This window comes from Nocardia sp. NPDC058499, from assembly GCF_042719915.1.
Taxonomy (GTDB): Bacteria; Actinomycetota; Actinomycetes; order Mycobacteriales; family Mycobacteriaceae; genus Nocardia.
Genome location: NZ_JBHXMZ010000005.1, coordinates 224063 through 339126, shown reverse-complemented (window position 1 = coordinate 339126; position 115064 = coordinate 224063). Strand labels below are relative to the sequence as shown.

The following is a 115064-nucleotide window of genomic DNA, read 5'->3' as shown; positions in this document are numbered from 1 at the left end:
GGTGGGTAGCAGTGGTCCCGGGATCAATCCGTGCCCCGCCGCGTCGAGCGCCACGGCGAGCTCGACGATCCCGGCACCCCCGCCGCCGAACTCGGCGGGCAGGTGGATCCCGGGAATACCCTGGTGGCACAGTTTGTCCCAGATCGGCGGGTGTACGCCGCGGGCGGAGAGGTCGAAATGTTCGCGGGTCAGTGTGGTCGGCGCGGCCTGCGCGGCCAGTGCGGATATCGCCGCCATCAGATCGGTGTGCTCGGTGGTCAGCGCCACACAACTCGTTACCATCCGCGGCTAACCTTCCAGCTTCAGAACACGGCGCGCGTTCCCGGACAAGAATTTCGGCCACACCTCGTCGCGGAACGGCACATCCGGCATCTCGTTCGCGATCCGCTCCAGCGATAACCCCGCCGGGAAATACCCGGCATAGATGATCTTGTCCGCGCCGCGGGTATTGGCGTAATCGATAATCGCCTTCGGATAATGCTTCGGCGCGAACGCGGACGTCGAATAGTACAGATTCGGCCATTTGAGCATCAGTTTGACAGCCAGATCCTGCCACGGCTCGCACCCGTGCCTGGTCACGAACACCAGGTCCGGGAAATCGAACATCACATCGTCGATGAGTTCGACATGCTGTACCGCCGCCCGCAATCGCGGACCCGGGATCCCGGCGCAGGCGAAGATCGGGATATCCAGTTCCACACATTTGGCGTAGATCGGATACATCTGCGGAGCGTTCAACGCGACCTGCGGAAACGTACCGGCGGCAAAGGAACTCACCGAACGGATCCCGAACTCCTCGAATTCGGCTTCCATCCGCCGCAGGGTCCCCATGATGTCGTTGGGGTCGACGGCGCTGCCCTGCGGCACGAAACGCTGCGGGTGTTTTTTCACCGCCCGGCGCCCCGACTCGGTGGCGACACCGACCATCCCCATCGTTATCCCGTAGCGGTCCATTTCCCGCAGCGTCACCTCCACCGGATCATCCGTCGGCAGATCCTGCGGTACACCCTTGAACATGTACTCGGCGGGAAAGGAGAACGTCTCCTTGCTTTCCCGGTCCTTCGTCTGCCGGGTGATGAAGTCGTACTCGTTCTTCCCGGGTTCGCGGAAACCGATATGGGTGTCGATAACCGGCAGCCCGGCCCGGAAACCCCCGCCCGCCTCCTGCCCGCCGGTCATGCGCGCACCGCCGCGGCGAACGACTCGCGCAACAGCACATCGTTGGGTTCGTCGGGCAGTTCCGCCAGCGGCTGCGCCACTTCCGCCACGGTCGGACCGTACTGTGCGGCCAGCGGCGCCAGGGCGCCGAGATCGAAATCGTACAGATCCGCCGCATTGCAGGCGAGCAGCTGCCGCAGCTCGCCGGGATCGACGTCGTGCATCACCTGCCGGAGGCATTCCCGGGTGAACGGGTACGTCCCCTCCGAATGGGGGTAGTCGCTGCCCCACATGAATTTGCCCGCACCGAGCACGTCACGAGCCGCCATATCTTCGGCGGACGGCATACTCACACCGATCCAGCAGTTGCGGCGGAAATACTCGCTCGGGCGCAGCGGCAGCTGCTCGTCCCGGCCGTACACGAGTTCACCGATCCGCCCGGACCGTTTGATCCGGTGATCGATCAGGTCGAGCTCACGCAGCAGCCGCGGGGCCCATGCGCATCCCTGTTCGGACATCGCGAACTTCAGGTTCGGGAAACGTTCGAAAACCCCGGACAGAATGAACTGCACGAGGGGCCGCTGCGCGTAGAACGAGACTTCGGTGATGTAGAGCAACCCGGCCGTCTTGTACCGCCCGTAATCGGGCAACCCGTTACCGGCGTGGCTGTTCACCGGGACGCCGAGCTCTTCACACGCCCGCCAGATCGGGTCGTAGACCGGGTCGTACAGCGGCTTCACCCATTTCACATCGGGCGCCACATTCGGTATCAGGATGCCGCCGCGCAGACCGTTCTCCTTGATCCAATGCACATCCTCGACCGCGCGGTCCACATCGTTGAGGAAGATCTGGCCGACACCGGCGCGCTGTGCCGGGGCATCGGCGCACCAGTCGGCGAGCCAGCGGTTGTGCGCGCGGATACCCGCGAGCCGGCGTTCGAAGTCCTCGCTGTCCGGCGGCGCCGCCATCACGGCCGCGCTGGGGAAGAACGGCGGCACGGTGTTCGGGTAGATGACTTCGGCGACGACACCGTCGGTCGCCTGTTCGTTGATCCGGCGGTCGCTGTCCCAGTTGCGGGTGCGGCCGTCGTCCTGCAGATCGCGGTACGGGTTCCGATACCGGTTGCGCCACGCATCGAATTCGTCGTGCCACCGGGGGTCGAGGTACTCGCGGTAGGTGGCGTGATCGGCGCCCGCGTGGCAGTCGGCGGAGATCAGCGTGTACCGCTCGCCGGACTCGGCAGGATGTGCAGACATCGGCATCCTCTTTCTACTCAATATTGAAATACGGTTCTAGTTTCTGGACTCGACAGTACGCCACACGTACCGACTGCACACCATATTTCGCATCATTTCGAGAATTGGGTTCTATTTCTGCATATCGGCCGGGTGGGCACGGCACAGCGACCTCCGGCCACCGCGGCTGAAGTGGACCGCCCCATCGCCGGCACCGGAGACCGATCCGCCCGGCCCGCATCGAACCCGGCCACGCGGACCGCGCTGCCGGGCAGCGGACACCGGCAGCGATAGGCTCGGGCAGCTGGGCTCGTGTCGGCGACAACCTCCCGGAGGCGGCTGTGCACAGACGTCGGTTGACGGCTCTCGGGGCCGCGGTGGCGACCGTTGCCGCGCTGGCCACCGGATGCGGGATCGAGGAACCGGTCCCCGGAGCCACGACCAGCACCAGCGCCGCCGCACCACAGCCCGCCCGCGCCCCCGGAATCACCATTCCCGACGGACGCGTGGAACATATCGTGGACCGGGTCGATCAGCGTGCGCAGGAGCTGCTGACCAGCACCGGCATCCCGGGAATGGCAGTCGCGATCGTCGCCGACGGCGAGGTCGTGTACCAGGAAGGATTCGGGGTCCGCGAGGTGGGCACCGACCAGCAGGTGGATCCCGATACCGTGTTCCAGCTGGCGTCGATGTCGAAACCGATCGGGGCGACCGTGGTGGCCCGCGAGATCGGCGCCGGCCCCCTGGAATGGGATACACCGATCCGGCAGCTCGCACCCTGGTTCGCGCTGAACGACCCCTACGTCAGCGATAACGCGACCGTCGGTGATCTGTACGCGCACCGGTCCGGGCTGCCCGATCACGCCGGGGACCAGCTCGAGGACCTCGGCTTCGACCGGGCGCAGATACTGGAGCGGTTGGGGCGACTGCCGCTCGCACCGTTCCGGGACTCCTACGAATACACCAATTTCGGGCTGACAGCGGCGGCCACCGCAGTCGCCGAGGCGGCGCACACGGACTGGGCAGACCTGTCGAAACGCGCGATCTACGAACCGCTGGGAATGACGGCCACCAGCTCTCGCTACGCCGATTTCGCAGGAACCCCCGATCGCGCGGTGGGCCATACCCGCGTGGGCGAGGACTACCGGCGCACCGAACCCCCGCGGCAGCCGGACGCACAGTCCCCGGCGGGCGGTGTCAGCTCGTCGGTAGTGGATATGGCGCGCTGGATGACGATGGTCCTCGGGAACGGATCGTACGAAGGCCGGGAAGTGGTCACGCCGGACGCGCTGCTGCCCGCGGTATCACCACAGGCCGTATCGTCACCGCCGGCGACGCCGGACGCGCGCGCCGGTATGTACGGGTTCGGATTCAACGTCGGCACCTCGGCGGCGGGCCGGGTGGTGCTGAGCCATTCCGGGGCGTTCAACGCGGGCGCGGCGACCGCGTTCACGTTGATTCCGTCGGCGAATGTCGGGATCGTGACGCTGACCAACGCCGCGCCGATCGGGGTGCCGGAAACCCTGAACGCCGAATTCGCCGATCTGGTGCAGTTCGGCGAGGTCCGGGAGGACTGGTGGGGGCTGTACCAGGAGGCCTTCGGGCAGATCGAGGGGCCCACCGGCGAGCTCGTGGGTAAGGAGCCTCCGCCGAATCCGGTGCCCGCGGGGCCGCTGGACGATTATGCGGGGGTATACGGAAACGACTATTTCGGCCCGGCCGAGGTGGCGGTGGAGGGCGACCACCTCCGACTCACTCTGGGCCCGGGAAAGGTGACCGTACCGCTGCGCCATTGGGACGGTGATACATTCGCCTTCACCCCCACCGGAGAAGCCGCGAACCCGGGAACGATATCGCAGGCGCGCTTCGACGGCGACCGCCTGTGGCTGGAGTTCTACGACCCCGACGGATTCGGCACTTTCACCCGCTGACCGTGGAATGTCGAACTTCCCGGTCACCGGCGGCGTGATTCGCCGCCGGTGACCGCAGTTTCCCCTTACTCGGTCAGCTACCGACGTAGGCCGCCAGGTGTTCGCCGGTGAGGGTGGACCGCGCGGCGACCAGGTCGGTGGGGGTGCCTTCGAAAATGACCCGCCCGCCGTCGTGGCCCGCGCCGGGACCGAGGTCGATGATCCAGTCGGCGTGCGCCATCACCGCCTGGTGGTGTTCGATGACGATCACCGATTTTCCCGAGTCGACGAGCCGGTCCAGCAGGCCGAGCAGGTTTTCGACATCGGCGAGATGCAGGCCGGTGGTCGGTTCGTCGAGGACGTAGATCCCGTCTTTCTCCCCCATCCGGGTCGCCAGTTTCAGCCGCTGGCGTTCGCCGCCGGACAGGGTGGTGAGCGGCTGCCCGACCTTGATGTAGCCCAGGCCGACGTCGACCAGGCGGTCGAGGATCTTGTGCGCCGCGGGGATCCGGGCGTCACCGGCGCCGAAGAACTCCTCGGCTTCGGCGACCGACATCTCGAAGACCTCCGCGATATTGCGACCGCCGAAGGTGTAGTCCAGGACTTCGGCCTGGAAGCGCCGGCCCTCGCATTCCTCGCACGGGGATTCGACGGTGGCCATGACCCCGAGGTCGGTGTAGATGACCCCGGCGCCGTTGCAGGCCGGGCAAGCGCCTTCGGAGTTGGAGCTGAACAGGGCCGGTTTCACGCCGTTGGCTTTCGCGAAGGCCTTGCGGATCGGGTCGAGCAGGCCGGTGTAGGTGGCGGGGTTGCTCCGGCGCGACCCTTTGATGGGGGTTTGGTCGACCATGGCGACATCGTCGTGCCGGGCTACGGCGCAATCGATCAGCGAGCTCTTACCGGATCCGGCGACACCGGTCAGCACGACCAGCACACCGAGCGGGATATCGACGTCCACGTTCTGCAGATTGTGCGAATCGGCGCCGCGGACCTCGAGCGCACCGGAAGCAGTGCGGACCGACGGTTTGAGGGCGGCGCGGTCGTCGAGGTGGCGACCGGTGATGGTGTCGCTGCCGCGCAGGCCCTCGATGGAGCCCTCGAACATCACCTGCCCGCCCTCGGTACCGGCGCGGGGCCCGAGGTCGATGATGTGGTCGGCGATGGCCATCACTTCGGGTTTGTGCTCCACGACGAGCACGGTGTTGCCTTTATCTCGCAATTGCAGCAGCAGTTCGTTCATCCGCTGGATATCGTGCGGGTGCAGGCCGATGGTGGGTTCGTCGAATACGTAGGTGACATCGGTCAGCGAGGACCCCAGATGCCGGATCATCTTCGTCCGTTGCGCTTCGCCGCCGGACAGGGTACCGGCGGGACGTTCCAGCGACAGGTAGCCGAGCCCGATCTCGACGAACGAGTCGAGGGTCTGCCCGAGCGCGGTGAGCAGCGGCGCCACCGACGGTTCGTTCAGGTCACGGACCCAGGCGGCGAGATCGCTGATCTGCATCGAGCAGGCGTCGGCGATGCTGATGCCCTCGATCTTCGACGAACGGGCCTCGGCGCTGAGCCGGGTGCCGCCACATTCGGGGCAGGTGTCGAAGGTGATCGCCTTGTCGACGAACGCGCGGATATGCGGTTGCATCGCTTCCCGGTCCTTGGACAGGAAGGATTTCTGGATCCGCGGGATCAGGCCCTCGTAGGTGACGTTGACGCCCTCGACCTTGATCTTCGTGGGTTCCTTGTAGAGCAGGTCGTTGAGCTGTTTTTTCGTGAACTTCCCGATCGGTTTGTCCGGGTCGAAGAAACCGCAGCCGCGGAAGATCCGGCCGTACCAGCCGTCCATGCTGTAACCGGGGATGGTCAGGGCGCCTTCGTTGAGCGACAGGTTCGCATCGTAGAGAGCAGTGAGGTCGAAATCGGAGACCGAACCGCGGCCCTCACAGCGCGGGCACATACCGCCGAGGACGCTGAAACTGCGGCGTTCCCGGACGGTCTGCCCACCCTTTTCCACGGTGACCGCGCCGGCGCCGCTGATCGAGGCAACGTTGAAGGAGAACGCCTGCGGTGACCCGATATGCGGGGTGCCCAGCCGGCTGAACAGGATGCGCAGCATCGCATTGGCATCGGTGGCGGTACCGACGGTGGAGCGGGGATCGGACCCCATCCGCTCCTGGTCGACGATGATGGCGGTGGTGAGCCCGTCGAGTACATCGACATCGGGGCGGGCCTGATTGGGCATGAAACCCTGGATGAACGCGCTGTAGGTTTCGTTGATCAGGCGCTGCGATTCGGCGGCGATGGTGCTGAAGACCAGCGAGCTCTTCCCCGACCCGGAAACACCGGTGAACACGGTCAACCGGCGTTTCGGGATCTCGACGCTGACATCTTTGAGGTTGTTCTCCCGCGCGCCGTATACGCGGATCAGATCGTGACTGTCGGCGAGATGCGGCTCGGAGGTCTGTCTACCGGTCTTCGTGGCCATACTCATCTGCTCTCCTGGTCTCCCTCTGGTGCTCGTGCCGCCCGCGCGGACCCCACCGCCGTCGTCCGGTCGATCCAACCAGAACGCGGTGACATTTTTCGTTTCGCCGGGCCGGGGTGCGCGTGGTCGCCGCGGGCGTTCCGGCGTACCCGCGCGGTGAGCACCGGACCTCTCGTGGATCCGGTGCCCACCCGCTCGGATATCGACGGTTTCGCTGCCGGCGCTACCACGCGAGGTGCACGCCTGCCCCCGGTTCGTTCAGCCGGCCTGCTGGATACGGATCATATTTCCGGCCGGATCGCGGACGGCGCAGTCGCGGATACCGTACGGCTGATCGGTCGGTTCCTGGATGACCTCGACGTCACCGGCCTGCAGCCGGTCGAAGGTGCCGTCGAGATCCTCGGTGGCGAAGTTGATCCCGGCATAGGTGCCCTTGGCCATCATCTCGCTGATGATGCGGCGTTCGTCGTCGGTGATACCGGGATCCACGGCCGGCGGGGTGAGCACGATGGAAGTACTGGGCTGACCGGCGGGGCCCACGGTGATCCAGCGCAGCCCTTCGTAGCCGACATCTTTGCGCACCTCGAACCCGAGGAGATCACGGTAGAAGGCCAGGGCGGCGTCCGGGTCGTCGTGCGGGAGGTAGCTGGAGTGGATGGTGAGGTTCATGACGACGACGCTAGCCGCGCCGCGGTGACCTGCGCTTCTCGATTCCTGATCGGTCTTGTCACCTGTTTGGCAACACAGCTCGGCATCCCGGCCGCTTCGCCGTCCGCCTGCTGCCGGTAGATGCTGGGCGGTACACCGACCAGTTCGGTGAAGCGGGTGCTGAACGTGCCCAGCGAGGAACAGCCGACCGCGAAACAGACCTCGGTGACGCTCATATCGCCGCGGCGCAGCAGTGCCTTGGCGCGTTCGATCCGCCGGGTCATCAGATAGCCGTAGGGCGATTCGCCGTAGGCGAGGCGGAATTGGCGGCTGAGATGGCCGGCCGACATATTGACGCCGCGGGCCAGCGCGGCGACGTCGAGTGGTTGCGCGAACTCGCGGTCCATCCGGTCCCGGACCCGCCGCAGCAGGGCGAGGTCACGTAACCGGGGGTCGGTGGCGGGTTTGCTGGTCACGCCAGAAATCGTGCCATAGCGCGCACCCGGTTGCCCAGTCCCCGCAGGTCGCGCCGGCCACGGACATATCGTGATCCCAGGCGTGTCCGGCGGGCCTCCGTCGTGGCCGCGGCACAGTTACCCGTCGACGTGCACGGCCGCCCGCCGGTAACGCAGCCGAGGAGGCTACTCGTCGCTGAGCCCCCTCTGATTCGCCCGGATCCGGGTGTGCGATTCTCCCGGTTCTACGCGCGGACGGCGGCTGCGCCGGCGGCGCTGCGGCCGGGCCCCACGGAAGGCTTCGGCCAGGCGGGTGTGCGGCTGCCATTCGAGGCCGTTGGGCAGACCCCAGCCGAACCGGACGGCGGCCAGCCGCAGCAGCAGTGAGCAGACGATACCCGCGACGATGCCGAGCGCCGGGGCCCCGAGATAGGTGCACACGACCATGGTGGCGGCCACTACCGCGGCAACGCTGGCGTAGAGGCCGTTGCCGCCGAACACGGCCGGAACTCGCCGCAGCAGTACGTCGCGGGTGGCGCCGCCGCCGACTGCGGTGGTGATCCCCAACAGGATCGCGGGCAGCCAGCCGAGCCCGGCGGCCAGGGTTTTCTGGGCGCCGGTCACCGCCCAGAATCCGATGACGGCGGCATCGAGGGCGGTGAACAGCCGGTCCCAGGCGTTTTCGCTGAGGTGGATGACGAAGGAGATGATCGTGCCGAGCACCGCGGTGGGCAGGTAGGCGTAGTCGGTGAGTGCCACCGGTGGACCCTGTTGCAGCAGGGTGTCGCGGATGATGCCGCCACCGAGCCCGGAGACGATACCGACGACGAGGAAGCCGAACAGGTCGAGTCCCTCGCTTCGGGACACCGCACCGCCCAGCATGGCGCACGCCAGGACGCCTGCCAGATCGAGATACCGGGTGACCTGGTCGATGGTGTCGATAGGTGCCGCCACGGCAGCAAGCTAACACGCGTGGCCGTGCCCTTCCCGCCGCCGGGACGAGGCCCGGTCGTCTGCTCGCCGGGCCGCCCGGTCCTACCCGAGCGATCGATCCCGGCGGCCTCGTGCCGCGGTCAGCCCGCGCCGCCGGCCGCCATGCGCATGAGGTCGGTATCGAGATCGATACCGACCTCGCTGCCGCCTGCGCTCCCGAAGGTGTGCTGGTAGCTGTCCCAGGATTCGGCCTTCACCCGGTGCGCGAATTCGCTTTCCATGAGCAGCACCAGTTCCAGCGCGGCCCGGTCGATCCGCTTGTTCATATCTGTGTCGTTCCAGTCCTGGGAGGCGGCGAACAGAGAGGTGGGCACGGTCATGGTGCGCAGGAAGGCGAACAGGGTGCGCATCTGCTCGTCCACGACCAGGGCGTGCCGGGAGGTGCCGGCGGTCGCGGCCAGGATCACCGGTTTGGCGATCAGTAGATCGTTGTCGAGGACGTGGAAGAAGGAAGTGAGCAGACCGCTCGGGGCGGCCTTGTACACGGGAGCTGCCACCACCAGCCCGTCGGCGGCCGCCAGGGTGTCGATCGCCGCGGTCATCTTCGGGCCCATCAGTTGCGATACCAGGGCGGTGGTGATCTCGGTGGCCAGTTCCCGCAGGTCGATCACGGTAACGGTGACCCGGGCATCACGACGGGCGGCCAGCGCGCCGACGCGGGCGGAGATCCGGTCGGCAAGCATCCGGGTCGAGGAAGGGTTACTGGTGCCGCCACTGACCACGACCAACCGGTAGGGGTCGCGTACCTGTCCGTTCGATGTCATTACTGTTTCCTGTTCGTGGTGTCGGCGAGTTTTCCGCAGATCTGTTCGAGTGCGCACAGCTCGTCGTCGGTGAGTACGCCGGTCAGCGCCCGTGCCACGCCGACCGCGTGCCGGCCACCCACTCGGCGCTGCCGCGCCCGGCCCTCCGCGGTGAGGGAGAGCCGGACCCCGCGGCCGTCGTGCGGGTCGCGGGTGCGTTGCACGAAACCGCGTTCGATGAGCCGGTCCACCATCCGGGACAGTGCCGGCTGGGTGAGCAACACGTGCCGGTTCAGTTCGGCGGGCCGGATCGGTTCCGGGCATTTCGACAGCGTGTAGAGCACGTCGTATTCCCGCATGGTCAGCCCGTGCCAGACGTCCTCGGCCGCGAACTGCTTCATCAACGCGGCATGCGCGGTGAGCAGGGACTCCCAGGCGTCGTTGGCCAGCCGGCTGCTGGTTCTGGACGCGCCCGAGAGCCGGCTTCGGGGCCGCCCGGACGTGTCCGCGCGCCGCGCTACCGCCTCCGGGCCCGACTCGCTCATACCCGGGCATCCAGGTACGGGCTGGCGCCGGCGAGGTTGTCGCCCTGATTGGCGCCCGGCCGGGCCTGCCGGGGCGGGGTGTCACCGTATTCGGCCGTGACCCGCGCCTCATGCGTCGGGGCGGGCGCCGATTCCGGGTCGCGCCGCGATTCCAGTTCTTTGCGCAGGACCGGCACCACTTCCGAACCGAGCAGGTCGAGCTGGTTCAGCACCGTTTTCAGCGGCAGGCCGGCATGGTCCATCAGCCACAGCTGGCGCTGGTAGTCGCCGAAGGTGTCGTGGAAGGTGAGAGTTTTGTCGATGATCTCCTGGGGGCTGCCCACCGACAGCGGGGTCATCTCGGCGAAATCCTCCAGCGAGGGGCCGTGACCGTAGACCGGGGCCTCGTTGAAGTAGGGCCGGAACTCGTTCCACGCGTCCTGGGATTTCTTCGCGATATAGGCCTGCCCGCCGAGTCCGACGATGGCCTGCTTCTTGGTGCCGTGACCGTAGTGCTCGAACCGCTGCCGGTAGAACTCGATGAGCTGCAGCGAATGCGCGGTCGGCCAGAAGATGTGGTTGGCGAAGAACCCGTTGCCGTAGTAGGCGGCCTGTTCGGCGATCTCCGGGGTGCGGATGGAACCGTGCCAGACGAACGGCGGCACACCATCGAGGGGTCGCGGGGTGGCGGTGAAGCCCTGCAGTGGGGTGCGGTAGTTACCGTCCCAGTCCACCACGTCTTCGCGCCACAGCCGGTGCAGCAGGTTGTAGTTCTCCAGCGCCAGCGGCAGACCGGCTCGGATGTCCTTGCCGAACCACGGGTAGACAGGCCCGGTGTTGCCGCGGCCGAGCATGAGATCCATCCGGCCCTTGGACAGATGTTGCAGCATCGCGTAGTCCTCGGCGATCTTCACCGGGTCGTTGGTGGTGATCAGGGTGGTCGCCGTGGTGACGATCAGCCGCTCGGTGAGGGCGGCGATATGGGCCAGCAGAGTCGTCGGCGAGGAGGAGAAGAACGGCGGATTGTGGTGTTCGCCGATGGCGAAGACATCCAGGCCCACTTCCTCGGTCTTCTTCGCGATCTGCACGATCGCCTCGATGCGCTCGGCCTCGCTGGGGGTCGCCCCGGTGACGGGGTCACGCGTGATATCGCTGACCGAGAAGATTCCGAACTGCATTGATGTCACTCCCGCCGTAGGTTCTATGCATTTGCATCTACTTGAACCGAGGGGGTGGTGGGGTTATTCCGGTGTGCGCCGGGCACGGGACCCGGCTCACAGCAGGTGAAGGGTCAGGTATGCACTCCGCCGTCCCGCATCAGCGCCGGCGCCGCCTTCGGAACCAGTGCCCGCGGAAGCGGCATACCTTTCCCGTTGCTCAGACGCAGGTACACCACGTTCCGGAAAACGTCCGCGTTTTTGATACCGGTGTAGGCGAGATCGATATCGACTGTCAGCGGCAACCGGAGGTACAGGGCGTTATGGGTATAGCGCGCCCGCATCTGGGGTGCAGGTCCGGGCGAACCGGCGGACGTTGGCGTTACCGCGCACCATCGTCCAGAGGGTCGCCGGCGCCAGCACCACCAGTTCGAAAGCGACGACGACGAAAAACGCGCCGACCATCTCGAGAACGTCGAAATCGGTATCCGAGCCGCCGGCCAGCAGCCGGAAGGCTCCGCCGATCATCAGCAGGACCGGAAGGACGGCGATCAATATCCAGGTGGCACGTAGCCGCCATGTCATCAATGGCGTCACCCGGCTGAGGGCGCGGGCAGTGGATTTATCGGAGACGAAGGTGACCTCGTTCGGTTCGGGGATGACCTGCGTCTGGTAACCCGGCATCGGTGGCGATGGTTGCTGACCTGGATACATGGAAATTCCTCCCCCAGGGCGCCGCAGCGCGGCGCCGATCCTTCGAAACGTGTTTGTACTACCGAGTTTTCGACACTAGCGGCGTTTCGGCACTGACCCGGCGCCGGGCCGCGGGGGGGCGCACGGGCGCCGGTCGGGCGGTGAGCGAATCCAGATCGCGGATGGCGGCGCAACTGCGGCGGATCATGGTCGCGAACATGGCGTCACCGCGTTCGGTGGGTGTGCCGTAGGCGGCGCCGAAGACTGCGACCAGCGGGCCCTGCAGGGTCGCGAACCGATAATCCTGGCGGCAGTCGTCGAGTGCGTAGCCGGTGACCCCGAATTCGAGCAGCCGCCGATGGTAGGTGGCGACGAGAGACTCCTCTTCGGCGCGCCGGATCTCCGGATCGAGGCCGGTGGTGACGAAATAGGCGAGGTCGCGGGCGGGCAGCCCGAGGTTGACGGTCTGCCAGTCGACCGCGGTCACCACCGCCGGCTCCCCCGCACCGAACAGGAGGTTGTCCAGGCGGTAGTCGCCGTGGACCAGGCCGAATCGTTCGGGCCGGGCGACCAGCCAGTCGGCGATCACCGCACCGCAGGCGCGCACGGTATCGCAGTCCTCAGGAGTCAGGCGATCGCCCAGGCGGTCGAGGAAGAGATCGGTGGTGGGACCGTAGAGTTCGCCCAGTGTCGCGGCTTCCTCGGGACCGTTGCGGCTGAATCCTTCGATTTCCAGCAGGGACTCGTCACACCAGCGCGGCGCGTGCAGCCCGGCGAGGTTCGCCACGGCCTGGTGGGCGTGCGTCACCGGACAGCCGGTGATCTGATCGCCCTGGTGGGCGGGTGCGAGGTCCTCGAGCAGCAGCACGAATTCACTGCCGTCGCCCTGGATTTCGGCATAGTGACAGTGCGGCACACGAACCGCGACGGTGTCTGCGATCTCGGTGTAGAACCGGACCTCCTGCCGGTAGGCGCCGGCGAGCATCGCGCGGGTGCCGGCGTCGGCGGCGGGGAGTTTGGCCAGGAGCTTTTCCGGGACGCCGGCGCCGGTGAGCCTCAACCGGTACACCGACCCGATCTGGCCGGTACCGACGGGCTCGGCGACGACCTCCTCGACAGGGGCACGTAGCGCCGTGGTGAGCCATTCGGGGGTGAGCTCGGCGACGGTGGTGGGGAGGGTCATCGATCACTTCTCCGGGAATCGGTCCGCCGGGCCCGCGGATTTCTCGTTCCGGCGGTACTCCCGCCAGGCAGCGAGCACGGGGGTCAGCTCATCGGGTGTGTTGCCGTGCAGGATGACGCCGTCGACCCCGGCGCGGAACTGATCGGCGATCCTTGTGGCGCAGTGCGTGGCGGTGCCGGTCGCCGAGGCGGCGAGCCATTCGGCCGGTAGCAGGTCTTCGACGGCGACGAGGGTTTCCGGGCTCGCGACCGCGTCCAGCGCCCCACCGGCTCCGGTGACCAGCGGATGCGCGCGGAAGTCGTCGAGTACTTGCTGCTCCCAGCCGTTGACCCGGACGAGGATATCGCCGTACCCCTGCAGGTAGGTGCCGAGGCGGCCGACGAGTTTACGCAGCCGCGCAAGCTCGCCCTGCGATTCGTCCACGACGGCCAGAACGGACCAGATCCGGATAGCGGCAGGGTCGCGGCCGGCGGCTTCGGCGGCGGTGCGGATGGTGTGCACCGCGCGGGCGGTGGTGTCGTCGGTGAAGAAGGTGTGCAGGACGACAGAGTCGGCGATCTCCCCGGCGAGCCGCAGGGTCGCGGGGCCGATGGCAGTGAGGGTGACCGGAATGTTCTCGTCGTAGGACGGGTCCAGTTGCAGCAGCGGGTATTTTCCGGCGGGCCCGTCGTGACCGAGAACGGTTTCGCCGCGCCAGAGCCGGCGGTAGATATCGACGGCGTCGCGGAGCTGCGCGGAGGTGATGCGGGGCAGGCCGATCACATCGAACAGGGCGTCGAAACCGCGACCCAGGCCGAGGCTGTAGCGGCCGCGGGTGAGGCGGTGCAGGGTGACCGCACCGGCTGCGGTGACCAGCGGGTGGCGGGTGTTGTGGTTGGTGGCGGCGGTGCAGATCCGCAGGTCGGTGGTGACCGCGCCCGCGGCGGCGGCGAGGGTGAAGGCTTCCTTGGTGTTGAAACGTTCCGACAGGAACAGGGTGCCCAGGCCGAGTTGTTCGGCGGTGCGGGCTTCGCCGAGCAGGGCGTGCGGGTCGGTGGCGTGGCCGGCGAGCCCGTAGCAGCCGAGTTCGGGGAATTCGCCAGGACCGTAGCTGTCCGGTATGACCGGCAACTCTCCTTCGCTATGCACGTCCCGCCCTGGCCCGCTCATGCCCGCCCGGCCTGTTCACTGTTGCCGCCGATCATCTTGTGCAGCTCCTCGGCCGTCCACGGCGGGGTGTCGTTGTGGTCGCGGAAGCCGAGGATGCTCGGGGTGGGCCGGTCGTAGCGGCCGACGAACCCACCGGCGGCGACGAAGATCTGCCCGGTGATATCCCGGGCATCCGCGCCGGCGAGGTAGAGGTAGAGCTGGGCGACGTATTCGGCGGGCGGCGCGTCGAGGGCGGCATCCTTGCTCATTTCGTCGAGCATGCCGCGGCGATACAGCTCCATGATCTTGGCTTCGTAGGCGAACCCGCTGGACAGTCGAGTTTTCGCACCCGGGCATACGACGTTGGCGCGGACCTCGTGTTCGGCGAGTTCGGCGGCGATGGCGAGGGTGAGGCTGTTGACCGCACCTTTGCCGGCGGCGTAGCCGGTACCGCCGTAATCGCCCAGATAGGCGAAGGAGCTGGTGTTGATGATGCTGCCGCGGCGTTGCGCCACCATTTTCGGGGCGGCGGCGCGGCAGGTGTTGAAGGTGGTGGTGAGGTGCGAGTCGAGCAGGGCCCGCCAATCACGGGTGCTGACATTCAGAATCGAGGATTCGGCCGGTTCGGCGGCCCCGGCGCAGTTGACGAGGATATCGATGGTGCCGAAAGTACGCACACAGGTATCGACGAGTTCGGTGGCGACGGTTTCGTCGGCCGCGCTGCCCGCGACGCCGACCGCGCGCTGCCCACCGAGGGTGAGCGAGTTGACGGCACGTTCGACGGCGGCTTCGTTGCGGCCGTTCACGACCACTCCCGCACCGTTCCGGGCCAGGGCGTGGGCGACGGCGTGACCGATACCGCTGGTGGCGCCGACGACCACGGCGCCGCGGCCCCATAGGGATTGCTGACCGCTCATGGACCTGCTCTCGTTTCCGGGGCCGGCGACTGACCGCGGGCCGAACACTATTCCGTACAGGTGTCCGGACAGTATGGCATCCTGGCGTGGCTGCGTCAGCGGTTCGCGGAGCCGGCCTCGATGGCACGCCTTGATTGCAGTCCGCTTGCCGTAGTACTGTCTGGACAGGTGTCTAACATAGATCCTGGACAGTAATCTGGGGAAGGATTTCCACATGACTTCGGTGAAACCGCCGCGGGTGTCCGGAGGCGAACACGAACACGGCCATCTGGAGGAATTCCGCACCGACCCGATCGCGCTCATGCGCCGGGTCCGGGAGGAATGCGGCGACGTCGGCCAGTTCGAACTCGCCGGCCGCCACGTCATCCTGCTCACGGGAGCCGAGGCGAACGAATTCTTCTTCCGCGCCGCCGACGAGGACCTCGACCAGGCCGCCGCCTACCCGTTCATGAAACCGATCTTCGGTGAGGGCGTGGTGTTCGACGCCAGCCCGGAGCGGCGCAAGGAGATGCTGCACAATTCCGCGCTGCGCGGCGATCAGATGCGCGGCCACGCCGCCACCATCGAACGCGAAGTCGACCGGATGCTGGCGAACTGGGGCGACGAGGGCGAGATCGACCTGCTCGATTTCTTCGCTGAACTCACCATCTACACCTCCTCGGCCTGCCTGATCGGCACGAAGTTCCGCGAGGAACTCGACAGCCGGTTCGCGCACCTGTACCACAACCTGGAACGCGGGACCGATGCCCTGGCGTACGTGGACCCGTATATGCCGATCGAAAGCTTCCGGATCCGCGACGAATCCCGGGCGCAGCTGGTCGAGCTGGTCCAGGAGATCATGAACGACCGGATCGCGAACCCGCCCGCGGACAAGGAGGACCGCGATCTGCTCGATGTGCTGGTGTCGGTGAAGAAGGAAGACGGCACACCGCATTTCAGCGCAAGCGAGGTCACCGGCATCTTCATCTCGATGATGTTCGCCGGCCATCACACCACCTCCGGAACCGCCGCGTGGTCGGTGATCGAACTGCTGCGCCACCCGGAGGTGCTGTCCGGGGTCGTGAAGGAACTCGACGAGCTCTACGCCGACGGCCAGGAAGTGAGCTTCCACGCGCTGCGCCAGATCCCGCAGCTGGAGGCGGTGCTGAAGGAAACGCTGCGGCTACATCCGCCGTTGATCATCCTGATGCGGGTGGCTCAGGGCGAGTTCGAGGTGTGCGGGCACACCATCGCCGAAGGCGACCATGTCGCGGCCACCCCCGCGATCTCCAACCGGCTGCCGGAGGATTTCCCGAACCCGGACAGTTTCGACCCCGGCCGCTATATCGACCCCAACCAGGAAGACCTGGTCAACCGCTGGACCTGGATCCCGTTCGGCGCCGGCCGGCACCGTTGCGTGGGCGCCGCGTTCGCGCTGATGCAGTTGAAGGCCATCTTCTCGGTGCTCCTGCGGGACTGGGAGTTCGAGATGGTGCAGCCTTCGGAGAGCTACCGTAACGACCACTCCAAAATGGTGGTGCAGTTGCAGCAACCGTGCACGGTGCGCTACCGGCGCAGGCGCAGGGAGAACTGATGGCGTATGTCATCACGCAGCGCTGCTGCAACGATGCGAGCTGCGTGGCCGAATGCCCGGTGGACTGCATCCGGCCGCGCCCCGAGGACCCGCAGTTCGCGACCGCGGAAATGCTCTACATCGATCCGGACACCTGCATCGACTGCGGCGCCTGCTACGAGGCCTGCCCGGTGGACGCGATCTACGCCGAAGAGGATCTACCCGAACATCTCGAAGGATTCCTCGACGTCAACGCCGGATATTTCGCGAAACACCCCCTGGAACCGGATATGGCTCCCCCGCCGCCGGTACGGCGCCTCGCCAAGGATCTGGGGACGTTGCGGGTCGCGATCGTCGGGACCGGCCCCGCCGCCTGCTATGCCGCCGAACAGTTGCTGTCCGCCGGGTCGGTGGAGGTCGAGATGTTCGACCGGTTGCCCACTCCGTGGGGGCTGGCCCGCTACGGGGTGGCGCCGGACCATGCGCAGACCCGCGGGGTCACCGATATGTTCGCGGCCGCGTTCAAACGCGACACACTACAGATGTATCTGAACACCGAAATCGGTTCCCACATCACGCACGAAGAACTCCGGGACAGCGTGCACGCGGTGATCTACGCGGTCGGCGCGCCCGCGGACCGGCGGCTCGGCATTCCCGGCGAAGACCTGCCGGGCAGCCACTCCGCCACCGAATTCGTGGCCTGGTACAACGGCAACCCCGAGTACGCGGACCGGGAATTCGATCTGTCCGGGCAGCGAGCAGTGATCGTCGGCAACGGCAACGTCGCGCTGGATATCGCGCGGGTGCTCACCATGGAACCCGACGAACTGGCGGCCACCGATATCGCCGACCACGCGCTGGCGGCCCTGCGGCACAGTGAGATCCGTGAGGTCGTGATCCTCGGCCGGCGCGGACTGCTGCAAGCGGCCTACAGCGCCCCCGAATTCCGGGCGCTGGGGCGGTTGACCGGGGTCGATATCGTCGTCGACCCGGCGGATGTGGTCCTCGACGAGACCGCGCAGGCATTCCTGGACAGTCCGGACGCCGCGTACGAACTCGGGCTGAAGGTAGCCGCCGCCGGCGAGTACGCGGCCCGGCCGCCGCGCGACGGGCACAAGCGAATCCGGTTCCGATACTGCGTCTCCCCCACGGAAATCACCGGCGACGAACGGGTCCGGTCCGTGCGGTATGTGCACAACGAACTCACCGGCCCCGCCGGATCACCCACCGCCCGGCCGACCGCCGACACCGATGAACTGGACGCGTCGCTGGTCCTGCGCGCCGTCGGATACCGCGGGCAACCGATCGGCGATCTGCCGTTCGACGACGACCGCGGGATACTGCCCACCGAATCGGGCCGAGTCGTCGACTCCGCCGGAACACCGGTTCCCGGCGTCTACGCGACCGGCTGGATCAAACGCGGACCCCGCGGGGTGATCGGCTCGAACCGCGCCGATGCCGCCGAAACCGTCGCAGCCATCCTCGACGATTTCCGGGCCGGCGCATTGGCCGCTCCCGCCCGGGACCGCACCGCCCTCACGGAACTGGTCCGGCAGCGTCGACCCGAGATGCTCGACCGCACTGCCTGGCAGGCTATCGACCGTGCCGAGCGGGCCGCGGGCGCTGCCGCCGGACGACCCCGGATCAAACTGGCCACCGTCGACCAACTGCTGGCAACCGCACGCCGCGGCTGATCGAGCAGACATCCGCCCTATGTCCGCGGCGGCCGGCAACGCCTGGTGCGCGGCTCCCCGGATGGTTCCGGGCACCGGCCGGTCTCGCCGGTCATCGGCTTCGACGAGCGATGGCACGCCCGTGGGATCTGGGCCTCACCGCGGTGCGCATCGACGCCACCACCTACGGCCGTGTGCCGCCCGAATCTCGCTGGGACTGGACACCGTCAGAGCTGATCCGCACGCGAGACGACCTGACAAGCACCCGACAGCGAGATACTGCCTCGCCCTTGGGCATGAGGCGTCTCGCTGAGGCCCGCGCGGCAACCGAGGGTTCCAGGTGCCTCGGATACCGGAAACCGCCGGTCAGCGCGATCAACTCACGTCACGAGGGCTCGGCGCGCGTAGGCGCGAACGTCCGCATCGGTGTCGTCGACCGCCCCGTGCAGCGCCAGACGGGCCGGTTCGAACCCGGGCCAGATCGTCAGGGTCAGCACCGCTGCCTTGCGTACATCCAGGTGCGGGTCCGCGAGCGCGCCGGACAGCGCGGTAATTGCCGAGGCGGGATCGGCCGCCGCCAAACCCCGGGCCGCACCGACTCTGACCTGCCAGGCCGAGTCCCGCAGCGCGGCGATACAGGTATCGATATCGGCCGCTGCGGCACCGGTCCCGGCGAACGCGGCGAGCGCAGCGGCCCGCACCAGTGGGTCACGGTCGCCGGACAGCGCGCGCACGATATCGGTACCGCCGCCGCCGACCGTGGCCACACCCTGCGCAGCCGCGATACGCACTTCGCGGTTGGGATCGGTGGCCGCGGCCGCGATCGCCTCGCGTTCGTCGAGCGAGACCAGTGCCCGGACGCCTTCGATCCGGACGCGGTGGTCGGAATCGCCCAGAGCCGCACGGTAATCGGTAACCGTGCCCGCACGTAGCGCGCGCAACAGGTCGACGACGGCCGCGCGGACGACCGGGTCGCCGGAACCGAGCCGGTCGGCGAGGCCCGCCGGGGAAGGCAGGACTTCCACGAGTTCACGCAGTGCGGCCGCGGCGGCTGCGCGGACAGTGGCCGACCCATCGTCGAGTGCCTGCACCAGGAGTGGCGCGTAGCCGTCGGGGGTGCTCTCCGTCAGTGCCCCGATCGATGCGACCCGCACCAGGTCGTCGGGATCGCCGAGGTAATCCGCGAGTTGCGCGGCGGTGGGTGCATCCAGGGCGAGTAACGCAACGAGCCGCGGCGAGGCGGCGGAAGCGGGTTCGGCGACCACACCGGCCGGTTCGGGCGTAGCGGTTTCCGGGGCGCGGCGGTGCCCGATGAGGTCGGGTTGAGCGATGACGACCGGCTCGTCCATCGAGGGAAGATCTTCGAGTCCGGGTACCGGCACCAGATACGGCGCGACCGGCCGCTTCAGGAACTCCATCGTGCCGTCGGCGCATTTGCGGAGGTTGAGATGGTAGCGCCACTGCTGGTCGTCGCGCTCCGGGAGGTCGGCGCGTTCGTGGTAGAGGCCCCAGCGGGATTCGGTGCGGGTCAGCGAACTGCGGGCGGCCATTTCCGCGCAGTCGCGGATGAACGACACCTCGACGGCGCGCATGAGTTCGTGTGGGGTGCGCGCACCCATTTCGGCGAGGTCACCGTGCATCCGTTCGAAGGTTTCCACCGCCAGCGAGAGTTTGGCGGCGGTTTTCGGGGGCGCGACATAGTCGTTGACGAAACGGCGCAGTTTGTATTCGACCTGCGGTTGCGGCGGCCCGTCGGGGTTACGCAGCGGCTGATAGACGAGTTCGTGGGCGGCGGCGATCTGGCCGGCCGGCAATTCTTCCGGGGCGGGCACATCGGCGAGGGTTCCGGCGGCGTGGGCGCCGGCCAGTTCTCCGAAGACGAAGGCGCCGATCATGTAGTTGTGCGGGACGCATGCCAGATCACCGGCCGCATACAGACCGGGCACGGTGGTCCGGGCATTATCGTCCACCCACACCCCGGATGCGGAATGCCCGCCACACAAACCGATCTCGGAGATATGCATCTCGATATCGTGAGTACGGTAGTCGTGGCCGCGGTTGGCGTGGAAGGTACCGCGGGTGGGGCGTTCGGTGGTGTGCAGAATCCCTTCGAGAGTGCGCAGGGTTTCATCGGGCAGATGTGAGACCTTCAGGTAGATGGGTCCACGCGCGGAATCGATCTCACGTTTCACTTCCGCGATCATCTGCCCCGACCAGTAGTCGGAGTCCACGAACCGCTCCCCCTGGGCGTTCACCTGGTATCCGCCGAACGGATTCGCCACATACGCGCAGGCGGGGCCGTTGTAATCCTTGATCAGCGGGTTGATCTGGAAGCATTCGATCCCGCTCAGCTCCGCGCCGGCGTGATAGGCCATCGAATAGCCGTCGCCGGCGTTGGTCGGATTCTCGTACGTGCCGTACAGGTAACCGGAGGCGGGTAATCCCAGGCGCCCGCACGGTCCGGTTGCCAGGACGACCGCCTTCGCCCCGACCGTGACGAATTCGCCTGTCCGGGTGTTCAGCGCGGCCGCCCCCACCCCGCGGCCGCCGTCGGTGAGTACCCGCACCGGCATCAACCGGTTCTCGATCCGGATCCGTTCCCGGTTCTTGCGCTGCCGCAGCACCCGGTACAGCGCCTTCTTCACATCCTTGCCCTCGGGCATCGGCAGCACATAGGACCCCGACCGGTGCACCCGGCGCACCGCATACTCCCCGTATTCGTCCTTCTCGAACTTGACGCCGTAGCGTTCCAGCCGCTGCACCATGGCGAAACCGCGGGTCGCGGTCTGGTACACAGTGCGCTGGTCGACGATTCCGTCATTGGCCCGGGTGATCTCGGCGACGTAATCCTCCGGTTCGGCCTTCCCCGGGATCACCGCGTTGTTGACGCCGTCCATTCCCATGGCGAGCGCACCGGAGTGCCGGACGTGCGCCTTCTCCAGCAGAAGTACGTTCGCGCCGTGTTCGGCGGCGGTCAGCGCGGCCATCGTGCCCGCGGTGCCACCGCCGATGACCAGGACATCGCAGTCGAGGCGAACGGTTTCGGCGATCTCGGGTGCCGTGAACAAGGCGGGTGCGGTCACGACAGCGCCTCCAGGAGCCGGGCGCGATCCGCCTGCCGGTCGGCGGTTTCGCGCGGATTCGGGATGTCGATCAGGGCGCGCAGTGGTCGACCGGCCCGCCCGAGTACCGCGACCCGGTCACCGAGCAGCAGGGCCTCGTCCACATCGTGGGTGACGAAGACGACGGTGGTGGGGTGGGTGCGCCAGGTCTCGATCAGCAGGCGCTGCATGGTGGCCCGGGTCTGGCTGTCGAGTGCGCCGAACGGTTCGTCCATCATCACCGCACGCGGGGCTCCGGCCAGCCCCCGGGCCAGCTGCACACGCTGCCGCATCCCGCCGGACAGGCTTTTCGGCAGGTAGTCGGCGAACCCGGTGAGCCCTACTTCGGCGATCCAGCGGTCGGCGGCGGCACGGCGCCCGGCCTTCGGTTCGCCGCGCAACCGCAGCGCGAGCTCGATATTGGCGCGCACACTGCGCCACGGCAACAGCGCGTTGTCCTGGAAGACGACCGCGCGGTCGCGGGAGGTGGTGGTCACCGGATCGCCGTCGGCGAGGACCCGGCCCGCATCGGGGGCCAGCAGTCCGGCGAAAGCGCGCAGCACGGTGGATTTACCGCAGCCGGAAGGTCCGGTGAGTACGAGGATCTCGCCGGGCCGGGCATCCAGCGACAGGTCCGCGATCACCGGATCGCCGGTGTAGGACAGCGATACTGCGTCCAGGCGCAGGGCCATCCCGTGCTCGCCGGTTTCCGGTGACGCCTCGCGGGTGGTGAGAGTGGTGGTCACCAAGACGGCGTCCTTTCTGCGGGGGTTGTGATCGGGATCCGGTAGAAACCGGGATGACGGCGCTCGCTCACCGGACGTTCTCCTCTCCCCTCGGCAGCCAGCGGGTGACTCGGCGGCCGAGCAGTTCGATCGCCGCCGAGGTGCCGAAACCGAGGACGCCGATGGTGAGGATCCCGACGAACACGCCCGGGTAGTCGACGATGGTGTAGGCCTGCCAGGTGCGGTAGCCGACACCCAGCCGGCCCGAGATCATCTCGGCGGAGATCAGGCAGATCCAGGCGACCCCGAGGCCGACCGAGAGCCCGCCGAAGATCCCCGGCAGTGCGCCGGGGAATACGACGCGCACCAGGACATCCCAGCGGTTGCCGCCGAGCGTGCGTACCGAGTCCTCCCACAGCGTGGGCAGGGCGCGCACGGCATGCCGAGTGCTGACCATGATGGGGAAATAGGCGGCCAGACCGGTGATGAACACGATCCCGGCTTCGTCGTCGGGGAACAGCAGGATCGCGATCGGCACTACCGCGATCGCCGGGATGGGGCGGGCGAGTTCGGTGAGCGGACCGAGGATCCCGGCGAATATCCGGGACCGGCCCAGCGCGATGCCGCTCGCCACACCGAGCACGGTCGCGATGACGAAACCGGTGAGAATGCGGATCAGCGATTGCGCCAGGTCCAGGTAGTAGACGTCGGTACCCAGCTGACGACCGAACGCGGCGAGCACTTCGGTGACCGTGGGAAGGGTGTCGAAACGCAGCCACAGCCGGACGTCGGCGGCAGTCAGCAGCTGCCAGAGCAGCACCGCACCGGCCACCGAACCCAGCCGCAGCGCCCGGCCCGGCCACACCGAGCGGGTGCGGGGTCGCGCACGGGTGCGGTCGCTGTGTAGTGCGGCGCCCGAATCGGCGGGGGCGGCGACAGTCACGACCGGACCTCCGCGACGGCCTGGTCGTAATCGACCGGCTCAGCAGTGGGATGGGTGTGCCGGTAGCGGCCAGCGGCGGCCGGGGTGGTGAACGCCAGGTAGGTCGCCCCCTCGCGCAACCACACCGCCTTGTCGGCGAACCAGCGGGTGCCCAATTCGGAATCCACGACGTAGGCGGCGCGGATCGTCTTCCCCTGCGCCCGGGCGGCTTTCACGGCGCGGAGCAGCTCGGTCGGACTACCGGCCGGCTGGGTGGTGTGCTGACCGTCGAGCCACAGCTCGGTGCCCGAACCGGTCGTGTGATTGGTGGTGTCGGCGAGAGCGGTGTCGTAATCCTGGCCGCGGGCGGCGAACGCCGCCCGGATCAACCGGTCGTCGGCGAAGGCGTCGGTATCGAGATCGGCGAAATCGCCGATCGACTTCAGGTACCGCACATCGTCTTTGAACGCGGCCAGCAGGCTCGGTTTGAGGGTGGTGTCGAACGAGGTGCCGCCAGGACCGTTGTAGAGGTACACCACCTCCTGCGGCAGTCCCGACCCCTCGGCCACGATCCGCGCGGCCTCCAGCGGTTCCCGCCACAGGAATTCGGTGGCGTCCAATTGCGCCTGCAGGAACGCGTCCACTACTTCGGGACGCTGCGCCGTGTAGTCCTTCCGGGCGACGACCCCATGGAATGTCGGAACGTTCAACTCGGCGCCGTCGTAGAGCAGTTTCGCCTTGTCCTGGAACACCAGCAACCCCGGCCAGGCGACGAACTGCGACAGGCCACTCACCTGCCCCGATTCCAGGGCCGACGCACCGACCTGCGGTTGCTGGTTGAGCACCTCCACCCCGGTGACCGGGTCGATACCCGCGCGGGTCAGCGCCTGCACCAGTGTGCCGTGCCCGGCGGACCCGACACTGGCGGAGATCTTCTTCCCCGCCAGGTCGGGAAGAGCTGTAGCGGGCGAATCCGGGGGCACCACCACCATGTTCAGCGCGCCCTTGGGGTTGTAGCCGGTGACCGAGAGGAACTCTGTACGGGAACGCTCGTTGGCCTGGCTGCGCGACCCGTTGATCAGCAGCGGGTAATCCCCCATGGAACCGATATCGATCTTCTCCGCCACCATCTGCGCGGTGATCGGGGCGCCGGTGTCGTAATCCTGCCATTCGACCTCGTAGGCGGGCCCGCCGTCCTCGGTGAGCTGCGCCAGCCGCTGCTCCAGATAACCTTGCGCGCGCAGCAGGGTGCCCGCGGTGACGGTATTGATCGTTTTGGACTGGTATCCGATGACGACGCGCACCGTATCGCCGGCGGTGGCGTCTTCCAGCGAGCACCCGGTGAGGGTGAGCGCCCCGGCGGCGAGCAACGCGGCCAGACGTTTCAGTGTGGGCATGATGGGTCTACCTCAGGAGATACGGCATGTTGACGGTGACGGCGCCCGTGGGACAGCGGGCGGCGCAGGGGCCGCAGTACCAACATTCGTCCACGTGCATGAACGCTTTACCGTTGTCGGGGTTGATCGCGAGCGAGTCGAGCGGGCAGATCTCGACGCACAGGGTGCAGCCTTCGATACACAGCGATTCGTCGATGGTCACGGGGATATCGGTGCGCTGGTTCGCCAGGGCCATCTAGAGGACCTTCCATTCGGGGTTCGTGCGGGAAAGACTGCCGCGCAGGGTGATCCGGTCACCGCGCATACGGATGTACTCGAGGTCGACCGGTGTTCCGTCGTCGAGACGGGTGAGACGTTCGAGCATCAGCAGCGGTGCGCCTGCGGGGACATCGAGCGTGGCGGCGGTATGCCGGTCGGCGGGTATCGCCTCGACATTCAGATCCGCCGAACCGAGGAATTGCCCGCTGAGCTGTTCGAGGAGAACGAACACATCGGTGTGGGTGAGGTCGTGGTCGAGGACGCGGGCGCCGATATCGGGGGCCAGGTAGGTGAGGTCGAGGCTCAATGGCCGATCGCCGAGATAACGCAGGCGTTCCAGGTAGACGACCTGAGCATCGGATTCGAGGCCGAGCCGCCGAGCGATCACCGGCGGAGCGGTGATGCACTGGCCGACGCGGACTTCGTTGCGGACTGTTCCGCGTCCCTCCAGGGTTTCCTGCAGGCCCAGAAGCGCGTCCAGTCCGTGGTCGAATTTCTCGGCGGCTACCCGGGTTCCCACCCGGGGCGCGCGGTCGATCAGTCCTTCGTCCCGCAGCAGAGCCAGCGCATGGCGGATGGTGTTACGGGATGTCCCGTGTTCCGCGGCCAGTTGCTGTTCGCTGGGCAGGGTATCGCCGACGGTGCCGATGTGGACCTGCCGGCGCAGGATATCGGCAACACGCCTCGCCTGGTCCGCACGCAACCGGCGGACAGGCGTGGCGCCGCCCGACTGCTCGGGGTTCATCTTGCTGACCTGCATGAACGGTGACGATAGCGGCGTTTCGCGACGGTGCCGGGCGGCCGCAGGGACAGTGCAGAGGCGGGGCGGCGAATGCGCCGGGTCGACGATGGGCGCGACCAGCGTGGACACGCGGATACGCGGCTTATTCCGCCACCCCACGGTGCGGCCGTCCCGGTTGGGATCAGCCCGATTCAAATGAACGGGCGTGAGCGCACGCAGCTGGTACGCACAAGATCCCCCACCACCTCTCGGAAAGGTAGTGTAGCCTTCCCTAAGTATCGGAGGGTTCGTGGCAGAACTCTCCGAGGGGAGGCAGAAATCCATGTCAGCGATCCAGGTCACCGATCTCGTCAAGAGATACGGTGAGGTGGCGGCTCTCGACGGTATCTCGTTCGAAGTCGCCCGCGGAGAGGTACTCGGCCTACTCGGCCCGAACGGGAGCGGTAAGACCACAACGGTCACTCTGCTGTCCACCTTGCAACGACCTACCTCCGGTAGCGCCCGGATCTGTGGTCACGATGTGGTCGCCGAGGCTGCTCTGGTGCGCGAAAAGGTCTCGCTCACCGGGCAATACGCGTCTCTGGACGAGGGGCTCACCACTGTGGAGAACCTGTCCGTTTTCGGCCGTCTCACCGGTTTGCGCGGCCGGGGGCTGAGCACCCGCATCGACGAACTCGTCGAGCAATTCGACCTCGCAGCCGTGCGCAACCGGCGGGTCGGTGCCCTTTCCGGCGGGATGCGACGCCGGGTCGATATCGCCAGTGCCCTGGTCACCCGGCCCGAGGTGCTGTTCCTCGACGAACCGACCACGGGCTTGGATCCACGCAGCCGCGCCTCGGTGTGGGATACGGTCGCCGGCCTGCGGGAGGCCGGGATCACGGTACTGCTGACTACCCAGTACCTGGAGGAAGCCGACCGGCTCGCCGATCACATCGTGATGCTCAACCGGGGATCGGTGGTTGCCGCCGGCACACCGGGGCAGCTGAAAAAGCAGGCCGGCGCGGCTGTTTGCGAAGTAACCCTCGTGGATCGCGCCGATACCGACCAGGTCATCGGGCTGCTCGAGGGGCTGGAACTCGTCGAATCGCCGGCGCACGGCACAGCCGCCGGGGCGCAGGCCCATCCTCGACTGGTGGTCCGGGCGCCGAACGGAATGGCAACGGTATCCGGTGTTATCGCCCGATTGGACTCTGCGCGAATCGATGTGGTCGATATCGGCCTCCGGCAGCCATCGCTGGACGAGGTGTTCCTCCAATTGACAGAGACGAGCTGATGACGGCGACCACTGTCGAGCCCGCGCCCACCACGAACTTTCCGGGCACCGCCGCCCGGAGTTCGGTCGGGCTCGTACCGGCCACCGCTACTCTCGCCCGCCAGAAGATTCTGGCCGCAGTGCGCTCGGGCGATGTCGTCTTCGCCGTCCTCGGGCCGGTCGTATTCTTCCTCTGCTTCTATACGCCGCTGCACCGCCAGTTCGAACTCGGCGGGGGCGACTATGCGCAATTCCTCACGCCGATAATACTTTTGCAGGCCGGCCTGTTCACCGCCATCACTGCCACCGAGACTGCCGGACAGGACGCGCGAGCCGGTGTGCACGAGCGGATGATGTCGCTGCCGATCCCGCGCGTCGCCCCGTTCCTCGGGCGTATGGCCTGGGTTGTCGTGCGGATGGCCCTGGCGCTCGGCGGCGGGCTCGCCATCGGCTGCGGCTTGGGCTTCCGGCTCCAGGGCACCATCGTGGAAACCCTCGTCTTTGTCGTTCTCGTCATCGTCTTCGGGCTGGCAATGAGCCTGATCACCGATGCGATCGGCACCGTCGCGCGCAATTCGGTGTCGATCGCGAGCGTTCTCATGATCCCGCAGCTGATTCTGGTGATGGCATCCACCGGCCTGGTCGCCGCGCAGGCATTCCCCGAGTGGGTGCAGCCGTTCGTACGTAATCAGCCGATGTCGGTCTACGCCGACGCCCTCCGTGCGCTCGCCGCGGGCGGCGGTGCCGAACTGACCGCGGTGGCAGTCTGGTCGGTGGCGCTGCTCGTCAGCGGCGGCGCGGCAATGGTGGCCGCGGGCCGAGCGCAGGTGAAACGATGACGGAGACGATGACCTATACAGCAATCTGGCCACACCGGCAGAGCGTGCCGGTACTGCGGCAATCGATCGTCCAGGCGGGCGCGCTCATGCGTTCCTGGTCGCGCGATCCGGGGATCGTGGTGCAGTCGATAGTTTTTCCGGCCTTCCTGCTGCTGATGTTCCAATTGGTCCTCGGCAAAACCGTGACCTCGATGGGCGGTGGCGACAGCATCTTCGGCAACACCGGTCTGGTGGCGCTGGTGGGCGCCCTGTTCGGCACTCTGGCCACGGCGATCAGCCTCATCCACGAACGTGATACCGGGCTGCTGGCCCGGATGTGGACGCTGCCGGTCCCGCGCCCGGGTTTCCTCGCCGGTCGGCTGCTCGCCGAAGCGGTACGCACCGGGATAGCCACCGCTGTCCTGTTCGCCGTTGCGATCCCACTCGGATTCCGGTTCGAGCAGGGTATCGCCGCCGGAATCGGCGCTGTCCTGGTGGCGATGGTCTTCGCGGTCGGTATCGCGGTGCCGGTGATCGCCATGGCCACAGTCGCCTCCGGCCGGCAGGCCGTCCAGCAACTCAATGGGTTCTTCCTCCTGCTGCTGTTCTTCAACGGCGGTTTCGCACCCGTCAGCGAGTATCCGGGCTGGCTCCAGCCGGTGGTCCGGCATCAGCCGATGACACCGGCAATCGATACTGTTCGCGGATTGACCGAGGGCGGTCCGGTGGCGGAGCCACTGGTCATTACGGTGCTCTGGACGATCGGACTGATCGCCGTGTTCGGGCCGGTGGCGTTCCGCGGCTTCCGGCATGCCGCGGAACGCCGCTGACAACACAGCAGCGCATACCGGCGCCCCGGCCTCGATCAGTCGCTTTTCATATCCCCCGTGGACAGGCGCAGGGTGCCGAGCACGAATATGACCAGGCACGGCACCGCGAAGTACAGCAGTGATCCGTTCGGGCCGCCGAAGTAGCTTTCGATGGTGGAGAGCTGGCCGACACCGAGTTCGCCGTTCTTGAACGGCGACAACCGTTGCAGCATGCGCCCGAAATCGTTGTTGACGAACGTAACGAAAACCTCGATGCCGAACTTCCACAGCAGCACGATCATCACCACCAGGCCCGGTTTCGGCAGTAGTGCGGCCAGGCCCAGACCGAGGGCACAGACCAGCACGGTGAAGATCGGCACACAGATCAGCAGGCGGATCCCGGTGCCGGAGAAGGCATCCACCTTGCCCCATACGTCCGGGAACAGGTGCGGAAAGCCGCCCAGCAGCAGGAAGGTGGTCGCACCGGCCACCACACCGGAGAGCAGGCCGAACACGATCAGCTTCGCGACGGGCAGCAGCCAGCGGCGGGCCTGGATTCCCGCGACGGTCTCGACGGTCTTGTCCTTGAATTCGTTGCTCAGCGAGGACACCGCACCGGACATGAGGATGAACGTCGAAAAGATCAGCACCCAGTAGGTGGCATTGCTGGTCTCCATTCCGCCGTAACCGTTGATGGTTTCGGCCTGAGAGGCCTTGGCGATCCCGAAGTTGAGCGCCACCGGGATCAGGATCGCGAGCGGGACGACCGTGTACCACAGCGGGTTGCGCCATGAGAGCTTCGCGAGTTCGCTGCGGACTGCGCGGATCAGATAGCGGGTGAGCATCAGCCTGCACCTCCGCCGGTGGTGTATTCGACGCTGTTCGCGGTGATCCCGAGGTAGGCGGATTCCAGTGGTCGTGGGCCGGAGCCGCGGGCGACCAACTCGTCCTTGCTCGTGTCGGACAGCACCTTCCCCTTGCCCATGATGACGATCCGGTTGCCGGTGATCTGGACCTCGGTGAGGTTGTGCGAGGCCACCAGCAGGCATTTTCCGTCGGCGGCGAGCCCGGTGACGAGGTCGCGGAGCCATAGCGTGCCCTCGACGTCGAGCCCATTGGCCGGTTCGTCCAGCACCAGAGTTCGCGGATCGCCCAGCAGCGCCGCGGCGATACCGAGCCGCTGCAGCATGCCGTAGGAGAATTTGCCGACCGGACGCTTCGCGACCTTTTCCAGCCCGACCCGTTCCAGCGCCCGGCCGACGGCGGCCGCCGGCAGTCCGCCCAGGCGGGCTTGCCACAGCAGATGCTGCGTCGCGGTGTGCTGGGGGTTGCGGGTGAACGCGCCGAGGCCGAATCCGATTTCGCGGAGGGTGTCCCGGAATTCCAGTAGGCCTTTACCGTTGATGACAAGTGTGCCGCCGGTGGGCCGGGTCAGGCCGGCGATCATCCGCATCACGGTGGTTTTGCCGGCGCCGTTGGGCCCGAGTAGATAGGTGATCGAGCCCGGTTCGGCCTCGAAGCTGACATCGTCTACGGCGACGATATCTCCGAAGCGTTTGGATACGCCGCGAATACTGATCATCGATACATTCCTGAACGACTGAGTGGTGGGCTTATACGGAGAACGACTCCCCGTTCGGCCGTGGCGTCGACGGGGAGTCGTTCCGGAATTCTCTGCGGCTGTCAGTACCCGAAGTCCGGGTTACCCGCGCACTGCATTTCGGCGCAGATCGCCTTCCAGTCGTACTTCCACAGACCGCCTTCACGGATGAAGCGGTAGTTGATGGAGGTGGCCGGGAAGCCCGCCATCACACCCTCGACCCGCACCGACATCGTGTTGCCGGAGATAGCGATATCGCCGACGGCACGGCCCTGGATCGAGAAGAAGTCCATGGTCTGGCTGTTCGCCATGACCTGTTCGAGCGCACCGCGCGCCTGCGGGCCGTTGTAGCTGACCTCGAGCTTGGGCTCGACGCCGATGTTCGGGTTCCAGAAGGCAGCGAACTGCCGCTCGAGCTGACCGAGGTTCGGGACTTCGTCGCGAACGTAGAGGTCGCCGACCTTGCCGTCGCGAATCGACACATCGGCGGCGGCGGGCTGCGCCAGGCCCAGGCCGAGCAGTGCGGCGAAGACTAAGGCGGAAACGATCCTGATGAGTTTCGGCATGGGCGGTCCCTTCGACCAAACAACCAACAAACCCGGGCCTCCGGGCGGTCCAACAATAGGCCGCAAAAGTTAGGCAAGTCAATCCTAACTTCTGCGGCTTTTGATCAAAACGAAATGAGGCTTGCGGCCGACGAACGGCGTAACTTGCCCGACGGAGTCTTGGGCAGTGCACCCTTGTGCACGATCGTGACGACTGCCGGAGCGATGCCGATATCGTCGAATACCGCTCGGGCCACTTCCTTACGGATCCGCTCACTCTGCTCGGCATCCTCGGCGAGATCGGATTCGGCGATCACGGCGATACCTTCGCGCGCCATCCCGGGCAGGCGCACGGCCAATGCCGCAACACTGCCGGCGCGCACACCGTCGATTCCGGCCGCGGCACGCTCGACCGTAGTAGGCGCGATATTGCGGCCGGAGACAATGATGATGTCCTTTTTACGCCCGGTCACCACCGTCTCACCGGTATCGGTGATATATCCCAGATCGCCGGTGGCCAGCCAGCCTTCGGTGTCCACCGCCGATACGTAACCGTCGGGCAGGAGATATCGCCGGGTCACCGCGTCTCCGCGGACCAGGATTTCGCCGATCCGGTCGGCGGGTAGCGCCGCCCCTGAACCGTCGACGACTTTCAGTTCGATCCCGGCGACCGGTGTTCCCAACCGCATCAGAGTTCGCGATGCCGCGGCCGAGTCACGTTCGACCACGCCTTCGCCTTCGGCGCGTCCGGGTTCGATGATATCCACCGAATAGCGCGCGCCGGCATCGGTGAACGAGGTGGCAAGGGTGGTCTCGGCCATACCGTAGGCCGGGGTCAGGGCCTCCGGGCGGAATCCGAAACGGGCTGCCGCATCCAGGAATTCCCGCAAGGTCGCTTCGTCGACGATCTCCGCGCCGTTGACTGCGACCCGCAGACAGGACAGGTCATAGGCGCCGTCGGGCGCCCGACGCAGCCGCCGGGCCAGCAGCGAATAGGCGAAATTCGGTGCCGCGGTGTAGTTTCCCTCGAAACGGCTGATCAACTCCGCCCAGCACAGCGGATTCTTCAGGAACGCGAGCGGCGGAACGACCACCGCGGTCGCTTGCGCGAGCAGCGGGGTCATGAGCAGGCCGATCATGCCCATATCGTGGTAGAGCGGCAGCCAGCTGACGCCTACCCACTCGGCGGTGAAGCCCGTCCGGTCGACCATGGCGACCTGGTTCTGATGCAGGTTCCGGTAGGAGATCGCCACCGCCTTCGGCACACCGGTGGTGCCGGAGGTCAGCTGCAGGATGGCGGTATCGTCTTCGGCGGTCGGCACATGCGCGACCGTTTCGGTGCGCTCGGCCAGTTCAGCGATGACGGCAACCGGTGCACCGAGGTCGAGATCTCGCACGGCCTCGGTGAACGGCTCACTCAGCACGACCACCCGGGCGCCCAGCATATCGATCACCGAACGCGTATCCGTCAGCCAGGTCTCGAGATTCATGCGCGGGGTGGGCTGGTGCAGCATGGTGAAAACCGCGCCACGCATCCAGATCGCCTGTACCGCAATGATGACATCGTCGGCCGGGCCCGCGAGGATCGCGACGGAGTCACCCGGCATCACACCCGCCTCGGCCAATCCGGCGGCGGCCCGGCGGGCCTTGGCTCGCAGCCGATCCCAAGATCGGAAGGTCAGCTCCGATGCGTCGGGGCCGCTCCACAAACCTTTGACTTCGGACACCGGTTCGTCGAAAAGCAACTGGGTGATTCTGCTCATTGGAGTTCCATTTCTGCCTGGCGGGATATTTCCGGCCGTGGCGTACTACGCCTCGCCGAGGACCCGGTCGAACTGCTCGACGAAGGTGTCGGCGTACCCCGGCGGCAGGGCGGCGTGGTCGACGACAACGCCGAATGATGTCCGCTTGCCCAGAATCAGCGACGTCACCGAGAACGAGTAACCGGCCAGCGGCGACAGCGCGGTCAATTCGGTGATCTGTTTTCCGAGTACGGAACGAACCCTGGAGAATCCGGGGTTGATACCGATGTGGATGTCGGGACTCATATGTTTCATGGCCGCGCTACCGATCACCCGCCGCAGCGCCCAGGGCAGCCCGGGCTCGGTCGCGGGCGCGGCGGAAGTCAGCTCGGGGCGGCGTTTCTCGACGACGGCCAGTTCCGCTCTGCAGCGCTCGATCTGCCGGTCGAGATCGGGAACGTTGCCGGCCAGATTGAACGGGGTGACGATCACAGCGTTACCCGTGTGCCGGAAGTCCGGATCGTTGGTCACCGGCAGGGTTACCCGGATCACCTCGGCGGCCACCGAACCGGGCGGGGCGAGGCTGAGCGTGCGGCCGACGGCCGCGAGCAGGAACTCGTGCACCGAGGCGCCGCGTGCCTTGGCGGCGCGGCGCAGGTCGCGGGTGGAGGCACTGTACAACGCGTATTCGCGCCGGCCGGAGCTGGTGAGTTTCGGCCAGTTACGGCCGACCTTTCCGGCGGCGTGCTGTGCGGCGAAGGCGGCCTTTGCCTCCTTCATGATCTCCGGCTCGACTTCGGGTGTCCGGAACCGTGGGCTCGTCGCGAACCGCTCGAACTCGGCTAGTTCCTCGGCCGTACCGTCGGCCAGCAACGCGGCGAAGGCGGCGCCGGCGATACCGTCGGACAACGCATGGTGCACGCGCAGCAGGAAGTATTGGGCCCCGTCGGCGACCGGGGTGAACAGCGTGATGTGCCACATCGGTTGCGGACGAGGCAGCGGCGCCTCGAGCAGTGCGGTCACCTGTTTGCTCAACTCTGCCGCGTCGGTGTACTCGGCGGCGGCGAGATGGCTGTCCACATCGATCTTCTCGGCCACTACTTCGCGGGGGCGGCGCCAGCGCCCGCGGTCGATGCCGAGCCGGAACAGTTCGAACAGTTCACTGCGCTCACGCACCCGTTCCCGCACCTCGCCGATCGGCACGTGGGCGCCATCGGCGGACAGCTCGAGCAGCATCGCCCAGTGCATCGGGCTGCTGTCGGTGTCCAGGTGCAGGTAGGTGTGGTCGGAGGGGGTCAGCGTCGTTACCGAGGCATCTGTCATTGCGTGTCCACTTTCGCGAGTAAAGCCTGGTAGCCGTCCGTGTCGGGCTTCATGGCCGCGGCCACCAGTTCCCACAGCACCTCGTCCGTACCGCCACCGACGCGCGCCAGTTTCATATCCCGGAACCAGCGGTTCAGTGGGAGACCGGTATCGAGGTAGCCGATACCGCCCCAGATGTGCAGGCACTCCGAGGCCACTTCTTCGCCCAGATTGGCCGCGGTGACCTTCAGCGAGGCGGCGGTACGCAGATTGATACGTCCCTCGGCGGCGACGCCGGCCAGTGCGTGGCGCAGGGTGTCGACCCGCGATTGCAGATCGGCGACGCGGAGTCGCAGCGCCTGATGGTCGTAGAGGCGCTTGCCGAATTGGACGCGGTCGTACATCCGGGCCAGGGTTACGCCGAGCATGCGCTCGCAGGACGCGGCGATCTGACCGGCCACCGAATAGCGTTCGTGGGCCAGACCCCAGCTGATCACCGCCAAACCGGTGCCGGGGCGTGCGAGGAGCGCGTCCTCCGGAATCCAGGTGTCGATGCTCACCGCGGCGGTATCCAGCGGTCCGGCACCGAGCTTCCGGTACGGCTTGCCGACCTGCACCTGCGCGACCGGCACCACTGCCAGCGCGACATTGCCCGATTCGGTCGCCGGTTCATCGCCGAGGGTGCGCCCGACGACGAGCATGTAATCGGCGATCGGCGAGAGTGAAACGAACTTCTTGTGACCGACGATCCGGTAGCCGCCGCTCTCCGGCTCGATCCGGGTCCGGGCGTTCTGCAGGTCCGAGCCGCCGGATTCCTCCGACGCCCCGATGCACACCACTGTATCGACCGCGATCGCCTGCTCGGCGAGTTGCCGCAGGAAATCGGTACGCCCGAATCGGCGCAGCACGGCGATCGCCGAATCGTGCAGGCTCACTCCGACACCGATGGCCGCCGAACCGAGCGCGCCCAGCGCGCGGGCCAGTGCGAAATGGTCGCCGAGGTCGGTGACCTTGCGGTCGTTCCATTTCCGCGCGAAAACACCCTCGGCACCGAGATGTTCGAGCAGGACCCGTGGGAACTGGTTGTCCTGTTCGGCCTGTTCGGTCCACCGGACCACCCGGTCGTCGAAGGCCCGGGCGAGCAGATCGGAATACGAGTCGGCGGGCGCGGCGACTGTCATGCGACAGCGCCGGACTTGCCGCGGATCAAGTCTTCCAGATCACCGACCGATGCTGCCTCGGCCATCTCCCGTTCGGTGAGCCGGACGCCCAGGCGCTCTTCGATGGCCACGACACCGATAGCGAAAGCGACCGAGTCGATGCCGAGATCCTCGACCAGGAGCGACTCCCGGTCGAGGCCGGTGAGCGGCAGGTCGAGATCTTCTTCCAGAATGCTGTGCAGTACGTCGCGAATTCGGTCGGACATCTGAAACTCCTCAAAGAATGTTCGGATCCGCCGGCCCGGGGCCGGCGTTGTCCCTCCGGTCGGATCGGAGAGACACCACTGGGGTGAAGCGTCCGGAGAACCGGCGCGGCGTCGGTGAACGGCACCGCACGCGGGACGAGGCCCACCTGGCGAAGGGCGCCGCGCCCTATTCGAGAACCTCCTCGCCGGTGACCCCGAAGCTCGTGAACGCGGTATTCCGCGGAAGGCGATAGACTTCGCGCCCGGTCACGCTGTTGATGATCTTGGCGTTGCGCACGGCACCGATGTCCAGGTTCGGTGCGGAGACACCGTGGCTGTGTTCCTCCGCGTTGGCCACGAACAACCGGCCCCGCAGCGCGTCCTCGGCGCTCACCGAATGGTTGTTCTCGAACACCAGACGGCCGCGCGAATCACGCCGCAGATGCTCTTCCAGGGGGTCGAGGAAGTCGGTCCTGCGGTACCGGTATCCGGTCGCCGCGATCACCAGGTCGGCGGTGTGGGCGATCTTCTTTCCGGTGTCACGGTGCAGTCCCCGGACCCGGAGGCGGCCGTCGGGCAGCGTGTCGAGGCCCTCGACCGCGACACCGTTGCGCAACTCCACCGGCTGCGACTTCTCCAGCAACTGCCGTCGGTAGAGCAGATCGTGCAGGCGTTCCAAGGTATCGGTGGAGATGCCTTTGTGGAATTGCCAGTGCCCGGCCCGCACTCGATCGCGGGTGGCCTCCGGCAGGCTGTGGAAGTAGTCCATATACGCCGGTGTGGTCATCTCCAGGGAAAGCTTCGTGAAATCCAGCGGCGCGAACCACGGGGTGCGGGTCCACCAGCGCACGGCCGGACCGCCACGCAGGTTCTCTTCGAGCAGATCGATGACGATCTCGGCGCCGGACTGACCGGAGCCGATCACGGTGACGGCCTGCGCGCGATGCGCGGTGTCGCGGTGGTACAGGTATTGCGCACTGTGTACCAGTGCGGAGGATCCGGTCGAGAGCGCCTGCGGGATGGACGGTTCGGTTCCTACGCCGACCACCACATGCTCCGCGTATACCATCGAGGTGGTGGCGGAACCGGACATCAACACCTCGAAATGACCGCGTGCGCCGTCCCAGCGCACCGCGTCGACGGTGGTGCCGAAGCGCAGCGAATCCAGCTTCCCGACCGCCCACAGGAGGTACGCCTCGTACTCGCGTCGCGTCGGGAACCAGTCCTCACGCACCAGGAACGGGTACAGGCGGTCGACGTCGGCCAGATAGGCCAGGAACGACATCGGGTGTGTCGGGTCGACCAGCGAGACGAGGTCGGACAGGAAACTGACCTGTAGTTTCGCCTCGTCGAACAGGAGGCCGGGATGCCAGCGGAATTCCTCGGCGGAGTCGACCACGAGCACGTCGAGGTCGTCGACAGTCGAGGCCATGGCCGCCAGCGATATGTTGAACGGCCCGCAGCCGATACCGAGTACGTCGACTTTCCGTATATCACTCATGGCTCTTCACCATCTCGCCGTGATCGTGACGCAGACCTTCGGATTCCACTTCCAGCCCGATACGCAGCAGTTCGTCGAACAGGGCATCGATATCCCGTTCGGTGGTTTCCGGGTTGAGCAGGGTGAGCTTCACACAGGTGCGGGGTTCGCCTTCGCCGTGGACGCATACCTGGGTTCGGCCGATGAGCGCCTTACCGGAGCTGATCAGGCGCCGGCGCAGTTCCCCGTTCACTTGGTCGAGGTCGAGGTCCTCGCAGCGGTAGCGGAACACGACCGTGGTCATGGTGACCGGTGCGACGAGCTCGAGCTGCGGCTCGGTGACGATACGACGCTCGGCATGGCGGGCGAGATCGTGGCAGGTATCGAGCATCTCACCCAATCCGGTCCGGCCGTAAGCGAGAAAGGTGGCCAGGACCTTGAGCACATCGGGGCGACGAGTGGTCTGCAGAGTCTGGCCGAGCAGGCCGCCGAAACCGGCCTCGATATCGTCGTCCGGGTTGAGATAGGCCACCGACCGGTTCAGCGCGGAGAATCGCCCCTGATCGGCGAGCAGCAGCACACTGGCGGCGGCCGGCTGCCAGCCGACCTTGTGCAGATCCAGTGTCACCGAATCGGCCCGCTCGAGACCGGTGAGCAGCCCGGCGAGCTTATCGGAGAACAATGTGCCGAAACCGTATGCGGCGTCGACGTGCATCCAGACGCCGTGGCGCGCCGCGATGCGGGCGATCTCGGGCAACGGATCGACGGAGCCGAAGTCGGTGGTGCCTGCCGTGGCCACGATCGCGACCGGGGTGTGACTTTCGGCGAGTCCGGTGAGCAGCTCGTCGAGAGCCTCCGGGATCATCCGGTGCTCGGAATCGACCGGAACTCCGATCGCGGCGCTCTCCCCGAGGCCGAGTGCTGCGCACGCGCGGTGCACCGAAAAATGCGCGATCTGCGAACACAGCACCACCGGGCGAGGCAGACCGCTCACGCCGTTGCTGCGGGTATCGATGCCGAGCCGGGCGGCGCTGTAATCTCGAGCTATCAACAGCGCGAGCAGATTCGAGTAGGACCCACCGGGGCCGAAGACGCCACCGGACCTTTCGGTGAAACCGGCCAGCTCGGCGAGTGCGCTGATGGTCCATTTCTCGATGGCCAGCGTTGCCGGCCCCGAATCGTAGGTATCCAGCGACGCGTTGGTGGCGCCCGCCAGCGCATCGGCAACCACCGCCACCCGCAGCGAGGGCGGCTGCAGGTGCGCCGCCGCATGCCGGTGGGTGAGGTCCAGGCCGTAGGCGGCGATCAGTTCGGCCACCCGGTTCAGCGCCGCGTCCTCCCCTGCCCCGTGGTCCGGGATCCGCTCCGGGCCCAGCTGCTCGGCCACGGCCTCGAGCACGTCGGCCGGATTTCCCCAGGGCAGCGGTGCGCCGTGATGCCGTGATTCGACCGGACCGGCCAACTGCGCGAGGCCGTGGCCGATGGCCGTCCACCCGTCACCCGGCGTGGCGAACTTGGATCTCTGTCTTCGTGGGAATGCGATTTTCTCTGACACGGGTAGCCCATCGACTCGAATATGGATGACGACTGCATTCGTCCGTCCCCACCGCGGCGCGAAGCAGTTTCGACTGCGTGATCTAGGTGGATTCGCGGATGGTCCGAACGAGTTCGTCCAAGGGGCGGTCCAACGCACGTGGAATTGCTGCGACGAGTGCGGACACCATTTCGCCGGCACTGCGGGCGAGCTCGGCGCCGACTACCTCCGGCTGGTAATCGACCTCCAGGTGGACGCGGTCATCGGCGCCGCGTTCGAAGGCCAGCGTCAGCGGATAGTTGCCGACGCCGTGGAATACGGACTCGTAGCTCACCCGGCCCCGAGCGGGCGCCGGGATATCGCGTAGCGGCGCATTCCGCACGGACGCCATGATCTCGGCGACAGGGAAGCGACCGCCCGCGGTACGCAGCGCCGTGAGCACAGTGCCGTAGTCGACAGTGGCGAATTCCATCGCCCGGTACACCACCGAAACCGCCGCGCGCAGTGCGTTACCCACGGTCGCCGCCGGATCGAAGCGGAAGCGCATCGGGACGATATTCCCGCTGTAGCCGACCCGGTCGGGGCCGTCGTCGGGATCACGATTATCGGCGGGCACCAGCAGGACGTGGTCGGCGGCGCCGGTGAGGGCATACACGCTCACGGCGCACACTCCGATGAGAAGCGCGTTGAGAGTGGCGCCGACCTCGCGGGCGACGCCGTCCAACGCCTCGATGCCCGCCGGCTCGATCGGGGCTCCGAGGCGGATACCGGCCGCATCGGCGAGCGGGGCGAGCCAGCTCTGCTCGGCGCTGTCACCCGGCAACTCGCCGGAGAGCGGGTACCGGATATCGTCTGCCGCCCACGTGTCCTGGGCGTGCCGCAGTGCCCGGTCGATCTCGTCGGAGCCCACGGCGGTCACCGGACGGGCGGGGCGGACGACGTCGGCGGGCCGGGCACCGGAAACCAGCGTTCCCAGCAGCAATGGCCAGGAGGTGTCGTCCACAGCCAGGTGATGAACGACCAGCGCTACCGTGACCGCACCATCGGCAGCCGCGAAGATCCGCGCCCGTAACGGCGGCTCCCGGGTCAAGGCGAACGGCGCCTGCGCCAATGCCTCGGCAGCTGCCCGGATCTGCGCACGGCCGATCGATCGGCCCGTAGCGGTCGCTGCGCCGTACGGCGGCAGTGCGCCCCACTCCCAGACGGCACCGGGCTCGACCCAGCGGCCGGTGTGCTCGATGGCCTCCCGGCGCGGATCCCCTTCCGCCCCGACGACGATCACCGAGCTGAGCACCGCCGCATCACGCACCATGAGCTCGAACGCGGCGATCACCGAGTCGATCGTATGGGTACCGGCGAAATCCAGGACCAGGCCGATATTGTGGGATACCGAGTCCGGGTCGAGCTGGTAGATCTTCCACATCCGGCGTTCGGCAACAGCAAGACTGCCGGTGGAAACCGTCTCGGAGGTCGCGAGGCTCTCCGCCGGGCCGACGCCGGCCCCCGCGACGGCCAGACGCCGGCGAAAGACTTCCAGCCGCGCATCGGTCAATAGGTTCGTCATACTTCTTCCTGCTTCGGGCCGATCGGGGACTGCTCAGCTGCCGCGGGCACCGACTGTGCGAGCCGCAGTGTTCCGGCGATCCGAGTGAATTCGTCGCGCTGCACCGCGGTTTCCCGCACTGTCGACCAGTCGCTGACGATGTCGATCAGCTCGCCCTGCGCCCAGAGCGGCGCCTGGTCCTCGAACCACGGGGACCGTGGATCGCCACTGACACCCAATGGCACGATCCACCGGCTCGCGTCACGGTCGGCCAGGTCCCACGCATAGCGAGCGGCCGATCCGACACCGCAGGCATGCGAAAAGCCCACCGCACTGGCATTGGCCATAATGCATTCGGCGTCACCACCCAGCGGCTGTGGTTGCGGGCGGAGCTGCCGCGCGACCTCGGGGTGCTTCGGTGTTGCCCCGACCAGGTCCCACCCGTGGATCGGAGCGAGTACGTGGACACTCCCCCACGTCGGAAGCGGCGCGCCGGCGTCGGCAGCTTCGGCGACCGTTTCGAGTGCGCCGGTGACCAGCCGGGCGATATCCACGCCCAGCGCCGCGGCCCCGCCGATCACCGATTCCAGTGCGGCCGCGATCCGGGTCTGCGCCACGAACCACGGGGTGAAGGTGGCGCCGAACCCGTGCGGTGCGGCGAGCCCGGACAGCGCCGGGTCGGCGCCGATCGCCCGGACCAGGTGAGCTCGTACTTCGGCGAACAGGTAGGCGTCGATACTGCCGGCGTGCATCCGGCGATCCCATGCCAGCAGCCGTCCACGGAGCCGGTCGGCGCTCGTGCTCAACCCGGTCAGCGGCGGTAGCAGGCGCAGGAATGCGCCGGCCGCACCGTTGTGTACATCGGCATGGAGACGTTCGCAATCGCCCACCGTCATGGCCGGGGCGTCCGCGAGGAGAGCATCGATGCGGTCGGCTCGATAGATCGGCACGGTTTCGGTGGTCGTCGGCTGCAGCGAAATGTTGTCCGGGATGCGCTGGTTGGCGATCACCGAATAGCCGGGCACGAGGGCGTCGAACCGCTCGTCGCGTACCGACTCGGTGACGTATCCCTGCCACTGGTAGCGCTCGTCCCAGCCGGGCACCGGCAGCCAGTAGTTCTCCGGGGCTCGCCGTGGGAACTTTCCGGTGACGTGGTGGGTGAGCCGCCCGGCGGCGTCGGCGATGACGATCCGGTTGACGGGCTCGACCCACTGGGTGAGGGCTCGTTCCACGTCGGCGGTGGTCTCGGCGAACAGCACATCCAGTGCGGCGTCGAAGGTCGTCTCGGGATCGGTGAGCATGGGCGTGCGCAGGCTCACCGCGAACGATGCGTCCGGACCACCGAATACGACAGCGCCGTTCCCGGTGGTGATGATCTCGAGCTCGAGCGGTTCGCCGTCGCGTACGAGAATCTGTTCGGTTCTGATCTCGGCCGGGCGGCGGCCGCCGGCGGTGTCCGCGAGTACGCCGGAGCCGGCCCGGGCGAGCCGTTCGATGTACAGATCCTGGTAGTCGGCCATCCCATTGGTGATGCCCCAGGCCACGGTGCCCGCGTGGGCGAAATGCGGCGTACCGGGTACCCCGGCGAAGGCGAAGCCGACAACATCGAATTCCGGTGCCGCCAGATGGAACTGCTGGTAGATACCGGGCAGTTCCAGGAACCGGTGCGGGTCGCCTGCGATCAACGGTGCCCCGGTCGCGGTGCGGGCACCGGCGACACCCCAGGCATTGCTCCCCGACAGGGCATCACCGAACGACCGTGTCGCCGAGGCGGCTCGCTCGGGTAGGGCGGGGAAATTCGCCAGCAGTTCGGTGAGGAACGCGTCGTCCGGATAGTCGGGCACGGTGTCTCCGGCCGGATCCACTCCCTCGCAATCGAACAGGGTCAGCGCGTCGCGGCCGAGTGCGCGCACCGTATGCCATCGCCACAGTTTGGTGAGGAAACGGCCGAACAGGATGTGGTGCATGAGGAACACTGCGATCGGCGTCCACGGCTGCCAGGGTGCCGGACGGTGCGCGAGTTCGGTCAGCTCGGGGGCATCGGCCGTCTCGAGAGTGCTGTTGACGCCGTCGGAATAGGCAGCGAGCAGGGACCGGGTGCGCGCCGAGGACGTCCGGTAGATCCGGCGGGCAGCGCGCTCCATTCCGGAACGCCGGGCGAAAATGTCCCATTCGACCGTGTCCGCACCGAAAACCTCCGCGGTGCGTCCTTCGGCACGCAGCCGCAGGAATTCGATCTGCCAGGCGCGGTCGACCCCGCACGCATATCCCTGGCCGAAAAGTGCGCCCTCGGCGGAGTCCGCGATGATATGCGGGATGCCCCGCGCGTCCCGGACGATCTCCAGATCGGGCCGGCTGTTGCCTGCGGTGCTCACGCGGCATGCACCCCCTTTCCGGAGGTCGCCGCGATCGCGGACCGGTGCCGGGCGATCGGGTTCACGAGCACGTGATCGTTGTCCACCAGTGTCGAATACGAGTCACCGAGGTTCACCATGCGCCGGTTGTCCGATATCTGCAGGCGATTCAGGTGAATGGCCTGGAAGGTGGGTGCGAACAGATCCCATTTCCGGAAGCGGCCGGCCAGGTCCGGATGGCGGGCCTGGAATTCGCCGACACTGTGCGCGACGGTGGCCCAGAAGTCCGGGTCGGCGACGATCCCGTTCTCGTGCAGCAGCAAGGCGAGGTGGCGCAGGAAATCGTCGAATACATCCGAGAGCACACCCAGATTGCGGATCTCGTCGGCTTCCTGGGTTACCGCACGACGGCAGGATTCCGGAATATCGCCGGGAGCATCGAACAGGCAGATCTCTTCACCGATGTCCTTGAGGATTGCGCGTACCGGTACCCCGTCGTCGAGTACGAGGATCAGGTTCTCGCCGTGCGGAGAGAATTTGAACTCGTAGCGATAGAGGAGATAGATGATCGGGTGCAGATATGCCCGCAGATATCGGGCCAGCCACTCCTGCGCGGCGAGACCCGATTCCTGAATGAACGCTCCGACCAGGGGAATACCGTTGTGGTCGATATGCAACAGGGCGGCCATTGTGGTCAGCTGCTCGTGTTCGGCGACCCGGGAAACGGGGCTTTCCCGCCATAGCGCGCTCAGCAATTTGCGGTATTCCGAACCGGGCCGGGTGATCGCGGTGAGCGTGGTGTTGCGATAGCCGATCGCGGCGACCTCGGAGATCATCTCGAATCCGATCGAGGCCAGGTACGGGTCGCCGTCTACCCGGCTGCGGACCCAATCGTTGATCAGCGGAGTGGTGCGCATGTAGTCGGCGGACATCCCGCGGGTGAAGCCCATATTGACGATCGACAGCGCCGTTTTCACGTAGTGGCGCGTCGGAGCCGACACATTGAACAGGGTCCGGATGGACTGCTGCGGCTGGTACCGATCCGGCCCCGGGCCCACCGGCACGATCCGGCCTTCCGCGATATCGACCGCGTAGATCCGGGCGATCTTCTCCGCCCACTGCCATGGATGTACCGGCATGTAGTAGTAGGACGCCGGGTCGTACCCCTGTCCGGTGAGCACGCGATCGAACCGGGCGAGGGTATCCGCACCGAGTTCGTCGCGTATCAGGCTGTCGTAGTCGATACCCGACATCGCCGCGAAATCGGTATTCGCACGCAGCACCGCGACCCACTCCAGCGCGAACCGACCGCCCGACTCCGGCGCGTACCGCTCGATATCGTCGGCACTGAAGCCGAGCCGGCCCGCATTGGCGACGAGGCACGGGTGCCCCTCGGTCATCGTCTTCTCGATGGTCTGGAAATCGGCGACCGCCAGATCTGCCGCCGGGATCCGTCGTGTATCGGGCCTATTCATACTGATCGAGGCCGTGTTGGTGAACTCCTCGAGGAATTCCGGTAGCGCGTCGATCGGGATGCCGAGGCTGCCGCTCATATCGACGATCAGGGCGATCGAGTCGATTCGCAGTTCCTCGCCCGCACGGACTCGCCGCAGCGACGCCGCGTCGATACACCAGCTGTCGAGTGACAGAACCTCGGCGCGGAACCGGTATTCGGTTTTCCGATCGTCGGAATAGATCACATACTCGCCCGGAGACAGCTCGGTGGGCTGCAAGAACCGTTCATGACAGAACTCGGCCAGTATCTTCCTGGCGAGCCGGGTGTTGTAGACCTGCCGGTACGAGCAGGCAGGAACGGGTACCTCGCCGGTACCCCGGATATCGATACTCATCACTCGACCTCTCCGGCCACAGTGCGGCCGTTATCGGTCGCCCTGGCGAAATCCGCACGGGTGCAGTAGCTGAGCCGGGCGGTTTTGCCGGGTACCGGGAAATCACCGGCTACCCGGAAACCGACGGCGGCATTGAGCCGCTGCACATCGGCGTTGCGCACATCCGGTTCGACCACCACACGACGGGCACCGGCCTCGAAGAAGGCGGCACGCATGATGTGCACCATGACCGCACCGGTGAAACCGGGCAGTCGCCGCTCACTGCTGGATACCAGCAGATGCATGCCGATATCACCGGTTTCGTGGACGTAACCGGTGCCCGGCTGGGCCAGATCACTGGTGAGCGGGTTGTACAACTCGAAGAGGAACTGACGTTCGCCCTCGAAGTACCCGATGCGCATACCGAAGCGCGGATCCGGGTCGGCGCCGGCGTCGCGGATCAGCTTCGCCACATCGCCGAGCGGGCTGTTCAGCATATCCCAGTAATGGGACTTCGGGTGGTTGAGCCATCGGTGCACGGATTCCAGGTCGCGGTCCACATCGATTCTGCGGGACTGGAAGTGGTACGTCGTCGCGCCGTCACCGGCCTCGGCCCGGACCTGCTCGTCGGACAGTTGCGCCACCTCGAGGAAGATCTCGGCGACCTGCGCCGTCCGCGCACCTTCCAGTTCGACCAGACGTTCGGCCAGCGCGGCCAGGGTGCGATGCCGGAAGATATCGGACACCGTCAGGCGCGGCACGTCCAGCCACTGGCGTACCTGTGCGACGAACGCGGTGGCCAGCACGGAATCGCCGCCGAGAGCGATGAAATCGTCGGTGACCCCGATCGGTCGGGTACTCAGCAGTTCGCCGAGCACAGTGACCAGCGCGGTTTCCAAGGGGGTGCGAGGAGCGACGGATTCCACCCGGTCGACGGCCGTGACCAGTGCGCCGACGGCGACGCGATCGTATTTGCCGTTCGAGGTCAGCGGTAGCTCCTCGAGCACCGTTATCGTCCGCGGGATCATATGCGGCGGCAGCACCTCGGTGAGTGCCTCGCGGATCGCCGGACCGTCCGGGCTTGCGCCGGTCACCGCCGCGCGCAGTTCGTTTCCGTCGGACCAGGCAACCGCGGCGGTGACGGCATCCAGGGTCAGCAGGCCGGCCTCGACCTCGCCGAGCTCCACTCGATAACCGCGGATCTTGACCATATGGTCGGCACGGCCGAGGAAGTCGAGGAAGCCGCCGGGCAGGTAGCGCACCATATCTCCGGTGCGATACCAGCGGACGCCGTCGTACTCCACGAATCGATCGGCGGTGCGCTCGCGGTCGCCCCGGTAACCGTCGGCCACACCCGGGCCGCCGATCCACAACTCGCCGGGGACGAGATCGGGCCGGTCCCGGCCGGCCTGATCGACCGACCGGCATCGCACACCGTCCAGCGGGACCCCATAGGGCACGAAAGGTGCGCCCGCAGGCACCTCGTGTGCTTCACAGATGGTCGAGTGGATCGCAGTCTCGGTGGTGCCGCCCAGGCCGGCGACCCGGCAGTTCGGTAGTTGCTGCGCGACTCGGTCGAGCAGGGAGACCGCGACCTTGTCGCCACCCATGAGGATCACCCGCAGCGATGCGGGCAGCGGCGCCAGATCCAGCAGCATGCCCAGGATCGACGGCACACAGTTGAGCACAGTGACCGCGCCGTCCCGCAGCAGCCGGGACCATTCGTCGGCCTTGGTGTCCTCGTCGGCACCGGGAACCACTACAGCGCCACCGACGGCGAGCAGACCGAAGAGGTCGAAGACGGAGAGGTCGAACTCCAGCGACGAGACCAGCAGGCTACGGTCCTCGGGACCGAGACCGTATCGCCCGGTCAGGTCGGTGAGGGTGGCGACCGCGGCGCGATGGGGTACCTCGACCCCCTTCGGCTGACCGGTCGAACCCGAGGTGAACAGGATGTAGGCGAGCGCATCCGGTGAGACCGGGACCGGTTCGGCCGCCGTGGCGGTACGAGCGGCTGCCAGGTCGAGAACCGGGTTCTGCGAATCCGCCCAGCGAGCGGGCAGATCGGTGAGTACGGCGGCGGGGGACGCGACAGCAGCGATCCGTTCTCTGCGCACCCGCGGCTGGGTGGGCGCCATCGGCACATATGCGGCGCCTGCGGTCAGTACACCGAGCGCCGCCAGGATCTGGTCACCGCTCTTCGGTAGGTCGACGATCACGGTGTCGCCGGGCCGCACTCCCACAGCGTGCAGGGCGCCGGCAATACGCCGGGCCTCGGCAGCGGCTTCCCGGTGCGTCCATGTCCGGGCATCGGTGATGATGGCAGGAGCATCCGCGCGGTGGTCGGCCGCAGCCAGGAAGTGCCCGTGCAGCGTCCCGTCGAAAACCTCGGTCGCGGGTAGTGGACGCTCGGTCGCCCGCCGTTGCGCCCGAACCTGCTCCGATACCGGGTCGGGTGCGGGGCCGTCCCACTCCCCCGCGATCAGCAGGTCCAGCAGGCGTACGTAGTAGGCGAACATCGAGCGCGCCGTCCGGAGTTCGAGATCGGAAGCGCGCACGTCCCAGTTCAGCAGCAGCCCGCCCGAGACCTCGGTGATCTGTGCGTCCAGCAGCACTTGCGGGCCCTGAGAGACGATCCAGGAAGGCTCACCGAGCACCTCGGTGACTGCTTGTGAGAAGAGTTCGCCGAGGCCCAGCGCACTGGTGAAAACCACCGGCGACACCACGGGTTCGCCGCGCCTGCGGCCGAGTTCGCGCAGCACGTCCAGACCGCCGAAACTGCCGTGTGCGGCGGCGTCGTGCATCGCGGCACGCAGCTGCCCGGCCCGCTCGGCCAGGGTCGCTGGCGCACGCAGGTCGGCATCGATCACGAGCGAGGAAGTGAAGTCGCCGACCACCTTGTCGACATCGGCGTGGTCCATGTCCCGGTCGAACAATGGCACGGTGAGCAGGAAACGCGGGGTGCCCGAGTACGCGCCGACGGCCTCCGCGAAAACGGCTGCCACCGCGGCTGCGGGTGTTACGCCGCGGCGATGCGCGTGTTCCTCCAGCCGGCGCCGGTCGCCGGCGTCGATGACGTGATGTAACCGCACAGTGGCGGCCTCCCGGCCGGTCCGCTCCGTATTCACCGGTAGTTCCGGGGGGCCGGGCAGATCGGCAATTTTCTGCTGCCACCAGGCGATATCGTCGGCGCGGGCGGTACGTGCGGTGCGCTGGGCCGACAGCTCCGGGAAGGTCACGCCCAGTTCCGGCAGCTCCTCGCCCCGGTAGAGACGGGCCAGATCGTCGACGAGCACCCGGTAGCTCATGGCATCGGCGGCAATCATGTCCACGTCCAGGTGCACCCGCGAACCGCCCCCGGGGAGCTGGGTCAGTTCGACGCGCAGCACCTCGCCGTCCTCGATCGGCAGCGCGCGATGCGTACCCTCGGCGCGGCGGCGTTCCAGGATCTCGGCGGCGGCCTGCGAAGTTTCCGACGAAAGCTCGTGTACCGCACAGACGTTCGTGTGCTGCCCGATGATCTGCCGGCCGTCGGGTAGCACCCGCAGCCGCAGCATCGGATGACGCGCCACCAGAGCTGCCACGGCCGTCCCGAACCGTTCGGGATCGAGCTCGCGGCCATCGAACTCCACGTAGAGGTGGACGGCCACACCACCGTAGGTGAGGCTCGGGGAGCGACCTATCCAATACGCATGCTGCATGGGCGCCAAGGGAAAAGGCTGCTCGATATCGATGGCGGGAGCCGCATCGTGGGTGAAACCGGACTGCTCCGCGGTGTCGCCGGACCGCAGGAGCTGCGACCAGGCGCCGATTGTCGGCGCCGTGGCGAGCCGCGCGAAGTCGATATCCATTCCCCGCTTACGCCACCGGCCGGCCAGGCGCATCATACGCAGCGAGTCCAAACCCTGCGTGACCAGGTCGGTATCCGGTTCGAGGGACTCCGGTGAAATACCGAGGATCGCTCCCACTTCTTCCCGGATATCGATATCCGCACCCGCCTCTGGACGAGCAATCACCATGGGAAGCCTCTCGAAGAACACCACGCTACAAAATTAGCCTACCCTAATAAATTAGGGTGCACTTACCAATCCCGAGAAGATCCGCTGCCTCACGGAAACCGCTGCACCAGAGCACATCGATAAGCGCCGGCGCATCAGGTAATGGAAGATAGCTTAGCCTAAGCTAAGTCAAAGAGAAATGGGATGTATTCAACTTCCCTCGGCCCTCCCCCTCGGCCTGAACAGACCCGGGGGCCACCTACCGTGGATACCCGCCCTGTGGATACAGACCCGCCGTCAGTGAGCGCCCGCCGCCGCAGGATCTGCACTGATCCGCCACCCGGCGGCCTCGTGTTGCTGCGCCCAGAACTCGGCGAAACGACCGCCGGCAGCGCGCAATTCGTCGACCGTACCGTCCTCGACGATCCGGCCCTCGTCCAGGAACAGCACCCGGTCCGCACCCACGATGGTAGAGAGGCGATGCGTCACCACCACACGCGTACGCTGCTGCGGGTCGCCGGTGATGGCAGCTACCACCGCGGCTTCGTTCTCTGCGTCGAGCGCACTGGTGCCCTCGTCTACGAGCAATACCGAAGACCGCTTCAGCAGCGCCCGCGCAATCGAGACCCGCTGACGTTCACCCCCCGACAGCGCGGCACCCGCCTCCCCGACCAGGGTGTCCAGCCCCTCCGGCAGCCGTGCCGCGAGCTCGTCGACCCGCGCCAGGCGCAGCGCCTGTGCCAACTGATCCGGATCGGCCTCCGGCGCCCCTGCCAGGATGTTCTCCCGGATGGTGCCGGCGAACAGATACGGCTGCTGGAATACCATGCCGGCCACTGCCGGCCGGTCCGCGGCATCGAGAGCACCGAGGTCCACACCACCAACGGTGACGCTTCCGGACATCGGCGCTTCCACACCCGATATCAGTGCGAGCAGCGTGCTCTTACCGGACCCCGACGGTCCGACCACCGCCGTCACTCTGCCCGCCGCGAACTCGACATCCACCTCGTCCAGCACCGGCTCGGCACCATAGGCAAAACGCACTGCGCGCAACGTAACCGAAGCGAGCTCATCGGTATCCCGCACCGCCTTGCTGTTTCGCTCGGGTTCGGACGCCTCGACGACGGTGCGGATATCGCGCAGCGCGCCGCGGCTGGTTTCCAGTGCCGTCGCGAGGTCACCGAATGCAGCGAACGGCTCCAGGAACCGCACCACCACCACGATCAGCGCAACAGCCTCGGGAATTCCGATGGTGCCCGCCACTGCGAGCCATGCGACGGTTCCCGCCATCAGCAGGAGCACGATCTGGCTCGCCAGTCCGAACAGCACCTGCCCCGGGACATTCAGCAGCAGCAACCGAGTGGTCGCACCGTGCTGGGCGGACAGTGCCGCACCCGTCTCGTTGCGGGCAGGCTCCGCGCGCCGCGCGGCACGCAGTGCGGCCTGGGTACGAGCGAATTCGAGAATGCGCTCGGTGAGCACGCTGTTGGCATCCCTGGACACCGCGGTCGCACGCCGGGTCAGGAGATTGGTCAGCCACAGCGAACCCAGCATCAAGGGCAGCGCGAGCAGCGCAACCAGGCCCAGCTGCCACGCGACCGGTACCAGGGCGACGGCGATCGCGACCGGTAGCGCGACCGCTTGGAACAGGGGTGCCACCAGGTAGCCCACCAGGCCCACGAGGTCCGGGCCGGTGGTGGCGATCGCGCGCCGCGTGACGGCCGAGTTGTCCTCGGTGAACCAGCGCAGCGGAATCCGCGCCACCTGCGCCGATACCGACCGCTGGGCGTTGTCGAGAAGGTGGAATCCCAGGTCGAAACCGATCCGCGAGGTGATCGTGTCCACGACCCATCCGGCGGCGACGGCCAGGGTCAATGCCCCCACCCACCGCCATGCCTCGGCCGGGGTGTCCCCGAACAGTTCCGTAACCAGTGGCACCACCAGGACCACGGCGATCGCCCGCAGGATCACCGAAACGACGAGGAGCACCAGATATCCGGTGGTCCGGCTGCGCTGTTCGGCCGGCAGCAGGCTCATCGTGGTGCGGATCATCGGGCGATCTCCTTCATATCGGCGCCGGCATTCCACAGCTGCCGGTAGCGGCCCTCGGCGGCGAGGAGTTCGGTGTGTGTACCGGATTCGGCGATCCGGCCACCTTCCAGGACCACGATCCGATCGACCTCGGTGATGGTGCGCAGCCGGTGCGCGATCACGAGCACCGTCCGCCCGGCGGTCAGCCGGTTGAGAGCCTGCTGAACCAAATACTCCGACTCCGGGTCGGCATACGCCGTGGCCTCGTCCAGTACCAGTACCGGGGTGTCGGCCAGCAGTGCCCGAGCGATGGTGAGCCGCTGCCGTTCACCTCCGGACATCGTGCTGTCGGCACCCAGCAGCGTGTCGTATCCCTGCGGCAACCGAAGGATTCTGTCGTGGATCTGCGCGTCACGCGCGGCGCGCGCGATCGCGTCATCGGAGGCATCCGGTACCGCGAGGGCGATATTCTCCCGCACCGTGCCGCGGACCAGCTGGGTGTCCTGGAAAACGAAGCCGACCTGCGTGTACAATTCGTCCGGCGACAGTGTCGCGATATCGCGGCCACTCACCCGGATCGCACCGGAACCGACATCGTAGAAGCGGGCCAGCAGCGCGGCCAGGGTCGACTTTCCGGCGCCGGAGGAACCGACCAGCGCGGTGACCGTGCCGGGTTCCAGTGTGAGCGAGACGTTCTGGATCACCGGCGCACCCGGCCGATAGCCGAAGCTGACGTCGTCGAACACCACCTGGCCCGGCTCATCTGCCGGACCTACCGGCGCGGACCGCACCTCGAGCTCGTCGGTGTCCAAGACGACCTGGATCTTCTGCGCCGCTTCGCGGCCCTCCCGCAACCCCATCATGCCGTAACCGATGCCGAGCAGGCGCGACCCGAATGTGGTGCCCAGGAACAGGAACGGCAACAGATCCACCGGCTCCAGGCCGTCCGCCACGACCAGCGCGGTTCCGGCCACCAGGATCAACCACAGGAAGGTAACCGGCCGGGTGATCAGGTCCATCGCCGACTTCTTGCCGACGAACGGCCGCTGCCAGCCGTCCAGGAAGGCGATGTATTGATCCAGGCTGCGCCGGAACGGCGACGCGGCCGAGCCACCGAATACCCGGATCACGGGCTGACCGTCCATATAGGAGGTCGCCTCGCGCTTCATCCGTTCGCTCCAGCGCTGCGCCTGCATCGTCTTCGGCCCCGATGTCGCCATCATCGTCATCATCGTGAAGATGTAGGCCAGGATCGGTATCAGCAGCACCAGACCCATGCGCCAGTCCACGAAGAACAAGTAGACCAGGACCGCCAGCGGCGCCACGACCGCGGCGACCGCATCGACCACCGCGTGCGTGATCAGATAGTGCAGCGACAGCGTGTCACCGTTGATCAGCTTGTCGACCTGCCCCGAACTGCGCGCGGTGAACCAGCCCAGCGGCAGCTTCGCCAGCTTGCCGAGCAACCGGCCGCGTAGATCACGGCTGAACCGTGCGTCGACCGTGTGCAACCACAACTGCAACGCCGATTCCAGCAAGGCGCCCAGCCCGAACAGCCCCAGTGCCCACAGCCCGAGACGCCACAGCGTCTCGCTTCCACTGCCCGCGAGCAGTTCCCGCGCCAGTTCCACCAGCAGCACATAGGGCGCCAGCTGGATCAGTGTGACGAAGAATTGCAGGATGCCCGCCACGTAGAGCTTCGGCTTGACGCCGGCGAACAAGCGGCTGCCCGCTTGGGAGCGCCAGCTGCCGGCCCGAACGGAACGTACATTGCGTGGCGAGCCGTCCCCGGCAACCTGCGCCGCCGCGACCGCGCCGGACGTCGACTCGACGCCCGCGGTCTCCGGCACTGCCTCGCCGGGCACGGTCGATACTGCCTCGCCGGGCACGGCCGGCCCGGCGCTGTCCGAAGCAGTGCCGGCGACCGCGCTCTCCGCCACACCGGCCGGGAGCAGATCGGTGGCCGTTGCGGCACGCTCCTCGGCGCCGCGCTCCTTTCCCATTGCCCGGCCGTGCACCCAGTACGCCTGCGCATACACATCCGTCTTGGGGAAACCGAATTCCTTCACCCGCGTCCGAAGGTGTTTGAGAGCTTTCGATTCCGGCCCCATCCAGGCGTACCAGTTCGACCAGTCCCGCACTTCCAGGGCCGTCGCCAGCGCTTCCTCCGAGGTCCGCGGGACCCAGCGCACCTGCGCCAACGGGTGCTGCACCAGTGGGATCAGCAGATCGTCGTCGTGATGCTGTTCCAGATACACCTCGACCGCCACCTGATGCGGTAACGCGGCCAGGATCGTATTGATCGCCGGGATGGACGCCGAATCGCCGATCAGCAGGTACCCGGCCGGTAGGTCCTCCGATACCGAGAATCCCCGCGACCCGAACGAGGTCACCTCGATCGCCTCACCGCCGGTAACGTTCAACGCCCACGCCGAGGCCGGGCCCGCCGGCTCGTGCAGGACGAAATCCACCGCGAACCGGCCGGCGGTATCCGGGTCGACCTCCGCGATGGTGTACCCGCGCTGGAATTCCGCGTCCGAGCCCTTGTTGTCGGGGAACCACATCCGCAACCACGCCGTCGGTTCGATATCGATATCCGCCAGCAACGTCGGCGCAGTCAACCACACCCGGCGCATCCGCGGTGTCAATTGCTCTGTACTCGAGACGGTGGCGGTGTGGTACTGAACACCGAAGGCGTTCAGTACCACACCTTGAAATCCTCTGCGCGCCATTGCGGTGAACGTCCTCCGATACCAGAATCGATGACCGTCGAGGTCATCTGCCGAACAGCGCGGGGCACGAGGGGGCGCACCGGCTATCCGCCGTCGTCCCGCCTCCTCATAGAGACACGCTCGACAACTTTGGTTAGCCTACACATACCCACGACACCAAACCAGGCCTACAACACCGATCTTTTTCGACCGCACACCAAGGGCCGACCAGGCAAGGTAAGGCTATGCTAGCCTAACTTTCCGCGTCGGGTATGACCTTTTGGAGGACCGTTGTCGATCACGGATGAGCGCTCGCAGGCGGGCTATGTGACCGATCCGGTGGCGGCGGCAGCAGGGCTGGCGGGGGCCGACCTGTTCGGCGAGTACGTGGTGTACGAACGCCCGGGAGAGTGGGTGTTCGCTGCCGATCCGATCGGCACTGTCGAATTGGGCGTCGAGGAGCTGCGCGTCGAATGGGATGGGCGCAGCAGCACCCGCCGGTGGTCCGGCAGGCCCGCACATGCCCTCGATCAGGCACTTCGCGCGTTACCGCTCGACGGACGGAATGTGTACGGATGGGTCGGATTCGAATTCTGCGCCTGGGCGCTGGATACCACCGCCCAGGTCGCAGCGCCCACGACACTGGCGCATCTGATGATTCCACGTATCGAGGTGCGGATCGCGATATCCGGTATCCGGATCTCCGGTGCGACACCCGACGAGACCCGAGCGATCCACGACCTCGTCGTTGCCGCGCAGAACAGTGCGCTGCCGGTACCGCATCCGGCCGATATCCGCAGCGATCGGACCGGCTACCTTGAACGAGTAGCCCGGGCGGCTGCGGAGATCCGGAGCGGCCGGTACCGGAAGGTCATACTGTCGCGGAAGGTCGAGCTGCCCTTCATGGTCGACATACCGGCCACCTACCGGCTCGGTCGCGCACACAACACCCCCGCTCGATCCTTCCTGTTCCGGCTGGGTGGGCTCGCGGCGGCCGGATTCAGTCCGGAATTGGTCGTTTCCGTCGACGACGGCCGCGTGATCACCACCAAGCCGATGGCGGGCACCCGGCGCTTCGGGCGCAACCAGGCGGCCGATCTCGCCGCGCGCGCGGATCTGCTCGGCGATCCCAAAGAGATCGCCGAACACGCGATGTCGGTGAACGCCTCGTTCACCGAGATCACCGCGATCGCGGCACCCGGCACACCGGCCATCATCGATTTCATGACAGTGTGCGAACGTGGCAGCGTCCAGCACCTCACCTCCACCGTCCGCGGCCTGCTCACCGCCGACCGCACCGGCTGGGACGCCCTGGAAGCCCTGTTCCCCGCCGTCACCGCCTCGGGAATCCCCAAACGCGAAGGCGTCGATGCGATCTTCCGGCTCGACCGCGATCCCCGCGGGTTGTATTCCGGTGCGGTAGTGACTGTTTCCCCCTCCGGCTCACTGGAGGCCACGCTGGTGCTCCGTGCGGTCTACCAGACCCTCCACGGCGCGTGGTTACGTGCCGGAGCCGGGATCATCGAACAATCCACCCCCGAGCGCGAATTCGAGGAAACCTGCGAGAAGCTCGAAAGTATCGCGCCGTACGTCGTCGCGGCATAGCCGAGCGAGGGCACCGGACGGCCGGGGCTCACCTGCGCCGGCCACGGAATCGGCACCCGCGCGACTGCACCGGCCCGAGCACCTCGTTCGTCACCCCTCGGCGCGCAAGGCCTTCTTGTCGATCTTGCCGACCGCGGTCGTGGGAAGAACGTCCGCACGCCGCAGCACATCGGGAAGCTTGTACGTGGCGAGGCCGCGGTCGGTCAGGAATGCCTTGATCTCCGACAGCGTCGGCATCTCGCCGCCGACTACCAGGATCGCGCAGACCCGCTCACCGAGCGCGGCATCGGGCAGCCCGACGGCAGCAGCATGGCGGACCGCCGGATGAGCGAGCAGGTGCTCCTCGAGCTCGTCGCAGGAGACGTTCTCACCGCCGCGGTTGATGACGTCCTTGATGCGGCCGGAAACAACCAGATGACCACTGGGCAGCCGGCGCACCAGATCGCCGCTGCGGTAGTAGCCGTCCGGAGTGAAAGCACGGGCATTGTGTTCGGGCGCCCGGTAGTAGCCGCGAATCGTATAGGGGCCCTTCGTGAGCAGCTCCCCCTCCGCTCCGGGAGCGACGTCATTGCCGTCACCGTCGATAACACGGACCTCGTCGGACGGGGACAGCGGCCGACCCTGCGTGCTGTACACCAACTCGTCCGGATCGTCGAGGCGGGTGAAGTTGAGCAATCCCTCGGCCATACCGAACACCTGCTGTAGCCGCGCCTGCAGCGCAGGCTCGACGTCACGAGCGTTCACCTCGGCCAGCCGGGCGCCACCGACCTGCAGCAATCGCAGCGAGGAGATATCGGCCTCCTCCCACTCGACTGCCGCACACCATAATTGGGCAATCGGCGGTACGACCGCGGTCACGGTCACCCGGTACCTCTCGATCGCGGCGAACGTATTCTCCGGACTGGGCTCGGTCACGAAGGCCACCGCGCCCCCCACGGCGATCGTGCCGAGGATTCCAGGACAGGCGAGCGGGAAGTTGTGTGCGGCGGGAAGTGTCGCCAGGTACACATCGTCCTCGGTCAGTTCACACACCTGCGCGCTTGCGGTCGCGTTGTAGACATAATCGTCATGGGTGCGGGCGATCAGTTTCGGCAGCCCGGTGGTGCCCCCGGAAACCAGCATGAGCGCGATATCGCCCGGATCTGTCACAGGTAGCGAATCGCCTTCGCACGGCACAGAATTCAGATCGACGAACGGGCCGGGCTCACCGAGCACCAGCACGTGCCGCAGCGACGGCACTGCCGCTTGCACCTCGGCGGCCAACTCTCGGTAGTCGAAGTCCCCCATCCTGTCCGCGACGATATAGCCGACCGCTTCGGAAACCCGGGCCAGATGTTCGATCTCGCTACGCCGATGCGCGGGCAGCGTAAGCACCGGAATAACCCCCGCCCGCAACAGCCCGAACAGCACTGGCACGAACTCGGCCACATTCGGCAACTGCACCACGACCCGGTCCCCCGGCGCGATTCCGAGCGCCCGGAACCCGTGCGCCAGCCGATCGGCCTGCGCGTCGAGTGTCGCGTAGCTACGTCCGTCGGCGCCGAGCAGCGCGGTCCGGTGCGGGTACCGCCGCGCGGTCTCACGCAACAGCTCACCGAGCGAGCGTCCTTGCCACAAACCCGCGCGCCGGTATGCCGCGGCCTCCTCGTCGGGAAAGGGAACATAGCCTTCGCGATGGGTGATGGTCGTGTCAGGGGAAGTCACGATTCGCCTCTCAGGTACGAGCACGGGAGCAGACTCGGCAGATCTCGAGATTCGATGATCGGCCGGCGCCTGGCGGTCCGACCCCGGCGATCCCGCTTCACTACTCGGCACGGCCACCACCGAACCCCGATCCTCATCACTCGCCATTTGCTTAGGCTAAGCTAACATTCAGATCCGGCGCAGTCGACAGGCAACTCGAAGCGCTGCCATTGCAAGAACCTGGCCTTCGTCGTCGAGTGCCAGACAGGCAGGCGGCTCATGGCGAGTAGTACGCAGTCGGGTCCGGAGAGCCGCTAAGCTGTCGATATCCCTCTCCGGAGCGAGAGGCGCTGCGACGGACAGAGTCCGCCACGCTCGACTCCGGTCGACACAGTCAAGGGCGCCTCCTGCTTTCAGGAGGTAGACGAATGCACAGCCCGATGACGACGTGGGGTGCCGGTGACTACCCGTTGATGGGCCGTCATCTCCAGTCAGCTGCCGAGGCGGCCGTCGAGGCAGCTGCGGTCGGGCCGAGTGACCGGGTGGTCGATATCGCTACCGGCACAGGCAACGCGGCGCTGCTCGCGGCCGGGCGCGGCGGCCGGGTTGCCGGGATCGACTTCGAGCCGGCGCTGCTGCGGTTGGCCGCGGAACGCGCCCACTGCGCAGGTTCCGACGTCCAATGGCTGTGCGGTGACCTCGAGGCGCTCCCCGTTCCGGATCGATCGGCCGATGTCGTGCTGTCGGTATTCGGTGCGATGTACGCGACCGATCATCAGGCCGCGGCCCGCGAGCTCGCCCGAGTCGCGGCACCGGGCGCGCGGGTGGTGCTGGTGTCGTGGCAGCCGGGCAGTGTGCTGCCGGCGATGGGGCAGGTACTCAACGCCTACCTGCCGCCACCGCCGATCAGCAGCGGACCGCCCAGCCGCTGGGGCGAGGCCACCGCGCTCGCCGAAATACTCGACCCCCATCGGCTACGGCTCACAGCCACCTCATCCGGCCGGGTAACGCTGCGGTTTTCTTCCTCGGAGGAGGCTGCCGGTTTCCTGATCCGCACAGCGGGCCACGTCATGAGAGAAAAGGACCGGTTGGCCGCGGAGGGGCGCTGGGACGAGCTACACAGGGATCTGCGCCGATTCGTCGAGCAACGGGCGAAGCACCACCGCGACCATCTCGTCCTCCCGCTGGATTACCTTCTCGCCTCGGCCCTCGAGACAACGAACCGACCGCTGGTTCAGGACGCTCCAGGTCACTCTTGACCTGGAGTGCCCTCCAGGTCGTAGTGTGTGATCGACCCGATCACCCACCATCACAAGGGGATGTGTAGGGAACTCGGCTTCTGACACATTCCGGTTGCGAATTCGTGGAGTACCTCTGTCATGCAGAAGACGGGACGTTCGTCTTCATCAGCTCAGCTCGGTCGCGGGCGAACTACTACGACTCGTTCCGCCCGTTCGTAGGCGACCGCGCGGCCATGCAAGAACTAGCGGTAACACAGGTCGAGCGCCTGCGCGACGGAGGCACAACCATCGTCGACACCGCCGACGGTTCGACGTTCTTCGCGCCCTCTCGCCTCAGGGGCAACGGCAGTTTCCGGTTCTCCGGTATGAAATCGATCGAGCTCGACCCTGCCGACTTCGGACGTGTGTCCTGACGAAAGGACACGGCCGAACTGGCACCATGACAGATCGAGGGACGTACGCGGCATCGGCTTCGACCACAGCAGAACTCGAACGCAAACAGATCATCGAAGCCGCGCGAGTCGTGCTCGCGCGGGACGGACTGACCGGATGCACAGCCCGCGCCGTCGCCGACGCGAGCACGCAGCACCGAAGCACCGAAGCACAGCTCATCATCGCCGTGTTGGTCACGACATCGCGTTCCACCACGCGCATTCGTCAGAATTGCGACCACGATTCGTGCGCCGGTAAGTCGACCTCTACAACCCCGGTAGCCATGCGGCAATATGCCAGGTGTTCTTCGTGATCGAGTACAAGGACCTCGACGGCATCGGCTCTCTCGGCCAAGACCACGACATCGTCTTGGGACGGATGCCAGAGATCGTCGAAATGGTCGGCGAAACAGTGGAACCGCATGGACACTGCTGTCGCATCGGCGGGCCGGCCGACAATCACCTGGTCGCATTCGGCGATCGGCAACTCACTCAACCACTGCCGAATGCTCGCTGGTTCCGATTCCGCTGCCTCGAGGGCAGTATCCGAGGCCGCGAGGACGTGCTTCAGGGCCTGTAGGCCACCGATTCGCGCTAGCAAACGGTCGAACCCCGCCCGAGCGTCTACCGCGCCGAGCCTCGCCAGAATGTGAGCCCGCATCGGTGGCACCGCGCCTCCTGACCTCGGCTCGCGACGTGTCCGACTTCGACAAAGCCGCTCAACAATTTCAGCCCCTACAGCGGCGACGATACGCCGGCACTCGGCAATCTGCCGATCCGGGAAGCCCACCTGCCTGGGTGCGGATATCAGGCTGCCGACGCGTCACGCCCAGATGTGACGTCGACAGTCAGCTACTCAACACCTTGGAGGACATGGCCCCTGACGACAAACCGTCAAGGATGTGCTGAGCCCATACATTGACATTTTCGGCGTGCCGACGGGACCGCAAGTTCGGCCATTACGGGCGGCGGCGTGCTGTCGGCAGGGCTCTGGTGTGTCGCGGCGCGGCAGGAGTTGTGTTCGCTTGCGATAGGCCCCCTTTATTCTGCCGTGCACGAGCCATTCTTCCCAACGATGACGAACAGGGCTGTCAGGCCGTCGAAGCCGGGCACGTAGGGTGCCGGGGTGGCTGTTGTCGAGACCGTGGCACGTGTCCGAGTGGGAAGTGGTGTCGAGCAGTTGGTATGCCATCCACGACTTCCCCTGGTCGCGGGATCAGATTCCGGGCGTCCAGCAGTTCACGTGTGGGATAGCCGGAATCTGCAGGTCCTCGGGGCCGTGGGCGCCGATTCGGTTGTCTACGGCGACGCCACCGGTTGGGAGCGGGCGCAGCGCACACCCGATGTGGCATGGCATCCGGAAGAGCCGTTGCTACTGGTCGCAGGTGAGCACTCCGTGGTCAGCTGGACTCCCGCGGGCCGGGCCGAACCGGGTGGACTTCCACTCGACGCCGACTACAGTTGTCTCGCATTCAGCCCGAACGGTCGAACCCTGTGGGCCACACCCTCCTCCGACGGTGCCGATGATGCGTGGGAACGTTCTGACGTTGTCGACCTCGACTCGGGAACCCTCGGTACCGGCCCACGGTGGGACGCCGGCGTTGCGGCGCATCCCGCCGGCGGGTTGGTGGCAACGCTGCGCAGCGATCAAGGCGCGACGCTCGTCGTTTTCGCACGGGTCGATCAACAGGACACACCGAGCGCGACGCGAGTGCTTCGCCGGGCGCTTGTCCTGGATGCCGACGGCTACGAAGCACCGATATTCAGTGTGGACGGGCGTCACTTGGCGATTCGAGGCAACGCGTACGAGAACTCGCTATCGGTCTTCGAATTCCCTTCGCTCGACCGTATTTTGGAAACAACGCTGGGGCAACCCTGCCCGGGCTACCCCTATCCGCAAGAATGGCTCGAACAACTATACTCGTGGTCGCGACACAACATCGCATTCGGAACCCGACCCGGGGTCCTGTGGGTCGGCACACCGACCGGGACTCTGATCGAAATCGACCTGGACAACCAGAAATCGACCGAGCACGACGTGCCGGCCGGCTCCCGGGTGACCGCCATGACCGCCACCGCAACAGGCGAACTCGTCGTCGCCACCGCTGAAGGTGATCTTGCGGTGTTGTCAGTGCATGCCGGCACCGACCAGGTCGAACCCACCGACAGGGATTCGGTGCGTGCCCTGGTCACCGCCTTTTCGGACTCCACCGATGAGCTTCCCGACGACAGCGACCTCGATACGGACCTGTTCCGCACCGACGGAACGCGTAGCTGGGCGCCGGACGACCTGGCGGCCGTAACCACCACAACCTCGACGGACCCGACCTGGCGACAACTTCAAGCGGCCATGAACAACGCCCGCAACGAGGAAAAATGACGACAGCTCACCGGCTTCTCCCCCACCACCGGGCTCACAGGTTCTCCGGTCGGCTTCCCTGTGCGAGTGTGGACGCTCTCGACCACGGAACCGTCGGCCACGCCGAGGCCAGCGCCGGCGACGGAGTGATCCGGCTGCACCGCGAATCCGAACAGTCCGGCCGGCAGTCCCCGCGAACAACAGGAGCATGTACCAAGGCATTGTCGATCGTCGTCAGACGACGTCGATACCCACTGCTGCCACGGCCGTGGCCGCAGAGACGCGTCGTCGATACGGATGGATAATTCGGACCCGTTGGTCATGATCCTTACCGGGTTCATTGTGGACTTCACGTCGTGGTTGGACAGTTGTGGAGACGACGAGGTCGCGCTGGACTCCGCGGTGAAAATCATGGAACACGTGGCTGCCGTGCTGCGCGATGCGCCACCCGCCCAGCGGCCGCGTTTCCTGGATGCACTCGACGAGCTGGCACATTCTGAACAGGACCCGAATCGGCGGGACGCGTTCCTGGCGTTCCCACATGCGATCGGCTTGGCCGACAGCAAGGCCGGTTCACCTGGTTCTGGCCGCACTCGCCGCACTGTGGCTGTGGCTCGTCTATCGCCGCCGTACCCGCCGTAACGACCCGGACCGGCTACTCCTGCCGGCCCCGATCGGCGCACGCGCCACCGACCACAGCATCGGCGCCCCCACACCCCGCGCGGTTCAGAAATGCCCCGCCAGTGGCAGCGGCTGTCCGTTCACCAGCAGATCGCCCAGCGCTCGCGCTTTGTAGGCGGCCGGGTTGTGCGAGAACAGCGTGCGCAGATTGCGCCAGTGCCGGTCCAGGCCGGCCGCGGCTCGGGTCGCCGAGGCGCCACCGACGTCGAAGACGCGGCCGGCCGCGCGCAGCGCGAACTCTTCGATCGCGATCTTGGCCTGCGCGGCGCGGCGGGCGGATTCGGCTTCCAGGTCCGGGTCCACACCGCGGGACCGGGCTGCCGCGAAGGAGAGGTCCTGTGCCGCCGCGGCGGACAGCACGATGGATTCCGCCGCGAAGGCGGCCGCGTCCAGTTCGCCGATCACCGCGAGCAGCTGCGGATCGTGGCGGGGCTCCTCGGTATTCGCGAAAACGAAGTTGCGGACCCGGGAACGCACCAGCTCGGCGGCATCGGCCGCGACCGAGCGCAGGATTCCGGCGGCGATGGCATGGAGGTAGAGCTGCGGGAATGCCTGGCGGGGCCGGTCGGGTGAGCGTGGGTCACGGAAGGGCAGGGTCTCGGTCTCGGCCACGGCAACATCGGTGAAGACCGTGGTCCCGCTGCTGGTGTGCCGCTGGCCGATACCATCCCAGTCGTCGATGTGCTCCACACCGGGCCGGTCGACGGGCACGATGGCGCTGAGCACACCGATCTCCGGGGCATTCGCGGTGACCCGCACATAGTCGCCGTAGCGGGCGCCGGTGCTGTAGAACTTGCGGCCGTCGAGCCGGTAACCCCCGGGGGCCGGAGTGAGTGTGCTGTCGTAGGTGTAGTCGCCGACGTTGTGGGTGCCGAGTTCGGTGAGGGCCCCGCCGATCAACTTGCCCGCCAGTACCTCCGGCAGCCATGCCGATTTCCGCTCGGTCCGCGGCAGCCGGTACAACTCCTCGACGAAGCCGTAGTGCACCCGCAGGATATGGGGGACATCAGGATCCGCTTCGGCGAGGTCGATGAGCAGCCCGAACAATTCGGTCACCGACCAGCCGGGCCCGCCGTCGGCGGTCGGCACCCGCACCGCGCCGAGCCGGAGCCGGGTGATCGCGGCGATCGCACGGTTGGGTGGTTCGGTACCGCCGGCGGCCCGGCGGCGGGCCGCGTCGGCGGCGACTTCGGCGACCAGTTCGGCGAGCTCCGGATCCCCGGGCCGGGGCACGGCGGCGACAGCGGTTTCGGTACTGGACATGGGAACTCCTCCGAATCGGGGCGCGATCGCCTGTCGTCGTTGCGCGCTCGCGCCGGTCACGCCGGACCGGTGGCCGGCACACACACCGGGGAACGGCCGCGATCAGTATCGGAAACCGCAGGGCCGCGAAACAAGGCAGCCGATCTACGAGTTTCCTTCAGAAATTCTCGATGATCCGCATCATTTACCCGGCGATATCGGCCGATCACTCCCCCATGTACTCACTTCCGTGGCCGGATGAAAATAATTCCGCTCAGCTGGATTCTGTACATGTCACCGTTAAGAAGAATTGCAACGCCACTTTAATTCTCCTTCCGAGGTTAATTGTGGTTCCGACCAGAAATCACCGATAGGTTCCGTTTCGTGTCCGGCTATTTATGGCGCCGAATAGGTCAGGCCCTGCTCGTGGTGGCCCTGGCGTATTCGGCCGTGTTCTTCATCCTCAATGTGCTGCCGGGCGATCCGATCGAGCAGCAGATCGCCAATCCCGAGAATCCGATCACCGACGACGAGGCCGATGCCCTGCGCGCCTACTACCGCCTCGACGAACCCGCACATGTACAGTTCGCGATTTCGCTCACCCGGTTGTTCTCGGGAGACCTCGGGTATTCGCTCAACAGCGGACAGCCGGTGGCCCGCCTGCTCGGCGAGGCGATCCCCTCGACGCTGGCGCTGGCCTCGGTCGCTTTCGTCCTCGCCGCGCTGATCGGTTTCGTACTGGCCGTGCTCGCGGTGTTCGTCCCGTGGGGGCCGGTGCGGGAAGCCGCCCGGACGCTGCCCGCGGTCTTCCTGTCCGTTCCCGCGTTCGTTTCCGGGCTCCTGGTCCTGCAACTCATTGCGTTCCAGCTGGGCTGGATGTCGGCGGTGCGCGACCAGGGCCTGCGCTCGGTGTTCTTCGCGGCGATACCGCTCGCGATCCCGGTGGCGGCGCCGATCGCGCAGATCCTGACCCAGGGACTCGCCAACGCCTACGGGCGGCCGTACGTGGAAGTGCTGCGGGCCAAGGGGTTGCCGTCGTACCGGATCGTTTTCGGGCACGTTGTCCGCAACGGGTCCATCCCGACGGTCACCATTGTCGCGATCACCGTGGGTGAACTACTCGCGGGTTCGGTCATCACCGAAACGGTATTCAACCGCACCGGGATCGGTTATCTCACCGAATCCGCCGTACGTAACCAGGACACCCCGATCATCCAGGCGGTGGTCATCTCGGTATCGGTGACCTTCGTGGTGGTGAACCTCCTGGTCGACCTGGTGTATCCACTGATCGACCCGCGGATCCGCAAGGCCACCGGCGCCGCGGCCCCGAAGACCCGGGCGGTGCCGGCATGACCGCGGTAGCCACCGTCGCGCTCACCGGCACGCGGCGACCGCGACTCCCGTTGAGCGCGTGGGATATCCCGGCCGTCGCCTTCCTGCTGCTGGTCACCGCGATGATCCTCGCGCCCGGCTGGGTGGCACCCTACGATCCGCTGGCGGAGAACCTGGCCGCGCCGCTGTCCGGCCCGAGCGTGGCGCACCCGTTCGGCACCGACTACCTCGGTCGCGATCTGCTCAGCCGGATCGTGGCGGGCACGGCGGCCACCATCAGCGGATCGTTCATCGCCGTCCTGATCGGTCTGCTGGCCGGTACGGCACTGGGCTTGGTGGCCGCGTATTTCGGGCGGTTGATCGACAGTATCGCCGGGCGGATCGTGGATGTCCTGCTGTCGATCCCCACGCTGCTGCTGTCCATCACCATCATCGTGGCGCTCGGCTTCGGCACCGTGAACGCCGCGGTCGCGGTGGGGATCTCCTCGGTGGCGGTATTCGCCAGGCTGGCGCGGTCGGAGGTGCTGGCCGTCCGGCATCTGCCGTTCGTGGAAGCTGCCGAGCATATGGGCGCCGGGCATCTGCGGCTGCTGCTGCGCCATGTCCTGCCCAATGCGTATTCGGCGGTGCTGTCGCTGGCCGCGCTGCAGTTCGGTACCGCGATCCTGGCCATCGCCTCGCTCAGCTTCCTCGGCTACGGGGCTCAGCCGCCGGACCCGGAGTGGGGTCTGCTCATCTCCGAGGGCCGCAACTACATCAACTCCCATCCCTACCTCGTGCTCTTTCCTTCGCTCGCGATCGTGCTGGCCGTGCTGGCGCTCGGCCGGATCGCGCACCTCATCCGGAGAAAGGTCGGCTGATATGACGCGCACCGATCCGCTGCTGGCGGTTTCCCACCTGAGTGTCGACTACGACGGCACGGGCCGGGGCCGCACCGGACCGACCGTTTCGGATGTCTCGTTCCGGGTCGACCGCGGGGAGATCGTGGCCGTGGTGGGGCAATCGGGGTCGGGGAAATCGACCATCGCCCGCGCTGTCCTCGGTCTGCTGCCGGACAGCGGCCGCATCGTCGGGGGCCGGGTGCTGCTGGCGGGTCGCGATATCACCCGGCTGGACCGCCGCGGCTGGCTCGAGATCCGCGGCAGCGCGGTGGGTTTCGTCCCACAGGATCCGCTCGGTTCGCTGGATCCGCTGCAGCGGATAGGTGATCAGATCGCCGAGGTCCTGGTGACGCACGGGCTTGCCCGGGGCCGCGCGGCGCGGCGGCGCGCCGTCGAGCTCTTGGACCGGGTCGGCATCGCGGAACCGGAGAAACGCGCCCGCCACTACCCGCACCAGCTCTCCGGCGGCCAGCAGCAGCGGGTGCTCATCGCGATCGCGATTGCCGGTGAACCCGATCTCCTCATCGCCGACGAGCCGACCTCCGCGCTCGATGTCACCGTGCAGCGCCGGATCCTGGACCTGCTCGACGATCTGCGCCGGGAACGCGGGCTCGGAATCGTATTCATCACCCACGATCTGGCGCTGGCCGAGAACCACAGCCACCGAGTCGTCGTGCTCTCCGAGGGTGTGGTGCGGGAGAGCGGGGAGACGGCGCGGGTGCTGCGATTCCCGGAGCACGAGTACACGCACCGGTTGATCGGCGACGCCCCGGCCCTGTCGCCGGACAAGTACGCCCGCCCGGCGCCGCTCGCCCGGGATAATCCGATATTGACGGTGCGGGACGTGAGCAAGGCGTTCCACACCGGAACGCCGGCCCTCGACCGGGTGAGTTTCACGGTCACCCCGGGGTCGGTACACGCGCTGGTCGGTGAATCCGGATCCGGCAAGACGACTCTCGCCCGGGCGCTGTCCGGGCTGACCCCCTTCGACTCCGGCGCGGTGACCATCGACGGTGTGTCCCTGGATTCCCGGGACTGGTCGAGCCCGCAGAAGCGCCGGGAACGGGCCCGCGTCCTCACCCTCGTCCAGCAGAACCCGCTCGCGGCCCTGGACCCCCGGCTGCCGGTCGCAGAGGCGGTGGCCGAACCGCTGGCCGTCAACCGGGTGGGGTCCCGCCGCTCCCGCCGCGCGGACGCCCGCGCGGCGCTGGACCGGGTGGGCCTGCCCACGGAGCTCGACAGCCGGAAACCGGCCGAAATATCCGGTGGTCAGCGCCAGCGGGTGGTACTCGCACGGGCGCTCGTCCGGCAGCCGCGCATTCTGGTGCTAGACGAGCCGACCTCGGCACTGGACGTGTCCGTCCAGGCGCAGACCATCGATCTGCTGCTGTCATTACAGCGCGAACTCGGGTTGACCCTCCTGTTCATCTCCCACGACCTCGCGCTCGTCCGCCAGATCGCCGACGACGTGAGCGTGCTGCACGACGGCAGACTGGTGGAAACCGGGCCGGTGCGGGAGGTTTTCGCCGCGCCCACCGCCGAATACACCCGGCGCCTGCTCGACGCCGTCCCGCGTTCCGCCGCCGTGGTGAGCGCGGCATGATCCGGCGCACGCTCCGTCTCCTGGCCGCTGCCGTTCTGGTCGCCGCCGCCGCGGCCGGATGCGCGGTCACCGGCGAAACCGATCGCCCGGTCACCCCCGGCCGGGGCGGGCATCTGACCTACCTCGATGCCGAAGCCTTGGCTTCCATGCAGATCCAGGTGAGCTACTGGCAGAACAGTCTGGTGAAGGACCAGGTGCTGGACCGGCTGGTCTACCAGGACCCCACCACCTTCGAATTCGTGCCGTGGATCGCCGAGAAGTGGACCGTGGACGAATCCGGCCGGATCTACACGTTCACCATCCGCGATGGTGTCAGCTTCAGCAACGGTCAGCCGTTGGACGCGGGCGCGGTCGAGCGCAATCTCGAATGGCAGTTCACCGGTGACAAGGCAAAGGGCATCACCGCCAACCCGGTCTTCCCGAAAACCGGAGCCACCATCATCTCCGACGACGCCACCCGTACGGTGACGGTCGAACTGGACGAGCCCTATGCACCGTTCGTCCCGGTGCTGTCGATCAATACGGCAGGCCTGGTCGCCGACGCGACCATCCAGGCGTCGAAGGAAACCCAGTCCATACCCACCAACCTGATCGGTTCGGGTCCGTTCGTGGTGGAATCCGAGGTCCCGGACAAGAAGGTCGTGCTGGCCAAGCGCCGCGGCTACGACTGGGCCCCGGCAACCGCGCCGCATCAGGGCGAGGCGTATCTGGATACGGTGACGGTCATCCCGGTCACCGAGGACAGTATCCGGGTGGGCGCGCTGCGCGCCGGGCAGGGCGATGTCATCCGCTATGCGCAGCCACCGGACGAAACACTGCTGCGCCGTGAGGGTTTCGAGGTGCGCGGGCTGCGCACACCCGGTCTGGCCAATACCCTCGATATCCGGCAGACGGCCCCCTTCCTCCGGGATATCGCCGTGCGGCGGGCGATCGGTTTCGGTATCGACCGGCAGGAGATCCTGAATACGCTCTACACCGACAACTGGCGGGCCGCGAAGAACATCGTCACCGAGAACTTCCCGGGCTACTCCGACCGCTCCGATGCGATCCGCTACGACCCGGCGGAAGCCGAGCGGCTCCTCGATACCGCGGGCTGGACCGCACGGGATCCGGCCGGCTACCGCACGAAGGACTGTCAGCGGCTGTCGGTACTCGTCTACGTCGACGTCTACGACCACACCGCCCGCCCGATGTACGAACTGATCCAGCGTCAACTGGGCCGGATCGGTATCCGGCTCGACGTACGGCAGACCGATTTCGCCAACTACCCGACCGCGAGCGTCGACGATTCCGTGGGCTTGCGCCGTAACGGCTGGCCGACACCGGATCCGGTGCGCCTGTCGCAGAACTACGACAGTACGGGTGGTGACCTCTACGCGTTGGACGATAGCGATCCGACCATCGATCGGCTGCTGCGGGCTCAGCTGGTGGAAACCGACCCCGGGCGGCGCGACCGGATTCTGCGCGAATACACCGATTACGTCATCGACAACGCCTACACCGTGCCGCTGCTCGAGGACACCCAGATCTTCGGGGTCGCGCCGCGGGTGCAGGGGCTGACCCATGCCGCGAACTCGGTGGCCTGGTTCTACAACGCATGGATCGACGACACAGGAAAGCGAGACTGAGATGTCCTTCGTCCTCGGCCTGGAGATACCGGACGAAACGCTCGCCCGGACGGTGGGCGCGGGCTTCGGCGACCTTCCCGAACTCCTCGACGACTCCGGAGCCGGGTACGTGGTGCTCGGCGCCGACCGGTCCCGCTTGCCCGGCGCCTCGGTGAACCCAGTGTTGGCGGCCACGGTATTCGCCCGTCGCACAGTGGGTTTGGGCCTGGTCACGACGGCCGCGCCGCAGCGGGACCACCCCTTCAATATCGCCCGCCGGATCGCTTCGCTCGATCACATCTCCCGTGGCCGGGCGGGCTGGCTGGCGGTGCGCGCCGACCTCGCGACCGCCCTCGGCGCCACCGCCACGGGTGTCTGGGCGTCGGGCGGCGAACCGGACGACGCCGCCCTGCTCGCCGACGCCGTGACGGCGGCCCGGGCCCTGTGGCGGACGTGGCCGCTGGAATCACTCACCCGGGACCCGGTGGTGCGCACACCGGATGCTCGTGACCGGTGTGACCTACCGGCATCCCGGGCTGCTCGCCAAAATTGTCACCACACTCGACGTGCTCTCCGGTGGACGCGCGGCGCTCGGGATCGGCGCCGCCTGGTTCGAACGGGAACATCACGGTCTCGGGGTGCCGTATCCGTCGACCGGCGAACGGTTCGACCGGTTGGAGGAGACATTGCGAATCTGCGGGCAGATGTGGGATCCGGATAACAACGGGCCGTTCGAGGGCAAGTACTACCAGCTGGCCGAGACATTGTGCGCGCCCCAGCCGCTGCACCGGCCGAAGGTGCTCATCGGAGGCGGCGGTGAGAAGCGGACATTGCGGCTGGTGGCGCGTTACGGCGATGCCTGCAACCTGTTCGCTTCCAGCACGGAGGAGGTCGCGCACAAGCTCGATGTGCTGCGGCGCCACTGCGATGATGCCGGAACCGATTACGAGCGGATCCGCAAAACCGTGCTGGCGGGCAGCCCGGACCCGGCGGCGCTCGACGATTTCGTACGGCAGATGGCCGGCTACGCCGCGCTCGGTGTGCATACGGCGATCGTTATGCCGCCCGGTGGGTCGCCGGCGGCGTGGGTCGACAGGGTGGCGCCCGTCGTGCCGCAGCTCGCCGACCTCTGACCGGGCCGGTGGTGGGCCGGAATCGGGAGCGGCGGAATCCGCCTTCGGAATCGATCGACGCCCTCGGCGATCTGTCCCACCACCCAGCGGCCGTCGTCGGAGACCAGCCATTCGATGAGCCGCGCCGGATCGTCGGGTGTGCCGGCGTGGCCACAAGAAAAGCATCGTGGACGGCATCGACGAGCGCCGGATCCAGGCCGGTGGTGTGGCGCTCGAGGTAACCGGTGTCGACGGGGCCCGGGTTCACGGTGTTGAGGACGATCCCGAGTTCGGTCAGTTCCGCCGCCACGGTCGCGGTCATCCCGGCCAGCACCGATTTGGCGGCGCCGTAGGCGATTTCGCCGCGCATCGGGCCGAGGTGCCGGCCGGAGGGTATCCAGATCACCCGGCCGCGGTCACCGACGTCACCGTGGCCGGGCCGGTACGGCTTCGCAAGCGCCTGGGTGACCAGCAGCACCGAGCGGGCGTCGACCGCCCAGTGCCCGTCCAGGGTGGCTGCGTCGATGTCGAACTGGTCACCCGGAGGACGCCCGGTGGAATCAGATGCCCGGTATCACGCGGAGGTCACGAATCTCGCCGAGCCGATCGAGGACTCCCTCGATGGCCGAATCGCTGATATCGAGATCTGCCAGGGCGCTGCGAATATCCCGCTCATCGATGGTGTCCACGGCACGCAGCACATCCTCGTCGAGCTGCTCCTTCGGATCGAAGGTGACGAAATCCGAACGCATGAGGAACGACTCACTGACAGACCCTGGGTCCGTCCTTGCCGGGTCCGGCGCTTCGGGGAAAGAGAACCCGTGGTCGTAGAGCACGAGGTCACCACTGCCATCCGCCCCGTAGTTGCCGCGCTGGCCGTCGGCTGCGCCGATGACGTAGTGCAGCACCGCGGCCCGTTGTCGTTGTAGGTCGTCGTATTTGGTGGCCCATTTCCACGGGCCGAACTCGACGAACTGCTGTACCGCGCATTCCTCTCCGTTCGGCCTGGCGACCAGTGCGGTGGGTGGCACCAGACCGAAACCGAAAAGGCGGTCCATCCGGTAGGCGGCGACTTCTCGCCGTGCGAGCGTTCCCGGCACATGCGGTAGCCAATCCCGATTGTCGAATTGCTCGCCGCTGGAAGGCTTCACGATGACCAGGCTCTCTTCGTTGCGCCAGGGTAACCGATCTGCGGCGCGCATGACCCGGACCGTATTCGTCGAATCGGGCAGGCGGCCTGTCCTCGCGTCATCGGGTGACAAGCGCATATGCTGCAGGCGCCGTTCCAACCCGTCCGGCCGATATCCCGGAGAACTCCGTATCCAGGGCACTTGCCCGCCGCGGTCGTCGAATCGCCACTGCGTCTCCAGCGCACGCAGACCCCGGTTGTCTTCTTCACCACAGCGCCGGTGTGCCTGACCGAGCCCGCTCCCGACTCCGCTGGACGGTCCCGCCGCGACCCGCGCGACTCCGTCCACGTCCTGAACCAGTCGGTCCTTCAGGCGAGCCAGGAGGTCGCGTAACACTTCGCTTATCGCCATCTGAGTCCTCGACTCGGGCACAACTGCGCGAGGAATGACCCCAGCGCCTCGGCCGTAGCAGCGGCCGGGCCCGTTCGGCCATCGACCCGGACCGACGGTACGGCAACGACTATCCGCTGCTGACCGGCAGCGGTACCGGTTGGGCGGGGACGGCGTCGGCCGCGAGGTCGCGGAAGATGCCGTTGCCGGGCGTGGTGCGGGAGAGGGCGTCGGCGGCGAGGATCACCGCGGCGCCGGTCCAGGTGGTGCGTTCCACCGGCCAGCGTTTCCCGTCGGCATAGACCAGGCCGGTCCAGTATGAGCCGTCGGTCTCGCGGAGATGCTGCATATTCGCGAACAGCTGGTGGGCGCGTTCGCGGTCGCCGAGGGCGTCGAGGGACAGCACCAGTTCGCAGGTTTCGGCGCCGGTGACCCAGGGGCGGTCCGAAACGCAGCGGATACCGATATTGCCGACGACGAACGTGTCCCAGCGTTCGGCGATCCGCGCGCGACCGGCGGGGCCGCGTAACGCGCCGCCGAGGACCGGGTAGTACCAGTCCATCGAGTACCGGTCTTTCGCCGTGAACAGCTCCGGATGTTCGCGCAGCGCGGTGCCGAGCCGGGTGCGGGCCAGTTCCCACTCCGGGTGCGGGTCACCCAGGCAACGCGCCAATTCCAGTGCGGCGCCGAGACTGTGGTACATGCTGGCCGACCCGGTCACCAGCGCTTCGGGCAGGATATCGGTGCCGTCGCGCAGCCAGTAGATCTGACCCTGGTCACCTTGGCAGTCGATGACGAGATCGATGGCCGCGCGGACCACCGGCCACATTTCGGCGGCGAAGGCGGTGTCACCGGTGGTCGCGAGGTAGTGCCAGAGGCCGGTGGCGATATAGGCGCAGAAGTTGACATCGGTGGCGGCGTTCTCGATCTCGCCGTCGCGGAACTGCATCGGCCACGACCCGTCGGGCCGCTGGGTGCGGGCCGACCAGGTGTAGGCGGCGACGGCTTCGTCGCGGAGCCCGGCCACGGTGAGCGCCATCGCGGATTCCACATGATCCCACGGGTCGGTGTGGCCGCCGGAGAACCAGGGGATGGCACCCGAGGGTTCCTGGTCGGCGGCGATGGATTGCGCGGTCTGCAGACATTGGCGGCGGGTGAGGACCGAGGGCACCGACGGTAGCTCAACCGGCGGCACGGGTCACCGCCGGTTTGCTGAAGTACAGGGCCACACTCTTACCGATCAGCGGGTCGAGTGCCTTTTCCGCGGCCCGGGTGAGCAGGGGTTGTTTCATCATGTCCCACACCAGCATCCGGTGGTAACCGCGCACCAGCGGATGATCGGGTTTGTCCACGCCGACCGCGCATTTGATCCACCAGTACGGCGAATGCAGGGCGTGCACATGGGTGCGGTGGGTGTGCCGCAGCCCGCGGGCAGTGATCTTGTCGCGTAGCTCGTCGGCCTTGTAGATGCGGATATGCCCGCCCTCGTTGGCGTGGTATTCGTCCGACAGCGCCCAGCACACACGTTCGGGCAGCCAGCGCGGGACGGTGACCACCAGTTGGCCGCCCGGGCGCAGCACGCGTACGAGTTCGGCGATGGCGGCGTCGTCGGCGGGCACGTGTTCGAGGATCTCGGAGGCGATCACGACATCGAATTCGCCCGCACCGTAGGGCAGGTCGAGGGCATTACCCTCGACGGCTTCGGCCTTCGCGCCGGCCGGGGCCTCCCCCACCTGCGCCATGGCTTCGAACATGGTGGCGACGTTCGCGAGTTCCGGTGCGTCCTGGTCGAAGGCGACCACATCGGCGCCGCGCCGGTAGGCCTCGAAGGAATGGCGTCCGGCTCCGCAGCCCACATCGATGACCCGGGTTCCGGGCCCGATGCCGGCGCGGTCGAAGTCGACGGTCAGCACGAGGCGCCTCCTGTGGTGGTGAGCTGGGCGGATGCGCCGGTCGCCCGGTCGCCTACGAGGCGCCCGGCGTGCCGGTCGATCGCGTTCTGATACACCTGCGCGGTCTGTGCGGCCACCGATTCCCAGCTGAATACGGAGACGGCGCGGTCCCGGCCCGCGGCTTGCATGCGCTGCCGGGTCTGCGGGGAGTCGAGCAGACGGCCGATCACCTCGACCAGGGCCGCCGAATCGCCGGGTTCGGTGAGTTCGGCGCAGACGCCGGGTTCGCCGACGACCTCCGGCAGGGCACCGGTGCGGCTGACCACGAGCGGAGTCCCCGAGGCCATAGCTTCCACCGCCGGCAGCGAGAAGCCCTCGTACAGGGACGGGATGCACGCGACCTCGGCCGAGGCGAGGAGTTCGGCGAGTTCGGTATCGGTCAGCCCGGGGCGGACGGTGACGATATCGGAGAGCCCGAGTTCGGCGATCTGTTTCTCGGTCGGCCCGTTCGGTTCCAGCTTCGCGACCAGCTGCAGTTCCACCTTGTGGGTGATCCGCAGCCGGGTGAGTGCCTGCAGGAGGTGCGAGATGCCCTTGAGCGGTTTGTCGGCGCTGGCGACGGCGACGATCCGGCCGGCCACCCGCGGCCCGCGCGGCGCGAACAATTCGGTGTCCACACCGAGGGGGACCACTTTCAGCTGCGCCGGGTCGACACCGAAATCGTCGGCGATATCGGTCGCCGACGAGGTGGATACGGTGAGCAGATCGGGGATCTGCCGGGCGATGCGCTGCTGCATACCGAGGAACCCGTACCAGCGGCGCACGAGCGGTTTGCGCCGCCAGATCGCGGCCGCCAGATCGACCTCACGGTCCTTGGTGATGGGGTGGTGCACGGTGGCGACCAGCGGCAGCCGCCGCGCGATATCGAGCAGGCCGCTGCCCAGGCACTGGTTGTCGTGGACGACGTCGAAATCCTGGATCCGGTCGCGCAGGATCCGCGCCGCCCGCAGACTGAACGTGCGGGGTTCGGGGAATCCGGCGGTCCACATGGTGGCCAGTTCCAGCAGGTCGATCCGGTCACGGATCTCGCTGGGCCGCGGGGTGCGGAACGGGTCGTCCTCACGGTAGAGGTCCAGGCTGGGCACCTCGGTCAGGGTCACGCGCGGGTCGAGGTCGGCCGGATAGGGCTGGCCGGAGAACACCTCCACCTGGTGGCCGAGTTCGGCCAGTCCGGCGCTGAGCCGGCGCACATAGACCCCCTGCCCACCGCAATGAGGCTTGCTGCGGTAGGACAACAAGGCGATTCGCACGGCTAGCTGACCTCACGGGTGATCGAATTCATGTCCCGCAGTTTGCCAGCCAGGCGTTCGAGGTAGGCACGCACCTCCGGTTCCGGCTTGTCCGGCAACCCGTACAGCACATCGGTCACGCCGTCGGCGGCCCAGGCGGCCAGCCGGTCGGCGTCGGGTTTGAAGTCCAGTGCCACCACTCGCGGGGCACCCTCGCGGCCGGCATCGGCCCACGCCTTCTTCAGGTTCGCCAGGCGGTCGGAGATATCGGTTTCGCCGGGGGTGGTGATCCAGCCGTCGGCGTGGGCGGCGATCCATGCGCAGGTGCGTTCGGTGCCTGCGGCGCCGATGAGCACGGGAACGGTGCGGTCGACCGGCTTGGGCCAGGCCCAGCTCGGTCCGAACTGCACGAAGTTGCCGTCGTAGGACGCCTCGTCCTCGCGCCACAGGGCGCGCATGGCCTCCAGGTACTCACGCAACGCGGTGCGGCGTTTGTTACCGGGGATGCCGTGGTCGGCCAGCTCGTCGGTGTTCCAGCCGAAACCGGCGCCGAGGGTGACCCGGCCGCCGGACAGGTGATCGAGGGAGGCAATGGTTTTGGCAAGGGTGATGGGGTCGTGTTCGACCGGCAGCGCGACCGCGGTGGCGAGTTCGATCCGTTCGGTGACAGCGGCCGCCATGGCCAGCGAGACCCAGGGGTCGAGGGTGCGCATATAGCGGTCGTCGGGCAGGGTCGCGTCCCCGGTCTGCGGGTGCGCGGCCTCGCGCTTCACCGGGATATGAGTGTGTTCGGGGACGTAGAAAGAGGAGAATCCGTTGTCCTCGGCCGCGCGGGCGGCGGCGGCGGGACTGATCCCGCGATCACTGGTGAACAGAACGATGCCGAAACGCATACCTGAGCCTTGTCTGTCGGGGTGGTGGAGCGGGCCGCGGCAGCGTCCCGGAGGAGATGGTCACTGACCGTTGCGAGCGGCCTTCTTCGCGGCTTTTGCGTGCTGATCGATCTGGGCGCCGATCACATGGTCCAGCGAGGTGCCGGCGGGCCAGCCCACGTAGTGGCACAGGAACAGGGAGATTTCGCGCAGCGCGGTGTCGTCGAGTTCGCCGTTCTTCAGCGCGGCGCCGATCTGGATACCGGCGACATCGAACAGGCCCTGCGCGGTGAGCGCGCCGAGCAGCAGCAGCCGCCGGTCCCGCAGCGACAGCCCGGGGCGGGACCAGATATCGGCGAACAGGTGGTCGGCGGTGACGGCGAAATGGTCGCCGGGGCCGTCCTGGAATTCCCATCCGTAGACTTCCGCCATTTTGGCCAGGCCCCGCTCCCGCACCGTGGGTTGCACGGCGGGGTCGTTCGCCGCGGGCTGGGTCGTGGGATCGGTCATGCTGCTCCTTCGGCGCCGCAACGGTCCGGCGAAAGTGTCTGGACAGGTGTACGGAATATAATTCGGACACTCTCCGCCACGCAAGAACGTGTTCTCGTCGGCCCGTCGCCCGACCGTTCGACCACCGGCCGCGGCGGCATTCGCAAATCGACCCGAACCGGCGCCGGGTTCTGGAAAAATCGCTGAATCGTTGTCGGACGCAGTTGCCGGTGGTAGCGTCCAGACACATGTCCAGCTATGTGTCTTCCCCAGGGGGCGACCCCTCGCGAACCGGGAAGAACTCGTTCTCGGAATATCCGACGCCGAGGGAGCACACACCATGAAGATCGTGGCCGATATGGACCTGTGCCAGGGGCACGCCGTCTGCGCCGCCGAGGCGCCGGACATCTTCGCCGTACCCAAACGCGGCCAGGTGGAGATCCTCGACCCGACTCCCGGCCCCGAACACAAGGCCGATGTCGAGAATGCCGTGCGCTATTGCCCTACCCAGGCCCTCTTGCTCGTCGACGACACGGACTGAGCGACCCACACCGCCCGTTGTGGACACTCGGCCCGACGAGCACAGCAACCGAACCGACTCACAGCCCACAGGTTCTTTTCGAAAGGGAACAACACCGATGACAGGTTTCGATCGCGCCGAACTCGACGAGATGGTGCGCCGCTGGATCGCCGAGAACGAACGCTGCGAGAAGCTGGGTGACTGGAAGCCGCTGGCCGATATGTACACCGAGGACGCCACCTACGGCTGGAACTACGGTCCCAAGGACGAGTTCATGGCGGTGGGCCGCGACGAGATCCGCGAACTGGCCCTCGGTCAGGAAATGGAAGGCCTACAGGGCTGGGAGTACCCGTACCAGCAGTTCGTCATCGACGAGCGCAGCGGCGACTGCATCGGGTTCTGGAAACAGCAGTACACCACCACGCCCCGGGAAGACGGCAGCCTGTACACGGTGAACGGGATCGGCGGCAGCTGGTTCCGGTACGGCGGCAACTACCAGTGGTCCTGGCAGCGCGATTTCTTCGATTTCGGGAACGTCTCGGCGCTGTTCCTGGAGATGATGACGAACAAGGCGATGTCGGAGCCGATGAACGAGCGGATCGCGAAATCCACCGCCTCCCGGCTGCCCGGCTGGTACCGGATCGGCACCGCGCCGGCGTCGCTGTGGTGACTCCGATGACCGTACCCACCAGCAGGTTCCACGCGCTGGGCCGCGAAGCTCTGGCGGCACTGGTTCCCGAGCTGCTGTTGTGCGGGCAGCTCATCGACCGATCCGGGATGGCGCATTGTATTTCCGCCTTCGGCCGGGAGGGGATGGCCGAAGTCGCGATCGAGGAATGGCAGCTGTCCAGCCCGATCTACACCCGCCGGATGCAGCAGGCCCTCGGATACACCGGCGACGATATCGTCACCATCTTCAAGGGTCTGCAGCTCGATATCGGTGCGCCACCGCAGTTCATGGATTTCCGGTTCCGGGTCGACGATTCCCGCCACGGCGAGTTCTGGCTCGACCACTGCGGTGCACTCACCGATGTGGAGCCCATGGGCGAGCCCTATGTGAAGGCGATGTGTCATGACATCGAGGACCCCACCTTCGACGCCACCGCACTGGCAACCAACAAGTACGCCCAGGTCCGGCCGATCCACCGCCCGCCGCGCGTCCCCGCCGACCGGCACCCGGTGTGCGCGTGGACGGTGATCATCGACGAATCGCACACCCCGCCGGAGGTTCCGCGCAATGCGCCGCTGGTCGCGGAATCGGTGGCCGCCCGGCTACCGCTCGCCGCGATCGACCCCGCCGGCGAGGGCCGCGGGGACTACAGCGGACCGCTGCTCAGCGATCTGCGGTTCCCGGATTTCTCCCATTCCGCACTCGTACGCATCGCCGAGGAGGTGTGCCTGCAGCAGCATCTGCTGGTACTCGGTTTCATGATCGCCGTCCACGAACGCACCGACGACGATTCGGCGCTGGAAATCGGGCGTAAACAGTTCACCGGGATCGCCGGGGTCGCCTCCGAACGAATCCGCGCCTGCCTCGGACTGGGCGACGATATGGACGCGCTCGCGCAGGTCCTGCGTATCCACCCGGCGCTGAACCCGCTGCACTACACCGATGCCGAAGTCGAGCCCGGCATCGATTGCGTGCGGATCCGGTTCCCCGGCGCCAGCGGTGCGCTCACCGACCGCGCGTGGCCGTCGATGATCGATCCCGATCATCTCGGGCCACTGGATTCCCTGGTGCGGGGCGTGAACCCGCACTTCCACAGCCGAGTCACCGATCACGGTCCCGGCGGCTGGACCGCCGAGATCACCGCGGCCGCCGAACCGTTCGACGAGTTCTCGGAAGTGGCGATCACCCGGTTCAGCACCGGCGTCGAATTCACCTTCACCGACCGCGGAATACCGCTCCCCCTCACCGTTCTCTGACCCTCCCCGCCCAGGGAGGTTCCGCCAGCACCGCAGGATTGATATGGCAAATAATTTCGCCGACCTGTTCGAGCACTCCGTCGACGCCATGCCCGACCGGATCGCCCTCATCGAACAGGGCCGGCGCATCACCTACCGCGAACTGGACGAGCGGGCCAACCGGCTCGCCCACCATCTCGCGTCGGTGGGCGTCGGACGCGGAACCCACGTCGGGTTCCAGATGCACAACAGCATCGATACGATGCAAACGCTGATCGCCTGCTTCAAACTGGCGGCGGCCCCGGTGAACATCAACTTCCGGTACGGGCCGGAAGAACTCGCCTACCTCTACGACAACGCCGACCTCGAACACCTCGTCTACCACGCCTGCTACGGGGATGCGGTGCGCGCCGCGGCGCAGCGGTCACCGCGACTGAAATACATGTTGTGCGCCGCGGACGACCGGACCGCGGCGGATACAGGCGTGGACTGCCTGGCCGAGGTCACCGCCGCCGCGCCCGCGACCCGCCCCGACGTCACCCGCACCGCCGACGACCGGTTCATCATGTACACCGGCGGCACCACCGGGATGCCCAAGGGGGTGCTGTGGCGGCAAGAGGATATGTGGCGAGTGCTCGGCGGCGGAATCGACTTCTACAGCAACGAACCCGTCGCCGACGAATACCAGCAGTCCCGCACCGGCGCGGCCGGTGAACCTTCCACCTGGTTGATACTGCCGCCGCTGATGCATCTGGCGGCAATGATGCCCACGTTCATCGCGCTGTGGTCGGGCAACTGCGTGATCTTCGAACCCCGCTTCACTCCGGCCGCCGTCTGGCAGACGGTCGCCGCGGAGCACCCCGGGGTCATGGTGATCACCGGCGACGCCATGGCCCGGCCGCTGATCGACACCTACCGCGCCGGCCCGGTGGACACCACCGGCCTGTTCATGATCGCCTCCGGCGCGGCGCTGCTCACCCAGGCCACGAAGAACGATCTGCTGGACCTGATCCCGAACCTGTTCGTCTCCGATTCCATCGGCTCCTCCGAAACCGGTTTCGGCGGGATCGGATTCGCCCAACGCGATAGCGACCCGACCCGCAAACCACGCGTGTCGATCGGCCGCGGCGCGGTGGTCGTCGACGACGACGGCCGCCCTGTCCAACCCGGTGACCAGGGCTGGCTGGCGAAGACCGGGGCGGTGCCGCTGGGCTACTACAAGGACGAGGCCAAGACCGCAAAACTGTTCAAAACGGTCGACGGTGCACGGATCGTCATCACCGACGACCGGGCCACCCTGGAGGACGACGGCACGATCAGCCTGATCGGCCGCGGCAATATGGTCATCAACACCGGCGGGGAGAAGGTATTCGCCGAAGAGGTGGAGGGCGTGGTGAAAGCCCATCCCGCCGTCTACGACGCGACGGTGATCGGGGTCGATCACCCGCGCTGGGGCCAGCAGGTGGCCGCGGTGGTGAGCCTGGCGGCCGGTGCGGGCGGGGCGCTGGACCTACCCGGCCTGCAAGCCCATGTCCGAGGCCATCTCGCCGGATACAAGGTGCCGCGCGCGATCTGGGTCACCGAGTCGGTAACCCGTTCTCCGAGTGGGAAACCCGACTACACGTGGGCCCGGAAGTACGCGGCCGATCGCGCGCCCGACTATCGCGCCGACTGAAAGTAGGCCGCCCCGAACTCGCGCCGTGCACGCACGGCCGTTCGCGGCTCCGGTCCACACCCGCAGCCCGGATCGCTACCCTGGCCGCGGACGGCTCGAGGCCACCGCGGAGCGCGGGTCCCGCACGCTCGGCGAGCATTGTCCGCTGGTCGACTCCGGTTCGGCCGGCGGCACCGCAGTACTGCGCGAGTTCCCTCGTATCCGGCCGAGGAGGCGGGTGGCCGCAGATCACCGGCGCCGAACGCGGTACGCCGGACCCGGTTACCGTTCCGGACCCGGTTGCGGTGCGGGCGCCGCACCGGCCCGGACAAGTCGCTGTGCGAGCGTGTGACAGCGTGCCGCCAGTTCCGGCGGGTCGAGCACCTCGAACTCGTGCCCGAGCAACAACACGTGGGCGAGTACGCGATCGAGATCGTCGGCGCCACTGATCAGCTCGCAGTGGCCGCTTCCGCGTGGTCGTACCACGGCCGCGGCCGCCGGAACCTGGTCGCGGACCGTTTCTGCCGGTGCGTGCACGAGGAAACGTGCACTGTGCGTGTAGGCCCGGCTCGCCACGCCCTCCTGCACGTACGTGGCGGCGGCGGGGGCGGGTCGCGGGCGGAAACGCCAGGTGCGGGCGGTGACCGCGGTCATCCGGTCGACGCGGAAGGTGCGCCAGTCGTCGCGGTCGAGGTCGTAGGCCAGCAGATACCAGCGCCGGTCCGAAGCCACCAGGCGATACGGTTCGACCCGGCGGCGTTGTGCCCCGCCGGCGGCGGGATAGTGGAAACCTGCCTCGACCTCGTCGCGGCAGGTTCGGGCCAATGTCATCAGTGCTTCGGCGTCGACCGGCGGGCGGCCGCTGCCGAAGGATTCCACCGAGCCGGCCAGTGTGCGCACCTCCTGCCGCAGCCGGGTGGGGAGTACCCGGTCGATTTTGGTCAGCGCCCGCAACGCGGCATCACCGGTGCTCGCGCCACCCGCGCCCACGAGCAGTGATACCGCGGTGGCGATCGCTTCCTCGTCGTCGAGCAGCAGGGGCGGTAGATCCTGTCCGGGCCCGAGCCGGTAGCCGCCGCCGACACCTTGCCCGGCGTATACGGGGTAGCCGAGCGCGCGCAGCCGCTCGATATCGCGCCGGATCGTGCGCGCGGTGACCCGCAGCCGCTCGGCGAGTTCGGGACCGGTCCACACCCGGCGCTGCTGCAACAACCCGAGCAGGGTCAGCACCCGCTCGGTCGTCCCCCGTTCGTCACTGTCTGCCACACAGTCCAGCTTTCCAGAGATAGCGGACCGATCCTGTCCGCCATAGGTGCCAAGGTGGCGTTATGGACACCGACACACTCGACTGGAATCGAACCTTGCGTGAGCAGATCGAGTTCCACTGGAACCACCAGCTGCGCGACCGGCTCCGGGGCCTCACCGATGACGAGTACTTCTGGTCGCCGGTGCCGGGAGCCTGGAGCGTGCGGCCCCGCGGCACCTCGTCCGCACCGATTCAGGCCGGCACCGGGGAGTTCACCATCGACTACGGTTTCCCCGAGCCGGACCCCGCACCGTTCACCACCATCGCCTGGCGGCTCGGGCATGTCATCGTCGGCGTGCTCGCCACCCGCAATGCGGCACATTTCGGCGCGCCTGCCGCGTCCTACGAATCGTGGGAGTACGCCGGCGACGCGAGAACGGCATTCGACCAGCTCGACACCCAGCTGGGTGTCTGGCTGGACGGTGTGCGGGGTCTCGGTGATACCGCGCTGGCCGTCCCGGTCGGCCCGAAGGAGCCCTACCCGGACGCGCCCATGGCCGACCTGGTGCTACATATCCACCGGGAACTGATCCACCATCTGTCCGAAGTATGCCTGCTACGCGATCTCTATCTGCAGACCCACGCCACGAACGGAGAATTGCGATGAGCCGCGATATCCAGATCACCTTCGACGCCCGCGATCCCCGGGCGCTGTCGACCTTCTGGCGCGACGTCCTGGGCTACGTCCATCCCGGCCCGCCGGGAGTCGAGCTGCCCGAGGGTGCCGATCCGCTGGCCGCATGGGACGAGTTCCTCGCCCGGATCGGTGTGCCGCCCGAACAGCGCAATACGCGGTCGGCAATCGAGGATCCGGAGGGCCGCGGGCGGGTGTTTTTTCAGCAGGTTCCCGAAGACAAGGTCGCCAAGAACCGGGTGCACCTCGATGTCCGCGCGGCCCCGGGATTGCAGGGCGATGAGCGGATGGCAGCCTTGGAGGTCGAATGCGAACGACTGGTCGCTCTGGGCGCGACCCGGGTGCAGCGTTTCGAACCGCACCCGCCGATGGAAAGCGGTTTCATCGTGATGACCGACCCCGAGGGCAACGAGTTCTGCCTGGACTGATCCGGCGGCCTTCACCGCCCGACCGGCCGCCCAGGCCCGGGCCGGCACCGCGTAACCGTGATCGGAGACGCGATGTTCTGCCGGGGCGAGGTCGGCCGGTCTCGGATCGTCGCCCACCGCAGCACTCGCCCTGGGCGGCTATCTGCACGCCGTCGGCGACACCCTCGCGGTCCGCGATACCGGCGATGTCCGGGCGGACGGGAGAGCATTGTGGTCGCCTTCGTCGACCTGGTCACACGACGGCCGGAGGGTCCGTATTCGCCCAGCTCATCGGCGCCGCGCAAACCGACCCGGAACTGGCGGCCCAGTTCGGCCACCACTACTTCGGCCCCCGCCGCCGCGAGGTGTTCGCCCTGCTCGAGCGGGCGAAGCAGCGCCGGCAACTCCGCGCCGACGCCGATATCGGGATTCTCGTGGATCTCATCTGGGGAGCCTGCTACATCCGCCTGCTCCTGCCGCATCTCACCGACCAGCTCACCGCGGATTTCGCGCGCGAGGTCGTCCGCGAAGTCCTCTCCCGTGCGCTGGTCGACTCCCCTGCCCGTGACGACCCCGAATGAGGCCGGACGCGCCGGACGCTCATCGGCACGCCGCCCTGGCGGGCGCCGGTAACCTCCGCCGGGATCAGCCCATCGGCGTTTCGGCGGACGGGGCGATCCGTTCGAGGATGCGGAGCGAGCTGGTGGCCGAGACCTCGCGGAATTCGCCGCTGTCGAGGGCGCGGCGGTAGATGCCGTAGGGTGCCTGCCCGCCGTCGGCGGGGTCGGGGAAGACGTCGTGGATGGCCAGGGCGCCGCCGGGCACGACCCATTTCGCCCAGCCGCGGTAGTCGCGGTCGGCGGCTTCCTCGGTATGCCCGCCGTCGATGAACAGGAATTCGATCGGGGTGCGCCAGGTTTGCGCGACGCGCGCGGAGGCGCCGACGATCGCGAGCACGGTATCGCTCAGCCCCGCGGTATCGATGGTGTGCCGGAATCGGGGCAGCGTGTCGAAGCGGCCGGTGACCGGATCGACCAGGGAGGTGTCGTGGTACTCCCAGCCGGGCTGGTGTTCTTCGGAGCCGTGGTGGTGGTCGACGGTGAACACTACTCCGCCCTGCGCGCGGGCGGCGGCACCCAGAAGTATCGCGGATTTACCGCAGTACGTGCCGATTTCGGTGATCACCCCGCCGCGGCAGTACGTCACCGCGGCGGCATGCAGGGCCCGGCCCTCGTCCTCCGGCATGAAACCGGTGGCGCGGCGGGCGTGGTCGAACAGTTGCTCGTCGGTCAGCGGTGCGGTGGGGGCTGGGGCAGTCATCGGAGGTGTGGTCTCTCTTCCGCAAAATCACGTCTGGCTCGGCGGTGACCGACACTACCCCTCCCCTGGGCCGGGGAGTCGGTTGATCCGGTACGGCACCGACACTACTATCTAGACACATGTCCGAAGGCGATTCCAGAATTCTCGAGGCCACCCGGCGCCGGCTGAGCGGAAAACAGGCGGACACTGTCGACAAGCTCACCAGGGCCGCCATGGAAGTGCTCTCGCGGGAAGGTTTCGCCGGACTCACCATCCGGATGGTCGCCGGTGCCGCCGGCGTGGGTACCGCCACCGCCTACACCTACTTCTCCTCGAAGGAGCATCTGGTCGCAGAGATCTTCTGGCGCCGGCTGCGGTCGTCGGAAACACCGGTCAGCGAAGATGCCGACCCCACGGTGCGGGTACTGGCCGAACTGCGCGGTATCGCACTGCTGGTGGCCGACGAACAAGAGTTGTCGGGCGCGGTGACCAGCGCGCTACTCGGCCGCGACCCGGACGTCCAGCATCTGCGCACCCGCATCGGAGTGGAGATCCGCCACCGCCTCACCCGCGCGCTGGAACCGGAAGCCGACCCCGGCACCGTGGAATCACTGGAACTGCTGTACGCGGGCGCGCTGGTGCGCGCCGGGATGGGGTACGAGTCCTACGCCGATATCGCCGACCGACTGGAACGTGCCGCCTTGCTCATCCTGAAATAACCCGGGCAGCCCGGACTCTGCGTGCCCCAACCGGCGAATTCAACTGCGGCCGGCCCCGCGTCAGCTCGGCTCAATCCTGCGCGGCGGGCCGCCGATGGGAATAGACCAGCCGAGCGTACTCACCGAGCAACTGCTCCAGGCGCACGTCCTGCCCGGAGGCGACCATCTGCTGGTATCCGATCAGCATGGCCATCCCCAATTCGGTGTCCACCGCGGCGATCTCCTCGTCACCGACCACCCCGGAGATGGTCCGGCGGACGGTGCGCCGGCGGGATTCGTCGACCCGTTTGAGCGCCACCGCCACCGATTCGTCGTTCGCCGCCCACGCCCGGATCGCCGCCTCCGCCCGATGATGCAGGCCCAGCGTCAGATCCGACAGCGCCCCGATCGCCGAATCGGGAGTAGCGGGGTCGAACCGCAGCGACCGCAGGATCAGCACCTGCCGGTTCTCCCAATGTTCCAGTAGCGTATCCACATACGACTGCCAGCTACCGAAATGGTGGTAGAAGGAACCGCTGGTCACCCCCAGCCGGCGGCACAGCACACCGATATTGAGATGCCGGAATCCGAGGTCGGACAGCACCTCGAGGCCGGTGTCGAAATAGTTGTCCTTACTGACGATACGAGACATACGGCGCCGATCTGCTCGGGGAACGGAGGGGATCTCGAGCACCGAACAGTACCGTATCGCCGGAGAGTGGAGAGTCCCGGTTGTGAGGGTTCACGGCCCGTCCGGGCGGCCGAAGGTACTGCACCCGAACAGGCATGAGCGAACCTTCGCCGAGCAACGAGCCGGAGTCGGTACCGAGGCCGACCGGGGCTCAGTGTGGTGATCGCCTGCGGTTCGGCCTTCGCGTCCGCGTGCAGTCCGAGGGCCGGCTTCGTGCACACCCGGGCGAGACCGCCGGCCGATCAACGCAACCGCACACCCAGTAGGGCATCGACGGCGGTGGCGATCTCCGCGCCCGCGGCGGTATCGGTCCCGCCGTAGTCCAGAGTGTCGCGGACCCAGGCGTCGATCGCGGCCAGGGCCCGCGGGGTATCGAGATCGTCGGCCAGGTGAGTACGCAGCCGCGCAACGGTATCCGCAGCCGCGGGGGCGGACGGTGCGGTCACCGCCTGCCGCCAGCGATCCAGCCGCGCCTGCGCCTCGGTGAGCACGTCGTCGGTCCACATCCGGTCGGCACGGTAGTGGCCGGCGAACAAGCCCAGCCGGATCGCGCCGGGATCCACTCCGGCGGCCCGCAGCTTCGACACCAGCACCAGATTGCCCTTGGACTTCGACATCTTCTCCCCGTCCAGGCCGATCATCCCGGTGTGCACATAGTGGCGGGCGAACCGGCGGCCGGCCACCAGCGCCTCACCGTGCGCCGCGGAATACTCGTGATGGGGATAGATCAGATCGCTGCCGCCGCCCTGGATATCGAATTCGGTGCCGAGCCGGTTCACCGCGATCGCGGCGCATTCGATATGCCAGCCGGGCCGGCCCGGGCCGAACGGCGACGGCCACGACGGTTCGCCGGGGCGTTCGGCCCGCCACAGCAGCGCATCGAGCGGATCGCGTTTACCGGGACGGTCCGGGTCACCGCCGCGTTCGGCGAACAACCGCGCCATGGTCTCGCGGTCGTAACCCGATTCGTAGCCGAACTGTTCGGTGGCATCGGTGCGGAAGTAGATATCCGGGAACTCGGTGTCCTCGACGGTGTAGGCGGCGCCGGCGGCGAGCAGTTTGCGCACCAGCTCGATCACCTCGTCCACCGATTCGATCGCCCCCACGTAGTCGCGCGGCGGCAGCACCCGCAGTGCGGCCATATCGGCGCGGAACAGTTCGATCTCCCCGGTGCCCAGATCCCGCCAGTCCACACCGTCGCGCGCTGCGCGCTCGAACAGCGGATCGTCGACATCGGTGACGTTCTGCACGTAATGCACATCGTGCCCGTTATCGCGCAGCACCCGGTTCACCACATCGAAGGTGAGGTAGGTGGCGCCGTGACCCAGGTGCGTGGCGTCGTAGGGGGTGATACCGCAGACGTACATGGTGGCCGTCGCCCCCGGGGTCACCGGGCGGATACAGGAGTCGGCGGTGTCGTGCAAACGTAACGGGGGCCCTGCTCCGGGGACCGCGGGGATCGGGGTGTCGGACCAGGACTGCATACCTTCGAGAGTAGAGGTCGGTAACGGCCGGGTACCGCCCACCCCGCCGTCCCGGCCCCGATCGCGAGGCTCCGCGTGCCGCGGACCTGCACCGGACCCGCGGATCGAGGAAGACAAGTATTGCTCTCAGGTCGAATGAATCATCCGATGAACCGCCGGTGGCGGGGTCAGAACGCCGGCCACGGAATGGGGCGGGAGGTGACCGGTAACGGCATCACCGGATCGTCGAGCAGCCGTTTGGCGCGGCGCAGGACGGCGTCTATCTCGGGATCGGTGAGATGTTCGGCCAGCCCGTCGGCGAGCTCCCCCGGCAGGGCGTCGGTGAAGGCAGCGATATCGGCGAGCAGGTCCGCCGGAACGGGTTCACCGGCCCAGCCCCACAGGACGGTGCGCAGTTTGTTCTCCTGGTGCAGGCAGATCCCGTGATCGACGCCGTACACCTCGCCGTCCAGCCCCTCCAGCGCATGCCCGCCCTTACGGTCGGCGTTGTTCAGCAGCACGTCCAGCACCGCCATCCGCTGTAATCGCGGGTCGTCGGCGTGCACCAGCGATACCTCGTCACCGGCGCCGTCGTAGGCGCGCAGGATCTCGCGGTAACCGTCCGGAACCAGCCCGGGCGGGCACAGATCCACCAGATCGAGGCGGGTGCTGCCGGATATGCCGGGCTCGCGGGTGCTGATCCAGCGCTGCACCATACCCGGACCGTACGGCCCGTCCCGCAGCACCGTCTCCGGGATCACCGGCCAGCCCAGCGCGGTACAGATCAGATACGACGCCACCTCCCGGCCGGCCAGGGTGCCGTCGGGGAAATCCCACAGCGGCTGCTCCCCGCGTACGGGTTTGTACACCACTCGCACGGCACCGTCACCGGTCGCGAGGTCGCACACCAGGGTCACGTTACTGGCGACACTCACCCGGCCCAGGACCGTCAGCTCGCCGGCGGACAGCACGTCCCCGGCCACGCTATTCCTCCAGATCGTTCGCGCCGAACAGTTCGCCGCGCTTGTACCCGTTGGTGCGCACACACATATGCCCGCGCGCCGACAGCGGCTCCCCGCACAGCGGGCACGGCGGGCGGCCGGCGGCGATCACCCGGGTGGACCGCAGGGCGAACTCCCGCGCCTGATCCGGGGTGAGGAATACGCGAACCGCGTCGGGCCCCTCCTCGGTATCGTCGAGGACCACCGATTCGTCGACCTCGGTTTCGGTGATCGCCAGCAGCTCCACCACCACGGCACCCGCGTCGGCGTCCCAGCCCAGCCCCATGGTGCCGACGCGGAATTCCGCGTCGATCGGAGTCACCAGCGGATCGTTGTCGTTGACCTGCTCGGCCTGCGGCGGCACCTCGGCTCCGAACCGGCGCGCCACCTCGTCCAGCAGCAGACCCATCCGGTCGGCCAGAACCTTGACCTGCTGCTTCTCCAGCAGCACGCTCACCACCCGGGGTTCCTCCACCGCCTGTACATAGAACGCGCGATCGCCCGGCTCACCGACAGTTCCGGCGACGAAACGTTCGGGGGTGCGGAATACATGGATTGCTCGTGACACATGCACCTCCTGATACGTGACCCTGTTCGGCTGCGGTGCTCCGCCGCGCCGTTTCCCGGCGCACCCGCCGAGTCGCCCGACGCCGCCGAGAGGTGGCGCATCCGCCGGTATCGGGCATACCCATTATCCGTCTTTCCTTCCCGCGCCGATCTCCCCACCGGGTACCGGGCCCGAAGCCCCGGATTCGGGGGCCGGTGACGGCGCCAGACCGGAAAGATCCGAACCGGTGTCGTTCATCCGGGTGACGAACGGCGCGGTCCGGGTGTAGCGGACAACGCTGAGCGAGGCGGGTTCGACCATGATCCGCTGGAAGCCGTCGAGATGGATTCCCAGCGCATCGGCGAGCACCGCCTTGATGACATCACCGTGGGTGCACGCCACCCACAGCCGATCCCCGTCGTGCAACTCCGCCAGGGCACGATCGTGTTCCCGGATGGCCGATACCGCCCGGGCCTGGACCTGCGCCAGTCCTTCCCCGCCGGGGAACACCGCCGCCGACGCATGCCGCTGCACGACCTGCCACAGCGGTTCGGCCAGCAGGTCTTTGATCTTGCGACCGGTCCATTCGCCGTAGTCCACCTCCGCGAGCCGGTCGTCGACCACCGGTTCCAGTTCCAGACCGGCGGCCAGCGGCGAAACCGTGCGCTGACAGCGCAGCATCGGTGAGGTCACGATCCGGGTGATCGGCAGGCTCGCGAGCCGTGCCGCGACCCCGCGCGCCTGTTCGCCGCCGCGGTCGGTGAGTTCCACCCCGGGACTGCGCCCGGCGAGGGTCCCTCCGGTATTGGATGTCGACAGGCCGTGTCGCAACAGGATCACCGTCATGCTGCCAGCCTAACGGCGGCCGCGGCGCGGCGATGCCCGATGAGCCCGCCCCGCGCCACTTCCCGGCCCGGCTCGCTCACGTCGCCGACACGACACCGGCGGCGAGCAAACCGATGATCACGAACCCCAGCACGATCCGGTACCCGACGAACCAGTAGAACGAATGCCGCTCCACGAACCGCAGCAACCACGCAATCGACGCGTACCCGACGGCGAACGAAACCAGTGTCGCCACCAGCAGTTGCAGGCCGGAGGCGTTCAAACCCTCACCGGCCGGCTCGAAAGCGTCCGGCAGACTGAACAGACCCGACGCGGTGACCGCGGGAATCGCCAGCAGGAACGAGAACCGCACCGCCGCCTCCCGTTTCAAACCGAGGAACAGGCCCGCACTGGACGTGGCACCGGAACGCGACACACCGGGAATCAAGGCCAGGCACTGCGCCAGACCCATCACCACGCCGTCGCGGGTGGTGAGCTGTTCCATCGGGCGCTCTTTGCGGCCGTAGTGCTCGGCCGCCGCGATCACCAGCGCGAAAACGATCAACATGATCGCCACCAGCCACAGATTGCGTGCGCCCGTACGGATCTGGTCCTTGAACAGGAACCCCAGCACCCCGATCGGGATCGTGGCGATGATCACATACCAGCCCATGCGGTAGTCGAGTTCGCGCTGCGCCTCGGCCTCGGGGTCGTAGCCCACGGGCCCGGAACCGGTGACGACCGGCAGCTTCGTGGTGACCTGTTCGGCGAGCGGCACTCGTTCCCGGGCGCTCAGCTTCTCGAACACGGTCGCGAACCACACCGTCACGATCCGCCAGATGTCCTTGGCGAAGAACAACAGCACCGCCGCCTCGGTACCGAGCTGGGTGACCGCGGTGAACGACGCGCCCGCGTCCTCACCGAAGAACACCGAGGACACGATCCGTAAATGCCCCGACGACGACACCGGCAGGAACTCCGTCAATCCCTGCACCACACCGAGTACCAACGCCTGCACCCAGGTCATCGACTCGCCGATCACACATCCTCCTGAACCACGCCGAAAACCCCGCTCTTCCTTCACTCGACGGCACCGCAGCCGCTGCACGATCCCCGGCGATCGACCGCAGCGACCCTACAGTGCCCCATACCGGGCGCGCGCGGCGACCGGGGCCCGGCCGTGGCGATATCGCCGGCGGCGAAGCCGGTATCACCGGCAGCGGACACGCCGCGCCCACCGTTCGCCGCGAACGGTCACCGGCCGGTCACGCTCTAGGCTGGGCGCCGTGAGGAAACGTCGAACCGTGCTGCTGTGCATGAGCGCCGGCCCTACTCGGTTACGCTCCGCTACCACCTCCGGGCGCGACCCGCTCGTACTGTCTCATCCGGGCCCGGAGACCCGGTGATGGAACAGCGCACCGTCGGCCGCAGCGGGCTGCGGGTCTCCCGGATCGGTCTGGCCACCCACACCTGGGGTAGCCGCACCGATGCCGAGACCGCCGCTGCGCAACTGATCGCGTTCACCGAAGCGGGCGGCACCCTCGTCGACACCTCCCCCGCTTACGGCGGCGGCGCCGCGCAGCGGATTCTCGCCGACCTTCTCGGCGATCTGGTGTCCCGCGACGAACTCGTACTGTGCGCGGGGGCCGGTCAGGTGCCCTACCTACCGGCCGTCCCCGCCGGTAGCGAACCGCCCGTGCCCGAACAGGCGCGGATCACGGTCGACTGCTCACGCCGCACTCTGCTGCGCCAACTCGACCGCACCCTGCTCGAACTGGGCACCGACCACCTCGACCTGTGGCAGGTCACCGCCTGGGATACCGCCACACCTCTCGACGAGATCGCCGAAACCCTGAAGTACGCGGTCCGGTCCGGCCGCGTCCGCTATGCGGGGGTCCGCGGATTCACCGCCTGGCAGCTGGCGAGCCTGGCCGCCCGCACCCCGGTCACCGCCGTGCAGACGCCGTATTCGCTGCTCACCCGCGGCGCCGAGGACGATACGGTCCCGGCCGCCACCCACCACGGCGCGGGAATCGTCGCCACCGCGCCACTGGCCGCCGGAATACTCACCGGCAAATACCGCGACGGCGTACCCGCGGATTCCCGGGCCGCCGACGAGGCCACCGCCGCCGAGATCCGCGGCCGCCTCGATGATGATCGCGCCACGGCCGTGGTCGATGCCCTCGTCACCGCCGCCGACGGGCTGGCGACCTCACCGCTGGCGGTCGCGCTGGCCTGGGTGCGCGACCGGCCCGGGGTGGCGAGCATGTTCGTCGGCGCCCGCGATATGGGCCAGCTCACCGGGGTATTGGCCGCCGAAACACTGGAACTGCCGCGCGCGATCGCCGCCGCCCTCGACGATGTGAGCTCCACCCCGTAGCCGGGGGCGGGGGCGATCATCACACCGCGGCACGGATTAGCCTTGCCTACATGAGCGAGTCGGGTCCGGAGGCGGCAGCGGAACGAAATCACGGAGGGACCGCGCTCGTGCGCAGCAGATTCACCTCGGGGGCCCGCACGCGACGGGCGCGGGCCCTGCTGGCCGGCCTCGCCGCCGGGCTGCTCGTGCTCACTGCCGCCTGCGGTGGTACCGAACCGGCCGCGACGACCGGTCAGCAGGGCCCGGCCACCGCCGTGCTGGACAACCTGGACCCGGTACCGCTCACCCCGGCCCCGGTTCCCGCGTTACCCGCGACCGTGCGGTCGTTCGACGGCGCCGAGGTCACGGTCACCGATGCGAGCCGGATCGTGGCCGCCGACCGGTACGGCACCCTCGCCCAAATCGTGTACGGGCTCGGACTCGGCGACAATCTGGTCGGCCGCAGCACCGCCGCCTCGTTTCCCGCCGTGGCGGATCTGCCGAACGTCACCGGCGGTAACGGTGCGTTGAATGTCGAGTCGATTCTCGCGCTGCGGCCCAGTGTCTTCCTCACCGATACCACCAGTGCCTCTCCTGCCGTGCGTGAACAGTTACGCGCGACCGGGATCACCGTCGTCTACTTCGACCCGGAACGCACCATGGAGGGGGTCGTCCCGCAGATCGAGGCCGTCGCCGGCGCGCTCGGTGTCCCGGAACGCGGGCAGCAGCTCGCGCAGCGCACGCAGGACGAGATCGCCGCCGCGTCGGCCGCCGTGCCCGCCCGAGAACCGCCGCTGCGGATCGCGTTCCTGTACTTGCGCTCCAGTGCCATCACGATGCTGGCCGGCCCCGGGTCCGGTGCGGACGCGCTCATCGCCGCGCTCGGTGCCCGCGACGCCGGAGTCGAATCCGGGGTGAGTGAACCGTTCACGGCGATCACCAGCGAGGCGATGATTGCCGCGGCGCCCGATGTGCTGCTGGTCATGACCGACGGGATGAAATCGATCGGCGGGGTGGACGGTATCTCGCAGATACCCGGTATTGCGCAGACACCTGCCGGCCGTAACAAGCGGATCGTCGATATGTCGGATTCGGTGCTGCTGTCCTTCGGCCCGAACACCGGACGCGTCATCACCGCCCTGTCCGACGCCATCTATGGTCATCCCACCGCATGAGCGCATCGGGCCGGGTGGCAGTGGCATGACCGTCGAACTGGACGAACCGCGACAGTCCGTCACCCCGGGCCTCGGTCACCACCGGCGGCGGGCGGTGCTCGCATTCACCGTCGCCGTTCTCGCGCTGGTCGCATTGGCGGTCGCCTCCGCCGCCATCGGGCAGGTCCCCACCGGCCCCGCCGAGGTGGCCGGCAGTATCGCCCACCGGATCGGGCTGGACTGGGGGCCGCTACCCGCCCACCCGGCCGGCGAGGTCACGCTGTGGGAGGTGCGGTTCCCACGGGTGCTGCTCGCGATCCTGGTCGGTGCCGCGCTCGCCACCGCCGGGGCGCTGCTCCAGGGGGTTTTCGCCAACCCGCTCGCCGAACCGGGGGTGATCGGGGTGTCGTCCGGTGCCGCGGTCGGTGCGGGCGCGGTGATCGTATTCGGGGGTGCGTTCGTCGCCGCCTGGTCGGTGGCCGCCGCCGCGTTCGTCGCCGGATTGATCACCACCGTGCTGGTGTACGTACTGTCCCGGTCGGGGGGCCGCACCGAAGTGGTGACTCTGGTCCTCACCGGTGTCGCGATCAACGCTTTCGCCGGCGGGCTCATCGCCTTCCTGCTGTTCGTCGCCTCCCCCGCCGCCCGCGACCAGATCGTGTTCTGGCAGCTGGGCAGCCTCAACGGCGCCACCTGGGACGCGGTCGCGGTGGTCGCGGTACTCGCCACGGTCGGGATCGCGGCGGCCGTGTTCGTATCGCCCCGGCTGGATCTGCTGGCACTCGGCGAATCCGCAGCCCGCCATCTCGGGGTGGATGTGGAACGGCTGCGGCGCACCGTGATCGTGATCGTCGCCGTCCTCACCACCGCCGGGGTCGCGTTCACCGGCATCATCCTGTTCGTCGGGCTGATCGTCCCGCATGTGGTGCGCATGATCGTCGGGCCGGGGCATCGCGCCCTGATCCCGGTCAGTGCCGTCACCGGCGCCGTCGTCCTACTCGCCGCCGATGTCGCCGCCCGCTCGCTGGTCGACAACGCCGACCTCCCGCTGGGCATGCTCACCTCGCTGATCGGCGGGCCGTTCTTCTTCTGGCTGCTGCGCCGCACCCGCGCCCGTTCGGGAGGGTGGGCATGAACGAGCCGAGGCAGGAGGCGGCGGCGCGCCATCACCACGGAGGATCCTCGGCCATGGCCCCTCAGCACGGCACGAGCGCACCGGGTACGGAGCACGCGGGGCGGCATTCCCGGCCGCCGCTCCCTCATCCGGCCGATGGGCTCGGCCGGGCGGCCGCGCGGATTCCGCTGCGTCGCCGCGTCACCGGACTGCTGCAGCGGGCGCACCGGCTCCCCGCGCCCACCGAACCGGGCACCGTCACCCTGCGCGCCCGCGGCGTCACCCTGGACCGGCACGGTGGTGGGGGCGGCACCCGTCGCGTCCTCGACGACGTCGACCTGGACGTCACCGCTGGGCAGGTACTCGCGCTGGTCGGGCCGAACGGCGCCGGGAAATCGACGCTGCTCGCCGTCCTGGCCGGGGAACTCGTCCCGGGCCGAGGCGACGTCGAACTCGACGGCCGGGCACTCACCCACTGGACCCCGATCGATATGGCCCGCCGCCGGGCCGTCCTCCCGCAATCCCACACCGTCGGGTTTCCGTTCACCGCGGCCGAGGTGATCGCCATGGGGCGCGCGCCCTGGCAGCGCACTCCTCACGCCGACCGGGACGACGCGGTGATCACCGACGCCATGGCCGCGACCGACAGTGCGCATCTGGCGGGGCGGTCGTTTCCGAGCCTCTCCGGCGGCGAACGGGCCCGGGTCGCGTTGGCCCGGGTGCTGGCCCAGGACACCGCCACCCTGCTACTCGACGAGCCGACCGCGGCCCTCGACCTCGGCCATCAGGAGGCGGTGCTGACCCTGGCCGCCGACCGGGCCGCCGCTGGTGCCGCAGTGGTCGTGGTACTCCACGACCTGGCCTCCGCCGCCGCCTACGCCGACCGCGTCGCCGTCCTCGACAACGGTCAGCTCGCCGCCACCGGTACACCCCGTGAGGTCCTCACCGGGGAGCTGCTCAGTCGCGTCTACCGCTACCCGATCGAGGTCCTCGACCATCCGGACACCGGTGCACAACTGGTGCTACCCGCCCGGCCGGCACGCAGTTGATCCCTCGGCGCGGGTCGGTCCCACCGCCTATGCGTTGAGACCGGCCGGATCCGGCGACCCGGCCGGCTACCTGTCTTCGCCCGCCCGCGCCCCGGAGACCGCGGCTTCCGGTGCCGTCACCATACCGGAGGCTGCGCGCGGCGATTTCGGTCGCCAGATCAGTTTCAGCACCGCCGGGGTGAGCAGCATCCGGATCACCGTGGCGTCCAGGAGCAGCGCGGCGATCATGCCGTAGGCGATGTATTTCATCATCACCAGTTCCGAGAAACCGAACGCACCGCTCACCACGATCAGGATCGCCGCCGCCGAGGTGATCACGCCACCGGTGTGCGCGATACCGTACCGGATCGATTCGGGCGGGTCGGCACCGTTCGCGCGCGCCTCGGCGACCCGGGACAGCAGGAACACCTCGTAGTCGGTGGACAGCCCGAACACCACGGTCACGATCAGTACCAGTACCGCGAACATCAGCGGCCCGGGTGTGAAATCGAACAGTTGCGCGCCGTGCCCCTCCACGAAGATCCAGGTGAGGATGCCGAGGGTGGCGCCGAGACTCAGCGCCGACATCGCGACCGCCTTCACCGCGAGGACCAGCGACCGGAACGCCGCGTACATCAATGCCACCGCGGCCGCCACCAGCAGCAGCGCCAGCAGCGGCAATCCCTCCAGCAACCCGTGGATACTGTCGCGTTCCAGCGCCGGTACCCCGGCCACCATCACCCGCACACCGTCCGGTTCCTCGATACCGCGCAACACCGCGATCGCAGTATCGGCGGCCCGTTCGTCCACCAGACCGGCTTCCAGGACATTGATCCCGTCCTTGGTAGGTGCCGCCGGTTCGAACGGGCCCGTCAGACCGGGTGTCACATTCGCCTGCAGGCGGATATCGCTCAACTGCGCCGCATCCGCGCCCGTCACCACCAGCCGCAGCGGTTCGGTGCGGAAACCGGGGAACAGCGCATCGAATTTCTCCTGCGCCACCCGCGCCGGATTGTCCTGACCCAGATACTTCTCGCTCAACCCACCGAACTCGATATGCCGGAACGGCACCATCAGCAGCAACAGACCCAGCACCACCGGCACGATCACCGCCCACGGCCGCGCCATCGCCCGCACCGCGAGCCGGGAGAAGATCCCGCGATCGATTTCGGCCTCGGTACTGGCGCGGGCGAACCGCCGCCACTGCCACAGATCGATACGCCGCCCCACGATCGCCAGCATGGCCGGGAGCGCGGTCACCGACAGCACCGCGGCCAGCAGCACCGAACTGATCCCGCCGTAGGGCACCGACCGCAGCACACCGTTCGGGTAGATGAACAGGGCACCCAGGCTCACCGCGATGATCGCCGCCGAGAACACCACCGTGCGGCCCGCCGTCGCGACCGTCCGGGCGACCGCGTCCTCCACACCGCTGTCTCTCTCGGGCGTGGGCGAGGGACCTCCGTGGTTACCCTTCGCTGCCGCCTCCGGGCCTGACTCACCTACGCCGCCGGCGGCCAGCTCTTCCCGGAACCGGGTCACCGTGAACAGGCCGTAGTCGATGGCCAGCCCCAGACTGACCAGGGTCACCACCGCGCTGGCGAAGACGTTCACGTCGATATGGCCGGAGAGCAACCGCATGATGCCCTGGGTGCCCAGAATCGTCATACCGCCGACGAGCACCGGCAGCAGTGCCGCCACCACGCCGCCGAAAACGAAATACAGCAGCAACGCCACCAGCGGGAGCGCGATCATCTCCGCGCGCCGGATATCGTCCTGCATCCCGGTGTTGATGCCCTCCACCACCGGCTGCAACCCGGCCAGCTCCACGGTCGTCCCGCCCGGGCCCGCGCCGGGAGCGCCGGCATCCAGGTCGCCGGCGATGGCCAGATAGTTGTCGACGGTCGCCGACCCCTCCCCGTGCAGCCCGATACTCGCGAACGCGTACGTCCGGGAATCGTCGGCGAACTGTCCCGACAGGGCGCTGTCCCAATAGCTGTCGATACGCAGCACCCGGTCCGGATGGTCGTGCAACAAGCCGGTCAGCTGTGCGGTCACCGCCGCTCGCACCTGCGGATCGTCCACCGTCTTCCCCGGTGGCGCGGTGTACAGGGCGATCACATCGCTGTCGGTATCGCGTCCGAAGGTGGCATCGGCCAGTTTCGAGGCCGCCACCGATTCACTGGATTCGTCGAACCAGCCCTCCTGAGTGAGCCGATCCGCCAGATCCCGGCCGTACAGCCCGGACAGCGCGACCACGAACAGCGATATCACCAGCACCGCGACCCGGTGCCGGTACACGAAACGACCCCACCGTCGAGTCCCCGCCGTCAACATTGCGCCGGCCCGCTACTAACCGCAGGCCGGAGTGCGGTAGTCCGCCGACCGCAGGATCCCGCACAGATCGGTCCGTGACAGCTTCCACGCACCGTCCAGATAGATGAAATGCACCACCGTCGTGCGGACCGCCGTACCCGAACCGTCCTTGTCCAGCCGCAAGGTGGCCGTCACGGTGCCGTCGTGATTGTCGAACACCGGATCGGTGACCCCGTACACGGCCCGCGGATTGTCCTGCAACGCTTTGTACATATCCGGAATCGCGTCCCGGAACGCGTCCCCGTCCTCGATCAGTTCCGTACGCTCCGAATCCGGCAGCGCCGGATCCAGCGCCCGCTTGATCTGCGCGTCCAGCTCCGCGGCGGTGGGCAGGGCACGCGATGCCAGCTCCTGCGAGGTCGCCGCCGCCGAGGACGACAACGCCGCCTTCGCCGACGACCGGGCCGCCGCCACCGAATCCTCGTCGACACCGGTTCCGCAGCCGGTCAGCAGCACCACTGCGGCCGCAGCCGTCACGGCGCCGCCCGCACGCACCGCGCGCATCGGCCGGGAAACAGCTGTGTACCGCATCACGTCCTGCATACCACTCTCACTGCCTGCCTTCGATCACCGAGCCGATACGCGCCAGTAGGGCCCGTACCGTCGGAACATTACGGCCCCCCGGCGGGGAAGTCGCCCGCGGCAGCAGATCCCGCACCAACGCGACCACACTGCGCGCATCGTCGAGATCGATATCGCTCACCCGGGCTTCGGCCACGGCCACCACATCGTCCGGCCCCGGCACCTCCGATTCCAGGTCCGGACGGTAGATCTCCACCTGCAGGGTCGCCCGGACCGTGCGGAACGCGAACGTCCGCCCGTCTCCGGTACGACCGAACCCGTGCGCGAACGGGCCCGTCGTCACTTCCTCGGCGGAAAACCCCGGCACCTCGTGCATCGTCGACTCCTGAACTCCGCACCGTCTGATCCGTACGGTAACCCGCCCCGCATACGACCGGCCGCCGACACCCCACACCCCGCCGGTACCGGTGGCCACCCGGTCGTGATCAGATAATCCCATGCAGTATCGGTCGTTTCCGGGCACAGCGAGACGAGCGCGACACCGGCAACCCCGCGGTACCGTCGTCGTCGTGCTGCTCGCCGCCGCCCTGCTGGCGGGTTGCTCCGGTGATTCCGATTCCGGTGCGGGCGATGCACCCACCCGGGAACCGGCGACCCCGGCGGTCTCGCCACCGGTGGCTTCCGCCCCGGCCGGGGACGTGTACCCGGCCCCCACTCCTCTCACCGCCCTCACCGCCGATCCGGGCAGCGGCTTCCTCGCCGGCCTCGATCCGGCGGGCACCGGCCTGGTGGTGCTCGATCCCGCGACCACGCCGCCCACCGGCCACGAGGTACGTCTGCCCACCCCGGCCCGCGATCTCACCGCCGGTATCCCGGGCGAATTCCTCGCCGCGGGCGACGGGGTGATCCTGCGGATCGATGCCGCCGACCGCACGGTCACCGAGGTGGCGGTCGACGGCGATCTGCAGACTGTGCGCGCCCGCCCGGACGGCACCCTGATCGCCGGGACCGCCGACGGCCGCGTCCTCGTCCTGGACGGCACGGGCAAGGTCGAGCAGACCCTCACCGGGCTGGCCTCCGCCGACCGGATCGCGCTCACCGGCGACACTCTCGCCGTCCTCGACCGTCGCCAGACCCTGCTCACCGAGATCGAACCCGGCTACGAGAACCTGGGGCTGGCGTTACGCGCCGGAATCGGCGCCGCGAATGTGATCGAAGCCCCGGACAACCGGGTCGTCGTCACCGACCCCGACAGCGGCCAGTTGCTGGTGTTCACCACCGAACCGCTCGTCCTCCGGCAGCGCTACCCGGTAGGATCGTCGCCTTACGCACTCACCTACGACCGCGGTTCCGACACCGTATGGGTGACGTGCACGCAGAGCAACGAGATCGTCGGCTACGACCTGTCGACGGGAGCACCGCGGGAGGTGGGCCGCTACCCCACCGTCCGGCAGCCGAACGCGGTAACCGTCGACGCCGATACCGGTGACCTCTACATCGGCTCGGCCACCGAACCGGGTCTGCAACGGATATCCGCGGACCAGCGCGAGAGAGGGCAGTGATGGCATCCACTCACCGTGGCGCGGCGACGCGGGCAAAACTCCCCACCGGATGGGAGACCACCGGCGACGACTACGAGTACATCCCCCTGCGGCTCCCCCCGGACGTCACCCGCGTGACCGCGTCGATGCGGCTGGCCATCCAGGCCGAATTCGGCGGCTGGGAACTGTCCCGGGTCCGCGCCTACACCGACGGCAGCCGCCGCGTTCTGCTGCGCCGCCGCAAGACCGCGCTCACCAGCCCGGCGGGGCATACCACGGAGCTATGAGCGTGCTGTACCGATTACTGCTCCGCCTGATGTTCCTGGTGCCGCCGGAACGGATCCATCGCCTCGTATTCGGGGTGATCCGCGCGGCCACCGCGTTCGCACCTGCGCGCGTCCTGCTGCACCGCCTCTTCGCCGTACCCGATCCGATCCTGCGCACCCGCGTGTTCGGGGTCGATTTCCCGGCGCCGCTCGGGCTGGCCGCCGGTTTCGACAAGGACGCCACCGGGGCGAACGCCTGGGGTGCGCTCGGCTTCGGGTTCGCCGAGGTCGGCACCGTCACCGCCGCCGCCCAGCCGGGTAATCCGCAACCCCGCTTGTTCCGGCTGCCCGCCGACCGTGCCCTGATCAACCGGATGGGTTTCAACAACCACGGTGCGGCCGCCGCGGCCGCCCGGCTGCACGGCCGGGTGCCGTCGATACCCATCGGCGCCAATATCGGCAAAACCAAGGTCGTGGACGCCGAGCACGCGGCCGGCGATTACGCCACCAGCGCACGCCTCCTGGGACCGCATGCCGATTTCGTGGTCGTCAATGTCAGCTCCCCCAACACTCCCGGCCTGCGGGACCTGCAGGCGGTCGAATCGCTGCGCCCCGTCCTGACGGCAGTACTCGAGAGTGTGCGGGTGCCGGTCCTGGTGAAGATCGCACCGGATCTGTCCGACGAGGATGTCGACGCGGTAGCCGATCTGGCCGTGGAACTCGGGCTGGCCGGAATCGTCGCGACCAACACCACGATCGGGCGCGACGGCCTGCACAGCGATCCCGTCGCGGTCGACGACATCGGGGCCGGTGGGCTGTCCGGTCCGCCGGTGGCCCACCGCTCGCTGGAGGTCCTGCGCCGGCTGTACACCCGCGTCGGCGGGCAGCTCGTGCTGATCTCGGTGGGCGGTATCGAAACCCCGGACCAGGCCTGGGAACGGATCCTGGCGGGCGCGTCGCTGCTCCAGGGGTACACCGGATTCATCTACGGCGGGCCGTTGTGGACCTGGCGGATACACCGCGGGATCGCCGAGCGGCTCCGCGCCGGCGGCTATCGCAGCCTGGCCGACGCCGTGGGCGCCGGCCACACCGCGAAACGCTGACCGGGCAGGTCAGGCGGCCGAACCGCTGCGGATTGCGCCGGGATCGTCGCGATACCCGGTGGGCAGGGTCACCGGCGCGTCCTGCATGATCCGCGCCTCCGCCAGCCTGGCTTCGACGCGAGTGGCGAGCAGGACCACGACCTGGTCGAACACCAGCCCGAGCAGCTCCGCCTGATGCCGGGCCCAGGCCAGTGCCGCGTCGTCGTAGACCAGCTCGGGGTCGGACAGGATTTCGTCGAGTTCCATTGCCGCGTAGGCCTGTTCGAACGACAGGGCCCGGCCCGGCAACCAGCTCAACAGCCACGACGATCCGTGACGGGTCTGCACGCGCTCGGCGAATTCGAGGGAGATACCGCTGGTCATCAGCCAGTCGGTGATATGGATGCTCACAGCTGCCTCCTCAGGGGCTCGGCACCGATACCGGGCCGGAACCACAGCCGGCGCGGCATCGCTGCCGTCGGATAAGGGCGGACCGCCGGGCGCGCTCAGCGCGCCGTCGCGGAGGATGCCTCCGAGTCCGTCCCGGCGCAGGCGACGCATCGGCATGCTGCTGGATAACGGTGTCCGCGGAACCGGGCTGTCGTCATTGTCATCACCAGGCCCTCCCGTACCTCTGATCGAGGGAAACGCTATTTCCAGTGTGTCATTTGACTGTTCCGCGGGTCAATGCATATGTCAAACGCCGTCCTGCACTATGGTTATTGCCATATGTGACCGGGTCGAAACCCCTCGGCGACGGCGAAAGACGAGAAAGGCGCGCGGTATGTCCCCGACCGACGACACCGCAATCGTCGCTATCCGCAATATCCTGACCCGGCTCTGCAAACGCTCCGGACTCAGCCCCGACCGCCTGGCCACCACCGAAATCGATACCACTCCCCTGCTCGACCTCCCGGTCATCCGGCGGTACGCCGCCACCCACGGCATCACCCGCGCCGCCGCCGTACTCCCCGTCGTCCGCGAACACGCCCGCCGCCTCCCGCCGACCCACCGCGTCATCACCGACGCCGAACTGTCCCTCGGCCTGCTGCGCGAAACCGAGACCGCCGGTATCGACCCCGACGACCTCTACTCACAGGACCTCGGCGATCGCCGCGAATACCTCTCGGCACACTGGAGCCGGTTACACGAGATCGCCGACGCCGAGGCCATTCCGCCCGCGCCCACCGTGCGCTCCCTGCGCGCCACCCCCGAACGGCGCGCCTTCACCGCACTCGCCGCGCTGCTGGTCACCGGGAACGTCTATACCGACGCCCGGTCCCCTCTCGGCGCCACCCGTCACGGCACCTCCGGCCGGATCGGCACGCTCACTGTCGTCGGCGACGCCGTGATCGACCACATCTACCGGGTCGACGCAATCCCCGATGCGCGCGGGTTCGCCCGCGGCCGGTTCAGCGACAACCCGGGCGGTAAAGGACTCGATCGCGCGGTCGCGGCCGCCCGTCTCGGTATCGACGTCCGGCTGATCAGCGCGGTCGGCGACGACGAGGCCGGGCGCCGGATCCTCGACTATCTCCGCTCCGAGAAGGTCGATACGTCGCTGGTCAGGGTCGTTCCCGACGCCGCCACTCCCATTACCGCACTCATCGTCGGTAAAACGGGTATCGCAGGCACCATCTTCTGCGAGGACGATCGCATCCGGCTCAGCACCGCCGAGCTCACCGGACCGGCCGTCGCCGCCGCGCTCACCGAAACCGACGCCGTCCTGGTCACCCTCGAACCGCCGCTACCGGTGATAGAACGAGTCCTGACGACGCTGCAGAACCTTCCGAAACGGCCCACCCTGCTGCTCACCGCGGCCTATGTCGAAACCCCTCAGGTGCTGTACCGCTACCTGTCCACCGTCGACTACCTGATCGGGTCCACCCAGGAGCTCGACAGTATGGTTCCCGAGATACCCGCCCAGTCCGGGGCCCATATCGCCCGGCAACTCCAGATGCTGGGCACCCGCGTCGTCTGCGTCGTCGAGGATTTCGGCTGCACCGTCCGCTCCGACCGCCTTGCCCTCGATATCCCGCGCTTCCAGGCCGCGGCACTCACCGATGTACCGGGTTCGCGCGGCGCCTTCTCCGCCGCACTGGTGTACCGCCTGCTGTCGCGCCCCGCGGTCGCCGACGGCGAGGGCGGGCCGATCCGCCGGGTAGCCGACGAACAGGACTACACCTGGGCGACCGCCGCCATGGTGGCGACCCAGTCGTTCGCCGGGGACGTACCCGGCGCGATGCCCACCGCCGACGAGGTGGACCGCATCATCCGGCTCACCGCCGAAAGGCACTGACCGGTGCCCGCTCCGCGGGTTCCGGGCCGTCCACCGGACCTCACCGACCCGCCCCGCACGGAGTGCGTATCCGTGCGGGCAGGCGTAAAGTCACCTATCGGCCCACCGCTGATCGGGAACGATTTCCCCGACCGGCCGACCGAGTGCTGCGGTAGCCCGGCCACATCCATACTTTGCGGTACCGACAGATCATCGAAGGAGTATCGACCTTGACCGCAGCCGCGGAGCCCTCCGCTGTCGCCACCACCGAGCACCGGTTCACCCGCAACGGCCACGAATCCCCGCTGCAGGTGTTACCCGTGGTCGACGGCGAACCCCAGCTCGGTCATGTACTGGTCTTCGGCAGGCCCGCCGACGGCTGCCTCGTGCGGATCCACTCCCGCTGCCTCTACGGTGAAGCACTGGACTCCCAGGACTGCGATTGCGGACCGGAACTCCGCCTATCCCTCGACCTCATCCAAGAAGCCGGGCACGGCGTACTCGTCTATCTCGAACAGGAAGGGCGTGGCCTCGGGCTCATCGCGAAGGCGCAGGGCTACGGGGTGGCCGAACGCACCGGCGCGGATACCTTCGCCGCGTACCGCAGCCTCGGGTTCCCCGAAGATGCGCGCGGATATGCGCACGCCGCGGACAGCGTGCGCAATCTCGGGCTCACCCGCGTCCGGCTCCTCACCAACAACCCCGAGAAGGTCGAGGCTCTCCGCGCGGCCGGAATCGAAGTCATGATCGAGCCGCTGTGCACACCGCCGCTCAGCGAGCGGGCGGCTGCCTATCTGGAAGCCAAACGCCGTCGTCGCGGGCACTGGATTCCGGCAAGCGAATCCGGACCGGTCCCGGCACCGGCTACGGAGCGCCCGGGGGGCCAGCAGATCGCCGTCATTCGCTGACCCAGACAGAACGCCCCCACCAGCGCCGTTCCCCCGCTACCATTAGTGATCCGCGTCACTCACCGGTCGCCGGCCGCTCCTACGGGCTCCGGCGGTAACCACGGCGAGTGTTCCGGAACCCCAGCACCTCGGGAACGGACCCATGACCACAGATATCGCCTACACCCACCGCACCGGCGTCACTGCCCGCACAGTGCCCGCGGCCTTCCAGCAGACCCTCACCCTGCGCCCCGACGCGGTCGCCCTGCGCACCGTCGGCGGCACCCAGGAGATCACCTGGCGGGACTACGGGCACCGCGTCCGCGTCCTCGCCGCGGGCTTGGCCGCCCTCGGCCTCACCCGCGGCGACACGGTGGGCATCATGCTCACCAACCGGCCGGAATTCAACCTCCTCGACACCGCCGCCCTGCACGTGGGCGCCACCCCGTTCTCCGTCTACAACACCTGCTCACCCGAGCAGATCGCGCATGTCTTCGGCAATGCCGGCAACAAAATAGTCGTCACCGAGCAGCAGTTCCTCGGCACCATCCGGGCCGCGGGCGTACCGATCGACCACCTCATCGTCATCGACGGGCCGGCCGAAGGCGCGACTACACTCGCCGACCTCGAGGCGAACCCCGATCCGGAGTTCGATTTCGACGCCGCCTGGCAAGCCGTGGAACCCGGCGATCTCGCCACCCTCATCTACACCTCCGGCACCACCGGGCCCTCCAAGGGGGTCGAACTCACCCACGGCAATGTGCTGGCCCAGATCCTCGCCCTCACCAGTGGCCCGCTCGATGTCGGTATCGAGGACCGCGCGCTGTCCTACCTGCCCGCCGCCCATGTCGCGGACCGGATCTCCGGGCATGCGATCAACCTGGTCACCGGTATCCAGATCACCACCGTTCCTGATCCCCGGGAAATTGCCGCCGCCCTCCCCGACGCCCGGCCGACCGTCTTCTTCGGTGTCCCGCGTGTCTGGCAGAAGATCAAAGGCGGTGTCGAGGCCAAGCTGGCCGCCGAAACCGGGGCGAAGAAAGCCATCGCCGATTGGGCCGTCGCCACCGGTATCGCGGCCGCCAAAGCCGATCTGGCCGGCACCGGTCGCGGACCGCTGCTGAATATCCAGCACCAAATCGCCGAGAAACTGCTGCTGTCCAAGGTGCGGGCCGCGCTCGGCCTGGATGAACTCCGTGTCGCCTCCTCCGGTGCGGCACCGATCCCGCCGGAAACCCTCGAATTCTTCCTGGGGCTCGGTTTCTGCGTCTCCGAGGTATGGGGGATGTCGGAAACCAGCGGCGTCGCCACCTACACCGAACTCGACAAACCCCGGCCGGGATCCGTCGGCCGCGCCGTCGACGGGCTGGAGCTCCGGCTGGCCGACGACGGTGAGGTACTCGTCCGCGGCGCGATCATCACCCACGGTTACCGCGCCATGCCGGAGAAAACCGCCGAGGCGCTCGACGCCGAGGGCTGGTTGCACACCGGTGATGTCGGGACTCTCGATACCGACGGCTATCTGCGGATCATCGACCGCAAGAAGGAACTCATCATCAACGAAGGCGGGAAGAATATCGCCCCGAGCAATATCGAGAACGCCGTCAAGGCCGCCTCCTCGCTCGTCGGGCAGGCGGTGGCGCTGGGCGACGCCAAACCCTATATCACCGCGCTCATCGTGCTCGACCCCGATATGGCCGCCATCCGCGCGAAGGAAATCGACGCCACCGACGCCGATATCGCCACCCTCGCCCGGCACCCCCGCATCGTCGACGACGTCCGCGCCGCGATCCAGGCCGGGAATGCGAAACTGTCCCGGGTCGAACAGATCAAACGGTTCACCATCGTCGATACCGTATGGGAACCCGGCGGCGACGAACTCACCCCGAAGATGTCGCTCAAACGGTCGCCGATCGCCGAGAAATACGCCGAGCAGATCACCGCGCTCTACGCCCAGGAGATCCCCGGCACCGTGATCGACGTACGGGGCTGAGCCGTACCGTACTCCGACAGCACTGTGGCCCCGGGAGTCCCCGGGGCCACAGTGCTGTTCACGATTCACTTCTGTTCGTAGGTACCCACCAGCGTCGCCCGCGCCAGCGTATGCGAGAACAGGTTGAACCCGAGGAAGGCCGGGGTGGCTTCCGGCGGTATCCCCAGCGATTCGACATCCACCGCGTGCACCACGATGAAGTACCGATGCGGTCCGTGCCCGGCCGGCGGGGCGGCACCCACGTACCCGGCGAAACCGCCGTCGTTGCGCAGCATCACCGCGCCCGCGGGCAGCGTGCCGCCCTCACTGCCCGCGCCGGACGGCAGTTCGGTGACCGACGCGGGGATCTCGGCCACCGCCCAGTGCCAGAAACCGGAAGCGGTCGGCGCGTCCGGGTCGTACACCGTCACCGCGAAACTCTTCGTCTCCGCCGGGAAACCCGACCAGCTCAGCTGCGGGGACACATCTTTACCACCGGCCCCGAACACACCGCTGACCTGGTCGTTGCCGAGCGTCGCACCATCGGACACATCGGCAGAGGCCACGGTAAACGACGGCACCGAGGGCAAAGCGTCATAGGGGTTGTAGGTCATGGAAACCTCTCTCGAATCGGATCAGCTGTGCAACAGAAAGTGTTCCAGGACATCGGTGCCGAATTCGAGCGCATCGACCGGCACCCGTTCGTCGACGCCGTGGAACAGCGCCGCGAAATCCAGTTCCGGCGGCAACCGCAGCGGCGCGAACCCGAAGCACCGGATCCCCAGATCCGCGAAGGCCTTCGCATCGGTTCCGCCGGACAGCATGTACGGAACCGTACGCCCGTGCGGATCGTGTGCCAGGATCGCCTCGTTCATCGCGTCCACCAGATGGCCGTCGAAAGTTGTTTCGTAGGAATCGAGTTTGGTGACCCATTCGCGTTCCACGTCCGGGCCGATCAGCTCGTCCACTTCACGTTCGAATTCGGCCAGCCGGCCCGGCACCACCCGGCAGTCCACCACCGCTTCCGCGGTCTGCGGGATCACATTCGCCTTGTACCCGGCGTTCAGCATGGTCGGGTTCGCCGTATCACGCAGGGTGGCACCGATGATCCGGGATATCGACCCCAGTTTCGCCAGTGTGCCCTCGATATCCTTACTGCCCGGATCGAACGCGAGCCCGGTCTCCTCCGATACCGCCGCGAGGAACTCGGCCACGGAATCGGACAGGACGAGCGGGAAGGTATGTGTCCCCAGCCGGGCCACCGCCGCCGCCAGAATGGTCACCGCATTGTCCTCGTGCAGGAAGGACCCGTGCCCGGCGCGGGCCTTCGCCCGCAACCGCATCCAGCCCAGGCCTTTTTCCGCGGTCTCCACCAGATAGAGCCGCCGTTCACCACCGTCGGGACGGGGCACGGTCAGCGAGAAGCCGCCGACCTCCCCCACCGCCTCGGTGATTCCGGTGAAGAGATCCGGCCGGTTCTGCACCAGCCACTGCGACCCCCATTTGCCGCCGTTCTCCTCGTCGGCCAGGAAGGCGAACACCAGGTCGCGGGGCGGCACGGTGCCCTCGATCTTGAACTGGCGGGCCACCGCCAGCATCATCCCGACCATATCCTTCATATCGATGGCGCCACGGCCCCAGACGTACCCGTCCTGTACCGCACCGGAGAAAGGGTGCACGCTCCAATCGGCTGCTTCGGCCGGCACCACATCGAGATGCCCGTGCAGCAGCAGCGCACCGCGGCCCGAATCCGCCCCAGGCAGCCGCGCGAAAACGTTCCCCCGGCCCGGCAGGCCGGATTCCACGTACTCCGTGGTGTAACCGGCGTCTTCCAGCTGCCGTGCCACCCACTCGGCACACTCGCGTTCCCCCTTGGTGGTCGCCGGGTCGCCGGTATTCGAGGTGTCGAAACGGATCAGCGAACTGACCAGCTCCACCACCTCCGATACGGCACGGGAACGAGCGGAGCCAGAGTTATCACCTGTCGCGGCCACGCACCCTTCCTACCATCAAGCGCATCCTTGATTCCTTTTGGTGTTGTGCGGTGCGTTGCGTGTGGTCGCAACCAGACAGCGATCAGGTGGGATACATGTTGTAATGCGCATATCTACGTACATACATTTTAGTTACCTTCCGTGGACCTGATGAGTTCACGGAGCGGGTTACCCGTACGCGGGAACGCGCGGGTCAGGCGCACAGCTCTGGGAAGCCTTCCGGTCCAACACCTTCAGGCCTTCCCTACCTGGGGCGACTCCCCCGCTACCGGCCGGCGCGCGGGGCGTGCACCTACTTGTCCGGTAGTTCGCTGAGCACCCGGCGCAGATGGTCGCGGCTCTCCCCCGGGGTGGGCGCGATGACGCTGAGCTTGTTCATCACCGTCATATACACCTCCACCTCATGCTTCTTCTCGAGGTAGTGCGAGGTGGTCAGCTGCTCCATATAGACCATATCCGGCAGCTCGGGCTCCGGGAAGCGCAGGATGCTGAACGAACCGCCCGCGGCGGGATGCCCGCCGACCTCGTAGGGCAGGACCTGGATCTTCACGTTCGGCCGGTCGGACACGGCGATCAGATGTTCGATCTGGCCGCGCAGCACCGCATAACCACCGACCGGGCGGCGCAGTGCGTTCTCGTCCACCACCGCCCACAGCGTCGGAGCCGAGGCCCGGCTGAGGATCTCCTGGCGGCGCATCCGCACCCCCACCCGACGTTCGGTGTCTTCCTCGTTGAACAGTTTGATCACCGAGCGCGCATAGGCTTCGGTCTGCAGCAGGCCGGGAACGAACTGCGCCTCATAGGTGCGGATCGTGGTCGCGGCCTGTTCGAGGCCGATATAGGTTTCGAACCACGGCGGCAGCAGATCGTTGAACGGTTGCCACCAGCCCGGATCGTTGGCCTTCTTCATCAACTCCAGGTAGACGGAAAGCTTCTCCGGATCGTCGACACCGTAGAGCTTCAGCAGATCCAGCAGATCGCGTTCCCGGAACCGGGTGCGGCCCAATTCGAGGCGGCTGATCTTGGCGTGCGAACCGCGGATATGCTCCCCCGCGTCCTCGCGGCTGATACCGCACGCCTCCCGCAGCTGCCGCAGCCGGCTACCGAGCGATATACGCAATACGGTGGGCCCGCGATCGGCTTCCGCCTTATCCGGGAGATCGGAATCGTCCTGCTCGTTAGTCATGATCGCCTCTGGCCAGTTCGTGCTGTGCTGCATCGTACGGCGCCCGCCGCCGACGAACCGCACCGGTCGGCAGGCGATCCTACTCTCAAGTAGGCACTGAATATCGGTAACGCGCCCACACCGGGCGGACCCGGCATCCACGCGGCAACCCATTGCCGCGCCACTCGGATCGAATTCTACAGCGCCGCATATCCGTAGCTTCACGCACGTTTACGCGCGCTATCGGCATTGTTTGCGTAAACTCCCCCACGACACGGCGATCCGGCCTCGCAACCACGAAGACCTGGGGAGATGACATCGATGAGGGCACCGGAAGCGGGTGCGGGTACCGCGGAAGCTGCCCCCAGCCTACCTCCTGCCCGCCCGAATCGCGACAACCGACCGGCCGGTCCGGGCACGCGTTCCCCCGGTGAGCCCACAGGGCGGGGCCGCGGCAACCGCCGGGCGGCCGCATCCGCTCGGCGTCCCCTGCCGGTTCCCGCTCCGGCTATCCCACGGACAACTCCGCGCATACCTGTAAGCCCTTGGGCAGCACCAACTTCCCGTCGCGTCACCGATATGTCCCGGACTGTTCTGCATCGGTGCGGACCGCTAGGCTCGCGCGCAACCGTCCGGGGCCCGGATTCGCCGGGAACCCCGCGGCGTTTCGAGCACGAAGCACTACTTGCACACCGAGAAAATCTGGAGGGTCGTATGTCCGACGAAGTCACCGCCATCGAGATCCGCAAAAAACTGACCGAGGTTCTCACCCATTCCAGTATCGACCTCGCGACTTCCAAAGACGGTGTCAACTGGGCCACCAGCGCGTTCTTCGCCAACCTGGACGAAGACCTGTTCCGCCTCACTCTGATCCTCGAGAACCGCGGCCGCACGCTGGATCAGCTCAGGGCCAACCCCAACGTGGGCGTGAAAGTGGTGCCGGGCGGTATCGCCGATCCGTTCGCGCAGGGCCTCGGCACGGTCACCCTGCGCGACGACAGCGAACGCGATGAGACCTTCCAGGCGTTGCTGCGCAAGGAACCACAGGTCGAACCGTTCTTCGCCTCCCCCGTCACCGCGGTCGTCATCGATATCGACTGGTGGCGGGTCACCCATCTGGGTGGCGGCTGGCTGCCGGGCAAGGTGCTCGAACGCGGCAACGGAGCCTGAGCGCACACACGCTGCCGCGCGGTCTTACCATCACGCTGTCGGATCGATAATGCAGAGAGAGGTTTTCATGGCCGAACCGGCTCCTCGGACGGGGGTTCGCGCACCGGTCGGGGTGGATACCACCCGGCCGAGTATCGCCCGCGTCTACGACTACAGCCTCGGCGGTAAGGACAACTACGACGTCGACCGTGTGGCCTTCGAGCAGGTCCTGGAATTCGCCCCGCGGCAGGGTGATGTCTCCCGGATGAACCGGCGCTGGTTGCACCGGGTGGTCCGGTATCTGGCCGGGCCGGCCGGAATCGACCAGTTCCTCGATATCGGCGCCGGGCTGCCGACCGTGGGCAACACTCATCAGATCGCGCAGCAGGAGAATCCGGAAGCCAAGGTCGTCTACGTCGACAACGATCCGGTGTGCAACGCGCACGGCCGGGTCCTGCTCGAGCAGAACGAGAACACCCATTTCGTCTCCGGCGACGTCCTCGAGGAGCGCACGCTACTGGAGAACAAGAACGTTCTGCAGTATCTCGATCCGGACCGGCCGATGGCGATCATCCTGTGCGGGCTGCTGCATCATCTCGACGATGAACTGGACCCGCCGGGAGTGATGCGCGAATACATCTCCCGGCTTCCGGCCGGATCGTATGTCGCGATCACCAATTTCTGGGATCCGGCCGACGAGAACCCCGACCTCCACGCACTCGCGAAAGAACTCGAGCGGGCCTTCACCGAAATGGGCCTGGGGTCGGGGTGGTACCGCACCCGGGAACAGCAGCTCGAATACTTCGAGGGCCTGGAGCTCATACCGCCGGGGTTCACCGAGCTCGAGGACTGGTGGCCGTCGGGGCCGCCCACCCGGCAGCGGCTGCCGGAGGAACAGGTCGTCATCGGCGGCGTCGGTTACAAATCGGGCGCTCCCGCGGCCCGGCTGCACAGTATCGACGGAGACGGGTAGGCGGGATCCGGGGTCGCCGAGCACGCTGCGGTAGCGTTTTGTCGAATCGGGTTATACAACAATGCTTTTCCGTCGCGTCCGGCCGCATACCGCGGCACAGCGCCCGGGTCCGCCGCGCAACGATGCGAAGTATGTTGCCGCGCACGGTGATCACGATATTGCTCACCTCGCGGCAACGTTCTACGCTGAGTGATCCGACTCACACTTCGTTCGTATTGTTCATTTCGTGCAGAGAGAGGTCGATATGGCCGAGCCGGCTTCCCGGATCCGCCCCCGCAAACCCGTCGGGGTGGACACCACCCGTGCCAGTATCGCCCGCGTCTACGACCACAGCCTCGGCGGCAAGGACAACTACGACGTCGACCGGGCCGCCTACCAGCAGATCCTGGAGGTGGCGCCGCGGCAGGGCGATGTCTCCATCATGAATCGCCGCTGGTTGCATCGCGTGGTCCGGTATCTGGCCGGAACCTCGGGTATCGACCAATTCCTCGATATCGGCGCCGGGTTGCCCACGGTCGCCAATACGCACGAGATCGCACAACAGCTCAACCCCGAGGCCCAAGTGGTCTACGTCGACAACGATCCCGTTTGCAATGCGCACGGCCGGGTCCTGCTCGAACAGAACGAGAACACCCATTTCGTCTCCGCGGACCTCCTCGAGGAGGGCACGCTGCTGGCCGCATCCGATATCACCAAATACCTGGATATGGACCGGCCCCTCGGGCTCATCCTGTGCGGATTGCTGCACCATATCGACGAGCAGTTCGATCCGGTGGGTCTGATGCGCGAATATGTCGAACTCCTGCCCGCGGGCTCCTATCTCGCGATAAGCCATTTCCACGACCCCGGCCCGCGGGAACCCGAACTGCACGCGCTGGCCCGCGAGCTCGAACGGCGCTTCACCGAAAAAGGGCTGGGTTCGGGGTGGTATCGCACCAGCGAGGAAATCCTCGAATACTTCGGTGGTCTCGAACTCGCCGCGCCGGGTCTCGTTCAGCTCGACGATTGGTGGCCCTCCGGTCCGCCGCTGCGGGAGCGGTTCCCGGAGGAGAAGGTCATGGTCGGCGGGATCGCCTACAAACCCTGAGCGCCGGCGCGCCGATCGTCACGCCGGTGTCTCTACACGCCGCGGCGTGTGATTCTCCGGGCGGGCGCATGGGGAGACACCGGCGTGGCTGTCGTCTTTCTCAGGAAAAGTGTCGACCCCGGCGCATACGCAACTCATGCCGCCGATGACGGCGGAGGATACGAAGCGATCCCGGTCGCACAACACGACCGGGATTGAAACACAGTCCGCTCAGCCGTTCCCGGCCACGAAGCTCAGCCGTTCACGGCATGGAACGCCGCGAGCACACCGGCCGGGATACGGCCGCGGGCCGATACCTCGTGACCGTTGCGCTGGGCCCATTCCCGGACCACCCGCGCCGAGGCCGACCGGCCCGGCCGTTCCCGTTTGGTCCGCCCGGCCCGTCCGGCCTTGCGGGCGAACGGGGTCCATTTTCCGAAGACTGCGCGCAATTCCCCCGCGTTGGCTTCGGTCAGGTCGATCTCGTACGTCACTCCCTCGAGTGCGAACACCACCGTTTCCGCTGCGGGTGATTCGCCGTCGAGGTCATCGATCAAGCTGATGACGACCTTGCGCGCCATGGGCCTACTCCTCCGATCCCCGAATACATTGCCACCTATGACATCAACAACCCCGCGGCCGCGCGAAATCCGGGCCTGCCCGCAGCACCGGCACCGCCACCTCTCCCGGGGGATGTGAGCATACCGCCAAGGGCGAATGCTCCGACGCCGGGGCGCAATACGGGCCGGCGGGCTACGGTGACGGGCAGACCAGAGAGGATCGGCCGGATGAACACACACCGCGGGGACGAACCCGAGACCCTGGAGTTCGGACTCCCCCACCTGGCGATGACCGCTCTCGCCTGGGGTGCGCCGGACGGGCGGCTCGCGCTGTGCCTACACGGTTTCCCCGACAGTGCCTGGACCTGGCGCCGGCTCGGCCCCGCGCTCGCCGACCGCGGTTTCCGCGTGATCGCCCCCTTCACCCGGGGGTATGCCCCGACGGCGGTACCGGCCGACGGGGTCTATCACCTCGGCGCTCTCGCCTACGACGCGCTCGCGATCCATCGGGCGTTCGGCGCTCCGGACGATGCCGTGCTGATCGGCCACGACTGGGGAGCGCTGACCGCCAATACGATTGCCGCCGATCCCGATTGCCCGTTCCCGAAGGTTGTTTCGCTCGCCGTGCCGCCGGTGCCCGGTATGCGGCCGCGGCGGGCGGCGACACTGCGGTCGGCGGGGGCGTATCTGCGTCAGCTGCGGTACAGCTGGTACATCCTGTTCAACCAGTTGCCCGGGATTGCCGAACGCGCGCTCGACCGACTGGTCCCCCGGCTGTGGCAGGACTGGTCCCCGGGTTACCCGGCGGCCGACGATATCGCCCATGCGCTCGATGCCATGCCCGCGGGCGCCCACCGGACCGCGGCGCTCTCTTACTATCGCGCGTTCGTGCGGGTGACCGCGAAGGTTCCGGAACCGTATGCCGGACCACACCGGTTCTGGGATCAGGCTCCCCGGGTGCCGATGCTGTATCTGCACGGTTCGGCGGATACGACATTGCATCCGGCATTCACGGCCGGCGTCGCCGATGTTCTGGCCCCAGCGGGCGGGGCCGTCGATATGGTTCCGGGGGCCGGGCATTTCCTGCACCTGGAGCAGCCCGATGCGATCGCCGGACTGATCGGTGATTTCCTCACCGGCGGCTCCGTGCCGCGGAACTGATCGGTTCCGGCGATCGGGTTGCCGTCACCGGGGCCGCCTCGGCCGGCACTCCGGGCATATCGCCCGTGATGCGAACGGGAGCGCGGTTATGTTTCCCATCACAGACGCAATAATCCCGCTTCCGCAACTATCACGGCAGCCCATATCATCGCGCGGTGGCAAGTGAGGCGGACACAAGCACACTGATCGAGCACTTCGTGCTCGCGGTCTGCGATCCAGGACGGTGGAAAGGGGTGGACCGGCTCGCCGAGCTGGATCTCACCCTGGCTCAGGCGCGAGTGTTGTTCAGCGTCGTGCGGCACAGCGAGCCGCAACCGATCCACACCATCGCGGGTGAACTCGGCCTGTCGATGACCGCGGCCGGCCGCAATGTCGACCGGCTGGTACGCCTGGGACTGCTCACCCGGGAGGAAAGCCCGACCGACCGGCGAGTGAAACTGGTCGGCCCTACCGACGAGGGGCGTCAGCTCGCCTGGGACCAGATCGCCATCCACCGCGCGACGATCGACCAGGTGGTACACCGCCTACCCGACCCACTGCGCGCCGACCTCCGCCGGGTCCTCACCGCTGTCCTCGAATCCAGGGCCATACACAACGTCGTGACGTGCCCCCCAGCATCTTCAGGAGATAATTCGTGAACGCAAGTCCAGCCCCCGCGCCCGTCGCGGGGGCCCCGGAGAAGATCGACGCATCGGTGCTGAAACTGGCCGGTGTCGTCGTTCTCGGATCCATCATGTCCATTCTGGACATCACGGTGGTGAACGTCGCCATGCCGACGTTCCAGTCCGAATTCGACGTCGCCAACTACTCGACGGTCGCGTGGACGGTCACCGCCTACACCCTCGCACTGGCCACCGTCATCCCGCTGACCGGCTGGGCGGCCGACCGCTTCGGCACCAAACGCCTGTACATGATGGCGCTGCTGCTGTTCACCGCCGGATCGGTGCTGTGCGCACTGTCCTGGAACATCGGTGCGCTCATCGGCTTCCGGGTGATCCAGGGCCTCGGCGGCGGCATGCTCATGCCGCTCGGTATGACCATCATGACCAAAGCCGCCGGCCCCGAGCGGATGGGCCGCTTGATGGCCATCCTCGGTGTGCCGATGCTGCTGGGCCCGATTCTCGGCCCGATCCTCGGTGGCTGGCTGATCGAGGACGCGTCCTGGCACTGGATCTTCCTGATCAACCTGCCGCTCGGCGCAATCGCCATCGTCTACGCCTGGTTCGCCCTGCCCAAGGACGAGGCGCGGCCCACCGAGAAGTTCGATTTCTTGGGCATGCTGATGCTGTCGCCGGGTCTGGCGCTGTTCCTGTACGGAATCTCGTCCATTCCGGAAGAAGGCACCGTCAACACGCCCAAGGTGTGGGCGACCATGCTGGTCGGCGGCGCGCTCGTGGCCGCGTTCATCGTGTACTCGTTCAAGCCGAAGAATCCGCTGCTGGATCTGCGGCTGTTCCAGAACCGCGATCTGACCGTCGCCACGGTCACCATGTTCCTGTTCTCCGCGTCGTTCTTCGGCGGCCTGCTGCTGATCCCGACCTACTTCCAGCAGGTGCGTGGTGAAAGCGCGCTGATGGCGGGCCTGCTGGTGGCACCGCAGGGCCTGGGTTCGCTGCTCACCATGCCGATCGCGGGCATGCTGGTGGACAAGATTCCGGTGGGCCGGGTCGTCCCGGTCGGCCTGGCGATTCTCACCGCGACCATGTTCGGCCTGACCCAGATCGGCGCCGACAGTTCCTACTTCTACGTTCTCGGCGTGCTGTTCGTCATGGGCCTCGGTATGGGCCTGACGATGATGCCGCTGATGACCGCCGCGCTGCGCACGCTGAAGGAAGCGCAAGTGGCCCGGGGGTCCACGCTGCTCAACATCATTCAGCAGATCGCCAGCTCGGTGGGTGTCGCGGTGATCTCGGTGGTGCTCACCAACCGGATGCAGAGCTCGGAGGCGGTCTCGGCCGGTCAGGCGATGATGGAGGCGCAGAAGACCGGTGCCCAGCCGGACCCCTCGGTGTTGCAGTATCTGGCGAGCCTGGGCGACAAGTTCGAGGCTGTCATGCTCGGCGAGATGGCGGACGCCTACGCGACCAGCTTCTGGGTTGCGTTCGTGCTGTGCGTGGTGACCGTCGTCTTCTCGCTGTTGCTACCGCGTAAGGCGAGTTCGGTGCCGACGACCGGCGAGAACGCTCCGGCGCCGGTGCTGATGCACTGATCCGCCGGTCCCCCGCGCGCCGCCCGCCCGAACTCAGCCGGTTCAGGCGGGCGGTGCCGTATTCCGGAACCATTCGAGGATCTGTGGGAGCGCCGCGCGGACGGTGCCGCCGTGGTCGAGATCGCCGAGTTCGATCAGCTCGGCATCGGCGCCGAGTTCGGATTTCATACAGCGCTGCGCATTCTCGAACGGCACACTGCGGTCACCCGGGGCGGCGTACAACCGGACCGGAACGCCGGCCTGCCAGTCGCAGACCGCATCGCTGTCGGCCATGGCACGCAGGGCGGCACCGGTCGGGTTCAGCGCCAGGGACAAGAATTCCGGGGTGAGCAGTTCCTGCGGTGTCCGCGGGAGGCCCGCCCCGATCCGGAGCATATCGTGGCGGCCGTCGAAGAGTTCCTCGACGCCCTGTGCGTACGGCTCCCGGAATGCTTCTGCGGGCTGGTCGTACAGGTGGTAGATACGATTCATCGCGGTGATCCAGTAGGCGAGGTAGACCACCGCCTGGCGCGGCCCCACCCGCCCGTCCAAGGCCGCCGGAGCCTGGACCTCCTGCACGGCGTACGGTCCGCTCACCGCGGCCACCGCACCGAGACCGAAACCGCTCACCTCACCCTCACGAAGATCCCGGGCGAGGGCGAGGGCGGCCTGCCCGCCCTGGGAGAAGCCGGTGACCAGGACCTCGGGGTGCAGATCACGATCCTGCCGATCGAGCAGCTCGCGGGCCGCGAGCAGGAGATCCGCGGACGCGGTGCCCTCCGACGGCGCGTGCGCGTAGGGGTGCGGTCCCGGCCCCGTGCCCAGACCGAGGTAGTCCGGTGCCACGGCGAGGTAGCCGGCGGCGGCGAACAGGGTTGCCCGGGCGCGGTCCGT

The 115064-nt window shown here is 67.4% G+C and carries 100 protein-coding genes and 4 pseudogenes (2 of these 104 running past the window's edge); 41 read left to right on the top strand and 63 right to left on the bottom strand.

Features of this window, described 5'->3' with window-relative positions:
• The 3 genes in view from ACFWPH_RS18030 to ACFWPH_RS18020 are tightly spaced (at most 21 nt apart) and all read right to left on the bottom strand, a layout consistent with a single transcriptional unit that may run on beyond the window.
• Positions 1 to 267: the beginning of an acyl-CoA dehydrogenase gene (locus ACFWPH_RS18030; protein WP_378752321.1), read on the bottom strand. Its footprint begins 1932 nt before the window's first position; only the first 267 of its 2199 coding nucleotides appear in the window; its start codon is at positions 265 to 267; the stop codon falls past the left edge of the window.
• Positions 268 to 288: 21 nt separating this feature from the next.
• Positions 289 to 1179, bottom strand: a complete 891-nt coding sequence (locus ACFWPH_RS18025) for an amidohydrolase family protein (RefSeq protein WP_378752319.1) — start codon at positions 1177 to 1179, stop codon at positions 289 to 291.
• Positions 1176 to 2414, bottom strand: a complete 1239-nt coding sequence (locus ACFWPH_RS18020; RefSeq protein WP_378752317.1) for an amidohydrolase family protein — start codon at positions 2412 to 2414, stop codon at positions 1176 to 1178. The genes ACFWPH_RS18025 and ACFWPH_RS18020 overlap by 4 nt, the downstream gene beginning before the upstream one ends.
• A gap of 335 nt (positions 2415 to 2749) precedes the next feature.
• Between ACFWPH_RS18020 and ACFWPH_RS18015 the strand changes: the two genes are divergently transcribed.
• On the top strand, positions 2750 to 4324 hold the full coding sequence (locus ACFWPH_RS18015; protein WP_378752315.1) for a serine hydrolase: 1575 nt from the start codon (positions 2750 to 2752) through the stop codon (positions 4322 to 4324).
• A 73-nt stretch (positions 4325 to 4397) separates the two neighbouring features.
• Here ACFWPH_RS18015 and ACFWPH_RS18010 read toward each other — a convergent pair whose 3' ends face one another.
• From ACFWPH_RS18010 to ACFWPH_RS17955, 12 genes are all read right to left on the bottom strand, one after another.
• Positions 4398 to 6788, bottom strand: coding sequence for an ATP-binding cassette domain-containing protein (locus ACFWPH_RS18010; protein ID WP_378752313.1), 2391 nt, complete (start codon positions 6786 to 6788; stop codon positions 4398 to 4400).
• Between the two features lie 252 nt (positions 6789 to 7040).
• A complete protein-coding gene (locus ACFWPH_RS18005; RefSeq protein ID WP_378752311.1) occupies positions 7041 to 7451 on the bottom strand; it encodes a VOC family protein in 411 nt (136 codons plus the stop codon).
• Positions 7448 to 7906 carry a helix-turn-helix transcriptional regulator gene (locus tag ACFWPH_RS18000; RefSeq protein ID WP_378752309.1) on the bottom strand — a complete coding sequence of 153 codons (459 nt, stop codon included), beginning with the start codon at positions 7904 to 7906 and terminating at the stop codon, positions 7448 to 7450. The genes ACFWPH_RS18005 and ACFWPH_RS18000 overlap by 4 nt, the downstream gene beginning before the upstream one ends.
• 165 nt (positions 7907 to 8071) lie before the next feature.
• Positions 8072 to 8839, bottom strand: coding sequence for a trimeric intracellular cation channel family protein (locus ACFWPH_RS17995; protein ID WP_378752307.1), 768 nt, complete (start codon positions 8837 to 8839; stop codon positions 8072 to 8074).
• A 119-nt stretch (positions 8840 to 8958) separates the two neighbouring features.
• A complete protein-coding gene (locus ACFWPH_RS17990; RefSeq protein WP_378752306.1) occupies positions 8959 to 9642 on the bottom strand; it encodes a CE1759 family FMN reductase in 684 nt (227 codons plus the stop codon).
• A complete protein-coding gene (locus ACFWPH_RS17985; protein WP_378752304.1) occupies positions 9642 to 10166 on the bottom strand; it encodes a MarR family winged helix-turn-helix transcriptional regulator in 525 nt (174 codons plus the stop codon). Before ACFWPH_RS17985 ends, ACFWPH_RS17990 begins: the two co-directional genes overlap by 1 nt.
• A complete protein-coding gene (locus tag ACFWPH_RS17980; protein ID WP_378752302.1) occupies positions 10163 to 11323 on the bottom strand; it encodes an LLM class flavin-dependent oxidoreductase in 1161 nt (386 codons plus the stop codon). Before ACFWPH_RS17980 ends, ACFWPH_RS17985 begins: the two co-directional genes overlap by 4 nt.
• Before the next feature lie 113 nt (positions 11324 to 11436).
• Positions 11437 to 11646: a hypothetical protein gene (locus tag ACFWPH_RS17975; RefSeq protein WP_378752300.1), complete on the bottom strand. Its 210-nt coding sequence runs from the start codon at positions 11644 to 11646 to the stop codon at positions 11437 to 11439.
• Positions 11624 to 11986: a hypothetical protein gene (locus ACFWPH_RS17970; protein WP_378752298.1), complete on the bottom strand. Its 363-nt coding sequence runs from the start codon at positions 11984 to 11986 to the stop codon at positions 11624 to 11626. The genes ACFWPH_RS17975 and ACFWPH_RS17970 overlap by 23 nt, the downstream gene beginning before the upstream one ends.
• Positions 11987 to 12074: 88 nt before the next feature.
• On the bottom strand, positions 12075 to 13178 hold the full coding sequence (locus ACFWPH_RS17965) for a phosphotransferase (RefSeq protein ID WP_378752296.1): 1104 nt from the start codon (positions 13176 to 13178) through the stop codon (positions 12075 to 12077).
• Between the two features lie 3 nt (positions 13179 to 13181).
• Positions 13182 to 14288, bottom strand: coding sequence for a TIGR03857 family LLM class F420-dependent oxidoreductase (locus ACFWPH_RS17960; RefSeq protein WP_378752295.1), 1107 nt, complete (start codon positions 14286 to 14288; stop codon positions 13182 to 13184).
• Positions 14289 to 14323: 35 nt separating this feature from the next.
• Positions 14324 to 15223, bottom strand: a complete 900-nt coding sequence (locus ACFWPH_RS17955; protein WP_378752293.1) for an SDR family NAD(P)-dependent oxidoreductase — start codon at positions 15221 to 15223, stop codon at positions 14324 to 14326.
• Positions 15224 to 15437: 214 nt separating this feature from the next.
• Between ACFWPH_RS17955 and ACFWPH_RS17950 the strand changes: the two genes are divergently transcribed.
• Together ACFWPH_RS17950 and ACFWPH_RS17945 are read left to right on the top strand one after the other, a co-directional pair.
• A complete protein-coding gene (locus tag ACFWPH_RS17950; RefSeq protein ID WP_378752291.1) occupies positions 15438 to 16796 on the top strand; it encodes a cytochrome P450 in 1359 nt (452 codons plus the stop codon).
• Positions 16796 to 18469, top strand: coding sequence for an FAD-dependent oxidoreductase (locus tag ACFWPH_RS17945; protein ID WP_378752289.1), 1674 nt, complete (start codon positions 16796 to 16798; stop codon positions 18467 to 18469). Before ACFWPH_RS17950 ends, ACFWPH_RS17945 begins: the two co-directional genes overlap by 1 nt.
• Positions 18470 to 18828: 359 nt before the next feature.
• Here the strand turns inward: ACFWPH_RS17945 and ACFWPH_RS17940 are convergent, their stop codons facing one another.
• The 6 genes from ACFWPH_RS17940 to ACFWPH_RS17915 form a co-directional block, all read right to left on the bottom strand.
• Positions 18829 to 21531: a fumarate reductase/succinate dehydrogenase flavoprotein subunit gene (locus ACFWPH_RS17940; protein WP_378752287.1), complete on the bottom strand. Its 2703-nt coding sequence runs from the start codon at positions 21529 to 21531 to the stop codon at positions 18829 to 18831.
• A complete protein-coding gene (locus ACFWPH_RS17935; protein ID WP_378752670.1) occupies positions 21528 to 22241 on the bottom strand; it encodes an ABC transporter ATP-binding protein in 714 nt (237 codons plus the stop codon). The genes ACFWPH_RS17940 and ACFWPH_RS17935 overlap by 4 nt, the downstream gene beginning before the upstream one ends.
• 121 nt (positions 22242 to 22362) lie before the next feature.
• Entirely contained in the window at positions 22363 to 23139 is a 777-nt protein-coding gene (locus ACFWPH_RS17930) for an ABC transporter permease (protein WP_378752668.1), read from the bottom strand.
• Between the two features lie 74 nt (positions 23140 to 23213).
• Positions 23214 to 24593 carry an ABC transporter substrate-binding protein gene (locus tag ACFWPH_RS17925; protein ID WP_378752285.1) on the bottom strand — a complete coding sequence of 460 codons (1380 nt, stop codon included), beginning with the start codon at positions 24591 to 24593 and terminating at the stop codon, positions 23214 to 23216.
• Between the two features lie 7 nt (positions 24594 to 24600).
• Complete coding sequence (locus ACFWPH_RS17920; protein ID WP_033246130.1) at positions 24601 to 24828, bottom strand: ferredoxin family protein; 228 nt, start codon at positions 24826 to 24828, stop codon at positions 24601 to 24603.
• On the bottom strand, positions 24829 to 25611 hold the full coding sequence (locus ACFWPH_RS17915; protein ID WP_378752282.1) for a GntR family transcriptional regulator: 783 nt from the start codon (positions 25609 to 25611) through the stop codon (positions 24829 to 24831). It abuts the gene before it with no gap.
• A 304-nt stretch (positions 25612 to 25915) separates the two neighbouring features.
• Here ACFWPH_RS17915 and ACFWPH_RS17910 point away from each other — a divergent pair, with 304 nt between their 5' ends.
• The 3 genes from ACFWPH_RS17910 to ACFWPH_RS17900 are packed head-to-tail and all read left to right on the top strand — an operon-like array spanning position 25916 to position 28493.
• Complete coding sequence (locus tag ACFWPH_RS17910) at positions 25916 to 26866, top strand: ATP-binding cassette domain-containing protein (protein ID WP_378752280.1); 951 nt, start codon at positions 25916 to 25918, stop codon at positions 26864 to 26866.
• The gene (locus ACFWPH_RS17905) at positions 26866 to 27684 is read left to right on the top strand and encodes an ABC transporter permease (protein ID WP_378752278.1); all 819 of its coding nucleotides are present in this window, start codon (positions 26866 to 26868) and stop codon (positions 27682 to 27684) included. The genes ACFWPH_RS17910 and ACFWPH_RS17905 overlap by 1 nt, the downstream gene beginning before the upstream one ends.
• Before the next feature lie 8 nt (positions 27685 to 27692).
• Positions 27693 to 28493, top strand: coding sequence for an ABC transporter permease (locus ACFWPH_RS17900; protein WP_378752276.1), 801 nt, complete (start codon positions 27693 to 27695; stop codon positions 28491 to 28493).
• Positions 28494 to 28528: 35 nt separating this feature from the next.
• Here ACFWPH_RS17900 and ACFWPH_RS17895 read toward each other — a convergent pair whose 3' ends face one another.
• The 16 genes and pseudogenes from ACFWPH_RS17895 to ACFWPH_RS17820 form a co-directional block, all read right to left on the bottom strand.
• The gene (locus ACFWPH_RS17895) at positions 28529 to 29317 is read right to left on the bottom strand and encodes an ABC transporter permease (protein ID WP_378752274.1); all 789 of its coding nucleotides are present in this window, start codon (positions 29315 to 29317) and stop codon (positions 28529 to 28531) included.
• Positions 29317 to 30054 carry an ABC transporter ATP-binding protein gene (locus ACFWPH_RS17890; RefSeq protein WP_378752273.1) on the bottom strand — a complete coding sequence of 246 codons (738 nt, stop codon included), beginning with the start codon at positions 30052 to 30054 and terminating at the stop codon, positions 29317 to 29319. Before ACFWPH_RS17890 ends, ACFWPH_RS17895 begins: the two co-directional genes overlap by 1 nt.
• A gap of 101 nt (positions 30055 to 30155) precedes the next feature.
• A complete protein-coding gene (locus ACFWPH_RS17885) occupies positions 30156 to 30638 on the bottom strand; it encodes a hypothetical protein (RefSeq protein ID WP_378752271.1) in 483 nt (160 codons plus the stop codon).
• A 104-nt stretch (positions 30639 to 30742) separates the two neighbouring features.
• Positions 30743 to 32380, bottom strand: coding sequence for a long-chain-fatty-acid--CoA ligase (locus ACFWPH_RS17880; protein ID WP_378752269.1), 1638 nt, complete (start codon positions 32378 to 32380; stop codon positions 30743 to 30745).
• Between the two features lie 45 nt (positions 32381 to 32425).
• Positions 32426 to 33682 (bottom strand): wax ester/triacylglycerol synthase domain-containing protein, encoded by a 1257-nt coding sequence (locus ACFWPH_RS17875; protein WP_378752267.1) that lies wholly within the window; start codon positions 33680 to 33682, stop codon positions 32426 to 32428.
• Positions 33679 to 34842 (bottom strand): acyl-CoA dehydrogenase family protein, encoded by a 1164-nt coding sequence (locus ACFWPH_RS17870; protein ID WP_378752265.1) that lies wholly within the window; start codon positions 34840 to 34842, stop codon positions 33679 to 33681. Before ACFWPH_RS17870 ends, ACFWPH_RS17875 begins: the two co-directional genes overlap by 4 nt.
• Entirely contained in the window at positions 34839 to 35087 is a 249-nt protein-coding gene (locus ACFWPH_RS17865) for an acyl carrier protein (protein WP_378752263.1), read from the bottom strand. The genes ACFWPH_RS17870 and ACFWPH_RS17865 overlap by 4 nt, the downstream gene beginning before the upstream one ends.
• A 166-nt stretch (positions 35088 to 35253) precedes the next feature.
• Positions 35254 to 36567, bottom strand: coding sequence for a lysine N(6)-hydroxylase/L-ornithine N(5)-oxygenase family protein (locus ACFWPH_RS17860; protein WP_378752261.1), 1314 nt, complete (start codon positions 36565 to 36567; stop codon positions 35254 to 35256).
• Positions 36560 to 38101 (bottom strand): pyridoxal phosphate-dependent decarboxylase family protein, encoded by a 1542-nt coding sequence (locus ACFWPH_RS17855; RefSeq protein WP_378752259.1) that lies wholly within the window; start codon positions 38099 to 38101, stop codon positions 36560 to 36562. Before ACFWPH_RS17855 ends, ACFWPH_RS17860 begins: the two co-directional genes overlap by 8 nt.
• Before the next feature lie 82 nt (positions 38102 to 38183).
• Positions 38184 to 39644, bottom strand: coding sequence for a condensation domain-containing protein (locus ACFWPH_RS17850; protein WP_378752257.1), 1461 nt, complete (start codon positions 39642 to 39644; stop codon positions 38184 to 38186).
• Positions 39641 to 41998 carry a penicillin acylase family protein gene (locus tag ACFWPH_RS17845; protein ID WP_378752255.1) on the bottom strand — a complete coding sequence of 786 codons (2358 nt, stop codon included), beginning with the start codon at positions 41996 to 41998 and terminating at the stop codon, positions 39641 to 39643. The genes ACFWPH_RS17850 and ACFWPH_RS17845 overlap by 4 nt, the downstream gene beginning before the upstream one ends.
• Positions 41995 to 43827 (bottom strand): IucA/IucC family protein, encoded by a 1833-nt coding sequence (locus ACFWPH_RS17840; protein ID WP_378752253.1) that lies wholly within the window; start codon positions 43825 to 43827, stop codon positions 41995 to 41997. The genes ACFWPH_RS17845 and ACFWPH_RS17840 overlap by 4 nt, the downstream gene beginning before the upstream one ends.
• Positions 43827 to 44357: pseudogene (locus ACFWPH_RS17835) on the bottom strand (GNAT family N-acetyltransferase); the annotation flags it as partial. The gene ACFWPH_RS17840 and the pseudogene ACFWPH_RS17835, both read right to left, overlap by 1 nt.
• A gap of 60 nt (positions 44358 to 44417) precedes the next feature.
• Positions 44418 to 47825, bottom strand: a pseudogene (locus ACFWPH_RS17830) (amino acid adenylation domain-containing protein); the annotation flags it as partial.
• A 276-nt stretch (positions 47826 to 48101) separates the two neighbouring features.
• Positions 48102 to 49856 (bottom strand): ABC transporter ATP-binding protein, encoded by a 1755-nt coding sequence (locus tag ACFWPH_RS17825; RefSeq protein ID WP_378752251.1) that lies wholly within the window; start codon positions 49854 to 49856, stop codon positions 48102 to 48104.
• Positions 49853 to 52567 (bottom strand): ABC transporter ATP-binding protein/permease, encoded by a 2715-nt coding sequence (locus ACFWPH_RS17820; RefSeq protein ID WP_378752249.1) that lies wholly within the window; start codon positions 52565 to 52567, stop codon positions 49853 to 49855. Before ACFWPH_RS17820 ends, ACFWPH_RS17825 begins: the two co-directional genes overlap by 4 nt.
• Before the next feature lie 270 nt (positions 52568 to 52837).
• Here ACFWPH_RS17820 and ACFWPH_RS17815 point away from each other — a divergent pair, with 270 nt between their 5' ends.
• Positions 52838 to 54151, top strand: a complete 1314-nt coding sequence (locus ACFWPH_RS17815; protein ID WP_378752247.1) for a salicylate synthase — start codon at positions 52838 to 52840, stop codon at positions 54149 to 54151.
• Positions 54152 to 54241: 90 nt separating this feature from the next.
• On the opposite strand, the gene ACFWPH_RS17810 is transcribed toward ACFWPH_RS17815, so the two are convergent.
• The gene (locus ACFWPH_RS17810; protein WP_378752245.1) at positions 54242 to 55855 is read right to left on the bottom strand and encodes a (2,3-dihydroxybenzoyl)adenylate synthase; all 1614 of its coding nucleotides are present in this window, start codon (positions 55853 to 55855) and stop codon (positions 54242 to 54244) included.
• A gap of 407 nt (positions 55856 to 56262) precedes the next feature.
• Between ACFWPH_RS17810 and ACFWPH_RS17805 the strand changes: the two genes are divergently transcribed.
• The 4 genes from ACFWPH_RS17805 (at position 56263) to ACFWPH_RS17790 (ending at position 60507) form a co-directional block, all read left to right on the top strand.
• A complete protein-coding gene (locus ACFWPH_RS17805) occupies positions 56263 to 57093 on the top strand; it encodes a class I SAM-dependent methyltransferase (protein ID WP_378752243.1) in 831 nt (276 codons plus the stop codon).
• A gap of 723 nt (positions 57094 to 57816) precedes the next feature.
• Positions 57817 to 58086, top strand: coding sequence for a hypothetical protein (locus tag ACFWPH_RS17800; RefSeq protein ID WP_378752241.1), 270 nt, complete (start codon positions 57817 to 57819; stop codon positions 58084 to 58086).
• A 1047-nt stretch (positions 58087 to 59133) separates the two neighbouring features.
• The gene (locus ACFWPH_RS17795; protein WP_378752240.1) at positions 59134 to 59886 is read left to right on the top strand and encodes a hypothetical protein; all 753 of its coding nucleotides are present in this window, start codon (positions 59134 to 59136) and stop codon (positions 59884 to 59886) included.
• 276 nt (positions 59887 to 60162) lie between these two features.
• Entirely contained in the window at positions 60163 to 60507 is a 345-nt protein-coding gene (locus tag ACFWPH_RS17790; RefSeq protein WP_378752238.1) for a hypothetical protein, read from the top strand.
• Between the two features lie 84 nt (positions 60508 to 60591).
• On the opposite strand, the gene ACFWPH_RS17785 is transcribed toward ACFWPH_RS17790, so the two are convergent.
• Positions 60592 to 61809, bottom strand: coding sequence for an acyl-CoA dehydrogenase family protein (locus ACFWPH_RS17785; protein WP_378752236.1), 1218 nt, complete (start codon positions 61807 to 61809; stop codon positions 60592 to 60594).
• Between the two features lie 363 nt (positions 61810 to 62172).
• Here ACFWPH_RS17785 and ACFWPH_RS17780 point away from each other — a divergent pair, with 363 nt between their 5' ends.
• The 6 genes and pseudogenes from ACFWPH_RS17780 to ACFWPH_RS17755 form a co-directional block, all read left to right on the top strand.
• A complete protein-coding gene (locus ACFWPH_RS17780; RefSeq protein WP_378752235.1) occupies positions 62173 to 63141 on the top strand; it encodes an ABC transporter permease in 969 nt (322 codons plus the stop codon).
• Positions 63138 to 63980 carry an ABC transporter permease gene (locus tag ACFWPH_RS17775; RefSeq protein WP_378752233.1) on the top strand — a complete coding sequence of 281 codons (843 nt, stop codon included), beginning with the start codon at positions 63138 to 63140 and terminating at the stop codon, positions 63978 to 63980. Before ACFWPH_RS17780 ends, ACFWPH_RS17775 begins: the two co-directional genes overlap by 4 nt.
• A 1-nt stretch (position 63981) precedes the next feature.
• The gene (locus ACFWPH_RS17770) at positions 63982 to 65604 is read left to right on the top strand and encodes a dipeptide ABC transporter ATP-binding protein (RefSeq protein WP_378752231.1); all 1623 of its coding nucleotides are present in this window, start codon (positions 63982 to 63984) and stop codon (positions 65602 to 65604) included.
• The gene (locus tag ACFWPH_RS17765) at positions 65601 to 67232 is read left to right on the top strand and encodes an ABC transporter substrate-binding protein (RefSeq protein ID WP_378752229.1); all 1632 of its coding nucleotides are present in this window, start codon (positions 65601 to 65603) and stop codon (positions 67230 to 67232) included. The genes ACFWPH_RS17770 and ACFWPH_RS17765 overlap by 4 nt, the downstream gene beginning before the upstream one ends.
• Positions 67168 to 67659, top strand: a pseudogene (locus ACFWPH_RS17760) (LLM class flavin-dependent oxidoreductase); the annotation flags it as partial. The gene ACFWPH_RS17765 and the pseudogene ACFWPH_RS17760, both read left to right, overlap by 65 nt.
• 52 nt (positions 67660 to 67711) lie before the next feature.
• A pseudogene (locus ACFWPH_RS17755) lies at positions 67712 to 68344 on the top strand (TIGR03560 family F420-dependent LLM class oxidoreductase); the annotation flags it as partial.
• On the opposite strand, the gene ACFWPH_RS17750 reads toward ACFWPH_RS17755, so the two are convergent.
• From ACFWPH_RS17750 to ACFWPH_RS17720, 7 genes are all read right to left on the bottom strand, one after another.
• Complete coding sequence (locus ACFWPH_RS17750) at positions 68268 to 68849, bottom strand: SDR family NAD(P)-dependent oxidoreductase (RefSeq protein ID WP_378752666.1); 582 nt, start codon at positions 68847 to 68849, stop codon at positions 68268 to 68270. The pseudogene ACFWPH_RS17755 and the gene ACFWPH_RS17750 sit on opposite strands and share 77 nt — an antisense overlap.
• 34 nt (positions 68850 to 68883) lie before the next feature.
• Entirely contained in the window at positions 68884 to 69864 is a 981-nt protein-coding gene (locus ACFWPH_RS17745; protein WP_378752227.1) for a hypothetical protein, read from the bottom strand.
• Positions 69865 to 69973: 109 nt separating this feature from the next.
• The gene (locus tag ACFWPH_RS17740) at positions 69974 to 71038 is read right to left on the bottom strand and encodes a prenyltransferase (RefSeq protein ID WP_378752225.1); all 1065 of its coding nucleotides are present in this window, start codon (positions 71036 to 71038) and stop codon (positions 69974 to 69976) included.
• Positions 71025 to 71756, bottom strand: coding sequence for a class I SAM-dependent methyltransferase (locus tag ACFWPH_RS17735; RefSeq protein WP_378752223.1), 732 nt, complete (start codon positions 71754 to 71756; stop codon positions 71025 to 71027). The genes ACFWPH_RS17740 and ACFWPH_RS17735 overlap by 14 nt, the downstream gene beginning before the upstream one ends.
• Positions 71750 to 73045: a glycosyltransferase family 4 protein gene (locus ACFWPH_RS17730; protein WP_378752221.1), complete on the bottom strand. Its 1296-nt coding sequence runs from the start codon at positions 73043 to 73045 to the stop codon at positions 71750 to 71752. Before ACFWPH_RS17730 ends, ACFWPH_RS17735 begins: the two co-directional genes overlap by 7 nt.
• A 2-nt stretch (positions 73046 to 73047) precedes the next feature.
• Entirely contained in the window at positions 73048 to 73917 is an 870-nt protein-coding gene (locus tag ACFWPH_RS17725; RefSeq protein ID WP_378752219.1) for an LLM class F420-dependent oxidoreductase, read from the bottom strand.
• A 60-nt stretch (positions 73918 to 73977) separates the two neighbouring features.
• Positions 73978 to 74406: a carboxymuconolactone decarboxylase family protein gene (locus ACFWPH_RS17720; protein ID WP_378752217.1), complete on the bottom strand. Its 429-nt coding sequence runs from the start codon at positions 74404 to 74406 to the stop codon at positions 73978 to 73980.
• A gap of 319 nt (positions 74407 to 74725) precedes the next feature.
• Between ACFWPH_RS17720 and ACFWPH_RS17715 the strand changes: the two genes are divergently transcribed.
• From ACFWPH_RS17715 to ACFWPH_RS17700, 4 genes are all read left to right on the top strand, one after another.
• The gene (locus ACFWPH_RS17715) at positions 74726 to 74926 is read left to right on the top strand and encodes a ferredoxin (RefSeq protein WP_378752215.1); all 201 of its coding nucleotides are present in this window, start codon (positions 74726 to 74728) and stop codon (positions 74924 to 74926) included.
• A 97-nt stretch (positions 74927 to 75023) separates the two neighbouring features.
• Entirely contained in the window at positions 75024 to 75575 is a 552-nt protein-coding gene (locus tag ACFWPH_RS17710) for a nuclear transport factor 2 family protein (RefSeq protein ID WP_280463045.1), read from the top strand.
• A gap of 5 nt (positions 75576 to 75580) precedes the next feature.
• Entirely contained in the window at positions 75581 to 76831 is a 1251-nt protein-coding gene (locus ACFWPH_RS17705; RefSeq protein WP_378752213.1) for a hypothetical protein, read from the top strand.
• Between the two features lie 43 nt (positions 76832 to 76874).
• Positions 76875 to 78485, top strand: a complete 1611-nt coding sequence (locus ACFWPH_RS17700; RefSeq protein WP_378752211.1) for an acyl-CoA synthetase — start codon at positions 76875 to 76877, stop codon at positions 78483 to 78485.
• Between the two features lie 261 nt (positions 78486 to 78746).
• On the opposite strand, the gene ACFWPH_RS17695 is transcribed toward ACFWPH_RS17700, so the two are convergent.
• The gene (locus tag ACFWPH_RS17695; RefSeq protein WP_378752209.1) at positions 78747 to 79730 is read right to left on the bottom strand and encodes a helix-turn-helix transcriptional regulator; all 984 of its coding nucleotides are present in this window, start codon (positions 79728 to 79730) and stop codon (positions 78747 to 78749) included.
• A gap of 62 nt (positions 79731 to 79792) precedes the next feature.
• Between ACFWPH_RS17695 and ACFWPH_RS17690 the strand changes: the two genes are divergently transcribed.
• From ACFWPH_RS17690 to ACFWPH_RS17680, 3 genes are all read left to right on the top strand, one after another.
• Entirely contained in the window at positions 79793 to 80377 is a 585-nt protein-coding gene (locus ACFWPH_RS17690; RefSeq protein WP_378752207.1) for a DinB family protein, read from the top strand.
• Positions 80374 to 80832 (top strand): VOC family protein, encoded by a 459-nt coding sequence (locus ACFWPH_RS17685; RefSeq protein ID WP_378752205.1) that lies wholly within the window; start codon positions 80374 to 80376, stop codon positions 80830 to 80832. The genes ACFWPH_RS17690 and ACFWPH_RS17685 overlap by 4 nt, the downstream gene beginning before the upstream one ends.
• A 185-nt stretch (positions 80833 to 81017) precedes the next feature.
• Positions 81018 to 81392, top strand: coding sequence for a TetR-like C-terminal domain-containing protein (locus tag ACFWPH_RS17680; protein ID WP_378752203.1), 375 nt, complete (start codon positions 81018 to 81020; stop codon positions 81390 to 81392).
• A gap of 64 nt (positions 81393 to 81456) precedes the next feature.
• On the opposite strand, the gene ACFWPH_RS17675 is transcribed toward ACFWPH_RS17680, so the two are convergent.
• Positions 81457 to 82131, bottom strand: a complete 675-nt coding sequence (locus ACFWPH_RS17675; protein ID WP_378752201.1) for a class I SAM-dependent methyltransferase — start codon at positions 82129 to 82131, stop codon at positions 81457 to 81459.
• A 119-nt stretch (positions 82132 to 82250) separates the two neighbouring features.
• On the opposite strand from ACFWPH_RS17675, the gene ACFWPH_RS17670 reads away from it, so the two are divergent.
• Complete coding sequence (locus ACFWPH_RS17670; protein WP_378752199.1) at positions 82251 to 82829, top strand: TetR/AcrR family transcriptional regulator; 579 nt, start codon at positions 82251 to 82253, stop codon at positions 82827 to 82829.
• A 70-nt stretch (positions 82830 to 82899) separates the two neighbouring features.
• Here ACFWPH_RS17670 and ACFWPH_RS17665 read toward each other — a convergent pair whose 3' ends face one another.
• The 6 genes from ACFWPH_RS17665 to ACFWPH_RS17640 all read right to left on the bottom strand — a co-directional run bounded on the left by ACFWPH_RS17665 (position 82900) and on the right by ACFWPH_RS17640 (position 88374).
• The gene (locus tag ACFWPH_RS17665; protein WP_378752197.1) at positions 82900 to 83460 is read right to left on the bottom strand and encodes a TetR/AcrR family transcriptional regulator; all 561 of its coding nucleotides are present in this window, start codon (positions 83458 to 83460) and stop codon (positions 82900 to 82902) included.
• A 281-nt stretch (positions 83461 to 83741) separates the two neighbouring features.
• On the bottom strand, positions 83742 to 84983 hold the full coding sequence (gene mshC / locus ACFWPH_RS17660; RefSeq protein WP_378752195.1) for a cysteine--1-D-myo-inosityl 2-amino-2-deoxy-alpha-D-glucopyranoside ligase: 1242 nt from the start codon (positions 84981 to 84983) through the stop codon (positions 83742 to 83744).
• A 167-nt stretch (positions 84984 to 85150) separates the two neighbouring features.
• Positions 85151 to 85945 carry an SCO1664 family protein gene (locus ACFWPH_RS17655; RefSeq protein WP_378752193.1) on the bottom strand — a complete coding sequence of 265 codons (795 nt, stop codon included), beginning with the start codon at positions 85943 to 85945 and terminating at the stop codon, positions 85151 to 85153.
• Position 85946: 1 nt separating this feature from the next.
• On the bottom strand, positions 85947 to 86531 hold the full coding sequence (locus ACFWPH_RS17650) for a DUF3090 domain-containing protein (protein ID WP_068036102.1): 585 nt from the start codon (positions 86529 to 86531) through the stop codon (positions 85947 to 85949).
• A gap of 123 nt (positions 86532 to 86654) precedes the next feature.
• Positions 86655 to 87356 carry a histidine phosphatase family protein gene (locus tag ACFWPH_RS17645; protein ID WP_378752191.1) on the bottom strand — a complete coding sequence of 234 codons (702 nt, stop codon included), beginning with the start codon at positions 87354 to 87356 and terminating at the stop codon, positions 86655 to 86657.
• A 76-nt stretch (positions 87357 to 87432) separates the two neighbouring features.
• Positions 87433 to 88374 carry an undecaprenyl-diphosphate phosphatase gene (locus ACFWPH_RS17640; protein ID WP_378752664.1) on the bottom strand — a complete coding sequence of 314 codons (942 nt, stop codon included), beginning with the start codon at positions 88372 to 88374 and terminating at the stop codon, positions 87433 to 87435.
• Positions 88375 to 88740: 366 nt separating this feature from the next.
• Between ACFWPH_RS17640 and ACFWPH_RS17635 the strand changes: the two genes are divergently transcribed.
• The 4 genes from ACFWPH_RS17635 to ACFWPH_RS17620 are packed head-to-tail and all read left to right on the top strand — an operon-like array spanning position 88741 to position 93011.
• Positions 88741 to 89715 (top strand): aldo/keto reductase, encoded by a 975-nt coding sequence (locus ACFWPH_RS17635; protein WP_378752189.1) that lies wholly within the window; start codon positions 88741 to 88743, stop codon positions 89713 to 89715.
• Positions 89716 to 89765: 50 nt separating this feature from the next.
• Complete coding sequence (locus ACFWPH_RS17630; RefSeq protein WP_378752187.1) at positions 89766 to 90869, top strand: hemin ABC transporter substrate-binding protein; 1104 nt, start codon at positions 89766 to 89768, stop codon at positions 90867 to 90869.
• 25 nt (positions 90870 to 90894) lie between these two features.
• Positions 90895 to 91983, top strand: coding sequence for a FecCD family ABC transporter permease (locus ACFWPH_RS17625; protein WP_378752185.1), 1089 nt, complete (start codon positions 90895 to 90897; stop codon positions 91981 to 91983).
• Between the two features lie 53 nt (positions 91984 to 92036).
• Positions 92037 to 93011, top strand: a complete 975-nt coding sequence (locus ACFWPH_RS17620; protein WP_378752183.1) for a heme ABC transporter ATP-binding protein — start codon at positions 92037 to 92039, stop codon at positions 93009 to 93011.
• A 66-nt stretch (positions 93012 to 93077) separates the two neighbouring features.
• On the opposite strand, the gene ACFWPH_RS17615 is transcribed toward ACFWPH_RS17620, so the two are convergent.
• Genes ACFWPH_RS17615 through ACFWPH_RS17605 form a run of 3 tightly spaced genes read right to left on the bottom strand, consistent with a single transcriptional unit; the run spans position 93078 to position 96264 of the window.
• Complete coding sequence (locus ACFWPH_RS17615) at positions 93078 to 95327, bottom strand: MMPL family transporter (RefSeq protein WP_378752181.1); 2250 nt, start codon at positions 95325 to 95327, stop codon at positions 93078 to 93080.
• A gap of 15 nt (positions 95328 to 95342) precedes the next feature.
• Positions 95343 to 95909: a hypothetical protein gene (locus ACFWPH_RS17610; RefSeq protein WP_378752179.1), complete on the bottom strand. Its 567-nt coding sequence runs from the start codon at positions 95907 to 95909 to the stop codon at positions 95343 to 95345.
• 7 nt (positions 95910 to 95916) lie between these two features.
• Positions 95917 to 96264: a hypothetical protein gene (locus ACFWPH_RS17605; RefSeq protein ID WP_378752177.1), complete on the bottom strand. Its 348-nt coding sequence runs from the start codon at positions 96262 to 96264 to the stop codon at positions 95917 to 95919.
• A 193-nt stretch (positions 96265 to 96457) separates the two neighbouring features.
• Here ACFWPH_RS17605 and ACFWPH_RS17600 point away from each other — a divergent pair, with 193 nt between their 5' ends.
• Genes ACFWPH_RS17600 through ACFWPH_RS17590 form a run of 3 tightly spaced genes read left to right on the top strand, consistent with a single transcriptional unit; the run spans position 96458 to position 98798 of the window.
• A complete protein-coding gene (locus ACFWPH_RS17600; RefSeq protein ID WP_378752175.1) occupies positions 96458 to 97450 on the top strand; it encodes a YncE family protein in 993 nt (330 codons plus the stop codon).
• The gene (locus tag ACFWPH_RS17595) at positions 97450 to 97716 is read left to right on the top strand and encodes a DUF5703 family protein (RefSeq protein WP_033246167.1); all 267 of its coding nucleotides are present in this window, start codon (positions 97450 to 97452) and stop codon (positions 97714 to 97716) included. Before ACFWPH_RS17600 ends, ACFWPH_RS17595 begins: the two co-directional genes overlap by 1 nt.
• 5 nt (positions 97717 to 97721) lie before the next feature.
• Positions 97722 to 98798, top strand: a complete 1077-nt coding sequence (locus tag ACFWPH_RS17590; protein WP_378752662.1) for a quinone-dependent dihydroorotate dehydrogenase — start codon at positions 97722 to 97724, stop codon at positions 98796 to 98798.
• Positions 98799 to 98807: 9 nt separating this feature from the next.
• On the opposite strand, the gene ACFWPH_RS17585 is transcribed toward ACFWPH_RS17590, so the two are convergent.
• Positions 98808 to 99188, bottom strand: coding sequence for a hypothetical protein (locus ACFWPH_RS17585; RefSeq protein WP_378752173.1), 381 nt, complete (start codon positions 99186 to 99188; stop codon positions 98808 to 98810).
• Positions 99189 to 99561: 373 nt separating this feature from the next.
• On the opposite strand from ACFWPH_RS17585, the gene ACFWPH_RS17580 reads away from it, so the two are divergent.
• From ACFWPH_RS17580 to ACFWPH_RS17570, 3 genes are all read left to right on the top strand, one after another.
• The gene (locus ACFWPH_RS17580) at positions 99562 to 101076 is read left to right on the top strand and encodes a carbohydrate kinase family protein (protein ID WP_378752171.1); all 1515 of its coding nucleotides are present in this window, start codon (positions 99562 to 99564) and stop codon (positions 101074 to 101076) included.
• A 209-nt stretch (positions 101077 to 101285) separates the two neighbouring features.
• Entirely contained in the window at positions 101286 to 101963 is a 678-nt protein-coding gene (locus ACFWPH_RS17575) for a GTP cyclohydrolase II (RefSeq protein ID WP_378752169.1), read from the top strand.
• A gap of 142 nt (positions 101964 to 102105) precedes the next feature.
• Positions 102106 to 103935 carry an AMP-dependent synthetase/ligase gene (locus ACFWPH_RS17570; RefSeq protein WP_378752167.1) on the top strand — a complete coding sequence of 610 codons (1830 nt, stop codon included), beginning with the start codon at positions 102106 to 102108 and terminating at the stop codon, positions 103933 to 103935.
• A gap of 65 nt (positions 103936 to 104000) precedes the next feature.
• Here ACFWPH_RS17570 and ACFWPH_RS17565 read toward each other — a convergent pair whose 3' ends face one another.
• The 3 genes from ACFWPH_RS17565 to ACFWPH_RS17555 form a co-directional block, all read right to left on the bottom strand.
• Positions 104001 to 104528: a YbhB/YbcL family Raf kinase inhibitor-like protein gene (locus tag ACFWPH_RS17565; protein ID WP_378752165.1), complete on the bottom strand. Its 528-nt coding sequence runs from the start codon at positions 104526 to 104528 to the stop codon at positions 104001 to 104003.
• A gap of 21 nt (positions 104529 to 104549) precedes the next feature.
• On the bottom strand, positions 104550 to 105908 hold the full coding sequence (locus tag ACFWPH_RS17560; RefSeq protein ID WP_378752163.1) for a M20/M25/M40 family metallo-hydrolase: 1359 nt from the start codon (positions 105906 to 105908) through the stop codon (positions 104550 to 104552).
• A gap of 292 nt (positions 105909 to 106200) precedes the next feature.
• Positions 106201 to 107094, bottom strand: coding sequence for a helix-turn-helix domain-containing protein (locus tag ACFWPH_RS17555; RefSeq protein WP_378752161.1), 894 nt, complete (start codon positions 107092 to 107094; stop codon positions 106201 to 106203).
• 693 nt (positions 107095 to 107787) lie between these two features.
• Here ACFWPH_RS17555 and ACFWPH_RS17550 point away from each other — a divergent pair.
• From ACFWPH_RS17550 to ACFWPH_RS17540, 3 genes are all read left to right on the top strand, one after another.
• Positions 107788 to 108243, top strand: coding sequence for a hypothetical protein (locus tag ACFWPH_RS17550; RefSeq protein ID WP_378752159.1), 456 nt, complete (start codon positions 107788 to 107790; stop codon positions 108241 to 108243).
• Between the two features lie 49 nt (positions 108244 to 108292).
• A complete protein-coding gene (locus ACFWPH_RS17545) occupies positions 108293 to 109195 on the top strand; it encodes an SAM-dependent methyltransferase (protein WP_378752157.1) in 903 nt (300 codons plus the stop codon).
• A 226-nt stretch (positions 109196 to 109421) separates the two neighbouring features.
• Entirely contained in the window at positions 109422 to 110282 is an 861-nt protein-coding gene (locus ACFWPH_RS17540; RefSeq protein WP_378752155.1) for an SAM-dependent methyltransferase, read from the top strand.
• 233 nt (positions 110283 to 110515) lie between these two features.
• On the opposite strand, the gene ACFWPH_RS17535 is transcribed toward ACFWPH_RS17540, so the two are convergent.
• Positions 110516 to 110842 (bottom strand): Lsr2 family protein, encoded by a 327-nt coding sequence (locus ACFWPH_RS17535; RefSeq protein WP_280418064.1) that lies wholly within the window; start codon positions 110840 to 110842, stop codon positions 110516 to 110518.
• 207 nt (positions 110843 to 111049) lie between these two features.
• On the opposite strand from ACFWPH_RS17535, the gene ACFWPH_RS17530 reads away from it, so the two are divergent.
• The 3 genes from ACFWPH_RS17530 (at position 111050) to ACFWPH_RS17520 (ending at position 114191) form a co-directional block, all read left to right on the top strand.
• On the top strand, positions 111050 to 111982 hold the full coding sequence (locus ACFWPH_RS17530) for an alpha/beta fold hydrolase (RefSeq protein ID WP_378752153.1): 933 nt from the start codon (positions 111050 to 111052) through the stop codon (positions 111980 to 111982).
• 155 nt (positions 111983 to 112137) lie between these two features.
• A complete protein-coding gene (locus tag ACFWPH_RS17525; RefSeq protein ID WP_378752151.1) occupies positions 112138 to 112620 on the top strand; it encodes a MarR family winged helix-turn-helix transcriptional regulator in 483 nt (160 codons plus the stop codon).
• Complete coding sequence (locus ACFWPH_RS17520; protein WP_378752149.1) at positions 112617 to 114191, top strand: DHA2 family efflux MFS transporter permease subunit; 1575 nt, start codon at positions 112617 to 112619, stop codon at positions 114189 to 114191. Before ACFWPH_RS17525 ends, ACFWPH_RS17520 begins: the two co-directional genes overlap by 4 nt.
• A 42-nt stretch (positions 114192 to 114233) precedes the next feature.
• Here the strand turns inward: ACFWPH_RS17520 and ACFWPH_RS17515 are convergent, their stop codons facing one another.
• On the bottom strand, positions 114234 to 115064 hold the 3' portion of the coding sequence (locus tag ACFWPH_RS17515) for an alpha/beta hydrolase family protein (protein ID WP_378752147.1). 375 nt of this gene lie beyond the right edge of the window; 831 of the gene's 1206 nt are visible here — the last part of the coding sequence; the start codon falls outside the window, past its right edge; it ends in the stop codon at positions 114234 to 114236.

What these genes read in the sequence shown, in the direction of transcription:
- ACFWPH_RS17865 (WP_378752263.1), bottom strand. Translation starts at nt 35,087, where the DNA reads ATGTCCGACCGAATTCGCGACGTACTGCACAGCATTCTGGAAGAAGAT.
- ACFWPH_RS18010 (WP_378752313.1), bottom strand. Translation starts at nt 6,788, where the DNA reads ATGAGTATGGCCACGAAGACCGGTAGACAGACCTCCGAGCCGCATCTC.
- ACFWPH_RS17910 (WP_378752280.1), top strand. Translation starts at nt 25,916, where the DNA reads ATGTCAGCGATCCAGGTCACCGATCTCGTCAAGAGATACGGTGAGGTG.
- ACFWPH_RS17535 (WP_280418064.1), bottom strand. Translation starts at nt 110,842, where the DNA reads ATGGCGCGCAAGGTCGTCATCAGCTTGATCGATGACCTCGACGGCGAA.
- ACFWPH_RS17690 (WP_378752207.1), top strand. Translation starts at nt 79,793, where the DNA reads ATGGACACCGACACACTCGACTGGAATCGAACCTTGCGTGAGCAGATC.
- ACFWPH_RS17980 (WP_378752302.1), bottom strand. Translation starts at nt 11,323, where the DNA reads ATGCAGTTCGGAATCTTCTCGGTCAGCGATATCACGCGTGACCCCGTC.
- ACFWPH_RS17900 (WP_378752276.1), top strand. Translation starts at nt 27,693, where the DNA reads ATGACCTATACAGCAATCTGGCCACACCGGCAGAGCGTGCCGGTACTG.
- ACFWPH_RS17945 (WP_378752289.1), top strand. Translation starts at nt 16,796, where the DNA reads ATGGCGTATGTCATCACGCAGCGCTGCTGCAACGATGCGAGCTGCGTG.
- ACFWPH_RS17700 (WP_378752211.1), top strand. Translation starts at nt 76,875, where the DNA reads ATGGCAAATAATTTCGCCGACCTGTTCGAGCACTCCGTCGACGCCATG.
- ACFWPH_RS17620 (WP_378752183.1), top strand. Translation starts at nt 92,037, where the DNA reads ATGGCCCCTCAGCACGGCACGAGCGCACCGGGTACGGAGCACGCGGGG.
- ACFWPH_RS17985 (WP_378752304.1), bottom strand. Translation starts at nt 10,166, where the DNA reads ATGAGCGAGTCGGGCCCGGAGGCGGTAGCGCGGCGCGCGGACACGTCC.
- ACFWPH_RS17850 (WP_378752257.1), bottom strand. Translation starts at nt 39,644, where the DNA reads ATGACGAACCTATTGACCGATGCGCGGCTGGAAGTCTTTCGCCGGCGT.
- ACFWPH_RS17920 (WP_033246130.1), bottom strand. Translation starts at nt 24,828, where the DNA reads ATGGCCCTGGCGAACCAGCGCACCGATATCCCCGTGACCATCGACGAA.
- ACFWPH_RS17580 (WP_378752171.1), top strand. Translation starts at nt 99,562, where the DNA reads ATGTCCCCGACCGACGACACCGCAATCGTCGCTATCCGCAATATCCTG.
- ACFWPH_RS18020 (WP_378752317.1), bottom strand. Translation starts at nt 2,414, where the DNA reads ATGTCTGCACATCCTGCCGAGTCCGGCGAGCGGTACACGCTGATCTCC.
- ACFWPH_RS17770 (WP_378752231.1), top strand. Translation starts at nt 63,982, where the DNA reads ATGACGCGCACCGATCCGCTGCTGGCGGTTTCCCACCTGAGTGTCGAC.
- ACFWPH_RS17545 (WP_378752157.1), top strand. Translation starts at nt 108,293, where the DNA reads ATGCAGAGAGAGGTTTTCATGGCCGAACCGGCTCCTCGGACGGGGGTT.
- ACFWPH_RS17615 (WP_378752181.1), bottom strand. Translation starts at nt 95,327, where the DNA reads ATGTTGACGGCGGGGACTCGACGGTGGGGTCGTTTCGTGTACCGGCAC.
- ACFWPH_RS17645 (WP_378752191.1), bottom strand. Translation starts at nt 87,356, where the DNA reads ATGACGGTGATCCTGTTGCGACACGGCCTGTCGACATCCAATACCGGA.
- ACFWPH_RS17550 (WP_378752159.1), top strand. Translation starts at nt 107,788, where the DNA reads ATGTCCGACGAAGTCACCGCCATCGAGATCCGCAAAAAACTGACCGAG.
- ACFWPH_RS17725 (WP_378752219.1), bottom strand. Translation starts at nt 73,917, where the DNA reads ATGCGTTTCGGCATCGTTCTGTTCACCAGTGATCGCGGGATCAGTCCC.
- ACFWPH_RS17885 (WP_378752271.1), bottom strand. Translation starts at nt 30,638, where the DNA reads ATGCCGAAACTCATCAGGATCGTTTCCGCCTTAGTCTTCGCCGCACTG.
- ACFWPH_RS17970 (WP_378752298.1), bottom strand. Translation starts at nt 11,986, where the DNA reads ATGCCGGGTTACCAGACGCAGGTCATCCCCGAACCGAACGAGGTCACC.
- ACFWPH_RS17630 (WP_378752187.1), top strand. Translation starts at nt 89,766, where the DNA reads ATGAGCGAGTCGGGTCCGGAGGCGGCAGCGGAACGAAATCACGGAGGG.
- ACFWPH_RS17955 (WP_378752293.1), bottom strand. Translation starts at nt 15,223, where the DNA reads ATGAGCGGTCAGCAATCCCTATGGGGCCGCGGCGCCGTGGTCGTCGGC.
- ACFWPH_RS17915 (WP_378752282.1), bottom strand. Translation starts at nt 25,611, where the DNA reads ATGCAGGTCAGCAAGATGAACCCCGAGCAGTCGGGCGGCGCCACGCCT.
- ACFWPH_RS17625 (WP_378752185.1), top strand. Translation starts at nt 90,895, where the DNA reads ATGACCGTCGAACTGGACGAACCGCGACAGTCCGTCACCCCGGGCCTC.
- ACFWPH_RS17965 (WP_378752296.1), bottom strand. Translation starts at nt 13,178, where the DNA reads ATGACCCTCCCCACCACCGTCGCCGAGCTCACCCCCGAATGGCTCACC.
- ACFWPH_RS17555 (WP_378752161.1), bottom strand. Translation starts at nt 107,094, where the DNA reads ATGACTAACGAGCAGGACGATTCCGATCTCCCGGATAAGGCGGAAGCC.
- ACFWPH_RS17665 (WP_378752197.1), bottom strand. Translation starts at nt 83,460, where the DNA reads ATGTCTCGTATCGTCAGTAAGGACAACTATTTCGACACCGGCCTCGAG.
- ACFWPH_RS17675 (WP_378752201.1), bottom strand. Translation starts at nt 82,131, where the DNA reads ATGACTGCCCCAGCCCCCACCGCACCGCTGACCGACGAGCAACTGTTC.
- ACFWPH_RS17765 (WP_378752229.1), top strand. Translation starts at nt 65,601, where the DNA reads ATGATCCGGCGCACGCTCCGTCTCCTGGCCGCTGCCGTTCTGGTCGCC.
- ACFWPH_RS17595 (WP_033246167.1), top strand. Translation starts at nt 97,450, where the DNA reads ATGGCATCCACTCACCGTGGCGCGGCGACGCGGGCAAAACTCCCCACC.
- ACFWPH_RS17785 (WP_378752236.1), bottom strand. Translation starts at nt 61,809, where the DNA reads ATGTCCAGTACCGAAACCGCTGTCGCCGCCGTGCCCCGGCCCGGGGAT.
- ACFWPH_RS17705 (WP_378752213.1), top strand. Translation starts at nt 75,581, where the DNA reads ATGACCGTACCCACCAGCAGGTTCCACGCGCTGGGCCGCGAAGCTCTG.
- ACFWPH_RS17805 (WP_378752243.1), top strand. Translation starts at nt 56,263, where the DNA reads ATGCACAGCCCGATGACGACGTGGGGTGCCGGTGACTACCCGTTGATG.
- ACFWPH_RS17820 (WP_378752249.1), bottom strand. Translation starts at nt 52,567, where the DNA reads ATGGCGCGCAGAGGATTTCAAGGTGTGGTACTGAACGCCTTCGGTGTT.
- ACFWPH_RS17895 (WP_378752274.1), bottom strand. Translation starts at nt 29,317, where the DNA reads ATGCTCACCCGCTATCTGATCCGCGCAGTCCGCAGCGAACTCGCGAAG.
- ACFWPH_RS17570 (WP_378752167.1), top strand. Translation starts at nt 102,106, where the DNA reads ATGACCACAGATATCGCCTACACCCACCGCACCGGCGTCACTGCCCGC.
- ACFWPH_RS17880 (WP_378752269.1), bottom strand. Translation starts at nt 32,380, where the DNA reads ATGAGCAGAATCACCCAGTTGCTTTTCGACGAACCGGTGTCCGAAGTC.
- ACFWPH_RS17565 (WP_378752165.1), bottom strand. Translation starts at nt 104,528, where the DNA reads ATGACCTACAACCCCTATGACGCTTTGCCCTCGGTGCCGTCGTTTACC.
- ACFWPH_RS17710 (WP_280463045.1), top strand. Translation starts at nt 75,024, where the DNA reads ATGACAGGTTTCGATCGCGCCGAACTCGACGAGATGGTGCGCCGCTGG.
- ACFWPH_RS18025 (WP_378752319.1), bottom strand. Translation starts at nt 1,179, where the DNA reads ATGACCGGCGGGCAGGAGGCGGGCGGGGGTTTCCGGGCCGGGCTGCCG.
- ACFWPH_RS17715 (WP_378752215.1), top strand. Translation starts at nt 74,726, where the DNA reads ATGAAGATCGTGGCCGATATGGACCTGTGCCAGGGGCACGCCGTCTGC.
- ACFWPH_RS17720 (WP_378752217.1), bottom strand. Translation starts at nt 74,406, where the DNA reads ATGACCGATCCCACGACCCAGCCCGCGGCGAACGACCCCGCCGTGCAA.
- ACFWPH_RS17935 (WP_378752670.1), bottom strand. Translation starts at nt 22,241, where the DNA reads ATGGCCCTGCGCCTGGACGCAGTATCGCTGTCCTACACCGGCGATCCG.
- ACFWPH_RS17670 (WP_378752199.1), top strand. Translation starts at nt 82,251, where the DNA reads ATGTCCGAAGGCGATTCCAGAATTCTCGAGGCCACCCGGCGCCGGCTG.
- ACFWPH_RS17775 (WP_378752233.1), top strand. Translation starts at nt 63,138, where the DNA reads ATGACCGCGGTAGCCACCGTCGCGCTCACCGGCACGCGGCGACCGCGA.
- ACFWPH_RS17950 (WP_378752291.1), top strand. Translation starts at nt 15,438, where the DNA reads ATGACTTCGGTGAAACCGCCGCGGGTGTCCGGAGGCGAACACGAACAC.
- ACFWPH_RS17875 (WP_378752267.1), bottom strand. Translation starts at nt 33,682, where the DNA reads ATGACAGATGCCTCGGTAACGACGCTGACCCCCTCCGACCACACCTAC.
- ACFWPH_RS17860 (WP_378752261.1), bottom strand. Translation starts at nt 36,567, where the DNA reads ATGAGTGATATACGGAAAGTCGACGTACTCGGTATCGGCTGCGGGCCG.
- ACFWPH_RS17890 (WP_378752273.1), bottom strand. Translation starts at nt 30,054, where the DNA reads ATGATCAGTATTCGCGGCGTATCCAAACGCTTCGGAGATATCGTCGCC.
- ACFWPH_RS17530 (WP_378752153.1), top strand. Translation starts at nt 111,050, where the DNA reads ATGAACACACACCGCGGGGACGAACCCGAGACCCTGGAGTTCGGACTC.
- ACFWPH_RS17605 (WP_378752177.1), bottom strand. Translation starts at nt 96,264, where the DNA reads ATGCACGAGGTGCCGGGGTTTTCCGCCGAGGAAGTGACGACGGGCCCG.
- mshC (WP_378752195.1), bottom strand. Translation starts at nt 84,983, where the DNA reads ATGCAGTCCTGGTCCGACACCCCGATCCCCGCGGTCCCCGGAGCAGGG.
- ACFWPH_RS17870 (WP_378752265.1), bottom strand. Translation starts at nt 34,842, where the DNA reads ATGACAGTCGCCGCGCCCGCCGACTCGTATTCCGATCTGCTCGCCCGG.
- ACFWPH_RS17790 (WP_378752238.1), top strand. Translation starts at nt 60,163, where the DNA reads ATGGATAATTCGGACCCGTTGGTCATGATCCTTACCGGGTTCATTGTG.
- ACFWPH_RS17990 (WP_378752306.1), bottom strand. Translation starts at nt 9,642, where the DNA reads ATGACATCGAACGGACAGGTACGCGACCCCTACCGGTTGGTCGTGGTC.
- ACFWPH_RS17610 (WP_378752179.1), bottom strand. Translation starts at nt 95,909, where the DNA reads ATGCAGGACGTGATGCGGTACACAGCTGTTTCCCGGCCGATGCGCGCG.
- ACFWPH_RS17680 (WP_378752203.1), top strand. Translation starts at nt 81,018, where the DNA reads ATGTCCGGGCGGACGGGAGAGCATTGTGGTCGCCTTCGTCGACCTGGT.
- ACFWPH_RS18005 (WP_378752311.1), bottom strand. Translation starts at nt 7,451, where the DNA reads ATGAACCTCACCATCCACTCCAGCTACCTCCCGCACGACGACCCGGAC.
- ACFWPH_RS17840 (WP_378752253.1), bottom strand. Translation starts at nt 43,827, where the DNA reads ATGAGTATCGATATCCGGGGTACCGGCGAGGTACCCGTTCCTGCCTGC.
- ACFWPH_RS17925 (WP_378752285.1), bottom strand. Translation starts at nt 24,593, where the DNA reads ATGCCCACACTGAAACGTCTGGCCGCGTTGCTCGCCGCCGGGGCGCTC.
- ACFWPH_RS17685 (WP_378752205.1), top strand. Translation starts at nt 80,374, where the DNA reads ATGAGCCGCGATATCCAGATCACCTTCGACGCCCGCGATCCCCGGGCG.
- ACFWPH_RS17745 (WP_378752227.1), bottom strand. Translation starts at nt 69,864, where the DNA reads ATGGCGATAAGCGAAGTGTTACGCGACCTCCTGGCTCGCCTGAAGGAC.
- ACFWPH_RS17635 (WP_378752189.1), top strand. Translation starts at nt 88,741, where the DNA reads ATGGAACAGCGCACCGTCGGCCGCAGCGGGCTGCGGGTCTCCCGGATC.
- ACFWPH_RS17825 (WP_378752251.1), bottom strand. Translation starts at nt 49,856, where the DNA reads ATGATCCGCACCACGATGAGCCTGCTGCCGGCCGAACAGCGCAGCCGG.
- ACFWPH_RS17905 (WP_378752278.1), top strand. Translation starts at nt 26,866, where the DNA reads ATGACGGCGACCACTGTCGAGCCCGCGCCCACCACGAACTTTCCGGGC.
- ACFWPH_RS17975 (WP_378752300.1), bottom strand. Translation starts at nt 11,646, where the DNA reads ATGCGGGCGCGCTATACCCATAACGCCCTGTACCTCCGGTTGCCGCTG.